This window comes from Micromonospora echinospora, from assembly GCF_900091495.1.
Classification (GTDB): Bacteria; Actinomycetota; Actinomycetes; order Mycobacteriales; family Micromonosporaceae; genus Micromonospora; species Micromonospora echinospora.
In genome coordinates this window covers 7,074,639-7,187,559 of sequence record NZ_LT607413.1, presented here as the reverse complement: position 1 = coordinate 7,187,559, position 112,921 = coordinate 7,074,639, and the positions used below count along the sequence as shown (strand labels likewise).

Sequence of the window (112,921 nt, the reverse complement as noted above, 5' to 3'; positions counted from 1 at the left end):
CGCACGTCCGGGTTCTGCCGGGCCTCGTCGCCCGCCGCCGCCAGGTCCTCCGGCCGGTGGTACGGCCCGACCGGGCCGGCCAGCACCAGCGGGAAGGCGTACCGGTGGGCGAGCCGGGCGGCGACGTCCTGCCCCTTGCCCGGGTTGATCCGGCCCAGCACGACCACGTGGTCGCCCTTGAGCGGACCGGGCCGGCGGTGGGCGTCCACGGCGAGCGGGGTGGCCAGGTGCACGTGCCCCACCGAGTGGTCCCGCAGCGCCTGCGGGGCCCGGGCGAGCTGGGAGGCGGAGACCCCGTTGACCCGCACCCGGTCGCCGCCGTCGAGGTGGCCGTAGAGCGCGGGATGCTTGGCGAGGTCCCAGTGCAGGGTGTGCAGCGCCGGTGGGGCGTCCGGGCCCATCGCGGCCAGGGTGGCCAGACCGACCGCCTCCACGTGGTCGTGCACCAGGTCGATGTCGTCGCGGGCACGCAGTTCGCGGGCCACCCCGGCCAGGTGCGCCTGGGCCACCCCGCACACCTGGTTGTACGGGCGTTGCAGCGCGGAGAACTGCCCGTCGGGGTAGACCGACACCAGCTCGTCGACCGGCAGGGCGCTGGTGCCGACCGAGGCGAGGACCACCCGCACCCCGAGCCGGCGCAGCTCCGGCACGAGCGTGGCGACCACGTTCTCGATCCCGCCGTACCCCGGGGGCGGCACGGACAGCCAGGGGCCGGCGTTCATCAGGACGGTGAGGCTCATGGGGTCTTCCTCTCCAGCGCGCCGGCTCGGCGGGCGGTCACGCCGCGGCCACGCGGCGACGGGGGACGAGGTGGCGCAGGTCCGCCAGGGGTGGACGTTCCTCGACCGAGACGTCGTTGATCACGATCTCCCGGTCGAGGTTCGGCAACGTGTCCGAGCCGCCCCGCCGGAACTGGGTGAGCAGTTCGGCCGGCCGGGCGTCGGGGTTGGCCCAGCCGCGTCGTTGCAGCCGGGACCAGACGGTGAGCATGATCTGCGCCGACATCCGCCCGAGGGCGGCGGTGTCCTGGTGGCGGTGCTTGCGTTCGCCCAGGTCCACCTGGGCCAGCGCGTCCAGTCCGACCAGCTCCAGCAGGTCGATCAGCATGGCCGTCTCCACGCCGTAGCCGGAGACGAACGGCACCCGGGACAGCACCTCGCGGCGCCCGGCGTACTCGCCGGCCAGCGGCTGGACGAAGCCGGCCAGCTCGGGCCAGAAGAGGTTGAGCAGCGGACGGGCCATCAGCTCGGTGACCCGGCCGCCTCCGTCGGGCTCGACGCTCGCCTGACCGACCAGCGGCCGGTGGTAGAAGCCCTTGACGAAGTCGATGCCGGGGTCGGTGAGCAACGGTCCCAGCAGTCCGGTCACGAAGTGCGGGCGGAACTCCCGCAGGTCGGCGTCGACGAACGCCACCACGTCCCCGCGCGCGGCGGCCAGTCCCGCCCAGAGCGCGTCCCCCTTGCCGGTCAGCCGGGGCAGTGACCGGGTCATCTCGTCCTGGCCGACCACCTCCGCCCCGGCGGCGCGGGCCACCTGGGCGGTCCGGTCGGTGGACCGCGAGTCCACCACGATCAACTCGTCGACCAGCGGCACCCGGTCGACCAGGTGCTCCCGGATCGTCGACACGATCGCGCCGACGGTGGCCTCCTCGTTGCGGGCCGGCAGCACCACGCTGACCCGGCAGTCACCCTTCGCGCGGACGAGCCGCCGCGCCGTCCACTCCTGCGCCGAGGTCGTCCGGTAGGTGGCCCATGCCTCGACCACCGGTGAGACCACCGCTTCCGTGTCCCGCACGGGCACACCCCCATATCCGCTGCCGTCCGCTCCGTAGGTCGTGCGCGGGACGTGGTGTCGAGTTTTCCCAATCCGGACCGCCGACTAACCGCATTCCCGCCCCCATCTTGATCAGAGGGCCCATCCATCCCGATTTCCCCCGCGTGAACGTTTGTACCCGTGACCACCCGGGCAGTCCCTGCGGCACGGACACGCGGCGGGAGGCTCGGATGGGTGGGTGTCGGGTGGGACTGGTGGGTGCCGGCGGGGTCGCGCAGCGGCACGCCCGGGTGCTCAGCGGCTTCGAGGACGTCGAACTGGTCGGGGTGACCGACGTCGCCCACGACGCGGCGAGCGATCTCGCCGGCCGGTACGGCGCGCGCGCCTTCCCCGACGTCGGGGAACTGCTCGCCGCCGGATGCGACGCGGTCTACGTCTGCGTGCCGCCGTTCGCCCACGGGCCGGTGGAGGAGGCGGTGATCGACGCCGGGGTGCCGATGTTCGTGGAGAAGCCCGTCGCGGTCGACCTGGACACCGCCGAGCGGATCGCCGAACTGGTCGCCCGGCGCGGCCTGCTCACCGCGGTCGGCCACCACTGGCGCTACCTGCACGTGGTGGAACAGGCCCGCGAACTGCTCGCCGACCGCCCGGTCCGGATGGTCAGCGGCAGTTGGCTGGACAAGGTGCCACCGGTCGCCTGGTGGACCCGGCGGGACCGCTCGGGTGGGCCGGTCGTCGAGCAGGCGGCGCACGTGCTCGACCTGATCCGGGTCCTGGTCGGTGAGGTCACCGAGGTCACCGCGTACGGCGACGGCACGCCGCCGCCGGTCGACGGCGCGGACATCGACTCGGTCACCGTGGCCGCGGCGCGCTTCGCGGGCGGCGCGGTCGGCACCCTGACCGCCGCCTGCGTGCTCGGCTGGAAGCACCGGGCCGGGTTGGAGATCGTCGCCGACGGGCTGGCGCTGACGCTGGCCGAGGACGGCCTGACGGTGTGCGACGCCGACGGGGAACGCCGGTTCGGGGCCGATCCGGACGGGGCCCGGGTCGCCGTCGACCGGGCCTTCGTCGACGCGGTCCGGGGCGTCGGCGACGACGTCCGGGTCCCGTACGCCGAGGCGCTCGGCACCCAGCGACTGGCCTGCGCGGTCGCCGAGAGCGCGCGTACCGGCCGGCCGGTGGCGCTGCCCACGCCGGACCGGATGGGGGTGACCGTCGGTGCGTGAGCGGGTCGTGGTGGTCAGCGGCCCCGGACGGGTCGAACTGGTCGAGCAGGACGCCGCCGAACTGCGCGACGGCACGTTCCGGGTCGAGACGCTCTACAGCGGCGTCTCGGCCGGCACCGAGCTGAGCTACGTCAAGGGCACCAACCCGTACCTGCACGTCACCTGGAACGCGGACCTCGGCCTGTTCCAGCCCGGCGCGGCGAGCACCCCGTACCCGGTGCGGCGGCTGGGGTACATGCAGGTCGGCCGGGTGGTGGAGAGCGCCACCCCGGCGGTGGAGGTGGGCACCGTCGGGGCGATGACCTACGGTCACCGCACCGGGTACCTGGCCGACCCGGTCGCCGAGCGGTTCGTCCCGCTCCCCGACGACCTCGATCCGCTGCTCGGCGTCTACGTCGCGCACATGGGGCCGATCTGCGCCAACGGCCTGCTGCACGCCGCCGCCGACCTGCACGGCACCGACGTGCGGTCGCTCGGCGACGGGGTGGCCGGCCGCCGGGTCGCGGTGGTCGGCAGCGGGGTGGTGGCCCTGCTCACCGCCCTGTTCGCCCAGCGGGGCGGCGCCGCCTCGGTGGTGGTGCTCGACCCCACCCCGCAGCGCCGACGGGTCGCCGAGGCGCTCGGCCTGGAGACCCTCGACCCGGACGTGGACGACCCGGCGGTGGTGCTGAAGACCCGCTGGGCGCACGGCCCGGGGGACCGGGGCGCGGACGTGGTGTTCCAGTGCCGGGGACAGGCCTGGGCGCTGCACCTCGCGTTGCGCCTGCTGCGCCCCCAGGGCACCGTCGTCGACCTGGCCTTCTACCAGGCCGGGGCGGACGAGGTGCGCCTCGGCGAAGAGTTCCACCACAACGGGCTCGCGCTGCGGTGCGCGCAGATCGGCCGGGTGCCGCGCGGGCTCGCCCCGACGTGGGACCGGGAGCGGCTCTCCGCCGAGACGGTCGACCTGCTGCGGGACCACGGCGACCTGATCCGCAAGCACCTGGTCTCGGCGACGGTCCCGTTCGACGAGGCCCCGACCCTGCTCACCGATCTGGCCGAACGACGCCGCCACGAACTCCAGGTCGTGCTGACCTGCTGACACCCGCCCCACCCCATCGCCCCGCCCGGCATCCCACCCACTCCGCATCCCGCATCCCGCGCGCTGAGGTGGTTGCAGGGGACCCTTCCTACCGTTTTCTGCCGAGCAGGGGTCCCCGGCAACCACCCGGGCAGGGCGGCGCGGGGCGGATGCGCGTGGCGGCTACCGTGGTCCGGTGACCACCGGAGCCGCTCCGCGTGTCGGACTCGCCGCCCTCCTGCCGTACCTGCGCACCCACCGAGGGACCCTCGTCGTGGTGGGGGTGTTGTCCCTGCTCGGTGCCGCCTCGGCGCTCGCCCAGCCGCTGCTCACCCGGTCGCTGCTCGACGCGGTCTCCGCGTCCCGGCCGGTGGGTTCCCTGGTCGGCGTGCTCGTCGCCGCGCTCGTGACCGGGGCCGTGCTCTCCGGGTTCCGCGACTACCTGCTGCAACGCACCGCCGAGGGGCTGGTGCTCACCACCCGCCGCCGGCTCGCCGGCCACCTGCTGCGGCTGCCGATCGCCGAGTACGACCAGCGCCGCACCGGCGACCTGCTCTCCCGGGTCGGCTCGGACACCACCCTGCTGCGGGCGGTGGTCACCTCGGGGCTGTTCGAGCTGGTGACCGGGGTGGTCACGGTGGTCGGCGCGGCGGTCGCGATGGTCCTGCTGGACCCGTTGCTGTTCGGGGTGACCCTCGCCGGGGTGGCGCTCGGGCTCGGGTTCGCCCTCACCGTGGCCCGGCGGGTGCGCGACCTGGCCCGCGCCGCCCAGGAACGGATCGGCGAGATGACCTCCGCCGTCGAGCGGGCCATCTCCGCGGCCCGGACCATCCGGGCCAGCCGGGCCGAGGAGCGGGAGACCGGCACCGTCGTGGCCAGCGCGGAGCAGGCGTACGCGGCGGGGCTGCGGGTCGCCCGGGTGCAGGCGGTGGTCGGCCCGGCCGGCTCGATCACCATCCAGGGGGCGTTCCTGCTGGTGCTCGGGGTCGGCGGGGCCCGGGTGGCCGCCGGCGCGCTCAGCGTCGGGGACCTGGTCGCCTTCATCATGTTCCTCTTCTTCCTGGTCCTGCCGCTGGGACAGGCGCTCAGCGCGTTCACCCAGCTCCAGACCGGTCTCGGTGCGCTCCAGCGGATCGAGGAGATCCTCACCGTGCCGGTCGAGGGCGCCGCCGACGCGCACCGTCGGGCGGAACCGGTCCCCGCCGCTCCGGCCGTTGTCGGGGAGGGCCGTCCGGCTCCGGCCGTCGTCGGGAACGGCCGTCCGGCTCTGGTCGCTGCCGGGGATGGCCGGCCGACTTCGGTCGCTTCCGGGGACGGCCGTCCGGTTCCGGCCGCTTCCGGGAACGGAGGTCCGACGCCGGCGGCGATCGAGTTCGACCGGGTCGGCTTCGGCTACCCGGGCGGGCCGCCGGTGCTGCACGAGGTCAGCTTCACCGTCCCCGCCGGGACCCGGACCGCCCTGGTCGGCCCCTCCGGCGCCGGCAAGTCCACCCTGCTGGCGCTGGTCGAGCGTTTCTACGAGGTGAGCGCCGGCGCCCTGCGGCTGGACGGGGTGGACGTGCGTGACCTGCCCCGCGACGCGCTGCGGTCCCGGCTCGGCTACGTCGAGCAGGAGGCCCCGGTGCTCGCCGGCACGCTGCGCCAGAACCTGCTGCTCACCGCCGCGAACGCCACCGACGAGCGGCTGCTCGCCGTCCTGGACGAGGTCAACCTCCAGCACCTGGTGACCCGGACCGACGAGGGGCTGGACGTGCCGGTGGGGGAGGGCGGGGTGCTCCTCTCCGGCGGGGAGCGGCAGCGGCTGGCCATCGCCCGGGCACTGCTGGCCGGACCGCCGGTGCTGCTGCTCGACGAGCCGACCAGCAACCTCGACGCCCGGAACGAGGCGGCACTGCGCCGGGCGATCGACGCGGTCGCCGTCCGGCGGACCCTGCTGATCGTGGCGCACCGGCTCTCGACGGTGGTCGACGCCGACCAGATCGTGGTCCTCGACGCTGGGCGGGTGGTCGCCGCCGGCACCCACGACGAGCTGACCGGCAGCAGCCCGCTCTACCGTGAGCTTGCCACCCACCAGCTCCTGGTGAGCTGAGCGCGCGCCGTCCGGCCCGGGCGACGACCGGCGTCGATCTTCGCTCCCGGGGGCGGTGCGGCGACACTCCGGGGCCGGGCGCGGCGACCGGGCCGCACGAGCCGGCCCGGGTCGCGTACCGTTGCCGCTCATGGGTGTGTCGCAACGGTTGAAGAGCAGGTTCCGGCGCTTCCTCCAGCGTCCGGGCAGCACGGTTGACCTGGCTCCGTTGGAGAAGCTGCTGCCACAGATCGAGGCGCGGGAAGAGGAACTCGCCGCGCTCGACGACGGCGAGCTGACCGAGGCCGCGCAAGCCGCCTCCGGGTACGTCGAGATCTGCGCGATCGGGCGCGAGGCCGCCCGCCGGGGCCTCGACCAGCGTCCGTACGACGTGCAGCTGCTCGGCGCGATGGCGCTGCTCTCCGGCAAGGTCGCCGAGATGGCCACCGGTGAGGGCAAGACGCTCACCGCGACCATCGCCGCGTACGGTCACGTCCGGCTCGGCAACGGCCCGGTGCACGTGCTCACCGTCAACGACTACCTGGCCCGCCGGGACGCCCAGTGGATGGAACCGGTCTACACCCTGCTCGGCCTGACCGTCGGCTGGGTCAACGAGGCCTCCACCCGTGAGGAGCGGCAGGAGGCGTACGCCCGGGACGTCACCTACGTCTCGGTCAGCGAGGCCGGCTTCGACTACCTGCGCGACCAGTTGGTCACCGACGTTGACGACCGGGTGCAGCCGGCGCTGCGCACCGCGATCGTGGACGAGGCCGACTCGATCCTGATCGACGAGGCCCGGGTGCCGATGGTGCTCGCCGGCGCCGTGCCGGGCGAGCAGGACCCGGTGCACGCCGCCGCCGCGATCGTGCGCGGCCTGCGCAAGGGCAAGCACTACACGGTCGCCGAGGACGGCCGCAGCGCCGCCTTCACCACCGCCGGCCTGGCCGCAGTGGAGGCCCGGCTGGGCGAGATCGACCTCTACGCCGAGGAGAACGTCGCGCAGCTGTCGGCGGTGAACGTGGCGCTGCACGCGCACGCGCTGCTGCACCGGGACGTCGACTACATCGTCCGGGACGGCACGGTCGAGCTGATCGACGAGATGCGCGGCCGGGTCGCCCAGCGCCGCCGCTGGCCCGACGGGCTCCAGGCGGCGGTGGAGGCCAAGGAGGGCCTCGACGCCACGGCCGAGGGCGAGGTGCTCGGCACCGTCACCGTGCAGGCGTTCATCGGCCTCTACCCGAAGCTCTGTGGGATGACCGCCACCGCCGTGCTCGTCGGCGACCAGCTCCGCGAGTTCTTCTCCCTCGAGGTCGCGGTGATCCCGCCGAACACGCCGTGCGTGCGCGAGGACGAGCCGGACCGGATCTACGCGACCCGGGCGGAGAAGGAGGAGGCGCTGATCGACGAGATCAAGCGCTGCCATGAGGCGGGGCGGCCGGTGCTGGTCGGCACCCTCGACGTCAAGGAGTCCGAGCAGCTCGCCGCCGGGCTCAACGCGGCCGGTGTGCCGTGCGCGGTGCTCAACGCCAAGAACGACGACGAGGAAGCGGCGATCATCGCCGAGGCCGGCGCGTACGGCGCGGTGACCGTCTCCACCCAGATGGCCGGTCGGGGTGTCGACATCCGTCTCGGCGGCAGCGACCAGGCCGACCGGGACCGGGTGGCCGAGCTGGGCGGCCTGTACGTCATGGGCAGCGGCCGGCACGACAGCCGCCGGGTCGACGACCAGCTCCGGGGCCGGGCCGGGCGGCAGGGCGACCCGGGCGCGTCGGTCTTCTTCGTCAGCCTGGAGGACGACCTGGTCGTCCGGCACGCCGGCGACAGCGTCCCGGCGTCGCCCCGGATGAACGCCGACGGTCTGGTCACCGACACCCAGGTCGACTACGCGGTGGAGCACGCCCAGCGGGTCGCCGAGGGCGTCAACCACGAGATCCACCGCAACACCTGGCGGTACAGCGTGGTGATCGAGCAGCAACGCAAGGCGCTCGCCGAGCGGCGCGAGCGGCTGCTGACCAGCGAGGTCGCCGCGCTGATGCTGCTGGACCGGGTGCCGGAGAAGGCCGGCGAGATGGACGAGGACCTGCTCACCCGGGTCGCCCGGTCGATCGCCCTCTACCACACCGACCGGCTCTGGGCGGAACACCTGGCCGAGCTCTCCGAGGTCCGCGAGGGCGTGCACCTGCGGGCGCTGGGGCGGCTGGACCCGCTCGACGAGTTCCACCGGGCCGCCGTACCGGCCTTCAACGCGCTGATCCCCGAGATCGAGGCGCGGACCATCGCGACCTTCACCGAGACCGAGTTCGACGAGGACTGGGAGCCGGACGCCGGGCAGCTCGTCCGGCCCAGCGCCACCTGGACGTACCTCGTGCACGACAACCCGTTCGGCTCGGAGCTGGATCGGTTGATCGCCTCGGTGGGGCGGCGGCTGAGCAGCGGTTCCCGCTGACCCGCCGGGCCCCTCCCGACATGTGCCCACGTCGGGAGGGGCCCGCTTTACCCCGTTTCGGGACGGGTTCCCAGGGGTAGTAGGGCGGGTCCGTTGAGTCGGTGAGACGAGGGAACATGAGGATGCTGGCGGTACGGGGAGCCGCGTCCGGCGCGGTCGCGACGGAGGCTGCGCCCCGGTGAACCTGGAGACACACGAACCGGTAACGGAGAACCTGGGCGTGTTGGAGACCGCAGCGCTGCTGCGCGAACTGACCGCCGCCCTACTCGACACCACCGACTTCGACGAGGCGCTGACCCGGCTGGTCACCGTTGCCCGGGACGCGGTGCCGGGGGTGACCTGGTGCGGGTTCACCGCGCTGCGGGCCGGTGAACCGGCCGGCGTGGCCGCCTCGGACCCGCGCCTGGCCGAACTGGACGACCTCGGGCACGGCCCCGACTCCCCGGCGATGAGCGCCGTCCACCGCCGGGAGATGGTCCTCTCCGCCGACCTCGCCACGGAGGAGCGCTGGCCGGCCTGGACGGCGCGGGCCCGGACCCTCGGCGTCCGGGGGGTGCTCGCCGCGCCGGTGGACGTCGACGACCACGTCATCGGCGCGATCAACCTGTACGCCGACACGCCGGACGCGCTGACCGCGCGACGTCAGCTCACCGCCATGCTCCTGGCCGAACACGCCGGGTTGCTGCTGGCCGGGGTGCGTGGCCGGGCGAGACGGACGGCGCTGGCCGACGAGATCGACGAAAGTCTCCTCCAGGAGGGTGTGGTCGGGCAGGCCATCGGTGTCATCATGACCCAGCGGGGCTGTCCCGCGCCGGAGGCGCTCCAGGTGCTGCGCAGCGCCGCCTCGGCGCTCTCCATCCCGTTACGGGAGGTCGCCGAGCGGCTGGTGGTCACCGTCTCCCGGTCCCGGGGGGCCTGATCGTTTCGTCGTGCGGCGCCCGGGTAGCAACCCGGGATCGCAGCCGAGCCGGGGGAGGGGACATGCAGAGCCGACTGAGGGTGCACGGCCACCCGATCCAACCCATGCTGGTGACGTTCCCGTTCGGACTCTTCGTCTGCGCGACCCTGTTCGACCTGTTCGACCTCGCGGGCGGGCCGGCCTTCCTCGGTGAGGTGGGCTACTGGACGTCGGTGGCGGCGTTGGTCGCCGCCGCGATGACCGGGGTCGCCGGCATGGTCGACCTGTGGGACGTGCCGGCCGGTCGCACCCGTCGCGCCGCGATCAGCTTCAACGTGGTCAACGTCGCGATGGCGGCGATCTTCGTGGTGACCTGTCTGGTCCGGGCCGACGCGCCACGGCGGGGGGCCTCCGTCGCGCTGTTCGTCACCGAGCTGGTCGCGCTCGGGGTGGGCGCGCTCGGGGTGGCCCTCGGGGCGCACCTGGTGCGGGTCTTCGACCGGGGTCGCGTCGAGGCCGGCGGCCTGGAGTCGCTCGGCGCCGTGACCGGGTCCACCGTGGAGCTGACCCGTCCCGCCACCCGTCCGGTGAACTGAGCACCGCCACCGCCCGGGCGGGGCCGTGGTGAGCACCGCCACCGCCCGGGCGGGGCGGAAACCCGTTGTCGGAGCCGGCCCGGATGGCCGAGACTGCCCGGGTGTCCACCACCGACTTCGACGAGCTGGTGACCGAGGGTGCCGCCGTCCCCGTCCAGGGATGGGACTTCTCCTGGCTGCACGGTAGGGCCAGCGAGGAACGTGCCCCCTGGGGTTACGCCGCCCTGCTGGCCGACCGGATGGCGGACGCCGGGGCGGCGCTCGACCTCGACACCGGCGGTGGTGAGGTGCTCGCCGGGATACCCCGCCCACCCCGCCTGCTGGTCGCCACCGAGGCGTGGCCGCCCAACGTCGAGGTCGCCCGCCGGACGTTACGCGGCCTGGGCGCGAGCGTGGTCGCCGTCGCCGACCGGCCACCGCTGCCCTTCCGGGACGCCGCGTTCGACCTGGTGACCAGCCGGCACCCGGTGCACACCTGGTGGCCCGAGGTGGCCCGGGTGCTGCGCCCCGGCGGACGGTACCTCTCCCAGCAGATCGGCGCCGGCACGGTCCGGGAACTGTCCGAGGCGTTCGTCGGCCCTCGTCCGCCGCGGGACAGCCAACGACCGGAGGTGGCCGCCGCGGCGGCCCGGGCCGCCGGGCTGCGCGTGGTCGACCTGCGGACGGCCACCCTGCGGACGGTCTTCCGCGACATCGCGGCGGTGGTCTACTTCCTGCGCAAGGTGGTCTGGACGGTTCCGGACTTCACCGTGGACCGGTACCGCCCACAGTTGCGCCGCCTGCACGAGCGGATCGAGGCCGAGGGGGAGTTCGTCGCCCACGCCCGACGCTTCCTGATCGAGGTCGTCAAGCCGGACTGAGCGGCTCAGCCGTCGTGGTGGTGGGCCTCGGCGTGGTGGGCGGCGAGCAGGTCCGCGCCGAAGTCGGCCGACGGGCGGCGCAGCACGGTGTGCGCGTGGTTGCCGTCGGCGGCGGTGTTGTCGTACTCGATCAGCAGGTCCTCGCCCTGCACCCGGTAGTAGTGCCGGAGCCCGGGTCCGGTCGGTCCGGCCCAGGCGAAGTGCAGCTCGCCACCGTCGAGCCGGCGGGCCTCCCGGGCGGCCAGTTCCGGCGGGAGCCGGTCCAGGTAGAGGGCGACCAGTTGGTCGAGAAGCGCCCGCCCGGTGGGCCCGAGCCGGCTGGCGGGCACGCCGAGCGGGTCGATGCGTCCGGGCGCGGTCGCGCGGGTGGCGCTGATGATGTCGTCGGGGGCGTGGTCGTCCACGACGGCGGCGGCCCGGGCGGACGCGCCCATCGCGTCCAGCAGGGCCCGCGCGAGGTCCTCCTCGGCGGCGAGGGGCCGGGAGATCGTCCGCCCGGCGTGCCGGACCGCGGCGGGGTTCGCGCCCAGGAAAAGGGGAGCGGCGGCGACCTGGTCGTCCACCACGGTCATGCTGACCGACAGGTGGTGTCCCTCCACCCGCCAGGACCACCGGTCGTCGCGCGCCGGATCGCCGAAGACGGCCACCCAGTAGTCATCGCTGTGCCGGCCCCGACGCCATCCCTCCGCCCGGTCGAGCACCTCCTCCAGGGACATGATCGCCATGGCCTGGGCGTACGCGTGCGGACTCAGCGCGGTGGCGAGCAGGCGGTGGGTGGCCTTGCGGCCGGCCCGGTCGAGGTCGGCCAGGCAGACCCCGGCCCGGGGACGCGGCCGGTACTCCAGGCGGCGGCGGGCGTCGTCGTCGAAGGGACGGGCGACGCGGGTGCGCGCCGGGCCGTCGAGGGCGGCCAGCAACGCCCCGGCGGCGACGCGCATCTGTTCGGGCAGGGGATCCTCCACGGTCTCCTGTATACCGGGTGCGCGCCCCGCCGTGCCGCCGCCGCGACGGTTCACTCGCGGCCGAGTAGCGCCAGCATCTCCGGCAGGTCGAAGAAGCGGGCGGTCTCCGTCGCCGACGGGCTGCCGTGATCCGGGTCCGCGCCCGCGTCGAGCAGCGCCCGGACGGCCGGGGCGTTCTTCCGGAACACGGCGGCGGCGAGCGCGGTCTGCCCCCGGTCGTTGGTACGGCCGGGGTCGGCGCCCCGGGCCAGCAGGGCGGCCACCGTCTCCGGGTGGGCGTGGTACGCCGCGAGGATGAGCAGTGTGTCGCCCTTGCCGTTGGTCAGATTGACCGGCAACCCGGCGTCGACCTGTCCGGCCAGCTCCCCGGTGACGCCGCCCCGGGCCAGGTCGAACATCCGGTGGGCGAAGGCGAGGGTCTCGTCGTCGAGTTCGTCGGTCACCGCACCAGCCTAGTCACGCCGGGCTGTTAACCTGCTGCGCCTTGACGGACGGGGAGGACATGAACGAGAGCGTGTACGTGGGCAACGCGGGCGTGGACGGGGCCGGGGACGGCGGCTGGCTGCTGGGCCACTTCATGCCCGCCGGGCATCCGCGCCACAGCACCGACGTGGAGGTGAAGTGGGGGGTGCACACGGCGGGGGAGAGCCGGTCCCGGTGGGCGACCGACGAGAGCCGTACCGCCCTGCTGGTGCTGGTCAGCGGAGCCTTCCGGGTGGAGTTGCCGGATCGGACCGTCCTGTTGCGCGAGCCCGGTGACTACGTGCTCTGGGGCCGGGGCGTCGACCACTCCTGGTACGCCGAGCAGGAGTCGGTGCTGGTCACCGTCCGCTGGCCCTCGGTGCCCGGCTACCGGGTGGAGCCACCGGTTCGACGCTGACGGCGCGGCGGTTGGGCGGGGCGGGGTGGCGTGGCGTGGGACGGGTGGGGTGGTAGCAGGGGTCCCCTGTTACCGCTTTTTGTCGAGGAGGGGTCCCCTGCAAACACCTCAGCCCCTCCGCGAGCGCCGTCCCAACACTTGGGAAAGCATACTAATCCGCTAGGTTTTAGCGGTTATTCTGGGTGCGCTTCCGTCGCCCAGCGTCACGAGGATCCGCCATGCACCGTCCGCACGAAACGGACCTGCTCGCCGTCGCCCGCCGGCACGCCGCGTCGCGACCGCCGGTCCGCTTCGACCCCGTCGAGCGGTGGTACTCCCGGCTCGCGTCCGGGCCGGACCACGAGGTCTGGCTGCTCACCTGGCTCCCTGGGCAGGGCACCGACCTGCACGACCACGGCGGTTCCGCCGGCGCCTTCTTGGTGGTCTCCGGCACCCTGACCGAGGAGGTCGTCTCCGGTGGTAGCCTGCGCCCCCATGCGCTCGGCGCAGGGACCGGCCGCCGGTTCGGCCCGCGACACGTGCACCGCGTGACCAACCGGGGTGACCAGCCGGCGGTGAGCCTGCACGTCTACCGCCCCGCCCTGCACCGGATGACCCGCTACCACCTCACCGACGGCCGACTCCGGGTCGCCGAGGTCGCCCGCGCCGGCGTCGCCTGGTGAGGGCCCTGAACCCCGTCGCCCGCCCCGGCGTCCGCGACTCCCGTCGTACCGGAGGACCCACGATGCACCCGACCCGTCACTGTCCGCCCGGCCCGTCCACCGTGACGCGTCCCGACCCCTCCGGCACGCTGCCCGCCGGCCCGGCCGTCGCCCCGCCCCCGGGCTCCCGGGGGATCGACGAGATCCTCGCCGACGCCCGGACGCGGCTGCGCCGGCTCGACCCGGAGGGGGCCCATCTGGCCCACCGTCGCGGCGCGCTGCTGGTCGACATCCGCCCGGCCGCCCAGCGTGCCGCGCACGGCACCGTCCCGGGCGCGCTGGCCGTCGAACGCAACGTCCTCGAGTGGCGCTTCGACCCGCGGTGCGCCGCACGGCTGCCACAGGTCGTCGACTACGACCTGTGCGTCGTCGTCCTCTGCCAGGAGGGCTACACCTCGTCGCTGGCCGCAGCCGCGTTGCAGGAGATCGGCCTGCACCGCGCCACCGACGTCGTCGGCGGCTTCGCCGCCTGGTCCATCGCCGGACTACCCACGCTCGGCCCGACCGTCCTGAAACCGCCGGCGTCATCCGTCGCGCCGGTGGCAGTCCGACCCACGCCGCTCTGACCGCCGACCACGGCGCGTCGCGCGGCACCCTGAACCGGGAGGCAGCATGTCCGTCTTCGCCACGTCCGCGCATCCGTACCCGGCGCCCCGTCTGGTCGCACCGCCGCGACCCCGGGCGACGCCACTGGTGACCATCACCGTCGACGTCGCACCCGGTGCGGTGACCCCTCGCCTGGTCGAGCTCCTCAACGAGTTGGCCGCGACCGGCGAGGGGGTCCTGCGGGTGCACGGGGCGGAGCCGGACCGTCCGGCGCCGGCCGTCCCCGCCGTGGTGGTGCCCCACCCGGAACCGGCGCCCCGACCCCGTCGGTCCGGGCCGGACACCCTGGTCCTCTCGGTCGCCGCGCGGAACGCGCGCCGGGGCTCCCGACCGGTGGGCCTGACCCGTATCGAGTTCGACCTGCTGCTCTTCCTCGCCGAGCACCCGCGTCGCGTCTTCACCCGGCGGCAGCTGTTGGCCGGTGTCTGGGGCCACGAACACTCCGTCACCCGAACGGTGGACGTGCACGTGCGTCGCCTGCGCGCCAAGGTCGGCGACGACGTCCCGCTGGTGACCACCGTCCACGGTGTCGGCTACCGGCTCGCCGACGACGCCCCGGTGCTCATCGACCGCGACCACTGAGCCTCGCCGGCCGGGCCGGATCTCCCCAAGCGCCGCCATAAGGATGTGAAAGCCGCAGGGTACCCCCGCATCGGGTCATCCCGGCGCTTCTGCTGTAATCATCAAGCGCCGTACGCAGAGCGAGCGGTCGGCTCCGATGCGTTCGCCGATTGTCACATTCCAGCAACACGGCCGCCCTTGATTCTCGTACAGGGACCGGGAAATATCGATCACAAGAGCGTTCCCGGGCCGTGGGGAGACACTGGACCAGCCAAGGAGGACCATGTCGGTCAGCCCCGCCTCGTCGCGCGCCGGATGGCATACGTCCCAGCCCGTGGTCCCCGGTCGTCCTCCCGCCGGGCAACGTCGTCCCTCCAGCACAGCGGCCCCGGTCCTCACCGTGACCCTGTCCATCCCGCTGGCCTCCGAGGAGGCGCTGACCCCGCCCGCCCGCCGGTTGCTCGAGGCGGCTCGGGAACTGCTGGAGCGGGGGGAGGGAATCGTCACCACCGGCCCCGCGCCAGAGCGGCGACCGGACCCCGTCCCGGCCGGCCGGTCGTCGTCCCGTCCCCCGGCCGCGCCCACCGTGCCGGCGCTGCACATCCTCGCCGCCTCCCGGTCGGTGCTGCGCGACGGGGAGCCGCTGCCCCTGACCCGGCTGGAGTTCGACCTGCTGCTGCACCTGGTCGCCCATCCCCGACGGGTCTTCACCCGGCTGCAACTGCTCAACGCCGTCTGGGGGTACGAACACGCCGGGGTGCGCACCGTCGACGTGCACGTCCGGCGGCTGCGCGGCAAGGTCGGGGTGGACGTCCCCCTGGTCACCACGGTCTACGGGGTCGGTTACCGGCTCGCCGACGACGCCCGGGTCACCGTCGACCGCACCGGCTGAGGCCGTCCGCCTGCGCCGGACCGCACCGGCTGACGGCGTCCACCTGCGTCGGCCGCAGCGATCGACGTGGGTCCGGTCCGGCGGACCGCATCCGTCGGGGCCGTCCGGCTCCGTCGAGGCCGTCGGCTCCGTCGAGCCGTCCCCGGGTCTGCCCCGGTCCGGTCCGGCACCATGGTCGGATGCGGATCCGACCCATCTCACCCGAACGGCTCGTCGTCGCGTTGACCGACCGGCTGGTCGGCACCCCGGTCGCCGGACGCCTACGGGTCGCGGTGGACGGCCCGCCCGCCGCCGCCCCGGACGTGCTGGCCGAGGCGCTGGTCGACCCGCTGCGCGCCGCCGGTCGCCCGGTGCTGCACGTCCGCACCACCGACTTCCTGCGGCCGGCCTCGGTCCGCCTGGAACACGGCCGGACCAACCCCGACACCTACTACCTCGGCTGGTTCGACGAGGTGGGGCTGCGCCGCGAGGTGCTGGATCCGGCCGGTCCCGACGGCACCGGCCAGTTGCTGCCCTCGCTCTGGGACGCTGGCACCGACCGGGCCAGCCGGGCCGGGTACGTGCGTCTCCCACCTGGCGGCGTGGTCCTGGTCAGCGGCCCACTGCTGCTCGGCGGCGGGCTGCCCTTCGACCTCACCGTCCACCTGGTGCTCTCGGCGGCCGCGCTGCGCCGGCGGACCGATCCCGAGCAGGCGTGGACCCTGCCCGCCTTCGCCCGCTACGCCGAGGAGGTCGCCCCGGAGTCCTTCGCCGACGTGGTGGTCCGTGTCGACGACCCCCGGCACCCGGCACTGGTGGAGGCCGCCGGGTGAGCTGACGCGGCAGTGAAGGTCGCCGGATGATCCGACGCGGCGGCCCAGGGAAGGGGAGGGGACGGGACGGCGGGGGTCCGGAGCAGAGGACGACGGACCCGGGAGAGGGGGCGGCGGAGGTCGCGTCGGTCGGGCGCGGGCCGGGAGAGCCGACGCTGGAAAGTCGCCGGTTTGATCGCCGGTGGGCGTGGGTATTCGCCCGGCTCACAAGCGGACCGTCGCCGGGCGTAAGCCCGGCTACCCGGGGTCCAACGAGCCCGAGGAAAGGCAGACAGCGATGCTCGTCCACGACACGGTCGGTACGGGGCGCTCCCAGGAGGAGATCGACCGGATCCGCCTCGCCCTGCAGGCCCGCTACGACGAACTGTCCGGCGAGTACGAGCAGGCGATGCAGGAGAGCCAGGTGCTCCGGCTGGTGGAGGTCGGTGACACCGCCGGGGACGACCAGGCCGACAGCGGCACCAAGACGGCCGAGCGGGACACCGCGCAGTCCCTGCTGCGGACCATTCTCGACCGGCGGGCCCAGTTCGAGCACGCCCTGGCCCGACTGGCCGAGGGCACGTACGGCCACTGCGAGGGCTGCTCCGACCCGATCCCGGTCGAGCGGCTGGAGATCTTCCCCTCCGCCACCACCTGCGTCGCCTGCAAGCAGTCCCGGGAACGGCGGGCCGCCTGAGTCCCGGTACGCCGCCCACCGCCCCGGTCGCGTCGCCGGGGCGGTGGAGTTGACCGCCGTGGGTCGGATCCTGGTCGGCACCGCCTCCTGGACGGACCCCACCCTGCTGGAGTCGGGGTGGTATCCGCCCGACGCGGACACCCCGGAGAAGCGCCTGGCCTACTACGCCAGCCGCTTCCCCCTGGTCGAGGTGGACGCCACCTACTACGCGCCCCCAGCCGAACGGACCGCCCGGCTCTGGGCCGAGCGCACCCCGGCCGGGTTCACCTTCAACGTCAAGGCGTTCAGTCTCCTCACCGGACATCCGACCCGGGTGTCCGCCCTGCACCGGGACCTGCGCCCGGAGACGGAGAAGCGGAACGTCTACCCCGGTGACGTGCCGGCCCAGGCCTACGAGGAGGTCTGGAGCCGGTTCCTCACCGCCCTGGATCCGCTGGTCGCCGCAGGCAAGCTCGGCGCGCTGCTGTTCCAGTTCCCGCCCTGGTTCACCATCCGGCGGGAGAACAAGCAGTACCTGTTGGAGGTGGCGCGGCGGTGTGCCCCGCTACGGCCGGCCTTCGAGTTCCGACACGCTTCCTGGTTCGCCGGGGACAACGCCGACGAGACCCTCGACTTCCTGCGCCGGCACCGGCTGACGTACGTCTGCGTGGACATGCCCCAGGGACACCGCTCGTCGGTCCCGCCGGTGCTGGCGGCCACCGCCGACCTGGCCGTGGTCCGGTTCCACGGCCACAGTGACAAATGGACCAGCCGGGACATCCACGAGAAGTTCGGCTACCACTACACCGACCGGGAACTGCGCGCGTGGGCGCCGAAGCTGCGTGAGCTGGCCGGTCAGGCCGACCGTACGCACGTGCTCACGAACAACTGCTACCGCGACTTCGCGCAGACCAACGCGGCCACCCTGGCCCGCCTGCTCGACGTCGGCTGACCCCGTCGCGCCGTCGCGCAGAGGCCGGACACGCCGACGTGGCTCCCCGAAGTCGGGGAGGCCGGCATGGATCCCCGAGGCCGACGTGGTTCCGCCGAGGGCGGAGACGCCGGCATGGCTCCCCGAGGTCGGAGACGCCGACGTGGTTCACCCGGTCGGGGTGACGTCGGCTCACCCGGTCCCCGGCGATGGTGGCGATGGTGTGCGGTTACCGCCGCGCACGTCGCGACGACGCGGGGACGGGGGTGGCCGAGATGACGGTTCGGGTCGTACCGGACCACCGGCGTCTGGTGCACGTGGCCGGAACACGGGCGCAGCCCTCCGGGTGCGCGGCCCAGCGCCGCCGGGTCTCTCCGACCCGGCAGTGGCGGGGTCCGGCCGCGCCGCCGCGACGCGACGACCATCGACGGTGGGAGACCGACGGACGGGGGTGGGCACATGGCTAACGAACCGAACTCGGTGTTCGAGTCATCGCTGGACAAGACCAATCTGATTCTCAAGGACATCGAGCAGGCCTACGGTTGGTCGAAGGACCGCCGCAACCAGTCCTTCGCGGCCCTGCGTACGGTGCTGCACCTGCTGCGCGACCGGATGCCGGTGCAGGAGGGCGTGGAGTTCTCCGCGCAGTTGCCGGTGCTGGTCCGGGGGGTCTACTTCGACGGCTGGGACCCGTCGAACGTGCCGGTGAAACTCAACCGGGACGACTTCCTCTACGAGGTCCGGCGGGGCTTCCCGTACGAGACGGACGGTGGCCCGGAACGGGTCGTGCAGGTGGTGCTGGACACCCTGCGCCGGCACGTCACCCAGGGCGAGTGGGACGACGTGCGCGCCACCATGCCCCAGGACCTGGCGCGGATGATTCCCTGAGCGACCTCGCCGACCCCGACGACCCGCCGAACCCGGCGGGTCGTCGGGCGTTCCGCCCCCGGGCCCGTCCCGCCGTCGATCATGGAGTCGCGGCGCCACGCCCTGTGGCGGTTCGTGCGGGTCAGGGTGGTGCCCGAGGTCCATGATCGACGGGCGTGATGACCACCGGGGCCGCCTGGCGGTCGTGCGGGGTGGCCGCCACGGGATGGCCGGAATCGCCGGTACACCCGCAAAGTGCGGCCTACCGTGTGGTTAGAGAAGATCGCGCGGCGGGTACCACCGGCTGCACGACGCACCCCCGACCCAGGACGGGGCGGCACATCCCGAGGGAGCACCGATGGCACTGAACGACGACGACATCACCACGACCGGCGGCGGGGGCGCGGAGGGTCCGGCCGACGGCGGCGCGACCCCCGGCAAGCAGGACGGTGGCGCGGACGGTGGCGCGGAGGGTCCGGCCGACGGCGGCGCGACCCCCGGCAAGCAGGACGGTGGCGCGGACGGTGGCGCGGAGGGTCCGGCCGACGGCGGCGCCACGCCGGGTCAGCAGGACGGTGGCGCCGACGGCGGCGCCCGGTAAGCGGCGGTGACGACCATGGACCCGCCGGGCGGCCAGGGCCGCCCGGCGGTGCCGTCGGCCGCCGCCACGGCGCTCGCCCGGTGCGTGGCCGTCGAACCGGCGAAGTTCGCCGCCGCCCACTGGGGGCGCACCCCGTTGCTGTCCCGCGCCGACGAGCTGCCCAACCCGGCCGGCTTCACCGACCTGTTCAGCCCCGCCGACGCCGACGAACTGCTCAGCCGGCGCGGGCTGCGTACCCCGTTCCTCCGGATCGCCCGCGACGGCGAACTCGTGCCGGCGGCGCAGTGGACCGGCGGTGGCGGGGCCGGCGCGGAGATCGGCGACCAGGTCCTCGACGAACGGGTCCTCGCGCAGTACGCCGACGGCGCCACCCTGGTCCTCCAGGGGCTGCACCGCACCTGGCCGGCGCTGATCGACCTCGCCCGCGACCTGGGCCTGGCCGTCGGGCAGCCGTTGCAGGTCAACGCCTACCTCACCCCGCCGGGCAACCAGGGCTTCGCCACCCACTACGACACCCACGACGTCTTCGTGCTCCAGGTGGACGGCCGCAAGCGCTGGCGGATCCACCCGCCGGTCCTGCCCGACCCGCTGGAACGGCAGCCCTGGGGCGGCCGGGCCGACGAGGTCTCCGCCACCGCCGAGGGGGCCGCCGCGCTGGACGTGGTGCTCGCCCCCGGTGACGCGCTCTACCTGCCCCGGGGCTGGCTGCACAGCGCCCAGGCGCAGGAGTCCAGCTCACTGCATCTGACCATCGGCGTCCGGGCGCTCACCCGGTACGCCATCGTCGAGGAACTGCTCGCCCTCGCCGCCGAGGACCCGCGTCTGCGCGCCACCCTCCCGTTCGGCGTCGACGTGGCCGACCCCGACGCGATCGAACCCGAACTGACCGAGACGGTCGAGGCGTTGCGGGACTGGCTGCTGCGCGCCGACCCGGAGATGCTCGCCGGCCGCCTGCGGCAGCGCGCCTGGCCCGCCGCCCGGCCCGCGCCGATCCGACCGCTGGCCCAGGCCGCCGCGATCCGTGAGCTGACCGTCGACGCCACCGTCGCCGTCCGGCCCGGACTGCGCTGGCAACTCGTCCCGGACGGCCCGGAGCGGGTCGCGCTGCGCGTCTTCGACCGCACCGTCTCGCTGCCGGCGCAGTGCGCCGAGGCGGTACGGGCGCTGCTCACCGACACCGTCCGGCGGGTCGGCGACCTGCCCGGTCTCGACGACGACGCCGACCGGCTCGTCCTCACCCGGCGGCTGCTCCGGGAGGCCGTGCTCGTGCCGACCGCCTGACCGGCGCACCACCTGCCGTCCGCCGCGGGGGCAGCGTTCCCGGCTCCGGGTTCCTCCACCGAGCGGGTTCCTCCACCGGCGGGTTCCTTCACCGGCGTGCGGCGGAGCCGTCAGCGGGGGATCGCGAGCAGGAGCACGGTGGTGACCAGGCCGGCGGCGATCACGATCGCCATCGGGCGGGGGCCGAGCAGGGCGTGCCGCCGGTCGGCGAGCAGCTTCGCCGGCCCCAGCCCGATCAGCGGCCCGAGCAGCGAGACCACCAGCGCGATCACCGGCATCCCCACCGCGAGGTCGCCGCCGTGCCGCTCACCCAGCGCCCGCGCGCCGGTGCCCACCGCGTACGCCACCACCGCCCCGAACACCCCGCAGAGCGCCAGCAGCGGGTTCACCGACCCGGGCAGGTCTCCGGGCTGCCGGGTGCGGTCCAGCAACTCGCGCGCCCGGTCCAGCAGCACCACCGGGTCGCCCGAGGCGCCCCGCGTCGGCCCCGGCGGGTCACCCAGGCGGCGGGCCCCGGCGCCCAGCCGGCCGCGCAGCACCTGCCACAGGTGGGCCGCCTCGGCGTCCACCCGCTCCACCAGCTCGGTCGCCTCGGCGACCTCCGCCTCGGCCCGCCGGACCTGCTCGGTGGCCTCCCGGACGGCCTGTTCGGCGGCGGCGCACTGCCGCTCGTGCCAGGCCATCGCCTCGGCGCGTTGCGTCGCCGCCCGTGCGGTCAGCTCCGCCAGGCGACGGAGGTGGGCGGCGTACGACTCACTGGTGACCGGTTCGTTCATCGGGGGAGTCCATAGGGGATGATCGTCTGCCCGGTGCGGTGCACCGCCCGGTCGAAGAAGAGTCCCCGCCACGGACGCGGGTACCAGTCCGGGCCGCCGGTGCCCGGGTAGAGCGACGAGCCCAGCTCCCCGCCCTGCACGTCCAGGGCCACCCACGCCCCGATCTGGTCGGTCCGCGACGCCGGCCCGCCCAGGTCGTTGCGCATCCGGGCCACGCCCCGCCACCAGGCAAGCACGTGGGTGCGCCGTTCCGGCCCGTCGTGCAGGATCTGCCGCAGGTGCTCCAGCCCGGTCCGCCGGCCGACCCGCGCGCCCAGCCGGCCCGCCGCCGCGTCGACCGCGTAGAGCAGCAGGTAGTGCGGTGTGGCCGGGGTGCCCGGTGCGGCCAGCGCGTCGGCCGTCTCGGCCACCAGTTCCGGCACGGTCTCCTCGTCGTACCAGGCGGCGTCGTCGGCGAGGTCGGAGTAGAGGGCACGGGCGGCGTGGTCGGCGTCCGGGTCGAGACAGGCGATGGAGAACCGGGCCGAGCCGGGCTCGTGCTGGCGGGCCAGCGACCGCCCGACCGCGTCGAGCACCGCGCACGCCTCGTCGACCCGGGTGCCGAGCACCGCCAGGTTGCGGCCGGGCGCCCGGGGCAGCCGCAGCGTCGCGGACCGAGCCTGCACGTCGATGATCTCCCCGAGCAGGGCGACCGGGCCACGTGGTCCGCCCGGCTGTCGGGCGGGCGTCAGGGCCCGGTAGTCGGGTGCGTCGGCGAGCTGCGGGATCGCGTCGCCGTCGAAGAGGCGGGCCGGGGCGGCGTCCGGCGGGCGCATCCGCCACAGCCGGTGCTGGAGTTCACTCCAGGTCTCCCACTCACTGGCCGACGGGATCCGGGCGATCTCGTTGCCCTCCACCATGCCGGACTCCGCGTTGATCACCGCGTGGTGCCGGGGCAGGGACTGGGCGGCGTCGTTGCGCTCGGCGAGGATCCGCAGCGCCTTCGGCAGCGCGATCCGGAGGGTGAACTGGGCGACCAGCGCCGGACGGCCCCAGAGCGCCTCGATACCGCGTACGTCCTGTGAGGCGAGCACCAGGTGGATGCCCTGCGACCGCCCCCGCCGGGCCAGGTCCTCCAGCAGGTCGGCGGCCTCCCGGGCGACCACGTCCCGGCCGGCGAGCAGCATCTGGAACTCGTCGACCACCGCCACGATCCGGGGCCAGTGTCCCTTCGGGTCCACCGCCCGCAGTTCGGAGAGCTTGGTGACCTCGTGCTGCTTGGCCGCGTCGGCCCGGCGGCGCAGCTCCTCGGCGAGGAAGCGCAGCAGGGCCAGCCCGAACTCCCGGTCGGTGTTGACGTTGATCCCGACCAGCCGCATGTGCGGCAGCCAGCTCGGATCCCGCCGCCCCTGGGCGAACCGGGCGAAGGACACCCCCTCCTTGAAGTCGAGCAGGTAGAACTCCAGCTCGGAGGGGGAGTAGCGGGAGGCCAGCGCGCCGATCCAGGCGAAGATCAGGTTGGTCTTGCCGGTGCCGGAGGGGCCGCCGATCAGGGCGTGCGGCGGGTAGTCGCCGAGGGTCAGCAGGACCGGGCGGCCACTGGGCCCCTCGCCGATCGGCGCGACCAGCGCGGTCGACGAGTCCTCCTGCCACATCTGCTCGGGCGGGGGGAGCAGCTCGGTGAAGGGGGTCGGGGCCGGGCCGGCGTTGACCAGGCCGGCCACCTGTCGGCAGGTCTCGGTGACCAGGGTCGCCGGGGGCGGCGGGTCGAGGCGTACCGGCAGGCCGGTCGGGCCGCCGATGCGCACGTCGCCGGGGGAGACCAGAACCCGCTGCACGGTGGGCTCGTCCGGCAGCGGAATGCCCCGGACCACCAGGTGCACACCGCAGGCCGCCCCGGTGCGGACCACCCGGTCGAGCTGGCCGCGCTCGTGCCGGGAGAGTTCGTCCCCGCCGAGCAGCACGGCCACCCGCCACGGCTCCGGCCGCCGTCCGGTGGCCATGGCCAGCTCCCGCAGCGAGGAGTGTTCACCGGCCAGCACGGTCTCGTTGATCCGGCGGATCTGCTCCACCAGGTCGTCGAGCAACCGGGCCAGCCCACCCGGGCCGACGAAGGTGAGCAGCCCGGCGGTGCCGAGCGGGGCGAACCCGGCCAGGCCGCCGCCGAGGTGCTCCGGGTCGTACCCGATCAACCGGACCGTGCCCGGCTCGGCCCGGCCGATGCTGCGTAGCAGCAGTGCCGAGACCACCGCGTCGCCCCCGGGGTGGTGGCCGCCGGTGAGGTGGACGTGTCCGGCGTCCAGCAACGGCACCAGCGCCGGCACCGGCTCCGCGCCGGCGATCCGGACGGTGCCGATCCGGACCGCGCCGGGCGGTTCGGCCCGGCCGGCCGGGGTGGGCGTCCAGCGTGCCCAGTCGGCCGACGCCGCGCCCGGGGCCTCCCGCTCGGCGGCGGCGGCGGCCCGTCGGGCCAGCTCCTCGATCCGCGTGGTGTACCGGGAGTCGATCTCGGCGAGTCGGCGGTCCCGTTCGGCGCCGACCCGTTGCGGCACCGTCGCGGCGGCCCGCCGTACCCGGGTCAGCCGCTCCTGCCCGTTCTCCCACTCGGTCCGCGCGGCGGCCAGCCGGCCCCGGGCCGAGCCCAACGCCTCGGACAGCATGCCCCGGACCCGCCCCACCAACTGGGCCCGACGGTCAGCCATGCGAACCGGGCCTGCCGGGTGTGCGGTCGGTCGTCGCCCGGGACGGCACGCCCGTGGCCCGGTCGGCCCGGGGCGGCGTGGCCGTGGTCCGGTCGGCCCGGGGCGGCCCGCCTGCGGCGCGGTCGCCCCCGGACGGTGCCCGCTGGTCGTCGGGGCGCTCCGGCGGCAGGTCCCGGCCGAGCCGGGCCAGCAGCAGGCCGGTCACCACGCCGGCGGTCACCGCCGGGTCGGCCGGGTGCGGCTGCTCGTCGTCGGAGCGCTGCCGGGGCGGGGGCATCCGGCAGACCCGGGTCAGCACGGTCTCCAGCACCGGCGGCGGCAGGCCGGGCAGCAGGTCGCGCACCCGACCGTCCAGCTCGTTGCGCAGTTTCGGCAGGTCAGGGGCCTTGGGTGGGTGGCCGAGCAGCTCCCCGGCCAGCTCCCGCAGCAGGGGCGGGGTCACCGTCGCCAGGCCCAGCCCGACATCGGCGTGCGCCCGGCGCAACTCGGTGTGCAGCCGGCTCCGGTCGCCGGCCTTCACTCCGCCGACCACCCGGCGCAGCAGTTCCCGGGCGTCGGCGACCTGTTCGTCCGGGCCGGTCGGCTCGCCCTCCGATCCGCCGGTCAGCTCCGCCACCCGCACCGCCCACCAGCGACGGACCTCCGGGGCCGGCTCCGGCTCGCCACGCCCGTCGCCACCACCCGGCGGTGCGGCGTCCCGGGGCGCGTCGTGCGCCGGTTGACGGGGCTGCGGCCGTCCGGCCGGGGCGCCGTCCGCGCCGAGCCCGATGGCGGCCAGGTAACTGGCGAGCTGTTCCTGCGCCACCCGCAGGGCGTGCCCTGCGGACTCGGCGTGCTCGACGGCGGCGGAGAGTTCCGGCACCCCCATCGGGTTCGACGACTCCTGGCGCACCCAGCGCAGCCGCTCGGTGGCCAGGGCGAACTTCTCCAGCGCCTGGGCCAGCAGGGCCAGCGGCAGTTCGTCGGAGGCAGCGCGGACCTGGGCTCCGACGTCCTCGATGATGGACATGGGCTCAGAGCGTCGAGACGTAGAGCTGCGCCTGCTCCACCGCGACCAGTGTCGCGGCGAGACACTCCTCCAGCTCCTGACTGGCCTGGGTCAGCGACGCCTGGGCGGCCTCGACGGTCTCGTGCCCGCTGCCCTCCAGCGCACCGGCCAGGGTCTGCTGGGCCTCGGCCAGCTTCTCGCCGGCCGCCTGCACCGCTGTCTGCCCTTCACCGATCTGCGCAAGCGCGACATCGATGGCGGCCTTGAGCTCGGCGACGCTCGCCACGGCGAAACCTCCTGGGGGCGGGGAGGACTCCATTAGAGCCTATTCCGGTGTGGGAGAGAACATCCGCCCTGTGGGTGTTACCGCCCTGCTGTCCGCTTGCCGCCCCGGCCTGGGCGGCGGCACCAGCCGGGCCAGGGCATCGGCGTCGCCGTAGCGGAAACCGGGACCGGGCTACCGGGGTCACGAGGGCCGGGTCGGATCCGGCGCCGCCGGCGCGGCGGGTACCCGTCCCGGCGTGTCGCGTTCGCCGCGCAGCCAGCGCGGCCCGTACACCTCCGCGCCGAGCGCCCGGACGCGTTCCCGCAGCGTCCGGTCCGCGGTCACCACCAGCCGCCGCCGTCCGGTCTCGGCTCCCACCAGGTCGACGATCGCATCGTCACCGGACCCGGTGGCGGCCACCACCCGCACCCCCTCGGTGGCCGGCACGTCCCGCGCGACCCCCTCCACCACCAGCACCACCTCGGCCGGCGCCGGCAGTTCCGGTGGTACGCCCCGACCGCCGACCGGCACCAGCCGGTCCCGCAGCCGGGTGGTCGCGCCGACCCGGTCCCGCCACCAGCCGTCGGGGCGGCTCCCGACGACGTTGGCGGCGTCCACGATCAGCAGCGGGGTCGTCTCCATGTCCCCACCCTGCCATCCGGACGCGTTTGTCGGGGCCACCCTCGGGTAGCCCTGCGTGTCGATCCTGTCGCCGCCGAACCGGGAGGACTGCTCATGTGGGGACCCGCTGACTTCGGCGCCGACCCGTGGGACGAGTTCCTGGCCCGCTACTTCGGCCGGGGGGAGGGCGGTGGCCGGCCCGCGCACCGGGTCGACATCACCCGCCTGATGACCGCCGACGCGCGGGAGTTGCTGGCCGACGCCGCCCGCCGGGCCGCCCAGCGGCGCAGCAACGACCTGGACACCGACCACCTGCTCTGGGCCGCCCTGCAACGCCAGGCGCTGCGCGACCTGGTGAGCCGGGCCGGCGCGGAACCGGACACGCTGCTCAACGCGCTCGGCGGTCGGGGCGACGGGGCACCCGGCGGCGAGGTGCCACCGAACCTCTCGCTCACCCCGGCGGCCAAGCGGGCGCTGCTCGACGCCCACCAGCTCGCCCGGGCGATCGGGGCGAACTACATCGGCCCCGAGCACATCCTTATGGCCCTGCCGCTGAACCCGGAGTCGCCGGCCGGGCGGATGCTGGCGGCCGGGCGGATCCAACCGGAGTCTCTGCAGGCGGCGGGGACGGAGCGGGGACCGATGACGGGAGCGCGACCGGACCGGGGCACACCCACCCTGGACCAGTACGGTCAGGACCTGACCGACCTCGCCAAGGCCGACCGGATCGACCCGGTGATCGGCCGTAGCGACGAGATCGAGCAGGCCGTGGAGATCCTCTCCCGCCGTACCAAGAACAATCCGGTGCTGATCGGCGAGGCCGGGGTCGGCAAGACCGCGATCGTCGAGGGGCTGGCGGAGCGGATCTGCGACGGCGACGTGCCGCAGACGTTGCTCGGCAAGCGGGTGATCCAGCTGGACCTGGCCGGACTGGTGGCCGGCACCCGCTACCGGGGTGACTTCGAGGAACGGCTGAAGAAGGTGGTCGACGAGATCCGCGCCCACCGGGACGAGCTGATCATCTTCCTGGACGAGATCCACACCCTGGTGGGGGCCGGCGGGGCCGGCAGCGAGGGTGGCATGGACGCGTCCAACATGCTCAAGCCCGCCCTCGCGCGGGGCGAGCTGCGGGTGATCGGCGCGACCACGCTGGACGAGTACCGGCGCAGCATCGAGAAGGACGCCGCGCTGGCCCGCCGCTTCCAGCCGGTGCTCGTGCCGGAGCCCACCGTGGAGGACACCGTCGCCATCCTGCGTGGCCTGCGGGACCGGTACGAGGCCCACCACCAGGTGCGGTTCACCGACGAGTCACTGGTCGCCGCCGCCGAACTCGCCGACCGGTACGTCACCGACCGCTACCTGCCCGACAAGGCGATCGACCTGATCGACCAGGCCGGCGCGCGGGTGCGGCTGCGGACCCGGACCCCGGCGGCGGACGTGCGGGAGCTGGAACGCCAGCTCGACGAGGTACGCCGGGACAAGGAGCAGGCCGTCGCCGACGAGCAGTACGAGCGCGCCTCGGCGTTGCGGGACCGGCTGCACGAGGTCGAGGAGCAGATCCGGGTGGCCAAGGGGGAGACCGAGGCCCCACAGGTGCCCCAGGTCGGGCCGCCGGAGATCGCCGAGGTGGTCTCCCGGGCCACCGGCATCCCGGTCAGCCAGCTCACCGAGGAGGAGCGGGACCGGCTGCTGCGCCTGGAGGGGCACCTGCACGAGCGGGTGGTCGGTCAGGAGGACGCGGTGAACGCCGTCGCCGAGGCGGTCCGCCGCTCCCGGACCGGGCTGGCCGACCCGGACCGGCCGATGGGCAGCTTCCTCTTCCTCGGTCCCACCGGCGTCGGCAAGACCGAGCTGGGGCGGGCCCTGGCGGAGGCGCTGTTCGGCGACGCCGACCGGATGGTCCGGCTGGACATGAGCGAGTTCCAGGAACGGCACATGGTCAGCCGGCTGGTCGGCGCGCCTCCCGGCTACGTCGGGTACGAGGAGGCGGGCCAGCTCACCGAGGCGGTCCGGCGCCGCCCGTACGCGGTGGTGCTGCTGGACGAGATCGAGAAGGCGCACCCGGACGTGTTCAACATCCTGCTCCAGGTGCTCGACGACGGCCGGCTCACCGACAGCCAGGGCCGGACGGTGAACTTCCGCAACACCGTGCTGATCATGACCAGCAACCTCGGTTCGGAGCTGATCACCGGGGCCGCCCGCAGCGTCGGCTTCGGGGCCGGGGAACCCGGCACCGCCCAGGAGACCGACGAACTGCGGGACCGGCTGATGCGTCGACTCCAGGAGAACTTCCGTCCCGAGTTCCTCAACCGGATCGACGAGACCATCATCTTCCGCCGGTTGGAGGCCGCACAGCTGCGGCAGATCACCGGCCTGCTGCTGGAGGAGACCCGCCGCCGGCTGCACGCGCAGGACATCACGGTCGAGGTCACCGAGGCCGGCGTCGACTGGCTCGCCGAGCACGGGTACCAGCCGGAGTTCGGGGCGCGTCCGTTGCGGCGGACGATCCAGCGCGAGCTGGACAACCGGCTGTCCCGGATGCTGCTGGAGGGCGAGATCTCGCCCGGCCAGCGGGTCACCGTGAACGTCCGCGACGACGCCCTCGCCTTCGACGTCGCCGCCGGTGAGCGCGGCGGGCACCAGCCGGCGACGACGACCCATCCCCGTTGACCCGTTCCGACGATCGGAGGCCGCCGGTGAGCGAGGTCGAGGAGAGCCCGGACGACGTGGAACGGACCGAACCCATCAAGGCCCCGCCGACGGCGAACCCGGCCCGGGTCCAGGTGCCGCCGGAAGGGCCCGGGGCCCTGACCGACGAGGTGCGGCCGGCTGAGCCCGGACCCGGAGAGGAGGCGTGATGGTACGCGAGGCGAGAGTCGACGCGGACGTGGAACTGCTCTGGGAGGAGTTCCACGAGCGGGTGAACATGCCCTCGGAGCAGTTGCGGCAGTGGCTGCTCACCCGAGGCTCGGGGGAGGAGGCGTTCGGTCCGAACCCCGACCTGGACCTGCCCGAGCCGGGCCGGCATATCCTCGCGGTGCTGACCAAGCGCAAGGTCGACCTGACCCCGCAGGACATCCGGATCATGCAGGACGCCGTGGACCGGATCGACGACCTGACGGCGCGGAAGCCGCCCGGTGGCAACGCCGACGACGGGTGGCGGCACGCCCTGCTCGACCTGGGACACGATCCGCTCGTGGAGCGCTGAGGCGGGCCCGGACCGTCATTCCGGTTCGATGCGGCCCACTGCCGGGCTCAGCCCGGTTCGATGCTGCCCACGGTCAGGCCGAGCGCGTCCACCGCGGCCTGCCGGTCGGCGCGGGCGCGTTCCTCGCGGCTGAGCAGGGTGGCGTACTCGGCGACGTGCTCCGGACCGGGGGTGGTCGGCAGCGTGCGCAGGAAGGACTCCAGGTCACGGGCGGCGACGGTGTGCGCGGCGGCGGCCCGGCGGGCGGTCTCCCGGTCGTCGCCGGGACGGTCGGTGTCGGTCATGTCCACCCCGTACCCGTTTGCCGGGACTTCGCACCCGCCAGTCCGGATGGGTCGGCCACCCGGCCCCGAGGTTGCCGGTCACCATCGCGCTTCGGGCGGCCTTCGACCTGGGTCGCCGACCGTGCCGCCGGCTCAGACCGGGGTGCTGCGCCGCCGCGCGCCGAACTCGGGATGGTCCAACAGCCACTCCAGGTACGCCGGGTGCGGCGCGAGGGAGTCGGTGTACGCCGCCATCGCCGTCGCCAGCACCCCGTCGGCGAACCGGGCCGCCGGGGACTCCGGGTGCCAGCCGAGCAGCAGGCGCCAGCGCAGCGGGTTGCCGGCCAGCCGCCGGGTGACCAGGCCGGGCACCGGCCGGAAGGTGGCCTGGCACAGCGCCACAGCCACGCCCGCCTCGACCAGGTCCATGCAGACGCGGATGTCCGTCTCGTACACCTTGCGGGGGGTGAAGCCGGACCGTGCGCACGCGGCGGCGAAGCAGTCGCCGAAGCAGCCGTCGCCGGGCGCGGCCACCCACTGCTCGTGCCGCAGCTCCTCCAGCGGGACCTCGTCGCGGTCGGCCAGCTCGTGGGACTCGGGCAGCAGCACGAAGACCGGGTCGACGGCCACCTCCCGCCAGCTCAGCCCGAACTCCGCCGACGGGGCGGCGTCGCCGCACACCCCGGTCAGCACGTAGTCCAGCCGGCCGTTGAAGACCAGCTGGGACAGTTCGTCGACCGACCAGGAGGCGTAGGTGCTGATCGGCGCGGCGGGTTGCTCGGCGGCGATGCGGTGCACCAGCCGACCCAGGATCGGGCTGTTCACGCCACCGAACCGGTACCGGCTCAACGCGTCCCCGGCACTGGCCAGCCGGGCCGCCTCGTCCTGGAGGCCCTTCATCGCCGGCAGCAGCACCCGGGCGCGGGCGAGCACCAGCTCCCCCAACGCGGTCGGCCGCGCGCCGCGCCGGTCGCGGTCGAACAGCGCACCACCGAGCGCCCGTTCGATCCGCTGGAGCTGCGCGGTGAGCGCCGGTTGTGCCAGTCCGAGGGTCGAGGCCGCCTTCGTCACGCTGCCGGTCTCCGCGATCGCGCAGACCACCCTGAGGTGTCGCAACTCCAGGTTCATGACGTGACGGTATGACCGAGTCGGGACTTCCGGAAGACCTTTCGTGTTTCGAAGAGTTCCGATGGGTGGCGGAGAGGTGACAGTGGGCTCAAGGTCATTCCCGATCGAGGTCCGCCGGATACGTCCGGCGGCCGGTGACCGCGTCGCGGATCTTGTCGACCACGCCCACCGCCGGCTCGACGATCCGGTTCCACGGTGGAGCGGTCGGCGTCCCGGGGTGTGGACGGGTCGGGGCCGCCTCCTCGGCGATGGCGAACCGGTTGCCGAGCCGGATCAGCTCCTCCTCGGTGGCCGCCCCGCGCAGCCGACGCAGGGCCGGTTCGACCGCCGCCACGTGCTGCCGCCAGCTGCGGTGTACCGCGGCGACGTGCTCCGGGTCGGCCGCCCGTACGGCCCGTCGCAGCGCGGTGTCGGTCTCGACGTCCCGGTCGGCCAGCTCCGCGCCGTCGGGCAGCGCGCCGCGCAGCGCCGGGTAGAGGTACTGCTCCTCGCCGGAGAGGTGCCGGGAGACCTCGGCGGTGAACACGTCGGCCACCGCCCGCCGGCGCTCGGCGTCGGTGGCCGGGTCGGCCAGCTCCTCGACCAGCGCGGTGAGCCGCCGGTGCTCCTCGCCGACGACGTCGATGACGCTCCGTCCGCCGGGACGGTACCCCTCGTCACCCTCGGCGGGCGGCAGCGGCGGCAGCGAAACGCTCATGGGGTGCCTCCTCGGCGGAACGGGCCCGACCGGCGGCCCTACGCCGGGCGGTGCGGACGCCAGCGGCGGTACCCGACCGGCCGTCGGCCGAAACCGGCCCGTGGAGGACACCCGGTCGCAGGTGGAGCGTCCGGGCCGGGTCACGGTGGCGGTTAGGCTCGCGGAGGTATCCACGGAAGGAATCCGATGACCCACCCCGTACCCGCCGTGCCCGACCCCACCGACGAGGTCGTCGACCTCTGCCGTGACCTGCTGCGTATCGACACCACCAACACCGGCGACAACGCCACCAGCGCCGGGGAGCGGCAGGCGGCCGAGTACGTCGCGGAGAAACTGGCCGAGGTCGGCGTCGACTCCACCCTGCTGGAGTCCGCCCCCGGCCGGGCCAACCTGGTCGCCCGGATCCCCGGCGCCGACCCGGGGCGGGGTGCCCTGCTGGTGCACGGCCACCTCGACGTCGTTCCCGCCGACGCCGACGAGTGGTCGGTGCACCCCTTCTCCGGCGAGATCCGTGACGGATACCTGTGGGGGCGCGGCGCGATCGACATGAAGGACTTCGACGCGATGGTGCTCGCCGTGGTCCGGCACTGGCAGCGCACCGGGGTCCGGCCGCCCCGCGACATCGTGCTCTGCTACACCGCCGACGAGGAGGCGGGCAGCGACTACGGGGCGCACTTCCTCGCCGAGCGCCACCGGGAGCTCTTCGACGGCTGCACCGAGGCGGTCGGCGAGGTCGGCGGCTTCTCCTACACCGTCGACGACGCCACCCGGCTCTACCTCATCGAGACCGCCGAGAAGGGCATCGACTGGCTCCGGCTGCACGCCAAGGGGCGTCCCGGGCACGGCTCGTTCGTGCACGACGACAACGCCGTCACCGCGCTCGCCGAGGCGGTCGCCCGGATCGGTCGGCACCGCTTCCCGCTGACCATCACCCCCACCGTCCGGGCCTTCCTGGAGGAGGTCTCCGAGGTGCTCGGCGTCGAGCTCGACCCGGACGACCCGGAGACCGCGATCGCCCGGCTGGGTCCGATCGCCAACATCATCGGCGCCACCGTCCGCAGCACCGCCAACCCGACCCGGTTGGCCGCCGGCTACAAGGACAACGTGATCCCCGGCCGGGCCACCGCCACCATCGACTGCCGCAGCCTGCCCGGCCAGTCCGAGATGCTGGAACAGCAGCTGCGCGAGCTGGTCGGTCCGGGCATCGACATCGAGTACGTCCAGCGCCAGCCCGCCCTGGAGACCACCTTCGACGGGGCGCTGGTGGAGGCGATGTCCGCCGCGCTGCGCGCCGAGGACCCGGGCGCCCGGCCGGTGCCGTACATGCTCTCCGGCGGCACCGACGCCAAGGCGTTCGCCCAGCTCGGCATCCGCTGCTTCGGGTTCGCGCCGCTCCGGCTCCCGCCCGACCTGAATTTCTCGGCGCTCTTCCACGGCATCGACGAGCGGGTTCCGGTGGACGGACTACAGTTCGGCGTGCGGGTTCTCGACCGGTTCCTCCGCACCTGCTGACCGGCGCCGCGCCGCGACGCGCCTCCGGTACGGCTTCCTCCCCCCATCGCGAAAGGGACTTCCTCACATGACCGACCAGCACGCTGAGCTGGACGCTGCCCTCGAGCGGGTGATCGATGCGGCCCGCCGGCACCTGGCCGCGGTACGCGCCGCCCAGGGCCGGGTCGACGACGACGACGTCTGGCAGGCGTACGTCGAGTTGAACAACGCCTCCTTCGCCTACGACGAGCAACTCCTCGACGCCTTCGGCGAGGTCACCCCGTGGGACGTGGAGTCGATCGACCCGAACGAGGCCGACGCGCACTTCGGCCCGGGCGGCGAGGGCGCCGAGCCCACCGACCCGCATCCGCAGGTGATCTCCGTACGCCAGCGCCGCGACTACCGGGTGCCGAGCGTGTCGGCGCTGATCCGGGCGGCCGAGGCGGCCCGCCGGGAGGGCACCCCGGCCGAGGACGAGCCGGCCCCGGTCGAGGGCGTCGGCGAGGCGGTGCTGGAACTGCTGCAGAGCGGCGACGGGTCACTGAGCGCGCTGGACGTCCCCGAACTGGAGCCGCTCGACGGGGTGGTGATGGTCAGCGAGGTGAACACCCCGGTCGACCTGGAGTCGTTCGACGACGACGACCCGGTCGGCCCGTTCCAGCCGGCCGCCGACGACCGCCTGGTCGGCCGGCTCGACGAGCACCCCTTCCTCGACCTCGACGAGGACGAACTGGGGCACACGCACTGACCGCCGGCGAGGGGCATCGGCACCGGGCCGGCCCGGTGTCCCTCGCTCGGGGTCGCCGTCGTCAGTAGGACAGGCCCGGCTGTGGCTGGTTGACCCGGCGGCGGCGCAGCACCACCTGTCGGGTGCCGTCCCGGTACAGCCGTACCCGGGCCAGCTCCCAGCCGGCGTACTCGGCCTGGATCGCCAGCTGCACCGCGGCGGTCACCCGGTCGACGTTCGGCGGTAGCCGCAGCGGTGCGTACTCGTAGTCCATGGGGCCTATGCTGCCCAGCCCGGCGACGTGACGCCACCCCCGCCGGGAGACCTGCGCCACCCCGGTCGGGTTCCGGTGCCCACGTCCGGTTCCCGGGACCGGGCTTGCGCCCGGTCGCGGATCGGCCACACCGCGTCAGCCGTCGCGTTCCGGATACCCGACCTCCACCGCCGAGACGTCGTCCAGGGCTGTGGTGATCTCGTCCGGCAGGGTGATCCGCTCCACCTGCAACGCGCCCTGGAGCTGCCCCACCGTCCGGGCGCCGAGGATCGGGGCGGCCACGCCGGGACGATCCCGCACCCAGGCCAGGGCCACCTCCAGTGGTGACACACCGAGGCCGCCGGCGGCGATCACCACCGCCTCGACGATGCTGGAGCAGCGCGGCTCCAGGTAGGTGGCGACGAACGGGCCGAAGTGCGCCGAGGTGGCCCGTGAGTCGGCGGGACGGCCGTGCCGGTACTTTCCGGTGAGCACCCCCCGGCCCAGCGGCGACCAGGGCAGCACCCCGAGGCCCATGGCCGCGCACGCCGGCAGCACCTCCCGCTCGACCCCCCGCTCCAGCAGCGAGTACTCGACCTGTGCGGCGACCACCGGCGCGCGGCCGGGATAGGCCGCCTGCCAGGCGGCGGCCCGGGCGGTCTGCCAGCCGGAGAAGTTCGACACCCCCACGTACCGGACCCGGCCGCTGGTGACCGCGTGGTCGAGCGCCGAGAGGGTCTCCTCCAGCGGGGTGTCCGGGTCGTATCCGTGCACCTGCCACAGGTCGACGTGGTCGGTGCCGAGCCGGCGCAGCGAGGCGTCCAGGGTGCGCAGCAGGTGCCCCCGGGAGCCGTCCCGGCGGCGCTGGGTGCCCGGTCGCAGCCCCGCCTTGGTCGCGATGAGCAGGTCGTCGCGGGGTACGAGGGTGCCCAGCAGCGAGCCGATCACCGACTCGGCGTCCCCGTCCCCGTAGACGTCGGCGGTGTCGACCAGGTTGCCGCCCGCGTCGAGGTAGCTCTTCAGCTGGGCGGCCGCGTCGTCGGCGTCGGTGTCCCGACCCCAGGTCATGGTGCCGAGCGCGAGCCGGGAAACCGCCAGCCCGCTTCGGCCGAGCGGTCGCTGTTGCATGGGTGAACCTTATTTGCATCCGGGGCCCGACCGATATCCTCGCCTCCGTCAAGTCTCCGACCATCCGGCCGTCCCACCGGAGCGGAGCGGTCCGGCCGGCCTCACCGGAGTGGAGTGAGGCGGTGGTGGGTCCCGCCGTCGGCATTGCGTAACCTGATGCGACTCGTGGTGCGGGATGGGGGAGGACCAGTGCGACTCGGGCTCAGCCTCGGATACCAGACGGCGTGGAGCACGCCGGCCGACCATCTGGCTCTGGCGCAGGAGGCGGACCGGCTCGGCTACTCGGTGGTGTGGACGGCGGAGGCCTACGGCTCCGACTCGCCGAGCATGCTGGCGTGGATCGCCGGGCAGACCGAACGGATCGACGTGGGCAGCGCGGTAATGCAGATCCCGGCGCGGACCCCGGCGGCGACCGCGATGACCGCCGCCACCATCGACGCGTTCTCCGGGGGACGGTTCCGGCTCGGGCTGGGGGTCTCGGGCCCGCAGGTCTCCGAGGGCTGGCACGGTGTCCGGTTCGCCAAGCCGCTCGCCCGCACCCGCGAGTACGTCGACATCGTCAAGCTCGCCATCGCGCGTAAGGAGGTCGCCTACGCCGGCGAGCACTACACACTCCCGCTACCCGACGGCCCGGGCAAGGCGCTCCGGCTCGGCTTCCGGCCGCCGCGCGAGCACATACCGATCTACCTCGCGGCGGTGGGACCGAAGAACCTGGAACTGGCCGGGGAGATCGCCGACGGCTGGCTGGCCGTCTTCTACGCGCCGGAGTTCGCCGAGGAGCAGCTCACCGCCGTCCGCGCCGGTCGGGCGAAGGCCGGCAAGGAACTGGCCGGCTTCGACGTCGTACCGTCGGTGCCGGTGGTGATCGGTGACGACGTCGCCGCCTGCGCCGAACTGGTCCGCCTGTACGCCGCGCTCTACGTCGGCGGCATGGGCAGCCGCCAGCAGAACTTCTACAACCAGTTGGCCACCCGGATGGGCTACGGCGACGCGGCCCGCGAGGTGCAGGACCTCTACCTCGCCAAGCGGCAGCGGGACGCCGCCGCGGCGGTGCCGATGGAGTTCATCGACCGCACCTCGCTGCTCGGACCGAAGGAGCGCATCGCCGAGCGGATGCGCGACTACGCCGCTGCCGGCGTCACCACGCTGTCGCTGACCCTCTTCGTCGCCGACCGGGAGAGCGGGGTGCAGACCCTGCGTACCTGCGCCGAGGCCCTGGAGCTCGCGGGAGTGGGCGAGTGAGCTGGATCGAGGCGATCGTCCTCGGCATCGTCCAGGGACTCACCGAGTTTCTCCCGGTCAGCTCGTCCGGCCACATGCGGATCACGTCCGCGATCTTCTTCGAGCGGGACGCCGGCGCGTCGTTCACCGCGGTCACCCAGCTCGGCACCGAGGCGGCGGTGCTGCTCTACTTCGCCAAGGACATCTGGCGGATCACCAAGGTCTGGCTGATCGGCATCCGGGACAAGTCGGTCCGTTCCAGCCTCGACTACCGCATGGGCTGGTACGTGATCGTCGGCTCGATCCCGATCGGCGCCTTCGGTTTCCTGTTCAAGGACCAGATCCAGACCGCCGCCCGCAACCTGTGGCTGGTCGCCACCACGCTGATCGTCTTCGCGTTCGTGCTGGCCTTCGCCGAGTACTGGGGCCGGCAGACCCGGACCTTGGAGAACTTCCGCATGAAGGACGGCGTCGTCATGGGTCTCGCCCAGGCGATGGCGCTGATCCCGGGGGTGTCCCGGTCCGGCGGCACGCTCACCGCCGGCCTCTTCCTCAACCTGACCCGGGAGGCGGCGGCCCGCTACTCGTTCCTGCTCGCCATCCCGGCGGTGGTGATGTCCGGTGTGTTCAGCCTGGGTGACGTCTTCGAGCCGGCCGCGCCGGGGACGTCGGTCCCCAGCGTGGCCCAGATGGTGGTGGCGACCGTGATCGCCTTCGCCATCGGCTACGCGGCGATCGCCTGGCTGCTCCGCTACGTCGCGCACCACACCCTGTACGTCTTCGTCCTCTACCGGGTCGCGCTCGGCACCCTCGTGCTGGCGCTGCTGATGACCGGCACCATCTCGGCCACCTGAGGACCGGACAGGCGTGTGGGCCGGCACCCCGGGTTCGGGGTGCCGGCCCACGACGTGTGATCAGGGTCAGCTGTTCCAGTGCTCGGCGACCAGGTCGGCGGCCTGCTTCTCCCACTGGGCGTAGTGGTCGGGGTACGCCGACACCTGCACCGTCTGGGCGGCCTGGGTCAGCGGCATGTCCTTCCAGCCGTCGACCTGCTTGAGGCCCTTGAGGAACGCGGTGGTGGAGTACTCGGGGTCGGTGATCTGCTCGACCGTGCCCCACCCGGACGACGGGCGCTGCTGGAACAGGCCCTGCGAGTCGTGGTCGTTGCGGTCACCCAGGTGACCCAGGTTCTCCAGCTTCGACTCCTGCAGACTCGTGGCGATCGCGACCACGGCGGCCCGCTCGTCCATGCCGGCCTTCTTCGTCGCCGTGATGATCGCCTTCACGTTCGCGGTCTGCTCGGCGTCCAGCGGGATCCGCGACTGGTCGCCCGGTACACCGTTCGGCATCAGCCTGCCGGTGTCCGGCTTCTCCGCCTGCACCGCGGCCACGGGCGTGGCCGGGGCGGCGTGGGCCGACGTGTCCAGCGCGGTGCCGACCGGACCACCGATCACACCACCGGCGAACGCCAGACCAGCCACACCGAGAACAGTCTTACGCAGCATCGTGTTCATGGGGAACTCCAATCGGGGGATCGACACACACCCGGGGGTGGGCGTGTGCGAGCACCGTCGGGTGCCCAGGAGGGGGTAAGGAAAGTTTCGGAGGTCCTCGGCGGGGAGCGGGGCTCACCGCGCCGGGTCCAGATGTAACGACCGCCGGTCGCCCGGCATTCCACCCGGCCATCGGCCGGAGAAGGATCGGCGGGCTGCCACCTCGGTCGTCCAGAGGGTGTAACGACCACCGGCCGCCCGGCATTCCGGCCGACCCCCGGCCCAGCCGGGCCCGACGTACCCGCGAACCGGACACCGACCCCATGCGGCGCAGACCGGCCGGCGACGCGCCGGTGGTCGGGCGTGGTCGGGCGGGGAGCGAGGAACGCCGGGTCAGGCCATAGGGTGGTCGCGTGGCGACCCTTCTGCTTCTGCGACACGGCCGGACCACGGCGAACGCCGACGGCGGGCTGGCCGGTCGGCAACCGGTCGAACTGGACGAGACGGGTCGAAACCAGGCCCGTGCGGTGGGCGAGCGGCTGCGTGTCCTGCCGTTGGCCGCCGTGGTGACCAGCCCTCTGGTCCGTTGCCGGCAGACCCTGGAACTGGCCCTGCCCGGGTCCACCCCGGTGGTCGAGGACGGGCTTATCGAGTGCGGCTACGGCGAGTGGGAGGGGCAGCCGCTCAAGAAGTTGGCGAAGGACCCCCTCTGGCCGGTGGTGCAGCAGCACCCGAGCGCGGCGGTGTTCCCGCAGGGAGAGGCGATGGCCGCGATGGCGGCCCGCGCGGTCGCGGCGGTGCGCTCCTGGGACGCCCGCATCACCGCCGAGCACGGTCCGGAGGCGGTCTGGCTGGCGTGCAGCCACGGCGATGTGATCAAGGCCATCGTGGCGGACGCGCTCGGCGTACACCTGGATCTGTTCCAGCGGATCGTCGCCGACCCGGCGTCGGTGACGGCGATCCGGTACACCCCGATCCGGCCGTTCCTGCTGCGGCTCAACGACACCGGCGGCGACCTGGCCGGACTGGTTCCCCCGGCGCGGCGACGGCGACGGCGGACGACCCGGACGGCGGACTCGGACGCCCCGGTGGGCGGCGGCGCGGGAGCGGGCCGGTGACCGTCCCCGCTCGGGCGACGACCGGCGTGCCCGACCGTACGACCCGCTCCTGGCGGCCCGGACGACGATTCTGCGTCGGTGGGGTGCGCGTCCGTTCCGACGGCCGGATAGGGTCGTGGGTATGACCCACCAGGTGCACGCCTTCGAACCGCCGGAGCGGTTCGTCGCTGGGACCGTGGGCCCGCCGGGGGAGCGGACGTTCTTCCTCCAGGCGCGCGGCGGCGGCCGGTTGGTCAGCGTCGCTCTGGAGAAGGTCCAGGTCTCCCTGCTGGCCGAGAAGCTGGAGGAACTCCTCACCGAGGCGCAGCGGCGCTTCGGCGTCGAGTTGCCCGAGCTGCCGGCCACCGGCACCGCCGACAACGACCCTCTGGACACTCCGGTGGACGAGGAGTTCCGGGTCGGCACCCTGGGCCTGGCGTTCGACGTCGACACGTCGACCGTGGTGATCGAAGCGATCGCCGCGGGCGAGACGGAGGTCGAGGTCGCGCTCGGTGAGGACGACGACGAGGACGATGACGACGACGTGGTCGAGCCGGACGAGGACCTGGACCGGCTCCGGGTGCGGCTGACCCCGCAGGAGACCCGGCGGTTCATCGAGCGGGCCCGCCGGGTGGTCAACGCCGGCCGGCAGCCCTGCCCGCTCTGTGGCCAGCCCCTCGACCCTGCCGGTCACCTCTGCCCCCGGCACAACGGCTACCACCGGTGACGTTGTCCGACACTCGGCCCTCCGCGGAGGAGAACGCCGCACTGCGGCTGCTCCGCGAGGGTGAGTTCGCCCTGGAGGGGCGGCTCGTGGACGCCTCCAACACGACCCTGCGCGGCACTCTCACCCTGGACGGGGTGACCGTCCGCTGCGTCTACAAGCCGGTCCGCGGCGAGCGTCCGCTCTGGGACTTCCCCGACGGCACGCTCGCCGACCGGGAGGTCGCCGCGTACCTGGTCTCCCGCGCCACCGGCTGGGACCTGGTCCCGCCGACGGTGCTGCGGGACGGCCCGTTCGGCCCCGGCTCGTGCCAGCTCTGGATCGACGAGCCGGACGACGCCGAACCGCTGGTCGGGTTCGTGCCGGCGGACGCGGTGCCGCCCCGCTGGTTCCCGATCGCCGCCGCCCGGGACGACGACGGCACCCCGTACGCCCTGGCGCACGCCGACGATCCGCGCCTGGCCCGGCTGGCGGTGCTGGACGTGGTGCTCAACAACGCCGACCGCAAGGGCGGGCACGTGCTGGTCGGCCCGGACGACCGGATCCACGGCGTGGACCACGGGGTGACCTTCCACGTGGAGGAGAAGCTGCGTACGGTGCTCTGGGGCTGGTCCGGCCGGCAGCTCCCGGGGGACGCGGTGCGGATGCTCGACGCGCTCGCCGGTCAGGTCGACGGCCCGCTCGGCGAGGAACTCGCCGCGCACCTGACGTTGACCGAGATCCGCCGTCTGGCGGACCGGATCGGGGTGTTGCGGGACACCGGCCGGTTCCCCCTGCCGTCGCCGGACTGGCCGGCGGTGCCCTGGCCGCCCATCTGACCTGCGGCGTCACCCCGGAGCCGGCAGGCCGTCGGCACCCCGGTGCCCCGATCCCCCCGGAGGCTGTCGGGTTGATCACCAGCACGGGTCCTCGCCGCTGTCGTAACGCTCGTTAGGCTGACGGCATGGAGTCATGGGTGGGGCACGAGGTGCCGCGGCTGCCGGGCAGGGGCGAGCCGCTGACGTTGTTCGACTCGGCGCGTCGTGGTGCACACCGGAGTGATCCGGAGGACACGGCGACCATGTACGTCTGCGGCATCACGCCGTACGACGCCACCCACCTCGGGCACGCCGCGACCATGATCACGTTCGACCTCGTCCAGCGGATGTGGCGGGACTCCGGCCGCGAGGTCGCGTACGTGCAGAACGTCACCGACATCGACGATCCGCTGCTGGAACGGGCCGAGCGCGACGGCGAGGACTGGAAGGTCCTGGCGATGCGGGAGACGGCCCTGTTCCGCGAGGACATGGAGGCGCTGCGGATCATCCCGCCGGCGCACTACGTCGGCGCGGTCGAGTCGATCCCGGACATCGCCGACCGGGTGCTGCTGCTGCTCAAGGACGGCGCGGCGTACCGCCTCGACGACGGCACCGGGGACGTCTACTTCGACGTCGCCGCCACCGGCCGCTTCGGCTACGAGTCCAACCTCTCCCGGGAGGAGATGCTGGAGATCTTCCCGGAGCGCGGCGGCGACCCGCAGCGGCCCGGTAAGCGGGACCCCCTCGACCCGCTGCTCTGGCGCGGCGAACGGCCGGGGGAGCCGTCCTGGCCCGGCGGTGACCTGGGCCCGGGACGCCCCGGCTGGCACATCGAGTGCACGGTGATCGCGTTGAACCTGCTCGGTGACCGGATCGACGTCCAGGGCGGCGGCAACGACCTGATCTTCCCGCACCACGAGTGTTCGGCGGCGCACGCCGAGCGGCTCACCGGGCAGGCCCCGTTCGCCACCCACTACGTGCACGCCGGCATGATCGGCCTGGACGGCGAGAAGATGTCCAAGTCCCGGGGGAACCTGGTCTTCGTGTCCCGGCTGCGGGCCGACCGGGTCGACCCGATGGCGGTGCGGCTCGCCCTGATGGCCGGGCACTACCGCAGCGACCGGTCCTGGACCGACGACCTGCTCGCCGCCGCCGGGGAGCGCCTGGCCCGCTGGCGTCGGGCCGCCGCCGCCCCCGCCGGGCCGTCCGGCGCGGCGCTGCTGGCCGGGGTACGCCGACACCTCGCCGACGACCTCGACACTCCGGGCGCGTTGGCGCTGGTGGACGGGTGGGCCGAGGAGACGTTGGCCGGCACGGCGGACGACCCGGACGCACCGGCACTGGTCACCGCGACGGTGGACGCCCTGCTCGGCATCCGCCTCTGACGGCTCCCGCCGCGCGACCGGCTCGCCCTGCCCGCCGGTCGTCGCCGCGACCGGCCGGGGGCGTACGTGTCGCCACCGCCGGTCGCGGGCGGCGGCCCGCGCCGTCGGGTCGGCGCGGTGGGCCAGCGTGCCAGCGTGCCGGCGGGTCAGCCGAGCACGAGGCCCGGGTCGGGGTCGGGCTCCGGCGTCGGACCGGGCACCTTGTACTCCTCGGTGAGCGTGGTCATCGGCCCCGGCCAGGTCGCCTGGGCCACCTCGATCGGCTTGCGCGCCGCGTCGTACGCCACGTGCAGCAGGTGCAGCACCGGCGTGTCCGGCCGGATCTGGAGGGTCTCCGCCTCCTCCCGGCTGGGCTGGCGCGCGCTGATCGTGTCGGCGGCGGTCACGTACCGCCGGCCGGTGGCCTCCTCCGCCTCCTGGTAGAGCGGGCGGCCGAACGCCTCGGCCCGCTCCAGCGAGGTGCCGGCGGTGTCGGCCGGCAGGAACCAGGACGCCCCCACCTCGACCGGGGAGTCCTCGGTGCGGACCAGGTGCCGCCGGACGAGCAGCTCGGTGCCGTCCGGCACGCCGAAGGCGTCGGCCACCTCGGGTGGGGCGGGGGCGCGGCCCACCGCGACCAGGTGCTGCCGGTACCGGGCGGCCAGGTCGGCGTGGTATCCCCGGAAGCCGCCGTAGCGGCCCCGGGAGAGCCGGTTGAGCCGCCGCCGGGTGCCCCGGACGTACGTGCCCGAGCCGGGTTTGGTGATCAGGACCCCCTCGACGCGCAGCTGGTCGACGGCGCGCTGGACGGTCTGCTTCGCCACCCCGAACATCTCGGCGATGGCCGGGATGGACGGTAGTCGTTCGCCGGGCGCCCAGTCCCCGCGCCGGACCCGTGCCTTGAGCTGGTCGGCGATCTGGCGGTGCGGGAACTCGGCGGCTCCCGGGTTGATCTGCACGGCGCGGCTCCTCCCGGCCTTTCCCGGCCTCGAACAGCTAGGTTCCTAGGATGCCCTACGGGGTGTGCCCTCCGCCACCCCGGCACGCCCTTCCCCAACGCCTCTTCCATCAGGCCGCCCCTCGCCGGCGGGCCGTCATCCGCCGCGCGGGTGGTACCGACACGGGACGGACAGGCGTGGACGACAACGGGCCCGGGACGTCGGCGTGACGTCCCGGGCCCGTGACGAGTGGTCGGGTGGGCTGGTGGCCTACCAGGAGCCGGCGGTCGGACCGGCGGAACCACCCCGTCGACGCAGGTACTTCTCGAACTCCTGGGCGATCTCGTCCCCGGTCAGCGGGGTGATGCCGGCGTCGCCGACCCGCTCCTCCAACTCCCGGACGTACTCCCCGAGTTCGGCGTCCTGCTCGGCGGCGCTGCGCACCCGCTGCTCCCACTCGGCGGCCTCCTCGGCCAGGTCGGCCATCGGCACCGGCAGGTCGAGCACCTCCTCGACCCGGTGCAGCAGGGCGAGGGTGGCCTTCGGGCAGGGCGGGTTGTTGGCGTAGTGCGGCACGTGCACCCAGAACGAGACCGCGTCGACCTCGGCCCGGGTGCACGCGTCGTGCAGCACCCCGACGATGCCGGTCGGGCCGTCGTACCGGGTGGGGGTGAGCTGGTAGCGCTGGGCGGCCTCGGCGTCCGAGGCGCTGCCGCTGATCGGCAGGGGCCGGGTGTACGGCACGTCGGCCAGGAGCGCGCCGAGTAGCACCACCCGCTCGACCTCCAGGCTGTGGCACAGCTCCAGCACCTGCTCGCAGAAGGTGCGCCAGCGCATGCTCGGCTCGATGCCCCGGATCAGCACCACGTCCCGGTCGGTTCCCTCCGGGCTGGCCACCATGAACCGTGTGGTGGGCCACTCGACCCGTCGGGTCGCGCCGTCGGCCATCGTGATCGTCGGCCGGCTGACCTGGAAGTCGTAGAAGTCCTCCGGGTCCAGTTCGGTGACCTGGCGGGCCTGCCAGACCTGCTCCAGGTGCTCCACGGCGGCCGTGGAGGCGTCCGCGGCGTCGTTCCAGCCCTCGAAGGCGGCGATGGCCACCGGAGAGCGCAGCACCGGCAGCCCGTCGAACTCGGTCACGCCGTCACCTCACCCTGCTCGTCCCGGCCGGCGCCGGCACCACGCGTGGTGGTGTGGCGGCTCCGCGCGGCGGCGTCCCTGTTGTCCCTCACGTCGCCAGCCTACGTCCCGGCGTCGCATGCGGCCCGTCGGCCGCGCCGGTCGGTGGCCGGCACCGGCCGCGCGACCGCGCCGGAACCGGCCGGTGTCCGGTGCGGAACGGGGCAACCCGGGCGACGGTCGGCACAATGTGGGAGCGACGAGTACCACTCCACCACGACGCGAGTTTCCGCACTAACCTGAACGGGTGCGGACCTCGTTGCTGAATGAGCTGTCAGACCGGATCCTCGTCGCCGACGGCGCGATGGGGACGATGCTCCAGGCGGCCGACCTGACCCTCGACGACTTCGAGGGCTACGAGGGCTGCAACGAGATCCTCAACGTCACCCGGCCCGACGTCGTGCGGTCGGTCCACGAGGCATACCTCGCCGCCGGGAGCGACTGCGTCGAGACCAACACCTTCGGCGCAAACCTCGCGAACCTCGGCGAGTACGACATCCAGCACCGGATCCGGGAGCTCTCCGAGGCCGGCGCGCGGATCGCTCGGGAGGCGGCCGACGCGTGGAGTACCCCGGAGCGTCCCCGGTTCGTGATCGGCTCGATCGGGCCCGGCACGAAGCTGCCGACGCTCGGCCACGCCGCGTACGCGACCCTGCGCGACGCGTACCAGCAGAACGCCGCCGGCCTGATCGCCGGCGGCGCGGACGCGCTGCTCGTGGAGACCTCCCAGGACCTGTTGCAGGTCAAGGCGGCCGTGGTCGGGTCCCGCCGGGCGATGGCCGAGAGCGGTACGACCGTGCCGCTGATCTGCCACGTCACCGTCGAGACCACCGGCACGATGCTGCTGGGCAGTGAGATCGGCGCGGCGTTGACCGCCCTGGAGCCGCTGGGCATCGACCTGATCGGGCTGAACTGCGCCACCGGCCCGGCGGAGATGAGCGAGCACCTGCGTTACCTCGCCCAGCACGCCCGGGTGCCGCTGTCGGTGATGCCGAACGCGGGCCTGCCGCAGTTGACCGCCGACGGGGCCGTCTACCCGCTGACTCCGGAGGAGTTGGCCGACGCGCTGGAGCGGTTCGTCACCGAGTACGGCGTCTCGCTGATCGGTGGCTGCTGCGGCACCACGCCGGAGCACATCCGGGTGGTGTCCGAGCGTCTGCACGGTGTCCGGCCGGCGTCGCGGGAGCCGGTGCGGGAGCCGGGCGTCTCCTCGATCTACCACCACGTGCCGTTCGCGCAGGACGCGTCGGTGCTGATGGTGGGGGAGCGGACCAACGCCAACGGTTCCAAGGCGTTCCGGGAGGCGATGCTCGCCGGGGACTGGCAGTCCTGTGTGGAGGTCGCCAGGGGGCAGGCCCGGGACGGCTCGCACCTGCTCGACCTCTGCGTGGACTACGTCGGCCGGGACGGCACCCAGGACATGCGGGAGCTGGCCGGGCGTTTCGCCACCGCCTCCACGCTGCCGATCATGCTGGACTCGACCGAGCCGCAGGTCATCGAGGCCGGCCTGGAGATGCTCGGCGGTCGGTGCGTGGTCAACTCGGTGAACTACGAGGACGGCGACGGGCCGGAGTCCCGCTTCGGCCGGGTGATGCCGGTGATCAAGGAGCACGGCGCCGCGGTGGTGGTGATGTGCATCGACGAGGAGGGGCAGGCCCGGACGGCGGCGGACAAGGTCCGCATCGCCTCCCGGATCGTTGACGACCTGACCGGCCGCTGGGGCATGCGGCTGCCGGACATCATGGTCGACACGCTGACCTTCCCGATCTCCACCGGTCAGGAGGAGACCCGCCGGGACGCGATCGAGACGATCGAGGCGATCCGGGAGATCGCCCGCCGGTACCCGGGGATCAACTTCACGCTGGGCATCTCGAACGTCTCGTTCGGGCTGAACGCGGCGGCCCGGCAGGTGCTCAACTCGGTCTTCCTGCACGAGTGCGTGCAGGCCGGGCTGACCAGCGCGATCGTGCACGCGAGCAAGATCCTGCCGATGGCGAAGATCCCGGACGAGCACCGCGAGGTCGCCCTCGACATGGTCTACGACCGCCGTCGGGAGGGCTACGACCCGCTCCAGCGGTTCATCGACCTCTTCGAGGGGGTGGACGCGGCCTCGGCGCGGGCGTCGCGGGCGGAGGAGTTGGCCGCGCTGCCGCTGAACGAGCGGCTCAAGCGGCGGATCATCGACGGTGAGCGCAACGGCCTGGAGGCCGACCTGGAGGCGGCGATGGCCGCCGGCACCGCGCCTCTTCTGATCATCAACGACATCCTGCTGGACGGCATGAAGGTGGTCGGCGAGCTGTTCGGCTCCGGCCAGATGCAGCTGCCGTTCGTGCTCCAGTCCGCCGAGGTGATGAAGACCGCGGTGGCGTACCTCGAACCGCACATGGAGAAGGCCGACGACGGCGGCAAGGGCCGGATCGTGCTGGCCACGGTCAAGGGCGACGTGCACGACATCGGCAAGAACCTGGTCGACATCATCCTGTCGAACAACGGCTACGAGGTCGTGAACATCGGCATCAAGCAGCCGATCAACGCGATCCTGGAGGCCGCCGAGCAGCACCGGGCGGACGCGATCGGGATGTCCGGGCTGCTGGTCAAGAGCACGGTCATCATGAAGGAGAACCTCGGTGAGATGGCCACCCGTGGCGTCGCCGAGCGGTGGCCGGTGCTGCTGGGCGGTGCGGCGCTGACCCGCGCGTACGTCGAGGACGACCTGCGGGCGATGTTCCCCGGCGAGGTGCACTACGCCCGGGATGCGTTCGAGGGGCTCAGCCTGATGGACCGGGTGATGGCGGCCAAGCGTGGCGGCGCGCCGGTGGTCGACCCGGAGCGGGAGGCGGCGCTGGCGGCCCGGCGGGCGCGGCGGGAGCGGCAGCGGGCGATCGTCAACGAGTCGCTGCCGGAGCTGGACGACGCCTCGGTCCGTTCCGACGTGGCGACCGACGTGGACGTGCCCACCCCGCCGTTCTTCGGCACCCGGGTGGTCAAGGGTCTGCCGTTGGCCGAGTACGCGGCGCTGCTGGACGAGCGGGCGACGTTCCTCGGCCAGTGGGGGTTGCGCGGTTCGCGGGGCGGCGACGGGCCGTCGTACGAGGAGCTGGTGGAGACCGAGGGCCGGCCCCGGCTGCGGTACTGGCTGGACCGGCTGACCGCCGACAAGGTCCTCGAGGCGGCGGTGGTGTACGGCTACTTCCCGGCGTACTCCGAGGGCAACGACCTGGTGGTGCTGGACGAGAACGGGCACAGCGAGCGGGCCCGGTTCTCCTTCCCCCGGCAGCGGCAGGAGCGGCGGCTCTGTCTGGCCGACTTCTTCCGGCCCCGGGGCGAGCAGTTGGACGTGGTGGCGTTGCAGTTGGTCACCGTGGGTCAGCCGATCAGCGAGTACACGGCGAAGATGTTCGCCCGTAACGAGTACCGCGACTACCTGGAGGTGCACGGGCTCTCCGTGCAGCTCACCGAGGCCCTCGCCGAGTATTGGCACCGGCGGGTCCGGTCCGAGCTGACGTTGCCGTCGGGGCGTACCGTCGCCGACGACGACCCGGCGGACCTGGCCGGTCTGCTGCGCACCGACTACCGGGGCTGCCGGTACGCGTTCGGCTACCCGGCCTGCCCCGACCTGGAGGACCGGGCGAAGATCGTGGACCTGCTCGGGGCGGACCGGATCGGGGTGCGGTTGTCGGAGGAGTTCCAGTTGGAGCCGGAGCAGGCCACCGACGCGATCGTGGTGCACCACCCGGAGGCGAACTACTTCAACGCCAAGTGACGTCGTCCTGCCCGGGTCGACTGTGTCCGCCAATTCCGTGTCTATCGAGTGAGCGGACCGACGAGTCGGCCGTTTGCTGCGTGTGATCCGTCAGGCACGGTGCGGCGTTTGAAGGACGGCAGATCAGCCGCCGGTCAACGTCCTGTCCTGGGTGGATTGAGTGCGACCATTGTGCCTGGTCTCCCAGGACGGCTGCTGGGGCTCGTCGTTGTGCACGACGATGTCGACGTGATCGGTGGGGCGCACCAGAGCGAAGTAGAACTGCTGGGCGGGTATGTATCGCTCGCGCCAGCGCCGTTCGACGTCGGCCCGCGACGACACCCGGCGCTCTCGGGTCACGGCACGATCCACGGTTTCCTTGAGCGCGGTCGACACGAAGACACGAATGTCCCACCGATCAATCAGTTCCGGACGCATCAGGAAGACGCCGTCGAAGACCAGCACGGCGTCGGCGGGGGCAGTCGTGACCGGCGGGGACAACGCGGTATCCGTGGCGCGGTCGTAGACCGCGTGCTGGAAGCGCCGATCTCCGCCGGGGCCGAGCGGGTCGAGCAGAACCCGGTTCAACGCGTCGTGGTCGTGGGCGTCGAAGTAGCAGCCTTCGGCCGAGTATTCGCCGCGTGGATATCGCCGCGCCCTGGGAACGAGGAAATCGTCGATCGTCGCGCGGACGACGTGGCGGCCCTGTTCGCGTAGGACGACGGCCAACTCGTCCGCGAGGGTGGTCTTGCCGGCGGCAGGCGGTCCGTCGACGGCGACCCGCGTCGGGTGTGCGACTGCGACGGACCCGACTGCCTCAACCAGGCGGCCGAGCAACTCGGCGCGGGTGCCTTGTTCCATGTCCTGTCCTCCCCTACCCGCTCGGCCGACACCCACCGATATCCCGATGAGGCCTTATTGACTACCTGAGGTGTGATCCGTCCGGCGTGTCTAACGTCTGAGATCCCACAACCGCGTGCGGTAACGATTGTCCGCTCACCGGCCACGCCGTCTGTCTCAGAGACGCCCACCGCGGTGGCTCCCGGAAGCGACCACCATCCGGGGCTTCGGTTCGACGTACAGCAGGTCGGGCTACCGTCCCCGGTGCAGCCAGGTCAGGAGATCCGGCGGGGCCAGCTCGGCCGCCCGTCGGTGGTAGCGGCGGAGTTCCTCGGCGCTGAGCAGCGGTGCTCCCGCGCCGGAGCGGCCCTGCCGGAAGAACGCCTGCCGGTCCTTCAACACTCCGGCGGCGTCGGGCACCAGGACCTGGGCCCGTTCGCGCATCGCCCCGAACGTGGCCGCCTCCACCAGAGTCGCCCACCGCTCGGTCGGTACCTTCATGCCCAGCCAGGCGGCGACGCGCCGCATCTGTCCATCCAGGTCGGTCAGCAGGTCGTCGTAGTGCACCAGCAGCACGTTCGGTTCCTGCCGGCGTCGCCAGGCGTCGGTCAGGTGCCAGAGCACGCCGGGCAGCGAGTCCATCGCTTCCCGGGGGTCCCGGTTGCTCTCCGTCCAGCGCACCAGCCAGTCGTGCAGCGGAGGCGGTGCCGGGGCCGGCCGCGCGTCGGCGGGCGGCGGTTCCCCGATGAGCTGGCGCAGTCGCTCCCGGTCGATGTTCGCGCCCTGGTGGTAGAGGGACACCGCCATGTCCAGCGGGTGCCGGGCCACCACGACGTACGACACGTGGGGCACGATCGGCAGTCCGTCGAGCGGAGTGTGCGTCTTGACGAAGCGTCGGTGCCGTTGGGCGGCGAGTTGGTCGAACACCTCCTGCTGGGGGGCGACCAGCCAGTCGAGCCAGGGGGAGAGCCGCACGAGCGGGGCGGGTAACTCGGCGGTCTGGAAGACCAGCAGCGCGCAGATCATCTGCATCCAGGTGGTGCCGCTCTTCGACCGGGTGCTGATGACGATGTCGCCGGGCCGGAACGGGAAAGCGAGCCAGCGGCCGCTGTCCTCCTCCTCGGATCGGTAACGCACCGGTGGGCTCATTCGAGCGAGCCTAGGGAAGCCGGCGCGATTCCGCTTCCGCGTTTTCCGCTTCCTGATCGCGGGGGCGGCTACGGCGCGGCCCGTCAGCCAGGCGGTTGTCTGCCGTATCCGGCGAGGCTCTCCGTCGCCCGGCAGGCCAACTCGCCGGGCACCAGCTGAACCTCGCTCGGCCGCCACATCTCCACCGCTCCGGCGCGGACCCGCCCGAAGAGGCACCCGTACCCACCGGTTCCGCCGGCTGGATGGCGCAACGCCACACCCACCACCGCGTCCCGGGCGGCCACGTCGACCCGGACCGTGGGGTCGAGCGGGAGCCGGGCGAGCGCCGCCCGGACGGCGGGCTCGTCAGGGGTGCTCGTGGCGAGGGCCGCGCGCAGCTCGTCCAGCGACGGCACCTTCGGCTCGGGGGCCGGTGGGAAGGTCGGCCTGACGGTGGGCGAGGGGCAGGGGACGAGACGTGGGGACGCCACGGACGTTGCGGTGAAGCGCAACGCGAAGCAGAAGTCCTCCGTGATCCACTCCGGTTCCAGCCACGCGCCGTCGGTGCCCGAACCGGTGACGAGCAGTACGGCGGTCACCCCGTCGGGGTGGGCGGTGTCCACGCCGGAGACCGCGACGAGGCTGGCCTCGGAGCGGGCTGCCAGGGTCCGGCCGATGTCGTCGGCCGTACGGGTGCGCACGACGGTCGGTGCCCTCAGGTCGGTGACGATCCGGTCCGCCATTTCCCGGGCGCTCGCCTCGGCTTCGGCGGTTCGTTCAGACGGGTCGGCCGGGCCGCCGCACGATGGAAGAGCCCCGGCGAGGACCAGCATCCCGGCGGCCAGGGCGCGTTTCTGCCGCGTCGACCCCAGCCGACCGCCCCGCCGCAGGTCGGAGGCGGTCACCTCGGGAAATAGCGGGTGGTTCGCTGCGGCATCGCCGACCCGGGCGCGGTGCCGGCAGCGGCGGAAGGGCATGCGGACAGGGTGTCGTAGGTCCGTTCCGTAGCGCATGAGTACCACTACTCAACCTGCGTCGCGCCTGGGCTGTGACGGCGGAGAACCGACCCGGTCATTGGTGGCACGCCCGGACCCTCTCCGGCCCGCCCCGGCCACGGCTCGGACCCTGTCCGCGACCTCGGCCGCAGTACGGCGGACACACCGTCGATGCGGAGACACCGTCCGTAGCGCTACCGTCGACAGTGGTAGCCCATGGGCCGGTCCGTCACCTGGGGAGTACCCATGTCAGCTCGTGTCCGTGCCGTCGTCGACCCGCGGTTTTCCGCCGAACTGGCCCGACTGCGCCGGGAGCGGGGCATGTCGTTGCGCGGTCTGGCCCGGGACGTCTTCTACGGCAAGAGCTACCTGCACGATCTCGAGACCGGCCGTGCCCAGCCGACCGGCGACGTGGCCCGGCACCTGGACGACGCCCTACGGGCCGGTGGGACGCTTGCCGCCATGGTCGTCGACACCCCGGCCGTGACCACCCGCGACGACGACCAGCGCCTCGCGTACGTGATCTCCCGTCCCACGCGGCTGGACGCGTCGGCAGTCCGTCTCCTGGCCGACGTGCTGGCTCATCAGCGCCGCCTCGACGACGCGGTCGCCGCGTCGGCGATGCTGTCGTGGGCGGTGCCGCAGTGGCGCACGGTGCAGGATCTGGCGGTACGGGCCCGGGGACCGCACGCCTCCGGGTTGCACGCCGTGGCGGCGGAGTGGACCCAGTTCGTCGGCTGGCTGCACGCCGAGGCCCGCAACGACGCCGAGGCGGTGCGGGTGCTGGTGGAGGCTGGTGAGCAGGCCGATGCGGCCGACAGCGGCCCGCTCGCCGCACAGGTGGAGAACTTCCGTGGCTACGTCGAACGGCAGCGCGGCAACCCGCGCGGGATCGTGCGGCACTTCCTCGCCGCGTTCCACACGCCGGGGTCGTCGGTCCTGCAGCGGATCGGCGACGCGGCGCAGGCCGCCCACGGGTACGCGTTGCTCGGTGACCGGGTCGCGGCCGACCGCCTGCTCGGCGAGGCGAGCGACCTCACGACGGCCGCCGGGTCCGTTCCTCCGCCCTCTCACGCGTACTGGCTGACGCCGACCTTCTGCCGGATGAACCTGGGGCTGGCCTACCTGGCGCTCGGCGACGAGACGGCGGCGGCGGACAGTCTCCGCGCCGGTCTGGACAGCCTGCCGGCGGACCAGCAGGACGCGGAGTGGACGCGGGAGTACCGACGGGCCCTCGTGGTCGCCGCCGACTGATCCGTGCCCGGGACCCTCGGCCGGTGGACGTCGCAGCACGGGTCATGCGCCGACGGCCCCGTCGATGCCTTCGCGGATCAGGTCGGCGTGCCCGTTGTGCCGGGCGTACTCCAGGGTCACGTGCACCATCACCAGCCGCAGCGACACGTCCTGGCCCCAGCGGGCCTGGTGGCCGGTGACGTCGAGCGACGCCGCGTCCCGTTCGATCCGGCGGGCGTGGGCGACCTCGGCGTGCCACGCCTCGAACGCCTCGGCGCGGGTGGCCGCGCCCGCGTCGTACGCCACCTGGTAGTCGCCCCGGTCGGACCAGACCAGCGGGACGTCCTCGGCGGCGATGACCCGACGGAACCACGTGCGTTCCACCTCCGCCATGTGCCGGACGAGCCCGAGCAGGGTGAGCGTCGACGGAGGCATGGACCGACGGCGCAGATCCGCGTCGGTCAGGCCCTCGCACTTCATCGCCAGGGTCGCCCGCTGGTAGTCGAGGAAGGCGCGGAGCGTCTCGCGTTCGCCGCCGGTCAACGGCGGCCCGATGCGGTCGATGGTCACGGTGCCGTCCTTCCCGGCGTTGCCGCCGTCCCCGTCGTTCCGGCGACGAGCGTAGTTCCGCCGTCCCGCCGTGGACTGCTCGGGCGATCCGCTGCGGAGGGCGCGGGAGAGGCGTGTGCCGCCCTGGCAAACGGGTCCCGAACCGACTCGCCCGGCAGAATGCATCGGTGACCGGTGGACATGGGCATCTGACGACCGAGGACCTTCGCGCGGTGGCCGGGGAGGCGTACGGACGGCAGCTACGGTCGGCGCAGCGGCTCACCGGAGGCACCCGCAAGGGTGTCTACCGGTTGAGCCTGAACGACGGGAGCACTGGCATCGGGTACGTGTGGAACGACGACGAGAACTACTGGCCCCCGGCCGTGGACCCGGACCGGAGCACCTTCGCCGACGCCGCCGGCATCGATCTTTTCGTGGCGGCGCACCGGGAGATCGCCGAGACTGGTGTGCGGGTGCCCGGGATCGTCCTGCTCGACCGCAGCCGGCGGCTGGTTCCCGGTGACGTGGCGGTGGTCGAGGACGTCCGGGGCGGCAGCCTGGAACGGCTGACCGTACGGGATCCGGACCGGGCCGAGCCGGTGTTGCGCCACCTCGCCGCCGTCGCCCGTCGTGTGGACCGAATCGCCCAGGTGCGGGACCGACTGGCCGGCGCGCTCCGTGAACGGTGTGCGGTGCTGGCCCCACGTGCCCGGTTCGGGCTGATCCACGGTGAACTCGGACCCGACCACGTGCTCGTCGACGACCACGACGAACCGGTGCTGATCGATGTCGAGGGAGCCGGATACCTCGACGTCGAGTGGGAACACGCCTTCCTGGAGTTGCGGTTCGGTGAGAGGTACCACCACCTCGCCGTCGGCGGCTTGGACGTCGACCGGCTGCGGTTCTACCGGCTGGCCCTTCACCTGTCGCTGGTGGAGGGGCCGTTGCGGTTGCTCGACGGCCCCTTTCCGGGCCGTGCCGGCATGCTGGCCATCGCCGAGCACAACATCGGTCGGACGCTGGCGCAGCTCGACTGAGTGGCGGACGCGGTGTGACGACCACCGTGAGCGGTGCCACCGACGTCGGAACGGGCCTGGTGGCAGGCATCATCACGATCCGGTCTGGGTACTGCTGGTCGTACCGCCGATGCCGGGGAGGGCACCGTGACACGATCCGCCGACGGCCGGTTCCGGGGCCGGCTCACCGGTCTGGTCGTGGCACTGGTCGCGGCGGCGGCCTGCGCGGTCGGCCCGGTCACCGACGGGGGCGCCGGCCCGGGAGAGTCCGGCCCGGGTACGACCTCGCGGGACGGGACCACCCGGGCGGACTCGCCGACCAGCGTCGAGGCGTTCCAGGAGGACATCGCCGACGCGGTCGGATCGGCGGAGACGTACTGGTCGGCCCAGTTCCGGGCGTCGGGGCAGCGGTTCCAGCCGATCCGGCGGATCGTCCCGTACCAGCGGGAGGGGGAGATCTCCTGCGGTGGGCAGGCGGTGCCCCGCAACAACGCGGTGTACTGCCCGGCGGGGGACTTCATCGCCTACGACGTGGCCTGGGCGGTGTCGGCGTTCCGGCAGATCGGCGACGCGTTCCTGTACTACCTGCTCGGCCACGAGTACGCCCACGGCATCCAGGCCCGGCTCCGGGTCCGCCACCAGTACACCATCGAGCAGGAACTCCAGGCCGACTGCATGGCCGGGGCGTACCTGGGCGGGTCGGTGCAGGCCGGGGTGCTGCAACTGGAGGAGGGCGACCTGGAGGAGTTCCGGGAGGGCCTGCTCGCCGTCGCCGACGACCCGGGCCAGCCGTGGTTCGCGGAGGGCTCGCACGGCACCGCCCGGCAGCGCACCGAGGCGTTCCTCTCCGGGTACGAGAGCTCCCTCTCCGCCTGTCGCCTGGGTTGACCAGCGGTTGACCCACGTCTCCCCGCCGGGGACCGGTGCCACCGGCGGTGGGCGGGGCTGCGAGGATCGCCGGGACCGCCGCAACCCGGGAGGATCCGCTGAGCAGCCAGCCGCCCGCCGCCGTGCTCTTCGACATGGACGGCACCCTCGTCGACAGTGAGAAGCTCTGGGACGTCGCCCTCTACGAGTTGGCCGCCGAGTACGGGGGCAGGCTCTCCGAGGAGGCCCGGCTCGCCATGGTGGGCTCCAGCATGGCCGACTCGATGGCGATCCTGCATGCCGACCTGGCGCAGCCGTGGCGTGACCCGGCGGTCAGCGCGGCGTGGATCGACGACCGGATCGTGGAGCTGTTCCGCACCGGACTGCCCTGGCGTCCTGGTGCCTCGGCCCTGCTCCGGGCGGTCCGCGCCGCCGGCCTGCCGACCGCGTTGGTCACCTCCAGCGGCCGGCGGCTGGTGGAGATCGCGTTGGACACCCTCGGCCGGGACAGCTTCGACGTGGTGGTCTGCGGCGACGAGGTGGAGGCGACGAAGCCGCACCCCGAGCCGTACCTGACGGCGGCGCGGCTGCTCGGCGTGCCGATCGACCGGTGCGTGGCGATCGAGGACTCGCCGACCGGGGTGGCCAGCGCGTTGGCCGCCGGTGCGGCGGTGCTGGCGGTGCCGGCGGAGGTGCCGGTGCAGGCGGTCGACGGGGTGCACCTGCGGGAGAGCCTCGACGGCGTGGACCTGGCCGTGCTGGCGGCCCTGCTCCGCCCACCGACCGCCCCGCCCGCCGGGTAGCCGGCTTCCCCTGTTGCTCGTCAGGTGGTAGCAGGGGACCCCTGCTCCGCAAAAAGCGGTAACAGGGGTCCCCTCCTACCAACCAGCCGAGGTGCCTACCTACCCAGCCGCTCTGTCAGTCGTGGGCGATGGCGCCGAGGACGTTGATCCGGGCGGCCCGGATCGCCGGGAGGGCTGCGGCGATCACTCCGATCAGCGCGGCGAGCCCCAGGAACACGCCCATCTGCGACCAGGGCAGGACCAGGTCGGTGATGCCCTCCTCCTTGAGGGCCCGGACCACGGCGGCCCCGAGCCCGGTGCCGACCACCACGCCGAGCAGCGCGCCGAAGACCGAGATCACCACGGCCTCAACGGTGATCATCCGCATGGTCTGCGCCCGTCGCAGCCCGATGGCCCGCAGCAGGCCCAGCTCGCGGGTGCGTTCCAGCACCGACAGGGCCAGCGTGTTGACGATCCCGAGCACGGCGATCACGATCGCCAGCGCGAGCAGGATCTGGATCATCGTGAGCAACTGGTCGAACGCTCCGGTCTGCTGCTCGACGAAGGCCGCCCGGTCGGCGACCGATACCTCCGGGCTGTCGGCGACCAGTTCCTCCAGCCGGGGCTGCACCTGCCCGATGCTGGTGCCGTCGGCGAGCTGCACCAGCGCCAGGTAAGGCTGCGGGACGGTGAAGTCCGCGGCGCTCTCCCGGGGCAGCAGGTACGAGCCGGGCAGCCGGTCCTCGGGCACGATCGCGGCGACCGTGTAGGTGTGCCGGGCGCCGCGCGCGAACTGGATGGTGAGGGTGTCGCCGACAGCCTTGCCCCGGTTCTTCGCGACCGGTTCGCTGAGCGCGATCTGGTCGGGTCGGAGGGTGGCGAGGCTGCCGGAGGTGGCCTTCGCGTGGAAGATCCGTTCGACGGCGGCCAGGTCGGTGGCGGCGTTGACGTACCGCTGTTCCCCGTCGACCTCGGCGAAGTCGTTGAACAGCCCGACGGCGGTGCTCACCCCGGGCAGCGCGGCGGCCTTGTCGATCACCGCCGGGTCGAAGGTCGGCTGCCGGGGGCCGGACTGTGCCCCGGAAATCGTCAACTCGGCGTCGATGGTGTCCGCCGCCCGGTCGGCGATGCTCGACTTCGCCGAGTCCAGCACCACGGTCACGCCGGTGACCAGGGCGATGCCGACCATCAGCGCGGCGGCGGTGATGGCGGTGCGGCGCGGGTTGCGCCCGGAGTTGAGCCGGCCCAGCTTGCCCGGCACGGACCAGGCGAAGACCGCCCCCAGCAGGGACACCACCGGCCGGCTGATCAGCGGGGTGAGCAGGGCCACCCCGACGAACGCGAACAGCACGCCGCCGAGGATGGCGGCCAGGGTGTTCCCACCGGCGTTGTCGGTGAGGCCCAGCGCGAGCAGGACCGCGCCGACGGTGGTGACCACCGCCCCGGCGACGGTGATCTTCGTCAGCGGCCGGTCCGGGGTGGCGACGTCCTGCATCGCCGCGATCGGCGGGATCCGGGACGCCCGCAACGCCGGCAGCAGCGCCGCCACCAGCGTGATCAGCATGCCCACCGCGAAGGAGCTGATCACCGCCGCCGGGGGTACGGCCAGTCCGGCCAGGGTGAGCCCGCCGGCGAACTGCCCGAACAAGTACGCCAGCAGCGCGCCGATGCCGATGCCGGCGGCGAGGCCGAGCGCCGAGGCGAGCAGCCCCACCGCGATGGCCTCCAGGACCACCGAGCCGATGATCTGCCGGCCGCTGGCGCCGATGGCCCGCATCAGGGCCAGTTCCCGGGTGCGCTGCGCCACGATGATCGAGAACGTGTTGAGGATGAGGAAGGTGCCGACCAGCAGCGCCACCCCGGCGAAGCCGAGCAGGATCTGGTTGAAGAACGACAGACCCTCCTTCAACCCCGCCGAGGCGGCCTCGGAGGCCTGCTCGCCGGTCTTCACGTCGTACTCGGCGCCGAGGACGCCCGCCACGTCGTCGCGCAGCGCCTCGGGACGTACGCCGTCGGCGGCGCGCACGGCGATGCTGCTGTACGCGCCGGGCTGGCCGAGCATCAGCCGCTGCGCCACCGGCGTGGTGAACATGACCTCGTGCGCGCCGCCGATGCTGTCCCGGTCGCCGCTGTAGCCGAAGACCCCGACCAGGGTGAACTCGCGCTTCGGTTCGAGAGTGAGCACGCCGACCCGGTCCCCGACGGACACCTTCGCCGCCTCGGCGAGGGCCGCGTTGACCACGATCTCGTCGTCGGCGCGGGGTTCGCGTCCCTCCCGCAGCCGCACCAGGTCGCTCTCGCCGAGCCAGTTGCCGCCCAGCTGCGGCGGGCCGAGGGTGGGCACCACCTTGCCGTTGCTGCCGATCAGCCGGGCGCCCTGCGCGCCGACCACGCCGGTGGCCTCGGCCACCCCGGGCAGCGTGTCGACCTTCTCCAGGGCGGCGGCTGGGAACGGGGGCGCGACCTGCTCGCCCTGGGCCTCGTCGACCGCGATCTTCGGCTTGGCGGTGACGTTGACGTCGATCCCCTCGTACGCGTCGGCGAAGATCGCGTCGAAGGAGCGGCCGAGGGTGTCGGTGAGCACGAACGCGCCGGAGACGAACATGACGCCCAGTACCACCGCCAGGCCGGACAGGAGCAGGCGGACCTTCCGGGCCAGCAGGCTCTTCAGCGTCGCCCGGAGCATCAGTTGGTCACCTCGGTCACCGGGGCGTCCAGCTTCTTCATGGTGTCCAGCACGGTGTCGGCGGTCGGCTCGATCAGCTCGGAGACGATCTGCCCGTCGGCGAGGAACACCACCCGGTCGGCGTACGCGGCGGCCGTCGGGTCGTGGGTGACCATCACGATGGTCTGCCCGTGCTCCCGGACCGAGTTACGCAGGAAGCGGAGCACCTCCGCGCCGGAACGGGAGTCCAGGTTGCCGGTCGGCTCGTCGGCGAAGATCACGTCCGGGCGGGAGACCAGGGCGCGGGCGCAGGCGACCCGCTGCTGCTGGCCGCCGGAGAGCTGGCTCGGCCGGTGGTCCAGCCGGTCCCGCAGACCGACCGTGTCGATGACGGTGTCGTACCAGGCCGGGTCGGGTTTGCGGCCGGCGATCGACAGCGGCAGCAGGATGTTCTCCTTGGCGGTCAGCGTCGGCAGCAGGTTGAACTGCTGGAAGATGAAACCGACCTGGTCGCGGCGGAGTTTCGTCAGCCCGGCGTCCTTCAGTCCGGTCACCGTGGTGTCGCCGATCGACACGCTGCCCCGGGTGACCGTGTCCAGCCCGGCCAGGCAGTGCATCAACGTCGACTTGCCCGAGCCGGACGGACCCATGATCGCGGTGAAACGGCCGCGTTCGAACTCCACGTCGACCCCGCGCAGCGCGAGGACCTGGGCCTCGCCGCTGCCGTACACCTTCCACACCTCACTGGCGCGGGCCGCGACCTGCGCGTGGCGGTCCACCATAACGGTCACCGTTCCCCCTCGAATAGCTTCTGCCGCCGCACCGCCCCCGCTGGTCGGTGCGGCATGATGTCATCCTCGGCCCCCGGCCGGGACGATCCGTCCGCCCGGAGGCGGAACGGGAACGGATTTTCCGCTGCGGGTCGGCCCCGATCCCGTACTCGGGGTGACCCCTGAGCGTGGCCCGTCCCGGGTCGGCGTGACCGACGGTAGGAGCTGACGTCACGTCAGGGTCAAACGACGCAGCGGACAACCCGTTCCCGTGCGTCACGCTACGTGGCCGCGGCAACCCGGGGAGCCGGTCGGCGCGGGTCAGCCCCGGGGCCGGACCAGACCCGACTCGTACGCCAGCACCACCGCCTGCACCCGGTCCCGCAGGCCCAGCTTGGTCAGGACGTGACCGACGTGCGTCTTGATCGTCGTCTCGCTGACCGACAGGGCCCGGGCGATCTCGGCGTTGGACAGCCCCCGGGCGACCTGCACCAGCACCTCCCGTTCCCGGTCGGTCAGCGAGCCCAGCCGCTTCGGCGGCGTCGACGACGGGTCGGGCAGCAGGTCGGCGAAGCGGTCCAGCAGCCGTTTGAGGATCCGTGGCGCGACCACCGCCTCGCCCGCCGCGACCGTCCGGATCGCGGTGACCAGGTCCTCGGCCGGCACGTCCTTGGCAAGGAAGCCGCTGGCCCCGGCGCGCAGCGCCCCCACCACGTACTCGTCGAGGTCGAAGGTGGTCAGGATCAGCACCCGCACGGGCAGTCGCGCCTCGACGATCGCGCGGGTCGCCGCCACCCCGTCCATCCGGGGCATCCGGATGTCCATCAGCACCACGTCCGGCAGGAGCCGGCGGGACAGGTCCACCGCCTCGACGCCGTCCCCGGCCTCGGCGACGATGTCCAGGTCGTCCTCCGCCCCCAGCACCATCCGGAAGCCGGTACGCAGCAGCGGCTGGTCGTCGGCGAGCAGCACCCGTACCGGCCGCGTCGTACCCTCGGTCATGCCACACTCCTGCCGTGCCGGGCGCCCGCGCCGGACGCGAGCTGCTCCATCGGTAACGTCGCACTGACCTGGAAACCGCCGCCGGGCCGCCGGCCGGTGCGCAGGACCCCACCGTAGAGGCCGACCCGTTCGCGCATCCCGACCAGACCGTGTCCGATCCGGTCGGGTGTGTCGAGGCCGGGCCCCCGGCCGGTGTCGGTGACCTCCACGTCCAGCGACACGTCACCGAAGGTCAGGGCGACCTGCGCGGTCGCCGGGCCGGCGTGCTGGAGCGCGTTGGTCAGGGCCTCCTGCACGATCCGGTAGACGGTCAGGGTCACCCCCTCCTCCAGCGGACCGGGAGTGCCCTCCACGGTCAGCGTCACCGGCAGCCCCGCCTCGCGGACCTGCTCGACCAGCGACTCGATGCCGGCCAGGCCGGGCTGCGGCGCCAAGTCGGCGGCCGGCTCGTCGGTGCGCAGCACGTCCAGCAGCCGGCGCATCTCCCGCAGCGTGGACCGGCTGGTGTCCTCGATGGTGGCGATGGCCTCGTCGGCGGCGTCCGGATCCCGGCGCAGCACCCGCCGAGCACCGGTGGCGAGCACCCCCATCACGCTGACGTGGTGGGCCACCACGTCGTGCAGTTCGCGGGCGATGCGGCGGCGCTCGTCGGCGACCGCCTGCTCGGCCAGGGAACGCTGGTTCGCCTCCGCCACCCGGGCCCGCTCCCGCAGCGCCTCCGTGGAGGTGCGGCGGGCGTGCACCGCCCGGCCCACCGAGAACGACACCAGACCGACCAGCAGGTTGTTCAGCACCAGGACGGCGGGGGTCAGCGTGAACACACCCGTCGGCGGGACGAGCACGTTGAGCGCCGCGACCGGCAGCCAGAGCACCAGCGCGGCCAGGGCCGCCGGCCGGATCGGCCGGTTCGCCGCCATCGTGTACGTCAGCACCACGAACGTGATGCTCTGCGTGGCCGGAGCGTACCCGAGCAGGGCCGGTAGGAGCAGGGTCAGCACCGCCGCGCCGACCGCCAGCCAGGGCGCCGCCCGGCGGACCGCCACCGGCGCGGCGCAGAGCACGCTCCAGCCGAGCGCGACCGGAAGCTGCCTCGGCCAGAACTCCCGGGGCGTGAGCAGGGTGAACAGAACATCCACCAGCACCAGGCCGACGGTGAAGAGCACGTCCGCGGCGAGCGGGCGTCGACGCAGCCAGTGGGGGAGCTCGGTCACACCACGACGCTATCCGTCCCCGGGCCGGGGTGATCGTCGCCGACGGTGAACCCTGCCTCATCCTCGTGGAGGAGGACGGCTCGTCCTCTCACTCGTCCGCGCCCGGTGGCGGGGCCGGCCGGGAGCGGGCGTCCCGCAGCGGGTCGGCGCCCGCCGCCGTCTCCGGGAACGGCGGCGGGGTCCCGCCGAAGGTGGGGCAGTGCGCCTGATGACTGCACCAGTCGCAGAGCCGGCTGGGCCTCGGCCGGAAGTCGCGCCGCTCGGTGGCCTGCTCGATCGCCCGCCACAGGGCGACCACCGTGCGTTCGAACCGCTCCAGTTCCTCGGCGTCGGGGGTGTAGTCGCAGACCTCGGCGTCGCGCAGGTAGAGCAGGCGCAACACCCGTGGCACCACCCCCCGGGTGCGCCAGAGCACCAGGGCGTAGAACTTGAGCTGGAACAGCGCCCGCGCCTCGAACGCCTCGCGGGGCGCACCGCCGGTCTTGTAGTCGACCACCCGCAGCGCGCCGTCCGGCGCCACGTCGAGCCGGTCGAGGTAGCCCCGGATCAGCAGCTCGTCGTCGACCACCGCCGAGATCAGGCTCTCCCGCTCGGCCGGCTCCAACCGCTGCGGGTCCTCGACGGTGAAGTATCCGTCGAGCAGGGCCGTGGCGGAGCGGAGGAAGTCGGCCACGGCGGCCGGGTCGTCGCCGGGGAAGAGGTCGGCCAGCTCCGGCTGCTCGGTGACCAGCCGGTCCCACTGGGGGGCGACCAGGTCGCCGGCGGCGGTCGGGGTCCGGCCGGCGGCCGGCAGGTCGAACAGCCGCTCCAGCACCGCGTGCACCAGCGTGCCCCGGACCTGCTCCACCGACGGTCGCTCGGGCAGCCGGTCGATGCTGCGGAACCGGTAGAGCAGCGGGCAGGTCTTGAAGTCGGCGGCCCGGGACGGCGACAGCGACGCCCGGACCGTCGGGGGCACCTGCGTCGGAGCCGTCTGCTGCTGGGTGGTCACCGGTTCCGCCGTCATGTCCAGGAAGGTTAGGGCACCGGTGTGACAGGGACACCTCGTCGCCGCGCCGAACCGACCCGAGGAGACGCCCGCTCCGGTCCGTAGCATCGTCCCGATGGAGGAGAAGCCCCGCCCGCGCTCCCGGTCCGACCGGCGTCCCGGCCTGGCCGTGGGCCGGGTGTTCGGGGTGCCGCTGCGCCTCGACACCTCGATGGTCCTGCTGGCCCTGCTGGTCACCGTCCTGTACGCGGTGTTCGCCCGCCGTCAGCTCGGGCTCTCCCCGTTCGCCGGCTACCTCATCGGCGTCGGGTTCGTGGTGTCCCTGCTCGGCTCGGTGCTGCTGCACGAACTCGGACACGCCCTGACCGCCCGCCGGTACGGCATCGGCGTGCGGGGGATCACCCTGGAACTGCTCGGCGGGTACACCGAGATGGAGCGGGACGCCCCGTCCCCCCGGGTCGACCTGGTGATCTCCCTCGCCGGGCCGGCGGTCTCGGCGGTGCTCGGCGTCGCCGCCGTGGCGGCCACCCTCGCCCTGCCGGACCGCACCCTGGCGCACCAGCTCGCCTTCCAACTCGCGGTGAGCAACGTCGTCGTCGCGGTCTTCAACATCCTGCCCGGTCTGCCCCTGGACGGCGGGCGGGCGCTGCGGGCGGCGATCTGGTCGGCCACCCGCGACCGGCACCTCGCCACCGAGATCGCCGGTTGGGTCGGGCGGGTCGTCGCCCTGGGCACGGCGCTCCTGGTCACCGTGCTGACCGTGCGGGACGTGCTGGCGCCGCTGGCGTTGCCGCTGGTGCTGCTGGTCGCGGCGACCCTCTGGCGGGGCGCCGGCCAGTCGATCCGGATCGCCCGGATGAGCCGACGGTTCCCGCTGGTCGACCTGTCCCGGTTGGCCCGCCCGCTGCTCGGGGTGCCCAGCGGCACCCCGCTGGCCGAGGCGCAGCGCCGCCGGGCCGAGAACGGGCCCCCGGGCGCCGCGCTCGCCGTCACCGACTCCGCCGGTCGCCCGGTCGCCCTGGTCGACCCGGCCCGCGTCGCGGCGGTGCCACCCGAGCGACGGCCCTGGCTGGCGGTGGACGAGGTGGCCCGGTCGCTGGCCGGGGTGCCCGCCCTGCCGGTCGGGCTCGACGGGGAACGCGTGGTGGAGGCCGTGCAGACCCACCCGGGCGCACAGTACGTCGTGACGTCAGGCGAAGATGTCGTCGGCGTTCTGCACATCGCGGATCTGGCGCAGCTCCTGGAACCCAAACGGAAGATGAACACGTGACCGCACACCCCACCGCCCTCCCGGCCGAGAACGGCACCCCGGTGCCCGCCGACCCGCCGGCGCTGCCCCCCGTGCACCGGGGGCCCTTCCGCCCCGGCGACCGGGTCCAGCTCACCGACCCGAAGGGGCGGATGCACACGGTCACCCTGGAACCCGGCAAGGCCTTCCACACCCACCGGGGCATCCTCGAACACGACGCCCTGATCGGACTCCCCGACGGCAGCGTGGTGACCACCTCCGGTGGCGGCACCGCCTTCCTCGCCCTGCGCCCGCTGCTCTCGGACTACGTGCTCTCCATGCCGCGCGGCGCGCAGGTCATCTACCCGAAGGACTCGGCGCAGATCGTCGCGATGGGTGACATCTTCCCCGGCGCGAAGGTCCTCGAGGCCGGCGCCGGCTCCGGGGCGCTGAGCTGCTCGCTGCTGCGCGCCGTCGGCACCGGGGGCGAGCTGCACTCCTACGAGATGCGCGACGACTTCGCCCAGATCGCCCGCCGCAACGTCGAGGCGTTCTTCAACGGCCCGCACCCGGCCTGGCGGCTGCGCGTCGGCGACGTCGCCGACTGCCCGGAGACCGGTTTCGACCGGATCATCCTGGACATGCTCGCCCCGTGGGAGATGCTCGACATGGTCGAGCGGGCCCTCGTCCCCGGTGGGGTCCTGATCGGGTACGTGGCCACCACCCCCCAGCTCTCCGAGCTGGTGGAGGCGTTGCGCGAGCGGGGCGGCTGGACCGAGCCGCGGGCCTGGGAGTCGCTGGTGCGCGACTGGCACGCCGAAGGGCTGGCCGTCCGACCCGACCACCGGATGATCGCGCACACCGCGTTCCTGGTCTCCGCCCGTAAACTCGCCCCCGGTGTCACCGCGCCGCCCCGTCGGCGCAAGCCGAGCAAGGGCACCGAGGCGTACGTGCAGCGTCGGCAGTTGCTGCGCGACGCCGAGGCGGCCCGGCTGGCGGCGGCCACACCGGCCGGGCCGGACGCCGTCGCCCCGGAGGAGACGGACATCCCGTGACGGTGGACCGGAACACCGACCGGAGGGAGGCGGTGGGATGAGCCGGCCGGGCATCGGCGGCGGTGACCTGCCTGCGGTCTTCCCGGACTGGTCGCCGTACCAGGACCTCGAATCGGCGGCGCGGGCCTACCTGCGCGATCCCGACGTGGCGCTGGAGGCGCTCGGCGGGGTGCTGCGCGGCGCGTCCGTGCTGGGCTTCACCCTGGAACGTTTCGTCAACGAGGTCAACGGGGTGTGGCAGGAGGTCGTCGTCTGTGACGGCAGCCGGCTGATCCTGTGGCACGGCGAGGACGTGCCGCCGGGGGAGGGGCCGCCCGGGTCGATGACGTCGTCCCTGCGGGTGGTGCCGGTCTCCACGGTCACCGAGGTGGGCTGCCGCCGTCGGCTCACCCGGTCCGACAACGGCGAGATCCGGGTCGACAGCATCGACGTCTATCTGCTGCTGACGTCGATGGACGAGGCGCCACCCGGCGACGAGGCGGTGGGGGCGCCCCGGCACGACGCGCTGCGCTTCGGCAAGACGCTCGACGACGGAGGGGCGGGGCAGATCGCCCGACTGGAGGATTTCGCCCGGATTGTCGCCTCGGTGGTCGGTCGTCCGGTCCTCTGACCGCCGCCCGGCCGGCGACGCGCCGGGACGGACTCGTGGGGCGCTGGTGGCCGCCTCGCGGCTCGCTCGAGGCCGGCTCGACGCCGGCCCCGCGACCGGTCCGCCCGGCGAGGCGGCCGGCGGGTGCCCCGGCCGGCGACCGGAACCGGCCCGGCGTGCGGTCAGTCGGCGTCCGGGCCGGCGATCTCCACGCCGTCGTCCCGGACGACGTGGATGCACTCGCCGGGGCACTCCTTCGCCGAGTCGATCACCTCTAGCCGCAGGTGGGCGGGGACGTCCACCCGGTCGCCCGGGGTCATCCGCAACTCGCCGTCGGTGCCCTTGACGTACGCCAGGCCGTCGACGTCGAACTCGAAGACCTCCGGTGCGTACTGCACGCAGAGCCCGTCGCCCGTGCACAGGTCCTGGTCCACCCAGACCTGCAACTGGTCGGTCGCGACCTCCGCCATCGCTGCACCCCCATGCTCTTGTGTTCCGCCCCCGACGGTACCCGAACGCCCGGGCCGGCCTCCTCCGCGTCCCCGGCGATCAAGGTTCAGGGCGTTGCGTGGGACCGAATCGGGCTCATAGCGGTTAGTGTTAGGGCAGAACGTTCAAGCCCCCCGGGGAGGTGGGACGTGGCACGCAGCGACGACGCGGACTCGCGCGCCGCACGGTGGGAGAAGGAGGCCCACGATCTCTCCACGCAGGTCGCGTTTCTCCAAGAGGAACTCGCTCTGGTGCGGCGCAAGTTGACCGAGAGCCCCCGACACGTCCGGCAGCTCGAAGAGCGCCTGGCGGCCACCCAGGCACAGTTGGCGCGGCTGACCGAGAACAACGAACGGCTCGTGAGCACCCTCAAGGAGGCTCGCGCGCAGATCGTGACGCTCAAGGAGGAGATCGACCGGCTGGCGCAGCCGCCCAGCGGTTACGGTGTCTTCCTCGCCCGGCACGATGACGGCACCGTGGACATCTTCACCGGCGGCCGCAAGCTCCGGGTGGCCGTCTCGCCCTCGCTGGACGCGACCGAACTCCGGCGCGGCCAGGAGGTCCTGCTCAACGACGCGTTGAACATCGTCGACGCGTTCGGCTACGAGCGGGTCGGCGAGGTCGTGATGCTCAAGGAGGTGCTGGCGGGTCCCGCCGGCGAGCCGGGCGACCGGGCGCTGGTGGTCTCGCACTCCGACGAGGAGCGGATCGTGCACCTCGCCGATACCCTGATCGGCTCGCCGATCCGGGCCGGCGACTCGCTCATGATCGAGCCGCGTTCGGCGTACGCGTACGAGCGCATTCCGAAGAGCGAGGTCGAGGAGCTGGTCCTGGAGGAGGTGCCCGACGTCGACTACACCGACATCGGCGGCCTCCACTCGCAGATCGAGCAGATCCGCGACGCGGTCGAGCTGCCCTTCCTGCACGCCGACCTGTTCCGTGAGCACCAGCTCCGCCCGCCCAAGGGCATCCTGCTCTACGGTCCGCCCGGCTGCGGCAAGACGCTGATCGCCAAGGCCGTGGCCAACTCGCTGGCGAAGAAGATCGCCGAGCGGGAGGGCAAGGAGAAGCACACCAGCTTCTTCCTCAACATCAAGGGTCCCGAGCTGCTCAACAAGTACGTCGGCGAGACCGAGCGGCACATCCGGCTGATCTTCCAGCGCGCGCGGGAGAAGGCCGGCGAGGGCACCCCCGTGATCGTGTTCTTCGACGAGATGGACTCGATCTTCCGGACCCGGGGCTCCGGTGTCTCCTCGGACGTGGAGAACACGATCGTCCCCCAGCTCCTCAGCGAGATCGACGGCGTGGAGGGACTGGAGAACGTCATCGTGATCGGCGCCTCCAACCGGGAGGACATGATCGACCCGGCCATCCTGCGACCCGGCCGGCTCGACGTGAAGATCAAGATCGAGCGCCCGGACGCCGAGGCGGCCAAGGACATCTTCTCCAAGTACATCCTCTCCGGCCTGCCGCTGCACGCCGACGACCTGGCCGAGCACGGCAGCGACCCCCAGGCCACCGTCGCGGCCATGATCGACGCGGTCGTGCTGCGGATGTACTCGGAGACCGAGGAGAACCGCTTCCTCGAGGTCACCTACGCCAACGGCGACAAGGAAGTCCTCTACTTCAAGGACTTCAACTCCGGCGCGATGATCCAGAACATCGTCGACCGGGGCAAGAAGATGGCCATCAAGGAGTTCCTCACCTCCGGGCGCAAGGGGCTGCGGCTCCAGCACCTCCTCGACGCCTGCGTCGACGAGTTCCGGGAGAACGAGGACCTGCCCAACACCACCAACCCGGACGACTGGGCCCGCATCTCCGGCAAGAAGGGCGAACGGATCGTCTACATCCGGACGCTCGTCTCCGGCGGCAAGGGCACCGAGTCCGGCCGCTCCATCGAGACCGCCAGTAACACCGGTCAGTACCTCTGACCGTCGACCAGGGGAGCCCGCGGCGCGACGCGCCGCGGGCTCCCGCTGTTCCCGGCCGTGCTCCGGGACGATCGACCACGCCGCGACCCGGTGATGCGCCACGCCCACTTCCCGGGTGACGCCGACTACGCTCAACGTGACACCGGAGCACGTTGGCGAGCGAAGCGGGTAGGTCGATGAGCGTACGACGGATCATGGGCACCGAGGTCGAATACGGGATCTCCGTTCCCGGCCAGGCCGGGGCCAACCCGATGGTCACCTCGTCGCAGGTGGTCAACGCCTACGGCGCACGTCCCGAACTCAACCGGGGCGGCCGGGCACGGTGGGACTACGAGGAGGAGTCGCCCCTGCGCGACGCCCGTGGCTTCACCTACTCCGGCGCCGCCTACGACCCGGCGGAGGCGCTCGCCGACGAGGACCTCGGCCTGGCCAACGTCATCCTGACCAACGGCGCGCGCCTCTACGTCGACCACGCCCATCCGGAGTACTCCACCCCCGAGGTGACCACCCCCCGGGACGTGGTCCGCTGGGACAAGGCGGGGGAGCGGGTGATGGCCGAGGCGGCCCGTCGGGCGGCCACCATCCCCGGCACCCACCCGATCCACCTCTACAAGAACAACACCGACAACAAGGGCGCCAGCTACGGTGCGCACGAGAACTACCTGATGCGCCGGCAGACGCCCTTCGCCGACATCGTGGCGTACCTGACGCCGTTCTTCGTCACCCGGCAGATCGTCTGCGGGGCGGGCCGGGTCGGCATCGGCCAGGACGGCGGGCAGAGCGGTTTCCAGATCTCCCAGCGTGCCGACTTCTTCGAGGTCGAGGTGGGGCTGGAGACCACCCTCAAGCGGCCCATCATCAACACGCGGGACGAGCCGCACGCCGACGCCGACAAGTACCGCCGGCTGCACGTCATCATCGGGGACGCCAACCTCTCGGAGATCTCCACGTACCTGAAGGTCGGCACCACCGCCCTGATCCTGACCATGATCGAGGAGAAGGCGCTCGGCCCCGACCTGGGCATCGCCGATCCGGTCAGCGAGCTGCGCGCGGTCAGCCACGACCCGTCGCTGACCCACCGGATGCGGCTGCGCGACGGCCGGCGGCTGACCGCCCTGGACCTCCAGTGGGCGTACTACGAGCGGGTCCGGTCCTTCGTGGACGACCGGTACGGCTGCGACACCGACGAGCAGACCGACGACGTGCTCAACCGCTGGGAGAGCGTGCTCGACCGGCTCGGCCGGGACGTCATGCTCTGCGCCGACGAGCTGGACTGGGTGGCGAAGCTGCGGCTGCTGGAGGGCTACCGGGAGCGGGAGAAGCTCGGCTGGGGCTCGCACAAGCTCCAGCTCGTCGACCTCCAGTACTCCGACGTGCGGCCGGAGAAGGGCCTCTACCACCGGCTGGTGTCCCGGGGGTCGATGAAGACGCTGCTGACCGACGAGGAGACCCGTACGGCGATGACCGAGCCGCCGGAGGACACCCGGGCCTACTTCCGGGGTCGCTGCCTGGCCCAGTACCCCTCCGAGGTGGTCGCGGCGAGCTGGGACTCGGTGATCTTCGACGTCGGCCGCGAGTCGCTGGTGCGGGTGCCGATGATGGAGCCCGAGCGGGGCACGCGGCGACACGTCGGCGCGCTCTTCGACCGCTGCGAGAGCGCGAAGGACCTGCTGGAGACGTTGACCGGCGGCTGAGTCGGCGGTCGGTGGCGAAAGCCGGTCGCGCGGCCGGTTTTCGTCGCTCCCGCGAGGTAAGTTTCTGGCAAGCGATCGTGGAGGAGGCACCACATGGCTACTCGTGACAGCGGCGGCCAGTCCCAGTCGGGCAAGGGGCGCCAGGGCGAGGAGATCGAGGACGTCACCACCGAGGCGAACCCGGAGGTCGCCGAGCGGCACGCCGAGATCACCGAGGACGTCGACGACCTGCTCGACGAGATCGACTCCGTCCTCGAAGAAAACGCCGAAGAGTTCGTGAGGGGTTACATACAAAAAGGAGGTCAGTGACCATTCTGCGGCAAATCGGACATGCCGGTACCTTTGGATGACTGCGACGGTCGACGTCGCTGCCGTGACTGCGGGGAGTGGAAGCTGCTGGACGAGTTCTGTGCCAGCAGCAAGCGCCCAAGTGGTCGCGGCACCTACTGCAAGCCCTGTTTCAACCAGCGTTCCAAAGCTAGCTATGCGAAGCGGGTGCGGGAGCAGCAGGGCCGACAGGTGAAGTCGCCACGGGAGGTTCCCGAGGGGCACCGCTTCTGCGCCGACTGCGGGACCGTCAAGATGTTGGCCGAATTTCCTCGTAACCGCTCGGACAGTTCGGGGTACGCCACATACTGCAAACCCTGTCACAACACGAGGGCCCGGGAGACAAAGAAGCGGCTCTACGGCGGGAACAGGGAGCACCACCTGCGGCAGCGGTACGGCATCGGGCAGAAGGAGTTCGACGAGCTTCTGGCCGAGCAGGGCGGGGTCTGCGCGATCTGTGGCACCCCGGGGCCGCAACATGTGGACCACGATCACCGCAACGGGTGGGTACGCGGGATACTCTGCTTCAACTGCAACGGTGGTCTTGGTCAGTTCCGTGACGACCAGTCACGCCTGGCCGGGGCGATCACGTACCTGAGAGGAACCACGTGGCAGCGGGTTTTGATCCATCCGGGCGTCTACCAGATGTGTTCACCAACGCGGGGACGTCCTCCTTCACCCAGTTTCTGAGTCGGGTGGCGCCGGAGCTGCTGCCCGGGCGACGGCCGCTGCCGCCGGGCATGGCCGCCGACCTCGCGCCGCACGCGACGACCATCGTGGCCATCGTGGCCGACGGAGGCGTGGTGATGGCCGGCGACCGGCGGGCCACCATGGGTAACCTGATCGCCCAGCGGGACATCGAGAAGGTGCACCCGGCGGACGCGTACTCGCTGGTCGGCATCGCCGGCACCGCGGGCATCGGCATCGAGCTGATGCGACTGTTCCAGGTGGAGCTGGAGCACTACGAGAAGATCGAGGGCGCGATGCTCTCGCTCGACGGCAAGGCCAACCGGCTCGCCGCGATGATCCGGGGCAACCTGGGCGCGGCCATGCAGGGTCTCGCGGTGATCCCGCTCTTCGCCGGCTTCGACCTGGCCGCGCCGGACCCGGCCCGGGCCGGTCGGATCTTCAGCTTCGACGTCACCGGTGGCCCCTACGAGGAGACCGGCTACGACGCCATCGGCTCGGGCTCGATCTTCGCCCGGTCCGCCCTGAAGAAGCGGTTCCGCGCCGGTCTCTCCGTCGCCGACGCGACCCGGCTCGCGGTGGAGGCGCTCTACGACGCGGCCGACGACGACACCGCCACCGGCGGCCCGGACCTGACCCGCCGGATCTACCCGGTGGTGATGACCGCGACGGCGGAGGGGACCCACCGGCTCACCGCCGAGGAGACCGCCGCCCTCGCCGAGAGCGTCGTGGCGGGCCGGATGGAGAACCCGGGCGGCTGACCCCGCTTCCCACCCAGCAGCAACCAGAAGCCGTCAGCACAGCGCCTGAAGGAGAACCGCCGTCGTGGCCATGCAGTTCTACGCCTCGCCCGAGCAGATCATGCGCGACCGCTCCGAGCTGGCCCGCAAGGGCATCGCCCGGGGGCGGAGCGCGGTGGTCCTGAGCTACGCGGGCGGGGTGCTCTTCGTCGCGGAGAACCTCTCCAGCGCCCTGCACAAGGTCAGTGAGATCTACGACCGGATCGGCTTCGCCGCCGTCGGCCGGTACAACGAGTTCGAGAACCTGCGGCGCGCCGGGGTGCGGATGGCCGACCTCAACGGCCTCAGCTACGACCGGCGGGACGTGACCGGCCGGGCGTTGGCCAACGCGTTCGCGCAGACCCTCGGCGCGATCTTCACCGAGCAGTCGAAGCCGTTCGAGGTGGAGATCTGCGTCGCCGAGGTGGGCTCCTCGGCGGAGCAGGACGAGCTCTACCGGCTCACCTACGACGGTTCGGTGAACGACGAGCCGGGCCGGATGGCGATGGGCGGCCAGGCGGAGGCCATCTCCGGCGTGCTCAAGTCGGAGCACCGCCCGGACATGTCCCTCGGCGAGGCGGTCAAGGTCGCGGTGAAGGCCCTCGGCAGCGTCGGTGGCGAGGGGGGCGCGGCGCGGACCATCGCCGCGAACCAGCTCGAAGTGGCGGTGCTGGACCGTGGCCGGGTCGGGCGGACCTTCCGCCGGATCACCGGGGCGGCGCTGACCGCGCTGCTCGACGGTGGCGAGGAGCCGGCCGGTTCGGCCCGGGCGGAGACGCCGAAGCCGCCGGCGGCCCCGGCGGGGAAGCCGACCACCTCGGCCGGCTCGGCCGACCTGGAGGGGCAGACCACCGAGGCCACTCCGGAGGAGTCCACCGGCTCGGCGGAGGCGTGATCCGGGCCGGCGGCTGAGACGGTCGCCGACGGGTCGGGCGGGCCGGCGACGGCCCGCCCCGGGGCGGCTTCGGCCGTCACCAGGTCGACACCGGTTCACCGGGCCAGCTTCAACGGCCGCCACCAGGCCCGGTTCGACCGGTACCAGTCGACCGTGGCGGCCAGCCCGGTCGTCAGGTCGACCCGGGGGGCGTACCCCAGTTCCTGGCGGCTGCGGGTGGTGTCGAGCGAGTAGCGCCGGTCGTGGCCCTTGCGGTCCGCGACCTGGCGTACCCGGTCCCAGCCGGCCCCGCAGGCGGCGAGGATCCGGCCGGTCATCTCCCGGTTGGTCAGCTCGGTGCCGCCGCCGAGGTGGTAGACCCGTCCGGCCCGGCCGTGCCGCTGGGCGAGGGCGATGCCGTGGCAGTGGTCGTCGACGTGCATCCAGTCCCGGACGTTCCGCCCGTCGCCGTAGAGCGGCACCGGCTGCCCGTCGACGAGGTTGGTGACGAAGAGCGGGACCAGCTTCTCCGGGTACTGGTAGGGGCCGTAGGTGTTCGCCCCTCGGGTGATCACCACGTCCAGACCGTGGGTGCGGTGGTAGGCCAGCGCCAGCAGGTCCGCCGCCGCCTTGGAGGCGGAGTACGGCGACGAGGGGTCCAGCGGCGCGTCCTCGCTCCACGAACCGGTGTCGACGGAACCGTAGACCTCGTCGGTGGAGACCTGCACGAACCGTCCGACCCCGTGGCGCAGGGCCGCGTCGAGCAGGGTCTGGGTGCCGAGCACGTTGGCGCTGACGAACGTCGCCGCCCCGACGATCGACCGGTCCACATGGGACTCGGCGGCGAAGTGCACGACCAGGTCGTGCCCGGCCACGGTGCCCTCGACGAGGTCGACGTCCCGGATGTCGCCGTGGACCACCCGCAGCCGGGGGTCGGCGCGGACGGCGGCGAGCGCGCCGCGCGTACCGGCGTAGGTGAAGCTGTCCAGGACGGTCAGGGCGGTCGGGGTGATCTCCGGCTCGGCGCCGCGCAGCAGGCGCCGCACGTAGGCCGAACCGATGAAGCCGGCGCCGCCGGTGACGAGGATCCTCACGGTCGGCCAACTCTACGCCCGACCACGGGCCGGCGGGCGGGGACGGTTCGACCCGGTGCCGCGGCGACCCGCCCGGGGGCTGACCGGGCGGGCGTTCGGCGCGGATGGTGGCGGCCCGACGACCGGGTGCGACAACCCCGCCGTCGAGCGCTGCCCAATTCAGGCCGTGGGGGGCTAATGTCTCATCATGGAGCGGCGAATCTTCGGTATCGAGACCGAGTACGGCGTCACCTGTACCTACCGGGGCCAGCGGCGGCTCTCCCCTGACGAGGTCGCGCGGTACCTCTTCCGTCGGGTGGTGTCGTGGGGCCGGTCGAGCAATGTGTTCCTGCGCAACGGTGCCCGTCTCTACCTCGATGTCGGTTCGCACCCGGAGTACGCCACGCCGGAGTGCGACTCGGTGGTCGACCTGGTCGCCCACGACCGGGCCGGCGAGCGGATCCTGGAGGGTCTGCTGGTCGACGCGGAGAAGCGACTGCACGACGAGGGCATCGCGGGCGAGATCTACCTGTTCAAGAACAACACCGACTCGGCCGGCAACTCGTACGGCTGCCACGAGAACTACCTCGTCTCCCGGCACGGGGAGTTCGGGCGGCTGGCCGACGTGCTGATCCCGTTCCTGGTCACCCGGCAGTTGATCTGCGGGGCGGGCAAGGTGCTCCAGACCCCGCGCGGGGCGGTGTACTGCCTGTCCCAGCGCGCCGAGCACATCTGGGAGGGGGTCTCGTCGGCGACCACCCGGAGCCGGCCGATCATCAACACCCGGGACGAGCCGCACGCCGACGCCGAGCGGTACCGCCGGCTGCACGTGATCGTCGGCGACTCGAACATGAACGAGGTCACCACGCTGCTGAAGGTCGGGTCGGCCGACATCGTGCTGCGGATGATCGAGGCCGGCGTGGTGATGCGGGACCTCACCCTGGAGAACCCGATCCGGGCGATCCGCGAGGTGTCGCACGACATCACCGGCCGGCGCAAGGTGCGGCTCTCCTCGGGCAAGGAAGTCAGCGCCCTGGAGATCCAGCAGGAGTACCTCGCCCGGGCGACCGAGTTCGTCGAGCGGCGCGGCGGTGACCAGACCGCCAAGCGGGTGGTGGAGCTGTGGGGCCGGGTGCTGCGGGCGGTCGAGACCGGTGACCTGGAGCCGGTCGCCCGGGAGATCGACTGGGTGACCAAGCTCCGGCTGATCGAGCGGTACCAGCGCAAGCACGACCTGCCGTTGTCGCATCCCCGGGTCGCCCAGATGGACCTGGCGTACCACGACCTGCGGCGCGGCCGGGGCCTCTACGCCCTGCTGGAGCGGCGGGGCCAGGTCGACCGGGTGACCACCGACCCGGAGATCTTCGAGGCGAAGGAGACGCCGCCGCAGACCACCCGGGCCCGGCTGCGGGGCGAGTTCATCCGGCACGCCCAGGAGAAGCGGCGGGACTTCACCGTCGACTGGGTGCACCTCAAGCTCAACGACCAGGCGCAGCGCACCGTGCTGTGCAAGGACCCGTTCCGGGCGTACGACGAGCGGGTGGAGCGGCTGATCGCCAGCATGTGACCGGGGTGGGTGTCCTGGCGGGTCCCACCGGGGCCGTCGGGACACCCCGGTACGCTTGCCGGGTTATGGTCAACTCCTCACCGCCGGACCGCGAGCGCCTGACCTGGGTGGAGCGGCGCCGGCAGAAGATCCGCGACGAGATCGAGCGGAACCGGCGCGGCGAGTACACGGTGCCGACCTGGGTGCTCGCGCTCGCGCTGGCGGCGATGGTGGGCGGCTGGCTGGCCCTGGTGTTCCTGGCCTGAGTCGTCCAGCTTCCGCCTGTCCGATGGCCGTTCCGCGTCGTCCGGTCGATGCCCCCCGCGTCAGGCGGTCGATGCCCGTGTCCGGCGGTCAGTCGGCCAGGCGGGCGGCGTACCGGCCGGCTGCGGCGGCGGCCAGGAAGTACGCGTGGTCGGCGTCCAGGCCGCGTCCCATCGTCGACAGCGGCACGGCACTGGCCCGGAGCGCGGCGTCCAGCCCGTCGGTGTCGACCCGGACGATCCGGTGCCGCGCGGCCAGCGGCGTCAGCGCCGCCGCGACCTCGGCGTCCAGGGCGGGGGCGAGGCCGTCCGGGACGACCAGCTCAGCCGGGGCGAGCGCGACCCGGCCGTACGCGGTGAGGCTGTGGTGGGATACCCCCCGGTGCCGGGGACGCGGGTCCGCGTCGGAGATCCGCAGCGAGCCGACCGGCCGCCCGCCGAGGACGGCGACCGCGTTGACCGCCTCGCCGACGGCCACCCCGGAGTAGCCCCACCGGGTGCCGGTGCCCAGGTTCCCCGGCCCCTGGGCGACGACGGCGACGTCGGCGTGCAGGACGTGCCGGGCGGCCAGCAGCCCGGTGTGCAGGGTGCTCGCCTCCAGGTCGCCGCCGAAGGCCTGCCCGACGCTGATCGTGCCGGCTAGGCGCCCGCGCAGCCCGGCGAGGGTGCGGGAGAACCAGGCGGGCAGCGCCCCGCCGTCGGTGAGCAGGTAGGCGACCCGGCAGTCGGGACGGTCGGCGTGCACCCCGGCGAGGATCGCCGGGAGCGCGGAGTGCAGGTCGGCGGTGACCACCGGCATGCCGGCCAGGTCGTCGGCGTCGGCGAGCAGCGGGTGGTGCGGGGAGGCCTCCTCGTCGACCCCGAGCAGGATCGGTTGCAGCGGGGTGTAGCGGGCCTTGACTAGATGCCCGGCGTCGCGGGTGGCGGCCTGCGGCGGGTCTTCGGGCAGCCGGTCGGGCAGGGCGACGACGAGCGCGTACCCGCCGGTGCCGAGCCCCATCAGCAGCGCGCCGACGTTGAGCAGCACCCGGTCACCGGGCTCCGGCTCGCCGACCAGCTCCGGGTAGGCCAGCGCCCGCATGGTGGCCCCGTCGGGCAGGACCACGTCGAGTTCCGTCGCGCCGTGCCACCGGCGCCGTAGTGCCGTGACCGTCGCCGTCCGCCATCGCACCATGACGGGCACGCTATCGGCGTCCGGCCGATGGTCCACGCCCGGGTACCCGCCGTTCGTACCCGTGGCTGGTCAGGTCCCCGGCGGCGGCTCGTCGGGGTCCGGGGCGGGGTCGGCCGTCCCGGGGCGCGCCCGGGTCGGGTCGAGGAAGACGTACCGGATCTCGGGGTAGCGTCCGGTGAGTTGCCGCTCGGCCGCGTCCGCCGCGGCCTCGATGTCCGCGCCGGTCGCGTCGTCCGAGAAGTCGACCTTGGCGGCGACCAGCACGTCGGCCGGACCGAGCTGCATGGTGAGCAGGGTGTCGACCCGCCGCACCGTGGGCAGGCCGACGAGTTCGTCCTCGATCTCGCGCCGGATCCGCCCCGGCACCGACCGGCCGACCAGCAGGGAGACGTTGCTGTACGCCAGGATGGTGGCGACGACCAGGAGCAGCAGCCCGATCAGGATCGAGGCGATCCCGTCGTAGACCTCCTCGCCGGTCAGCTGGGACAGGCCCACGCCGAACGCGGCCAGCAGCAGCCCCACCAGCGCGGCGCTGTCCTCCAGGAAGACCGCCTTGACGGTGGTGTCCGCGGTCATCCGCAGGAAGTGGCGCGGGCTGGTACGCCAGCGGCGTGACTCCCGGCGGACCTGCCGCGCCGCGCGGGCCAGTGAGACCGACTCGATGACGAACGAGACGGCGAGCACGACGTACGACGCGAGGTAGTCGCCGCGGTGCTCGTGAACGAGGATCGTGGTGACCCCGTGGGTGACGGCGAAACCGGCCCCGGCCACGAAGGTGAACAACGCGGCGAGCAGCGCCCAGACGTAGCTCTCCTTGCCGTACCCGAAGGGGTGCCGGGGGTCGGCGGGGCGCGCGCCCCGCCGCAGGGCGGTGTAGAGCAGCACCTCGGTGGTGGTGTCGGCGAGCGAGTGGACGGCCTCGGAGAGCATCGCCGCCGAGCCGGACAGCAGCCCGGCGACGAGCTTGGCCACGGCGATGGCGAGGTTCGCGGCCCCGGCCACGACAACCGTGCCGACACTCTCGGTCCTGGCTGCGGCTTCCGCCATGGGCCCACCCTATGGTCGGCGCCCGCCCGGTCGCCGGCTGTCGGCCCGCGACGGTAGGAAGGGCCCCCTGTTACCGCTTTTCGATGAGGAGGGGTCCCCTGCTACCACCCGACGGCCCGGGACCGCCGCCAGCACCCGGGCGGGGCGACCGACGGCGCCGCGCCGCCCGTGTGGGTGCGCGGTCTGCGGGGGTCGGCGGGCTGCTAGCGTCTTGCACGTGTCGCGGACCCGTACCGAGCGCCTGGTCAACCTGGTGATCTGCCTGCTGTCCACGCGACGGTTCCTCACCGCCGCGCAGATCGCCGCGACGGTGCCCGGCTACGAACACGATCCGGACGACGTCCGCGACCACGAGGCCTTCCAGCGCAAGTTCGAGCGGGACAAGGCCGAGTTGCGGGAGCTGGGCGTGCCGCTGGAGACCGGGACCGCCAGTGTCTTCGACACCGAGCCGGGTTACCGGATCGCCCACCGCGAGTACGCGCTGCCCGACATCCCGCTCGAACCGGACGAGGCCGCCGCGGTGGGCATCGCGGCCCGACTGTGGCAGCACGCCGGGCTGGCCGCCGCCGCCTCCTCGGGGCTGGCGAAGCTGCGCGCCGCCGGCGTGGACGTGGACCCGCAGGCCACCCTCGGCCTGGAGCCGATGGTCACGGTGGACCCGGCGTTCGCGCCGCTGACCGCCGCCGCGCGGGACCGGCGCGAGGTGAGCTTCGACTACCGCACCCCCGACGGTGACGCGCCCGCCACCCGCCGGCTCCAGCCGTGGGGCGTGGTCTGCTGGCGGGGCCGGTGGTACGTGGTCGGCCACGACCTGGAGCGGGAGGCCACCCGCTGCTTCCGGCTCTCCCGGGTGGTCGGCGCGGTCCGGGTCACCGGCCGCCCCGGCGCGTACACCCCGCCGGAGGTCGATCTGATCAGCCACGTCGCCCGCTGGTCCGGGCCGGTGGAGCGGACCGGCCGGGCCACCGTCCTGGTCGCCCCGGGCCGGGCCGCCGGGCTGCGCCGCTGGGCGGTCGGGGGCAGCACCGGGCCGGACGGGGACCGGCTGGTCCTGCCGTACGCCGACCCGGAGTCGCTGGCCGGCCAGCTCGTCGGGTACGGCCCGGACGTGCGGGTGCTCAGCCCGCCGGAGGTGCGGGAGGCGGTCATCCAACGACTGAAGGAGGTCGCGGCCCGGCACGACGAGGTCGCGACGAGCGGAGGTGCCCGGTGAGTCGTACCGCCACCCGCCCGACCGGTTCGCGTGCCTCGGCCGACCGGCTGGCCCGACTGCTGAACCTGGTGCCCTACCTTCTGGCCCGGCCGGGCATCGAGATCGCCGAGGCGGCGGGGGACCTCGGGGTGACCGAACGGCAGATCCGGGAGGATCTGGAGCTGCTCTGGGTGTGCGGGCTGCCCGGCTACGGTCCCGGTGACCTGATCGACATGGCGTTCGACGGCGACCGGGTGACCATCACCTACGACGCCGGCATCGACCGGCCGTTGCGGCTGACGCCGGACGAGGCGTTGGCGCTGGTCGTGGCGTTGCGGATGCTCGCCGAGACGCCGGGGGTGGCCAACCGGGAGGCGGTCGAGCGGGCCCTCGCCAAGATCGAGGACGCGGCCGGGGACACTGTCGGCGCGCCAGTCGCCGTTCGGCTGCCCGGCGACAGCGAGCGGGTCGAGGCGCTGCGCGCGGCGGTGGAGGGCGGCCGGGCGCTGCGGATCACCTACTACACGGCGGCAAGGGACGAGACCACCGAGCGGGTCGTCGACCCGCTGCGGATGCTGATGGTCGGCGGCCGGGCGTACGTGGAGGCGTGGTGCCGCCGGGCCGAGGCGGTCCGGCTGTTCCGGGCCGACCGGATCGACGCGGTCACCGAGCTGGACGAGCCGGTGGCGGTGCCGCCTCAGGCCCGCCCGTACGACCTCACCGGCGGGGTGTTCCGCCCGTCGGCGGACCTGCCGCTGATCACCCTGCGGATCGGTCGCCGGGAGCGGTGGATCACGGAGTACTACCCGTGCGAGCGGGTGGAGGCGGGCGAGGGGGACCACTGGCTGGTCTCGCTGCGCGTCACCGACCTGGGCTGGGCCCGTCGTTTCGTGCTCGGGCTCGGCCCGGAGGCGACCGTGGTGGCCCCGGTGGAGCTGGCCGAGCAGGTGCGTGCCCAAGCGCTGGCCGCCCTCGACGCGTACGCCACCCCAGCGGTGGACGACGCGGCCGGCTCCCTCGCCGGGGCCGCCGGACCGGCCATCGACGTGCCGGACCCGGCCGCCGGGGTGCCGGCTTCCGCCGTCGACGTGCCGGCGGTGGTGGCCGGGGTGGCGGGCGCGGCCAGCCCGGCGGGTGACCCGGGCAGGCAGTAGGCTGACCGCCGTGGTGAAGTGGATCGTGCTCGCGGTGGTGCTCGTCCCGCTGGTCGTGCTGGCGCTGGCCGTCCGGCCGGTGCTGGCCCGCCTGCCCCGGCTGCGCCGGGCGGCGCTGGCCCTGCAACAGCGGCAGGCGCAGGCCGAGGCGCTCCAGTCGACCGCCGAGGTGCTCCAGGAGCGGGCCGAGGGATTGCAGCGGCAGATCGCCGTCGCCCAGCAGCGGGTCGAGCTGATCAAGGCACGGCGCGGCGACTGACCGGCACTCGACGCCGACTGACCGGCACTCGACGCTCACTCGTGAGCTGCGGAGAGGGTTGCCCGGGACGGTTGACGGGACACCGGGGGTTGGTCGAGACTTCACCGACCGGACCGCACAGCCAGTGGCCCGGCGGGTGGCGGAAGCTCGCAGCGCACGTACGATGGGCTGCGACACACCACCCCGACACACAGAGCGACTGGAGCTTCCCATGGGTGCCCTCAAGCCGTGGCACATCGCCGTACTCGTGGTCGTGCTGATCCTGCTCTTCGGCGCGAAGCGGCTCCCCGACGCGGCCCGTTCGCTGGGTCGGTCGTTGCGCATCATCAAGGCGGAAACCAAGAGCCTGCACGACGACAACGACCGCGACCTCGCCGAGAAGGCGGACGCCCAGGCCGGCTACCAGCCGCTGCCGCCGCAGGCCGCCCAGCAGGCGCCGTACGCCCCGCACCCGCAGCAGGCGCCCCACACCGGCCAGCCGTACCAGGCTCCGCCGCAGCAGCCGGTCGTCGACCCGGTGCAGCGCATCCGCGAGAACTGACCGGAAGGCCGGACAACCGTGCGCTTCGCCCTCCGCAAGCGCGGTCCGAGCAACTTCGAACGGGCCGCCGACGGCTCGATGACGCTGGTCGAGCACTTCCGCGAGCTGCGTAACCGGCTCTTCCGGGCGTCGCTGGCGATCCTGGTCGGCTTCGGCTTCGGCCTGTGGCTGGCCGGGCCGGTGTTGAACATCCTCCGCAAGCCGTACTGCGACCTGCCGAAGTTCCAGCAGGCCGGCGAGAGCTGCGACTTCGTCCAGTTGGGCCCGGCAGACCTCTTCCTGCTCAACCTGAAGATCGGTCTCTGGGTCGGCCTGATCATCGCCGCCCCGATCTGGCTCTACCAGCTCTGGGCGTTCATCGCCCCGGGTCTGCACCGCAACGAGCGGCGGTACGCGTACGTCTTCACCGCGTTGGCCGCTCCGCTGTTCGCGGCCGGCGCGCTGCTGGCGTACTTCGTGACCGCGAAGGGCCTGGAGTTCCTGCTCAACGTCGCGGGCAGCGAGATCCAGACGACGTTGGACATCACCCGGTACGTCTCCTTCGTCACCAACCTGATCCTGCTGTTCGGGGTGGCGTTCGAGTTCCCGTTGATCGTGCTGATGCTCAACTTCGTCGGACTGGCCAGCGCCCGGCGTCTGTTGGGCTGGTGGCGGATCGCGGTCTTCCTGTTCTTCGCCTTCGCCGCGGTGGTCACCCCGACGCCGGACCCGTTCGGCATGACCGCGCTGGCGCTCTGCCTCTGCCTGCTCTACTTCGCGGCGGTCGGGGTGGCGTTCCTCAACGACAGGCGCAAGGGCCGGGGCAAGGAGGTCTACGCCGGCATCGACGACGACGAGGTCTCCCCGCTGGAGTTCGACCGGGAGCCCGTCGCCGCCGGTGAGCGGGTGGAGGCGAGCGCGCCGATAGCCGCCCCGGAGCAGATCCCCGCGCCGGCGCCGATCGACCGCCGGTACGACGACATGACCTGACCGTCCGCAGCACGCTGAAGCGGTAGCAGGGGTCCCCTGTTACCGCTTTTTGCGTAACAGGGGACCCCTGCTACCACCAGGCTCTGGTCGCGCGGACCGCCGGTACGGGCCGACCGGCTGACCGCTGGGTCAGCCGGAGAGGGGCCGGCCGCGCTACCGTGCTCGCCGTGACCGCAGACGACCACCCGTCCGCCGCCCCGTCTCCCGGTGGCCCCGTCGCCGTCCTGGCCAACCCGACCGCCGGCCGGGGGCGGCACCGCGGGATGCTGCCCCACCTGCTGGACCGGCTGGCCACCGCCGGACGGCCGGTCCGGCTGCTGGAGGCGCGTACCGCGGAGGAGGCCGAGGCGGCGTGCCGCGCGGCGGTCGTCGAGGGCGTGTCGGCGCTGCTGGCCGTCGGCGGTGACGGCACCGTGCACCGCGCGCTCCAGGCGGTGGCCGGGACGACGGTGCCGTTCGGCCCGGTGCCCGCCGGCACCGGCAACGACTTCGCCGTCGACACCGGGTTCCCGGCCGACCCGTCCGCCGCCGTGGAGGTGGTGGTCGCCGCACTGCGGGACGGCCGGAGCCACCCGGTCGACCTGGCCCGGATGACCGGTGCCGACGGGGCCGTCCGTTGGTACGGGGCTGTCCTGGCCGCCGGCTTCGACGCGATCGTCAACGAGCGGGCCAACCGGATGCGCTGGCCCCGTGGCCCCCGCCGGTACGACCTGGCGATCCTGGTGGAGCTGGCCCGGCTGCGCCCGCGTCGCTACACGCTGCATGTCGACGGGACGGCGCAGGAGACCGACGCGGTGCTGGTGGCGATCGGCAACTGCGGCAGCTACGGCGGCGGGATGCGGATCTGTCCGGACGCGGACCCGACCGACGGTCTCCTGGACGTGGTGGTCGGCGGCCGTTTCGACCGGCGCACCCTGATGCGGGTGAAGCCGCGCATCTACCGGGGTACCCACGTGCGGCACCCGTTGGTGCGCACCTACCGGGCGCGGACCGTCGAGCTGGCGGCCGAGGGCATCACCACGTACGCCGACGGGGAGCGGTCACTGCGCCTGCCGGTGACGGTCACCGCGGTACCGGCGGCGGTACGGCTCCTGCGCTGACCGGGCACCCTGGCCCGCGTACTGCTGCCCGTCGCCCCGGACGCCACGCCAGGGCCAGCCGTCCTGGTCACCGGACGGGCGGGCGGTCAGGAGGGTGGGGCGGCGCGGACGATCCGGTCCAGCCACTCGGCCAGCAGGTCCCGCTCGGCCGGGGTCAGGTCGGCGGCCACCTCGGGCAGGACCGCGCGCAGCGCCACGGCGTGCCGTACCGGCCGGTCGACCCGGCGGGGCGCACGGGCGGCGACGGTGTCGGTGGCCACCGCGCCGACCACCGCCTCCCGGGCCACCGTGGACAGGACCGGGTCCCGCTGCGCGACCGGGGTGCGGAGCAGCGTGAGGGTGACCCCGCAGCACGCGGAGTGGACGAGGTCGGCGGCGCGGTCGACGTCGGTGCGTAGCCGTCCCGCCTCGGCGATCCGGGTGACCAGGTGGCGCAGGATGTCCCGGGCCACCCGGGCGGCGGTGGGGACCGGGTCCGGGCGTGGGTCGCCGTACATGAGGCCGTGCACGGCCGGGTGGGTCAACCCGAACTCCACCTGCATGTCCCAGCCGCGCCGCAGGTCGTCGACCGGATCGGCGGCGGGTGCCCGGGAGGCCTGGGCGTCCAGGTACGCGGCGAGACGGTAGCTGGCCGCCGCGTCGAGCAGGCCCCGCATGTCGCCGAACTGTCGGTAGATGGTGGGGGCCTGCACCCCGGCGGCCCGGGCCACCGCCCGGGTGGAGACGGCCTCCCGGCCGCCCTCGACGAGCAGGGCGGCGGCCGCCCGGACGATCCGGTCACGCGGGACCTCGGGGCTGGTCATGGCAGCGACGATAACGCCGACCTGTTAGCGATGACCGGTAACGCTGCTGTCATGATCGTGTTAGCGCTGTCCGGTTGGTCGGGTCAGCCGCCCAGGACCAGGTCGAGCACGGCGCCGAGCCCGTTCGGCCGCCCCACCTCCGCCGGGGGCAGCACCAGCACCGCGCAGCCCGCCCCGACCGCTCCCGCGTCCGCCGGGGTGTCACCCACCATCAGCGCCCGTTCCGAATCGACCCCGACCATGCCGCAGGCGCGCAGGAAGATGCCCGGGTCCGGCTTGCAGCGACCCACCTCGTACGACAGGACGAAGGCGTCGACCAGGTCGGTGAGCCCCCACGCGTCGAACAACGGGCGCAGGTCGAAGCCGATGTTGCTGACCACCGCCACCTTGACGCCGGCCGCCCGCAGCGCCGCCATGGTCGGGGCGGCGTCCGGGTAGGGCACCCAGCCGTCCGGACTCAGCACCCGGTCGTACAGGGCGTCGGCGAGGCCCTCGATCCCGGCGTCCACCGTCGCGGCCAGCCCGGTGTACGCCGCCCGGTGGGCGTGCGGATAGAGATCCCGCTCGGACCAGACCTCGGCCAGCCGGGGCGGCACCCGGTGGGGCAGCGGCCCGCCGGCCCGGCCGGCGGTGAGCAGCCGGTCGGCCAGCACCGTGGCCCGCATCCGTTCCAGCGTCGCTCCGCAACTCGCCGCGGCGGCCAGCACCCACTCCCGAGCGTCCTCCACCTGGGCCAGAGTGCCGTGGAAATCGAACAGGACCGCCTCGATCCGGCGGCGGGGAACCTCCCGGGGGTCGGTGGCGCGGTTGGCACGGGGGTCGGGCGCATGGGCATGATCCGGCACGGGTGCACCCTACCGACCGCCCCCGACGGGTCCGGCGGACGGCCTTGCCGGGGCCGTCCGCAGGACCGGGCGGGTGCGCTGGGTGGCCTTGGCGGGTGTGCCGGGCGGCGACGCATTAATCTTGGTGGCATGTCGAGCCCCGCCGAGCGGTACGCCGCGGCGCGCCGCCGGGCCGCGCAGGCCTCCCTCTTCCCGGCCCTGGACGAGTTCGCCTTCGACCTGGGGTTCGATCTCGACGACTTCCAACGCGAGGCGTGTCAGTCCCTGGAACGGGGCAGCGGGGTGCTGGTCTGCGCCCCGACCGGCGCCGGCAAGACCGTGGTGGGCGAGTTCGCCGTGCACCTGGCGCTGCGCGGCACCCCGGCCCGACCGGTGTCGCCCGACGAGCCCCGCCGCAAGTGCTTCTACACCACCCCGATCAAGGCGCTGTCCAACCAGAAGTACCACGACCTGGTCGACCGGTACGGCGCCGACCAGGTCGGCCTGCTCACCGGCGACAACGCGATCAACGGGGACGCGCCGGTGGTGGTGATGACCACCGAGGTCCTGCGGAACATGCTCTACGCCGGCTCGGCCACCCTCCAGGGCCTGGCGTACGTGGTGATGGACGAGGTGCACTACCTCGCCGACCGGTTCCGGGGCGGGGTCTGGGAAGAGGTGATCATCCACCTGCCCGCCTCGGTCACCCTGGTCTCCCTCTCGGCGACCGTCTCCAACGCCGAGGAGTTCGCCGACTGGCTGGTCACGGTCCGGGGCGAGACCGCCGTGGTGGTCAGCGAGCACCGGCCGGTGCCGCTGTGGCAGCACATGCTCGTCGGCAAGCGGATGTTCGACCTGTTCCACGACGCCGACGCGGCCCGCAAGCACGACGTCCACCCGGAACTGCTGCGCTACACCCGCGACACGCTGCGCCGCCTGGAACTGGGGGAGGTGCGCGGCACCGGCGCGGACCGGCGACGCGGACCGCGCTGGCGGGGGCCACTGCGCCCGGACATCGTCGACCGGCTGGACCGGGAGGGGCTGCTCCCGGCGATCCTGTTCATCTTCAGCCGGGCCGGCTGCGACGCGGCGGTGCAGCAGTGCCTCGCCGCCGGGCTGCGGCTCACCTCGCCCGAGGAACGTGCCGAGATCCGCCGGGTGGTGGAGAGCCGGGTCACCGCCATCCCCGGCGAGGACCTCTCCGTCCTTGGCTACTGGGAGTGGCTCGACGGGCTGGAGCGCGGCCTCGCCGCCCACCACGCGGGCATGCTGCCGGCCTTCAAGGAGGTCGTCGAGGAGCTGTTCGTCCGGGGCCTGGTCAAGGCGGTGTTCGCCACCGAGACCCTCGCCCTGGGCATCAACATGCCGGCCCGCTGCGTGGTGCTGGAACGGCTGGTCAAGTACAACGGCGAGGCCCACGTCGACCTGACGCCGGGGGAGTACACCCAGCTCACCGGCCGGGCCGGTCGACGCGGCATCGACGTCGAGGGGCACGCGGTGGTGGTCTGGTCGCCGGAGACCGACCCCCGGCACGTCGCCGGCCTCGCCTCCACCCGGACGTACCCGCTGCGGTCCAGCTTCCGGCCGTCGTACAACATGGCGGTCAACCTGGTCGGCAGCGTCGGCGCGGAGCCGGCCCGGGCGCTGCTGGAGTCGTCGTTCGCGCAGTTCCAGGCGGACCGCTCGGTGGTCGGCCTGGCCCGTCAGGTGCAGCGCAACACCGAGACCATCGAGGCGTACGGCGCGGAGTCGGTCTGCCACCAGGGCGACTTCGACGAGTACTTCGCGCTGCGGGTGGCCATCGGCGACCGGGAGCGGTCCCTGGCCCGGCAGGGGCAGACCCAGCGGAAGGCGGCGGCGATCGCCTCGCTGGAGCGGCTGCGGGTCGGCGACGTGATCCGGGTGCCGTCGGGGCGACGGGCCGGCCTGGCGGTCGTCATCGACCCCGCCACCGGCGGGTTCGGCGAGCCCCGGCCGCTGGTGCTCACCCAGGACCGCTGGGCGGGACGGCTCAGCGCGGGGGACTTCACCACCCCGGCCGAGGTGCTCGCCCGGATCCGGGTGCCCAAGCACTTCAACCACCGTTCCCCGGCGGCCCGCCGGGACCTCGCCGCCGAGGTCAGCGCCACCGGCCTGGACCGGCACGGCGGGCGGCGCGGCGGCCGGTCCCGGCAGGCGGCGGGGGAGGACCACCGGCTCACCCAGCTCCGGTCCGAACTGCGCCGCCACCCGTGTCACGGCTGCCCGGAACGGGAGGAGCACGCCCGCTGGGCGGAGCGTCGCCGCCGGCTGGAACGCGACACCGACGAACTGCGGCAGCGGGTCTCCGGCCGGACCGGCTCGCTGGCCCGTACCTTCGACCGCATCGTCGCGCTGCTCACCGCCCGGGGCTATCTCACCGCCGACGGGTCGGTCACCGACGCCGGTCGGATGCTGGCCCGGATCTGGACCGAGGCGGACCTGCTGGTCGCCGAGTGCCTGCGCCGGGGCGTCTGGGACGGGCTCTCCCCGGCCGAACTGGCCGCCGCGGTGTCGGTGGTGGTCTTCGAGGCCCGGCGGGACGTCGACGAGCGGGCCTCGGTGCCGCGCGGCGCGATTGTCGACGCGGTCGACGCGACGCTGAAGCTGTGGAGCGAGATCGAGGCGGACGAGGCGTCCCGGGGGCTCAGCGTCACCCGGGAACCCGACCTGGGTTTCGTCTGGCCGATCTACCGCTGGGCGCGGGGCGAGGCGCTGGCCAAGGTGCTGGCCAGCGGCCACCAGATCGACGGCGAGATGCCGGCCGGGGACTTCGTCCGCTGGGCCCGGCAGGTGGTCGACCTGCTCGGGCAGCTCGCCGACTCCGGTGGGGCGTCCACCGAGCTGCGCGCCACCGCCCGGCAGGCGATCGCCGCCGTCAACCGCGGTGTGCTGGCGTACCACGCCACCGCCTGATCATTACCGTACGTGATTGCCGTATGGCAATCGACGCATCGAACGGTCACCGCCACGGCACCCCCCGGATTTCCCGGGGGGTGCCGTTGTGGCTGGTAGGGACGTCCCCGATCATTGCTTCGGCGCTAGCTGCGCGCCGGTGGAGCTTTCCGGGGAGAAGGCCATGGCAACGATCAATCACTTTGAGTACGGATGGATCACGCCCGCGCTCAGCTACGCACTGTCCGTGCTCGGCTCGTTCCTCGGACTGGTCTGCGCCGGCCGTATCCGCACCGCCCGTACCGCCGGCCAGCGGGCCTGGTGGGGGATCCTCGCTGCCTGGGCGATCGGCGGAACCGCCATCTGGACCATGCACTTCATGGCGATGCTCGGGTTCGCGGTCGAGGGCACGCGCATCCGGTACGACATCCCGCTCACCGTGGCCAGCGCGGTCATCGCCGTGGTGGCGGTCGGCGCCGGGCTGGCCATCGTCGGCACCGGACGGGTCTCCGCCCTCCGGATCCTGGCCGGCGGCCTCTTCACCGGGGCCGGGGTCGCCGCGATGCACTACACCGGCATGGCCGCGCTACGACTCCACGGGGACCTCGACTACGACCCCACCCGGGTCGCCCTGTCCGTGGCGATCGCGGTGGTGGCGGCCACCGTGGCGCTCTGGCTGGCGGTGACCGTCCGCCGGCTGCTCGCGCTCGTCGGCTCGGCGCTGGTGATGGGCGTCGCGGTCAACGGAATGCACTTCACCGGCATGAGCGCCCTCACCGTGCACCTGCACGACCGGCAGGGCCAGCTTCCCGGCGCGGGTGTGAGCACCCTGCTGGTGCCGATCGTGCTGGCGGTGATCCTCGTGGTGGTCGGGCTGGTCTACGCGTTGCTGGCCGCCCCGACCGAGGAGGACCGGGCGGGCGCGGCGTACCTGGACGCCCGACGGGACCCGGCCCCGGCCCCCGCCGAACCGGCCACCCTGCCGGACCCGGCCGGGCTGCGCGCCCACTCCGCCCGCACCACGCTCGGCCAGCCCGGCGGCACCCCGTTCCCACGCCGCCGCGACGACGCTCCCCGCTGACACCCACGCCACCGCCACCCCGGCCAAGAGGGCTGCGGTGGTAGCAGGGGCCCCCTACAGGGCAGAAACGACGAGCAAGGGTCCCCTGCAGGCACACCGGCCAGGCGGCACACCGGCCAGGCGGCACACCGGCCAGGCGGCACACCGGCCAGGCGGCACACCAGCGAGGCGGCACACCGGCGGGGCACACCGGCGGGCGCGGTGTACGGGCGGCGGGAGCGCCCAGGGCGTCAGGGGTGGTTGGCGAGGGCGTCGACCAGCCGTCGCACCGGGCTGGCCAGATTCCATCGCTCGGCCAGCTCCAGCAGCCGTTCCGGGTCGACCGGGGCCGCCGGCAGTGCCGTGGCGATCGGAGCGAGGGGCACGTCCCGGGCCACCCGCACCACCGTCGGCGCCACGGCCAGGTAGCCACGTGCCCCGTCGAGTTTGGCCCGCAGACCGGGGGCGAAGCCGGAGCCGGGCTCGTCCAGCGCGGCGAGGATGCCACTGACGCTGCCGTACCGCTTGACCAGGCGCGCGGCGGTCTTCTCCCCGACGCCGGGCACGCCGGGCAGCCCGTCGCTGGGGTCGCCGCGCAGCGCCGCGAAGTCGGCGTACCGATCGGCGGGGACGCCGTACCGGGTCCGCACCGCCGCGTCGTCGCAGTCCTCCAGTTTCGCGACGCCCCGGCCCACGTAGAGCAGCCGCACCGGCCGTGCGTCGTCGACGAGCTGGAACAGATCACGGTCCCCGGAGACCACCTCGACGGGTGCGGGTTCGGTGGTGGCGAGGGTGCCGAGCACGTCGTCGGCCTCGTAGCCGTCGGCGCCCACGGTCGCGATGCCGATCGCGGCGAGCACGTCGAGGATCACCGGCACCTGCGGGCTGAGCGTGTCGGGCACCACCTCGCCGTCGCCCTCGGGAGCGAGACGGTGCGTCTTGTACGACGGCAGCAGCGCGACCCGCCACTGGGGCCGCCAGTCGTAGTCGAGTGCGCAGACCATCCGGTCGGGCCGGCGGGTGCGGACCAGTGTGGCGAGCATGTCGAGGAAGCCGCGTACCGCGTTGACCGGGCTGCCGTCGGCGGCCCGCGCGCTGGACTCCGGGACGCCGAAGTAGGCGCGGAAGTAGAGGCTTGGGGCGTCGATGAGGAGGAGAGGTCGCTGAGCCACGTGGACAGCCTGGCACAGCCGTGCCGGACGGTGGTGGGCGGCGCACCGCCTCCCGCCCGGCACGGCGGGGCCGGCCGGGTTCAGTGCGCGGCGCCGGCCACCGGCACCGCGTCGAGCGCGCCGAGCCGGGCCGGACGGACCACGACCAGCAGGACGGCGAGCGCGCACGCCATGCCGCCCGCCACCACCAGCGCCATCGCCACGGCCCCGGTGCCGAGCACGCCGACCAGCGGCGCCGCGACCGCGCCCACGCCGAACTGCACCGCGCCGAGCAGCGCCGACGCGGTGCCCGCCGCCTCGCCGTGCCGGGACAGCGCCAGCGCGGGGGCGTTGGGCATGGCCAGCCCGGCCGCCGCCAGCACCACCCAGAGGGTGGCCAGCAGGGCGGGCAGCCCGCCGAGACCGGTGGCCGCGAAGACGAGCAGCCCCAGCGCGGCGGCGGTGCCGCCGACGAGGGAGACCACCAGGATTCGCTGCGGGGTGTACCGCCGCAGCAGCCGGACGTTGAGCTGCGTGGCCAGGATCAGACCCACCGCGCCCGCGCCGAAGGCCAGGCCGAACTCCTGCTCGTCGAGGCCGTACTGCTCCTGGAGCACGAACGACGACCCGGCGACGTACGCGAACAGCGCCGCCATCGCGAGACCGGCGACCAGGACCAGGCCGACGAAGACCCGGTCCCGCAGCAGCGTTCCGTACGTCCGCACGGTGTCGATCATCCGGCCGGAGCGCCGTAGCGCCACCGGAAGGGTCTCCCGCAGCCCGAAGGCGGCGACGGCGAGCAGGGCCACCCCGAAGATCGCGAGCACCACGAAGATGCCCCGCCAACTGGTCCAGCGCAGCACCTCGCTGCCGAGCGTGGGGGCCAGGATCGGCGCGGCGCCCATCACCAGCATCAGCCGGGAGAAGAGGGTGGCGAACGCGGCCCCGCTGAACAGGTCGCGGACCACGGCCATGGCGACGACCGCCGTGGCGGCCGTGCCGAGACCCTGCAACACCCGCAGCGCGCCGAGCACCTCCACGGAGGGCGCGATCACGCAGAGCAGCGACGCCAGCACGTGCAACGCGGTTCCGGCCAGCAACGGGGTCCGGCGGCCCAGCGCGTCGGAGAGCGGACCGATCACCAGCTGACCGACCGCGAGCCCGGCGAGCGTGCCGGTGAGGGTGAGCTGGACCGCCGCCGAGGTGGTGCCCAGGTCGTCCACGATCGACGGCAGCGCCGGCAGGTACATGTCGATGGTCAGCGGCCCGATCGCGATGAGGGACCCGAGGACCAGGACGAGTCGGAGCCGCTGCCCCGGGCTCATCAGCTCGCCAGGGGTCGGCGCGGGTGGTGCCACGGCCTCCCGGGTGATGCTCACCGGACACCGCCTGTCTGATCGAGTGCGCTCATGTCTGCGACCAAATGCCGACGGCGGCCCGGCATTCCCGACCAGGGCCGGATGGTGCGCAGGCTCACACCCGGCACGCTACCGGTCGGGACCGCCGCCGGACGCCGTCGACCCGCTGGGCTGACCCGACCGGTCACCCGGTCCGGCACTGGTAGCGGAAGATGGTCCGCCCCTGGGTGGGGGTGGGCTCGGTGATGTTGATGACGGCGGTCTCCGTCGTCGTGCCCGTTCCGCTGACCGCCCATTTCAGGTGCAGCGTCACCGTCCGCTGGCCCCGGGCCACCCGCTGGGTGAGCAGGCCGCCCGGCTCGGCCCCGCCGCGCAGCCACTGGTACCGGATGGTGCCGGCCCGGCCGTTGGTCTCCACGGTCGCCACCACGTCCACGGTCACGTCGCAGCGCTCGCCGGGCGGCTCGGCCACGGCCACCCGCACCGAGTGGACCTCCAGCGGGCTCAGCCGCTGCCAGAGGTGCAGGCCCACCGCGACCAGCAGGGCGAGGGTGAGCAGCGTCGACAGGACCGAGCCGATCAGCTTCCCGCGGGAGCGGCGCGGCCGGGCCGGTGGTGCCGGCGGACGCTGCCAGCTCGGCGCCACCGGTGGCCCGGCGGGTACTCCCGGCCCGAAGCGCACCTCGGTGCCGGGGGGTGGGGCGGAGCCACCGACCGGCTCGTACCGGCCGGTCGGCGCGTACCCCTCGGTCGCGGGGCCCGGGGTGGCGTCGGCGGCTGTCGGGTGTGGGGCGGCCGTCGGTTCCCCCGACCGGTACGTCCGGCCGGGCGGTGACGGCTGCCCGGGTAGGAGCGTCGGTACCCGTACCGACTCGAAGGGGTCCACCGGCGGTGACATCGACAGCGCGGCGGTGGGGGCGTCGTCGGGCAGCGTCGTGGTCGGCGCGCCGACCGTGAGCGCCTCGGTGGGTGGGGCGCCGCCGGGAGAACTGACCGGACCGGCCGGAACGACTTCGGTGGGCACGACGGCCGTGGGGAACGCCTCGGCCGGGGCGGCCCCGGTGGAGGTTGCCATCGTGGGGACCGCCTCGGTCGGCGCGCTGCCGTACCAGGCGTTCTCGGGCGGCAGGGCCGGCCAGGTGGCCACCGGGGCAGCCACGGTGGGGTCCTCCTGCGCGGTCCGGTGCCGGTGGGCGGCAACGGCGACGAGCAGCCCCGTCCGGCCGTCGGATCCCACCGGCAGCGGGGTGTCGCGTAGTTCCCGTACCGCCTGGGCCAGGTCCTGCTCGCCGCGCGCGGCGCACCGCAGCAGCAGGTCGGCGCCGGGCTGCGCGCCGCACCACCGGGCGACCAGCCAGCGGACCAGTTCCGCCCACGCCCGCCGGTCCGTCGCCAGGTCGGCGGGCGCGCCGTGCAGGGCCGGCAGCAGGGCCGCCTCGGTGAGCGTCACCGCGCCGAGGGCGGTGACCACCACCGTGCGGCCGTGCATCGCGCCGTGGCCGAGCCCGGCGGTGTGCAGCGCGACGAGGGTCCGGGCGGTCTCCACCGCGATCGTGGCGACCGCCGGCAGGTCGAGACCGGGGCCCTCGGTCTCGGCGAGCTCCGACAGCGTCACCCCGGACGCCCCGGTGGCGACCAGCCACAGCGCGCCGTTGTGCCGGATCGGCTCCGCGGAGCCGAGCAGGCCGCCGTGGCGCAGGGCGGCCACCGCGCGGGTCGCCGTGGTCACCCGCTCCGCCAGCGCCGGGTCGGGGGCGGCGATCCGCAGCACGAGCTGCTCCGCGCCGTCCGGCGTCAGCGCCCGCCACCACGTCCCGCAGACGCCGGCGTGCGCCGGCCCCACCACGCGCGCCCCGGTGGGCAGGGTCGGTTGGGTCATCGGGTACGACCTCCCGTGGTCGTCGGGGTCCGACCGGGCGACGTGGCGCGGTGCGGAGGGGGCACCACCGGTCAGCCCGGGGTGCAGTACGGCTGGAAGCTGACGTACACGCGGACCGGCTTGGCGGTGTTGCCGGCGGCGTCGGTGGCGGTGACGTCGACCGGGATGCGGGGGGTCGACCGGTCCACCGGCAGGCCGCCGAGGGTGCCCCGGTGGTGGCCGCTGCGGGTGTACGACATCGCCACGGTCGAGGTCTTCCCGCCCACCGTGTACCGGAAGCTCACCCGCAGCGACTCCGGCGGGGTGCGGTCGTCGTCGACCGTCGCGGTGACCGTGCTCGACGTCGGGCCGTACGGGCAGCCGGCCGGCTCGATCGTCTGCGGGCTGGCGGCGACCCGGCCCAGGGTCGGGGCGGTCACGTCCGGCGGCGGGGGTGGGGTGGTGCTCACCAGCGGGCCCGGCGTCGCGGACGGGGTCCGGCTCGGGGTGGCGGTCGGCGTCCGGGTGACGCTGGCCGTCGGCGCGGCGGTGGCCGACGGGGTGGTGGTGGCCGTCGGGCTCGGCGTGGGCGTGGGGGTCGTCGGGCCGGGCGTGGGGTCCTTGGGCTCGGCGGCCGGTGTCGCGACGACCGGGGTCGACGGGCCCGGCTCCACGGCGAGTTCGACCGCCGGCTCCTCGCGGGAGGCGTAGCTGTAGCTCATGCCCCCGGTCACGAGCAGCGCCGTGACGCCCCCGGCGACCAGGGCCTTGCGGCCCCAGCCCCAGGCCCGTCCCCGGTCGTCGGCGAGGACGGTGGCGGCGACGGCGGTGCTGCCGTCGCTCGGCTGGTGGGACGGGAAGAGCAGGGCCAGCAGGGCGGCCCGTTCGGCCAGCCGGCTGCGCCCGCGTTCCTCCCACTGCGGCCCGTACGCCCCGGCCGCCACCGTCTCCAGCCAGTCCAGGAACGTGGCGGCCGGCTGCGGGCGTTCCTCCGGCGCTTTGGCCAGGCCCTGCCGGAGCAGGTCGTGCACGGACGCCGGGGCCGCGTCGGTCGGGATCGGCGCGTGGGCGTGCTGGTCCCGCAGGTCGATCAGGCCCGGCCCGACGTACGGGGCATGCCCGGTCAGGCACTCGTAGAAGACCGCCGTGGCGGCGTAGATGTCCGACGCCGGGGTGGCCGCCGCCCCGCGCCACTGTTCCGGGGCCATGTAGCGGGGCGTGCCGGTGACCGAGCCACCCGCCTCGCGTCCGATCGGCATGGCGATGCCGAAGTCCGCGAGCTTGCTCTGACCGGCTGCGGTGACCAGCACGTTCTCCGGCTTGTAGTCGCGGTGCACGACACCACGGACGTGCGCGGCGTGCAGCCCGAGCAGGGAGCCCTTGAGCACGTACAGGGCGGACTCCGGCTCGGTCGGGCCGTTGGCGCGCAGCATCTGGCGGAGCGAGACCCCGTCGACGAGTTCCATCACGATGGCCGCGCCGTGTGCCGTCTCCACGTACTCGTAGAGGCGGGCGACGTGCGGGTCGTCGATCGCGGCGAGGAGTTCGGCCTCGGCCCGGAACGCGGCCCGGAACGACGGGTCGTCGCCGACCTTCCCGACCAGGTACTTGATCGCCGTCGGCGTGCCGGTGGCGTCGTGCACGGCGAGGACCACCCGACCCGACGCTCCCGAGCCGAGTTCGCGCCGGTGCGTGTAGCCGGAGACCTGCCAGTCGTGGGCGTTCACCGGGCTGCCTCCAGGGGAGCGCCGTGCCCGGGACGGCGGTACGGGCGACCGGCGACGCCGGTCCGGCCGGGCGTCCGCCGGAGCACGGGCGGCGACACCGGCGACGAGGGTACGCGGCGACGGACCGGCCGGGGTACGGCCGGTCCGTCAGTGCGGGCGAGCGGTTCGGGTGACGACACGACGACAGAGGTAGCAGAGCAGGGCAACACGGTGTGCCACCCCGCTCACCGGTGCCGTTCCGGCCAGCCGGCCGGGATCCGTTCCAGCACCCCGCCGGCGAACACCTGCCGCAGGCCGAGCGGCTTGAGGTGGACGTACCCGATGTGGCAGTCGCAGACGGCGTTGGGGCAGGCCCGGGGCATCAGGGCGGCCCGCCACGAGCCGTCGTAGAGGTTGCCGATCGGCGCGGCGACGAAGTGGCAGCGCCGGACCGTTCCGTCACCGTTCACCGACACCGCGGTCTCCCCGGCGTGGCAGGGCCGGTCCAGCGACAGGTGCGGGCGGACGCTGTACCCGAAGAGCGGATCCAGGGCCGTCCAGGTCGCCTCCTGCTCGGCGTCGTACCGGTGCCCGTCGGCGGCGTTGACCCAGAGGTAGACCTCGTCGGGCAGGGCGGCGCGCAGCGCCCGCGCCTCGGCCAGGTGCTCGGGCAATCCGACCACCCCGACGGAGAAGCGCACGCCCAGCTCGCGCAGCCGCTCGCAGCGGGCCAGGAACCGTTCCCGGGTCACCTGGCCCGGGTGGTAGGTGGTCCACAGGGCTACGGTCGCCGGGTCGGCCTCGACCAGCCAGTCCGGCCGGGCGGCCAGGTTGGTCTGGATCGCCACCCGGTCGACGTGGGCCAGGTGGGACAGGCGGACCATGGCGTCGCGGTACCAGCTCCGGGTCAGCCCCTCGCCCCACGGGGTGAACAGGACCGACAGTCGGACGTCGTCGGTGGCCTCGACCCAGTCGGTGAACCGGGCGAGGGCGGCCCGGTCGGCGCGGAGCAGTTCCGGCGGGTCGTGCCGCTTGGCGAACGGGCAGTACGGACAGTCGTAGTTGCAGCTGGCCAGGGGCCCTCGGTAGAGGATCGACAGGTTCACCGGATCGCGTACCCCGTCATGGCCTGCCGCACCGGCGCGGAGACCAGCCACGACCCGATCGCGTCGGAGCGGGCCAGCCCGGCGGCGGTGAGTCGGATGCCGTCGTCGGTGGCCCAGCCGCGCCGGGCCAGCTCGGCCAGCTCGGGGAAGTCGTCGGTGTGAGCGCTGCCGAACCGTTTCCGGTACGCCCCCGGATCGACGCCCTCGGCGCGCAGCAGCGACTGGATCAGCCAGCGTCGCCGCTGCTCGGCGGCGTCGAGGTGGTAGCCCACCTCGGCGTGGTCGAAGTCGTCCGCCGGGCGGGCGAGGTAGTCGTCGAGGACCGCCCGGACCTCGGACACGCTGACCGCGTAGTCGAAGGAGTAGTGCAGCGCGGTGGTGTACGACCGCGCGCCGCAGCCCAGCCCGACCATGCCGTCGTCCTGGCAGCAGTAGTCGGGGCCGTCCGGGGTCGGCACGTCGGCACGGCGGAACTGCCGCATCGACTCCTGTCGGTAGCCGGCCGCGCCGAGCAGTTCCACCGCCTCGGTGTAGCGGGCCAGGCGTTCGGCGTCCCAGTCGGCGCGGGTGTGCGCCCGCCGACCCAGCCCGGTCAACGGCCGGACGTAGAGCGGGTAGAGGTACAGCTCCTCCGGCCGCCAGCGCAGCGCCGTCTCCAGGCTGGTCCGCCAGGTCTCGGCGGTCTGCCCGTCGATGCCGTAGATCAGGTCGACGTTGAGCACCGGCGCGCCGGACGCCCGGATCGCGTCGAGGGCCCGGTCGACCTCGGCGCGGCGCTGGGGCCGGCCGGCGGCGCGGGACTCGGCGTCGAGGAAGCTCTGCACCCCGATGCTGACCCGGGTGACGCCCCGCTCGGCGAGCACGGCCAAGCGGTCCGGCGTGGCGGTCGCCGGGGACGTCTCCACCGAGATCGGCAGCCCGGCCAGCGGCCCGCCGGCGGTCTCCTCGGCGATGTCGAACAGCTCGGCCAGCTCACCGGCCTCCAGGTAGGTGGGGGTGCCACCACCGAACGCCGCCCGGACGAACCGGGCGTCGCCGAGGGCGTCCCGGACCCGCCGGGCCTGTCGGCGCAGCTGCCGGAGGTAGGCGGCGACCTGCTCGGCCGGCGGGTTGGCCCGGGTGAACAGGTTGCAGAAGCCGCAGCGCATCTCGCAGAACGGCAGGTGCAGGTAGAGGAAGAGCGCGTCGCGGGGCTGGGCCGCCCAGACCTCCCGCAGCGCCGGGCGGGGTCGTAGCGGCCGGTACGCGGTCTTGTGCGGGTACGCGTAGAGGTAGCCCTGGTAGGGCGAGCCGTCGAGGGTCACGAGTCTCCCGGGTCGAGGGTGAAGTGGGCGTACGGCACGGTCCAGACCACCTCGTGGCCGAACCGGTGGCCGGTGTGCCCGTCCTCGCCGTAGGCGGTGCCGTGGTCCGAGCACATGATCACGAAGGTGGGCCGCCCGCGCCCGCCGACCAGCGCGAAGAGCCGGTCCAGGCGGCTGTCCACGTACTCCAGCGCGGCGGCGTGGCTGGCCCGGTCGTCCGTCTCGGCCCCGGGCAGGTAGTGCCGGTTCGGCTGGTGCAGCGCGGCCACGTTGAGGAAGGTGAACAGCGGCCGGTCGACCGGCGTCCGGTCGACCACCTCGGCCAGCCGGTCCAGTTGCGCGTCCAGGCAGTCGGGTGCGGTCACCCCGAACCCCGGCTCCCAGTACGCCTCGGCGAACAGCCCGGGCAGCACCGCCCCGAGCGGACTGCGCAGGTTGAAGAAGCCCACCCCGCCGAGGCAGACCGTGTGGTAGCCCTCGACGCGCAGCGCGGTGGGCAGGTCGGGGGCGTCGAAGACCCAGGTGTCCGCCCCGGCCGACTCGCTGCCGGGAAAACGGGCGGCGAAGAGCCGTTCGTGCGGCCCCGGGCCGGTGGGGGTGGGCAGGAACCCGGCGAAGAACGCGTGGTGGGCGGCGTACGTGAAGCTGGCCGGGCTGTGCCGCCGCTCCCACCGTCCGCCGGGCAGCACCCGGGCCAACGTCGGGGTGCGCCCGGCGCGGACCAGGTCGTCGGCCACGTCGAAGCGGAGCGTGTCCAGCGTGACCAGCAGCAGGTCGTGGGAGCCGATCAGGTCGCGCACGACGCCTCCCGTCCCGCCCCGCCGTTCGGGACGAGCGGCCCGCCGGCCGTCCCGGACGCGGACCGGTCCCCGGCGGACGCGGGCCGCCCGCCGCCCGGACGCCAGCCGCCGAGCAGCGCGTGCACCTGGGTGGCGTAGGTGTCCCGGCCGTCGGCCAGCACCCCGGGCAACAGGTCACCGAAGGCGTTCACCTCGGCGACGGCGTGCCGGTTCCAGCCGAGAAGGAACATCAGGTCGACGCCGACGTGCAGGGTGTCCGGGAAGCAGGCGGCGGCCCGCGCGCAGGTCGCCATCGCCGCCGCCCAGTTGGCCGGCCCGGCCGCCGCCCGCACCGCCGCCAGGTCGCCCCGGGCGTTGCCCAGGTGCAGGTTGGTGATCGGACCCCGCCCGGCCCGGACCACGGCGTGCGTGGGGCGACCGGCCACCACCACGACCCGCAGGTCGACCACCCGCTCGGCCAGCCCCGCCTTGGGCAGCCACCGCTCGACGTGCAGCCCGTCCGGGGCGAGCCGGTCGACGATCTCCGCCACCTCGGACTCGTCGGTGTACCGGCGGACCCGCAGCGAGTTGAACAGACGTCCGTCGTCCCGCTCGACCGGGGTGGTGGCGAGCACCCGGGACCCGTCGGCCGCGAGGGCGAGCACCCCGGACGCCGACGAGCCGTGCGCCGGTTTGACGAACACCCGCGTCCAGCCGGCCCGGCGCATCGCCGCCCGCAGCCCGGCGTAGCCGGTGACCTCGCCCAGCGCCGCCGGCACCGGCACCCCGGCGGCGTCGAGCGTCGCGTGGCAGCGTCGCTTGTCGCACATGGCGACGATGTCGGCGGGCTGGTTGAGCAGGGTCGCCCCACCGGAGGCGAGCCGGTCCAGCGCCCGGCGCAGTCCGGCGTGCGCGGCGGCCAGGCCGACGATCTCGCCGTGCCGGGCCGGCTCGGTGGCCCCCCGCAGCAGCCGGTCGACCTCGGCGTCCTCGCCGGGGGAGTCGACCCGCACCAGCGTGCCCGCCGGGGGCGGGGCGGCACCGGTGAGCAGGTCACGCCAGGGCAGCACGGCCGGTCGCGGCAGGCCCGCCCCGACCGCCGCCCCGGCGAAGAGCCGGACCCGACGGTTGTCGGGGTTGCCGACCACCGTCAACGGCAGGCTCCCGCCCCGGCCCTCTCCCCGGGACGTGTCGGGCACGGGCTACTCCCCGACGGCGGTGTAGCGGTACACCTCGTCGTCGTCCTCGTCGGGCTCCTGCCGGTCGGAGACGTCGACCCGCACCCCGGGCAGCCGCGTGACGAGCCGCTGGGCGGCCTCGTCGGAGAGGTAGTGGTGGTGGAGGTCGAGCCGGTGCAGGTGGGTCAGCGGCTGACCGGCGAGCAGCGCGTCGACCCCGGCGTCGGTCGTGATGCCCTTGGACAGGTCGAGCACCTCCAGCCGGGCCACGACCGGCGCGGTGGCGACGGCGGCGGCGACCTCGTCGGCGATCTCGGCGTTGCAGAGCGCCAGGTGCCGCAGGGCGGGCAGGCGCTCGCCGGCCAGCACCGGGGCGAGATCGGCCACGGTGGCGTCGCCTCCGTAGTCGTCCACCCCGAGCCACAGCTCCAGGTGGGTCAGGGCGGGCAGGTCGCAGTCACCGACCGCCCGGACCAGCGCGGCCGGCAGGCCGCCGGACTCGAACGCCAGCTCGCGCAGGGCCTCGTGCCGCACCGGCTTCAACGCCAGCCCGTCCGCGCCGCGCACCCGCAGCACCTCCAGCGCCGGGTAGGCCTCCAGCAACCCGGTGATCTCCCGGTGCCGGATCCAGGAGATCTCGCACTCCTCGAAGGTCATCTCGCCGAGGAAGAGCGCCCGCAGCCCGGTCAGCCGGGGGGCGAGGGAGACCAGCAGCTCGACCGGGGCCGCCGTCTCGTAGGCGCTGCCCCACTGCCCGACGACCAGCGCGCGGACCGCGTCGGCCGGCACCCGCGACAGCAGCGCGTCCAGTTCCGCCGCCAACTCCTCCGGCGCGGAGTCGTAGTCGGGGGCCTCCACCCGCCAGGCCACCGCCGACGGGTCGGCCGGCAGTTCCGCCTCGCGGCTGAACCGGACGATCGGCAGACCGTCGAACGTCGTCACATGGGTACTGATGGTCACGCCAACCTCCGGCTCGCACATCCACGGCGACGGCACCGTAACAGTCGCCGCCGACAGCCGGCCGGAGTCGGTTCGCCGCCCCCACCTGCTGAGCCGCGTGTCAGGGTCGCCCCTGCCGGAGGCCCGGGCCGCCGGCTCGTATCCTGTCCGGCGACACCTGTCAAGGAAAGGAGTCGCCCGTGAGTAACGGGGTCGAGACGCGCGAGTTCCAGGCCGAGGCACGCCAGCTGCTCCAGCTGATGGTCCACTCGATCTACTCGAACAAGGACGTCTTCCTGCGGGAGCTCGTCTCGAACGCGTCCGACGCGCTGGACAAGCTGCGGTTGGAGTCGATGGTCGACAAGGAGCTCAACGTCGACACGTCCGACCTGCACATCGCCATCGAGGTCGACCGGGAGAAGCGGACGCTGACCGTCCGGGACAACGGCATCGGCATGTCCCGCGACGACGTCGTCACGCTGATCGGCACGATCGCCAAGTCCGGTACGGCCGAGCTGCTGCGGAAGCTGCGGGAGTCCAAGGACACCTCCGCCTCGCAGGACCTCATCGGTCAGTTCGGGGTGGGTTTCTACGCCACGTTCATGGTCGCCGACCGGGTGGAGCTGGTCACCCGTCGGGCGGGGCAGGCCGAGGGCACCCGGTGGGAGTCCACCGGTGAGGGCACCTACACCATCGAGTCGGTCGACGACGCGCCGCAGGGCACCTCGGTCACCGTGCACCTCAAGCCGGAGGACAGCGAGGACAACCTCTTCGACTACACCGCCGACTGGAAGATCCGCGAGATCGTCAAGCGGTACTCCGACTTCATCGCCTGGCCGATCCGGATGACGGTGGAGCGCACCGACGCCGAGGGGAAGACGACCACCGAGGTCCAGACCCTCAACTCGATGAAGGCGCTCTGGGCCCGTCCCCGCAGCGAGGTCGACGAGGCGGAGTACAAGGAGTTCTACAAGCACCTCAGCCACGACTGGGTCGACCCGCTGGAGACCATCCACATGCGGGGGGAGGGCACCTTCGAGTACGAGGCGCTGCTCTTCCTGCCGTCCCACGCGCCGTTCGACCTGTTCGCCCGGGAGGGGCGGCGCGGCGTCCAGCTCTACGTCAAGCGCGTCTTCATCATGGACGACTGCGAGGCGCTGATGCCGGACTACCTGCGCTTCGTCAAGGGCGTGGTGGACGCGCACGACCTGTCGCTGAACATCTCCCGGGAGATCCTCCAGCAGGACCGGCAGATCCGGGTGGTCCGCCGTCGTCTGGTCAAGAAGGTGCTCGCCACGGTCCGCACCATGATGACCGAGCACCCCGACCGGTACCGCACCTTCTGGGCCGAGTTCGGTCGCGCGGTCAAGGAGGGGCTGATCGACGACACCGAGAACCGGGACACCCTGCTGGAGATCACCTCGCTCGCCTCGACCCGGGACGAGACCGAGCTGACCACCCTCGCCCAGTACGTCGAGCGGATGAAGGACGGTCAGAGCGACATCTACTACATGACCGGCGAGTCCCGGTCGATGATCGAGAACTCGCCGCACATGGAGGCGTTCCGCGCCCGGGGCTACGAGGTGCTGATCCTCACCGACCCGGTGGACGAGGTCTGGGTCGAGCGGGTCGGCGAGTTCGACGGCCGGCCACTGCGCTCGATCGCCAAGGGCCAGGTCGACCTGGACACCGAGGAGGAGAAGAAGGACGCCGAACCGGAGCGGGAGCAGCAGCGCAAGGACTTCGAGGCGCTGCTGACCTGGATGGGCGAGCAGCTCTCCGAGCAGGTGAAGGAGGTCCGCCTGTCGTCCCGGCTGACCACCTCACCGGCGTGCATCGTCGGCGACGCGCACGACATGACCCCGACCCTGGAGAAGATGTACCGGGCGATGGGGCAGGACGTCCCGTCGGTCAAGCGGATCCTCGAACTGAACCCGACCCACCCGCTCGTCACCGGGCTGCGCGCGGCGCACGAGCAGGACGGCGACAAGGAGGTGCTGACCGAGACGGCCGAGCTGCTGCACGGCATGGCACTGCTCGCCGAGGGCGGGGAGCTCGCCGACCCGTCCCGGTTCACCCGGATCCTCGCCGACCGGCTCGCCCGGACGCTGTAGCGACCGTACGGGCGGGGTGGGCCACACCCACCCCGCCCCCGGTCAGCGTGGGGAGACCATGGCCGCGTAGTCGGCGGCGGTGAGCGGGCCGGTGGAGAGCGAGCCGTCGGCCCGGGGCACCCCGAGTCGCTGGCCGCCCTGCACGAAGGCGACCCGGTCCACGTCGGCGCGGCTGGTCAGGGTGCAGACGATCTGGCCGAAGGCGAGCACCTCGTCGTTGCGTCCGGTGCCGGCCAGCCGCTCACCGACGGCGACCGTCGCCTCGCCGTCGGCCACCCGCACGTCGGTGACCACGTTGACCCCGGTCAGGGCGCTGGTCAGCCGGTCGCCCTGCTCGCCGGCGACCGGCCCGTCCAGCAGCAGCTCGATCTGCTCCCGGGCGGTCGGCAGGGCCCGGACCCGGCGGTTGACCACCACCAGCCGGTCGTCCCGGACGTAGCAGAGGCGCTGGACCACGGTGCCGCTCTCGGTGGCCGCCGGGGCCGGGGAGCCGACCGCCGGGAACGGCCCCTGCGGCGGGGTCACCTCCCGGGGCACCCGCTCGGCGGAGACCCCGCAGCCGGCCAGGACGAGCACTCCGGCCGCCGCGACCAGGGCCGCCCACCGGAGTGGCCACCCGGACCACCCGGCTCCGCCGGGGGCGGGCCGTCGCGCGTCGGCGCTCAGCACCGGGGCTCCCGCAGGTCGACCCGGAAACGTGCGCCGCCGCCGGGCCGGTCCACCACGTACGCCCGTCCGCCGTGTGCGGCGGCGTGCTGCGCCACCAGCGCCAACCCCAGGCCGGTGCCGTCGCCGCCGCCCCGGGCGTGGGCCCCGCGCCCGCGTACGAAGCGGTCGAAGACCACCGTCCGGTCCTGCGGGTCGACACCCGGCCCCTCGTCGTCGACCTCCACCCGGTACGTCCCGTCCTGCGCGGTCAGCCGGACAGCGCATGGACCACCGCCGTGCCGGACCGCGTTGTCCAGCAGGTTGCCCAGCAGTTGCTCGACCCGTCGCCGGTCGACCAGCCAGGTGCCCGGCCCGGTGACGCGCACCAGCGTCTCGGGCAGCCCCCGGCCCCGGCACACCTGCCGGGCGAGGTCACCGACCGCCACCGGGGTCCGCTCCGCCGGCTGGTCGCTGCGGGCGAGTTCGATCAGGTCGTTGACGAGGGTCTGGAACCGGGCGATCTCGTCGGTGACCAGGTCCGTCGCGGTCCGCGTCCGGTCGTCGAGGTGCTCCCGCCGCCGGTGCAGGACGCTCGCCGCGGCGGAGAGCGTCTGCAACGGCGACCGGAGTTCGTGGCTGACGTCGGCGGCGAACCGGCGGTCCCGTTCCAGCCGCCGGGACAACTGGTCGACCATGTGGTTGAAGGACGTGGTGAGCCGGGCCAGGTCCGGCTCGGTCGCCGGATCCAACCGGGCACTGAGGTCCCCGGCGGTGATCTCCTCGGCCGCGTCGCCGACCCGGCGCAGCGGGCGCAGCACGTACCGGGTCATGTGCCAGCCGATCCCCGCTCCGGCCACGGCCGTGGTGACCGCGACGGCGGTCAGCACCAGGGCCACCGTGCGCAGCGTCTCCTCCAGTTCCTGCAACGAGTCGACCTCGTAGTAGGCGGTGGTGGGGGAGAGCGGCACACCGACCACCACGGCCGGCTGCCCGTCGGCGCGGATCCGCTGCACCGCCGGGGTGCCGGCGGCGACCAGTCGCTGCATCCGCTCCGGGATGCCGGTGGTGACCCCGGCGTCGACGTTGCGGGCGTACCAGATCCCGTCGCGGCGCAGCACGGCCCGCCGGTCGCCGCCGGTGTCCAGCGACCGCAGCACCTCGATGATGTCCGGCCGCTCGCCGGTCAACCCGGCCTGCACGATGGTGGCGTCGAAGTACGCGGCCCGCACCGCCGTACGTTCCCGCTCGGCCAGCAGCGAACTCCGGGTGAACTGGTACGACGCCAGCGCGATCGAGGTGGACAGGGCCAGCGCGCCGGCGGCGAAGCCGGCGGCCACCCGAGTCCGTAGCCCGGCCCGTCTCATCGCTGCAACTTGTAGCCGAGCCCCCGGACGGTGACCAGGTGGCGGGGCGCGGCGGTGTCCCGCTCGATCTTCTGCCGGAGCCGGCCCACGTGCACGTCGACCAGACGTTCGTCGCCGACCGTGTAGCCCCACACCCGTTCGAGCAACTGCTGCCGGGACAGCACCCGACCGGGGTGCTGGGCCAGCTCGCAGAGCAGCCGGAACTCGGTGCGGGTGACCGCCACCGGCTCGCCGTCGAGCCGGACCTCACCACCGTCGGGCCGGATCTCCAGGTCCCCGAAGACGAGCGTCGGGACGGTCGTGGTCACCCCGGCGGCGGCCCGCGCGCGTCGGCGCAGCGCCCGGAGCCGGGCGGTCAGCTCCTTGATGGCGACCGGCTTGACCAGGTAGTCGTCGGCTCCGGCCTCCAGCGCGGCGACGATGTCGTGGGTGTCGTCCCGGGCGCTGACCACGACGATGGGCACGTCGTCGGATCGGCGGATCTCCCGGATGCACTCGAAGCCGTCCACGCCGGGCAGCATCAGGTCCACCAGGACCGTGTCGGCGGGCTCGGCGCGCTGCGTGCGCAGCCCCTCCTCGGCGGTGGCGGCTCCGCGTGCGGCGTAGCCCTCGTCCTCCAGCGCCAGCACCAGGGACAGCCGGATCCGGTCGTCGTCCTCGATCACCAGCACTCCCGTCATGCCGGCCATCATGACCCGCCCGACCGGGTCGACCGCAATCTGGGCGGGGGCCGGGGATGTTTGTCATCGATCCGTCACATGTTCGGGAGACGACCGCCACACCTCCCCGGGAGGCTGGGCCGTGGCTGACCCGCGACGAGCACTCGGGAGGTGCGATGAACGGGAACGGGCGGGGCGCGGAGGGCGACCACGACACGGATCACCTGGAGATCACCGTCACCGAGCCGCTCGACCTGACCGGGGTGCGGAGGCTGGGCCCGGTGGTCGACGCCGTCGTCGCCCGGCGGCCGGCCCGACTGGTGATCGACATGGCGGCGTGTGCGCACGTTGACGCGGCCGGCATCGGCCTGCTGCTCGACACACACCGGCGGATGTGGCGACTCGGTGGAGCGCTCACCCTGCGCTCCCCGTCGCCCCGGATCCGGAGGCTGCTCCAGGTCGCCCGGGTCGACCAGGTCTTCCACGTCGTCGCCGAGTCGGACCCGGTCGACACTTCCGGCTCCGAGACCGTCCCCGGCTCCGACGGCCCGCGCGTCGCCGGCACCACCCCGGTCGGTGCTCCGTCGTCCGCCACGGCCGTCCCGGTCGCGCCGGTCCGGGCCCGCGCCACCGTCCCCGTCCGCGTCCGCGCGCGGTGAGGGCCGTCACGACGTCCGGCCACCGGCACCGTGGCCGGACCCTCCACCCCGAGGGGCGGGCATGACCGTCGTACCCGGACTGCGCTCCGGCACCGTCAACCTGATCTGCGACCGGTGCGGCAACTCCGTCGAGGCGGTTCCCGCCGTCCTCCCGGAGCCCGAGGTCGTCTGGACCGTGCTCAACGACCACGGTTGGGAGGGTTCGCCCTTCGCGGTCGGCCCGCACCGCTGCGCCGGCTGCACCGTCGCGTCCCTGGTCGCGCCGCCCCCGGACGCCGACGGACCGGCGGACCCGACGGTCGGGCCGCGAGCCTGGCGGGTGGACGTCGAGGAGCTGCCGGAGGCGGTCGTGCTCACCCCCAGCGGCGACATCGAGGTGCTGGTGGCGGACGTGCTGCGGGAGGCGCTCGCCGCCGCGCTCTCCGGGGACCGGGACGTCGTGCTCGACCTGTGCCGGGTCGGGATGCTCGACTCCACCGGTCTCGGCCTGCTGGTCCGGGCCCATCGGGAGGCCCGGCAGCAGGGCCGGTCGTTCTGCCTGGTGGCGCCCTCCCGGTTCGTCCTCACCGTGCTGCACACCATGCGGCTGGAGTCGGTCTTTCTCGTCTTCGACCACCGGTCGCAGGCGCTGGCCTGCCTGGCCGCCGACCGTCCGGACCTGTCCACGTCAGGCCGGTAGGCTCCGCCCCGGGCACCGCACGCGGGTTCCGGGCGGTCGAGCCGTCGGTGGCCACCGCTGGCGTCCGGGTGCGTGTCGGACCCCTGCGCTAGACATGTGCCGGCAGGGGTGGTGGACACGGGGGAGACATGACGGTGGAGTTCAGCACGCGCGACGCGCTCGGCTGGCGGATGGCCAGCCTGTTGCTCCGGCCGGGCCAGGTGTCCCCGCCGCGGGACGTCGCCGGAGTGGTCGAGTGGTTCGGCGCGATGCAGGCACAGGACGTGGCCAGCGGCCTCTGGTCGCTCGGCGTACGGTTGCCCGGCTCCACCGTCGCCGACGTGCAGGAGGCGCTGGAACGGCGGGAGGCGCTCCGCACCTGGCCGATGCGGGGGACGGTGCACCTGGTGCCGTCCCGCGACGCGCACTGGATGCTCTCGGTGCTGGGCGAACGGGCTCTGGTCGGCGCGGCGCGTCGCCGGGAGGTCCTCGGGCTGAGCGAGCAGACCGCCGACCGGGCCGTGGAGGTGCTCGGCGCGGCGCTGGCCGGTGGCGGCCGGTTCACCCGGGAGGAATGCCGCCACGCGCTCACCGAGGCCGGCGTCGACGGCGCCGGGCAGATGCTCTACCACCTCCTCTGGTACGCCAGCCAGCGCGGCGTGCTCTGCATCGCCCCGCACGTGGGCAACGAGCAGACCTTCGTGCTGCTCGACGAGTGGGTGCCCGACCCGCACCGCCCGGAGCGCGACGAGGCGCTGGCCACCATCGCGTTGCGCTACTTCCGCAGCCACGGCCCCACCACCCTGCAGGACTTCGCCGGCTGGACCGGGCTGACCGCCGCCGACGCCCGACGGGGCATCGCGGCGGCTGGCGACGCCCTGACCACCGTGCGGGTCGACGGCGTCGAGATGATCATGACGCCCGAACTGCGCGACGCCGGCCCTCCGCCACCCGTCGACGACCTGTGGACCCTGCCCGGCTTCGACGAGTACCTGCTCGGCTTCAAGGACCGGTCGCTGATGGTCGACCGGGAGCACCTGTCGGCGATCATCCCCGGCGGCAACGGCGTGTTCCAGTCGACGGTGGTCCGCTCCGGCCGCGTGGTGGCCACCTGGAAGCGCACGACCGGGCGCAAACAGACGGTGGTGCGGATGACCCCGTTGGTCACCCTCGACGCGGCGGAGCGGGTCCGGGTCGAGGAGGCGTTCGGGCCGTACGGGCACTTCGTCGGGCAGCCGCTGCGGATCGACTGGCCCTGACCTCCGGCTTCGAGGCGGGCCGGGTGCCGTCCAGCATGGGGCGCGTCGGTGAACCGGACCGGCCCGGAGGGTCTGTCAGACCTCCAGAATCGGCCAGCCTTCGCCGAGGACCTTCCGGATCTGGTCGGCGCGTGAGGTCACGACACCGGCACCGCTGGCCAGGGCGGTGTAGGCGGCATGCCCTGCGCCGAGGCGCCCGGTGTGCCGAGCCAGCCCACCGATCATCGGACAGTCGTCAGCCTGGTCGACCCGTAGAGCCGGTGAGGTGACCCGAACCGTGTCGTTGCGGCGCAGCATCGCCAGATACTCGTGCTCGGTATGGTCAAGCAGGCTGTATGCCTCGAGGAGACACACGAGAGGCACCTCCACGAGGCCCACGGCGTCGGCGACCTCGACCAGCGCCTCGCCGACTGCGGGCACCCCATGGGCGTACGCCATCAGCGCACCCGTGTCGAGCACCCAGTAGGGGCGGCTCACGCCGCCGCTCGCCGTTCCAGCTCCGCCCGTACGTCGTCGGTGGGCCGGTCGAGCAGTTCCGCGATCCGGGCGATCGCCGCCTCCCGCAGTTCGGGGGTCACCTGTCGCGCGGCCAGCCGCTGCGCAGAGCCAACCGGATCATACGGAAACTCGCCGTGACCGGCTGCCCGCAACACGGCCCGCAGGTCGTCGGCGACCTGACGGCGACGTAGCGCCTCGGTGACGTAGGCGGAGACCTGGCGGGCTGGGATCTTGTCGAGCTGCTCGGCCACGTCGTCCGGTACCGAGATGGTGACTCGCCGACTCATACACGAGAGCGTACCCGAGTATGAATGAGCAGGTGGAGACAACACACCCGCGAGCGTTGGGCCGACCCGTGGTCCGCGATGCCTTCGCGGAGCGGTAGACCGCGTCATGCATGAACGTGAAGTGGACGCTTCCGGGCGGCTGATACGAGCAGGGCCTACACGCTCTCGATGGCGGCGACCGGTTGGTGCCCTACACGCAGGCGACGCCGCTGAACCGCCACCCTTGCTTCCAAGCTCGACGCCTTATGGGGAGCTTGCAGACAGGTTTGCGCACTGAGGGCCACCAGTAATTGACAATATGCAATCATGCATAATGAACTTCTCTGCGCGACGGCCGTTTCTTCATTCGCCTCTGACTATTTGGCGGGAAGCATTTTGAAGGCCAATTACCCCTTATGTCGGCCATCATCGCAGCTACCGGATTTTTGTGGCATCGGGAGTTGCTGGTGCGGCGCTGAGCGACTGTGCTACCAACAAGATGTGCCTCTGGGGCAACAACGACTACCTGTGGATGATCGACTCGCGTGATACGGGAGGTTCCACCATTGCCAACCTGAGCGGTGACGCGAACGACGAGATGGATTCGTGGGCGAACAAGTCCAACACGTACGCCGGGTGCATGTGGTCGGACGCGAACGGATCCGGAGACCGTCAGGCCCTGGGTCTCAACAGCAGCGACAACAACGTCTCCCCGGCCAACAGTGACGAGGTGTCGTCCTGGCGGACTGCGCACGCCTGCTGATCTAATCAGGGTCATGTCGACTCCACTCATCCGGGTTCGTGATCTACGCAAGGCCTATCAGTCCGAGGTAGAGACCGTGTGGGCTGCGCGGGATGTGCGCTTCGAGGCGCATGCGGGTGAATTCGTTTGCGTCTATGGCGCGAGTGGATCAGGCAAGTCGACTCTGCTGAACCTGATCGCCGGCCTGGATGTCGCCGATTCCGGTGACATCCAGGTCGGCGACGTGAATGTCAGTGAGGCCGACGAAAAACAGCGCGCCGAGATGCGACTGAACATCGCGGGTGTGGTGTTCCAGGACCACAACCTGATCGATGAGTTCACCGCTGCGGAGAACGTCGCCCTTCCACTGGAGGTACGTGGCGTACCCGCCAGCGTCGCGCGCGCCGAAGCGTCCGACCAGCTCGGTCGGGTTGGCCTGACCGGGATCGGCGACCGCCTTCCCCGTCAGCTTTCGGGTGGACAGCGTCAGCGGGTGGGCATCGCCCGAGCGTTGACCGGACAGCGGGCGGTGCTGCTCGCCGACGAGCCGACCGGGGCATTGGACTCCGTGGCCACAGTCGACGTGTTCACGGTCATCCGCGCCCTGTGCGACGAGGGCGTGACCGCAGTGGTGTGTTCGCACGACACCCGGTGTCGTGACTTCGCCGACAGCCGTTACGAGATGGTCGACGGAAGGCTGGAGCGTCGTCCGTGACTCCTACCGCATCCCCGGCTCTCGTCGCTCAGGTCCGACTCGGTCTCCGTCTCGCCCGGCGTCTCGCCCGGTCGAGAGAGCTGGCCCGATCGGCATCGATCGTGCTGGTGGCGGGCCTGTTCGTCATGGCGATGTTCGTCAGCCTCCGCGCCCTCTCCCTCTCCGGCGAACAGGTCGCTCAACGCGACCTGGGCCGGTTCGGCGCGTCGATCGGTTACGGCAGCATCGTCCTGCCGCCGGGCGAGAGCCGATTCGTGCCGGACCTGCGGGGCCGTGCCGCCGGCGCCGGTCTGACCGACGTGGAGGTCATGCTCAGCGCCTCCGGCATGCAGATCGCGACCGTGCCCGCGCGAGACGTGAGCATGCTGGAAACCGCCTGGCAGTTGTCGCCGTACCCCGATCGCTACCAGCTGCTGTCGGGGCGTTGGCCCAGCCAGCCCGGCGAGGTCGTGGTCACCGAGCCCGCGGACCTGGCGGCGACTGTGGGCGGTGACCTGCCCGTCCTCGGTGGAAAGGCGTCGCTGCGGGTGGTCGGCACCGCCGACGACCGGTTCGCGCGGACCTCGAACCTGCTGGTCGCGCCGGGCACCTGGACGGCCCTGGACGCCAACCTGGCGGAAGGATTTCCGCTGCTCGGCGCCCAACCGATCCTGCTCTGGTCGGGTAACGACGTGCTGGGTGCCGTGGCCGCCTTCAGCGGTGCGGTCCGGGACGCGAAACCCCGGCTGCCGGACACCGCCAGTGCCGATCTCGGCCTGGTCGAAGACACCCAGCTCATCCGGGCGCAACTCGTGCTCCAGCCGGAACGCACCTGGATCGCGCGAAGTCCCGCCGGTTACACCCTCCCCTCGCTGCTGCTCCCGGTGGCGATGGTGCTGCTCGTCTTCGGGCTCAACGACCGGCGTTTCCGTCGCACGACGGATCGGCTGGTCGCGGTGGGCGTGCACAGGTCAACGGCGACCGCCGCCATGACCCTGGCGACGCTGGCCTGGTGCACGGCAGCGGCGGCCGCAGGGGCGCTGGCCGGCACCGGTATCGGCCTGGCAACCAGAACGTTCATCGCCCGCGTACGAGACATGCCGTCCGCCCCGCTCGACGGGCTCGCCGCTCCCATGCTGCGCCTTCTCGCGATGGTCGTCGTCACCTGCGTGTGCACCGGGATCGTGACAGCCCTACGGAGCAGGCAGGGCAAGGTGGCACGGCGCCCCCGGAGTGCAGTCAAGCTCGCATGGGCGGGCAAGCTGCTCAGCCGCGACACCCGGCACATCGTGGCCGTCATCGCGTGGTGCGCGACCGTCGCGTACGGCGTACGGGTCGACTCGCCCGCGCAGGCGATGATCCTCACCGGCCTCATCACGATCGCGGTACTGCTCTCCGTACCCGACGTGGTCGATGTGATGCTGCGCGTGTTCCCGGAACACGGGCCACGCCGTCGCCTCGCACGACGGCAGCTGACCGGCGACCGACGCCGCGCCGCAGCGGTCATCGCCGTGCTCACCGTCCTCATGGGCGCGTCAACCAGCTCCCTGGTGCTGCTGGACACGATGATCCGCACCCTCGACGCCCAGGCCTACCCCGAGGTGCTGCCCGGCCAGGTGATGCTCGCCGACCGCGCCAGCATCACCTGGCCGGCACCCACGCCGGTGCTTCGCGCACTCGAAGCCTCCGGCAAGGCCGACCAGTTCCCCCGTGCCGAGCTGCGCTACCTGTTCACCACCGATGCCAGAGGCGCCACGACCCGCTCGGTCACCCGCGACAACCACCACGGCAGCCTCCTGGCCGTCGCCACCGCACAGGACGTCGAGCAGATCATCGGCCACCCCCTCGAATCGGCACAACGCACCACCCTCAGCAACGGAGGGCTGCTCATCTGGGCCGACGCTCCCCATCCACCGGTTGAGGGAACGACCATCCACCTCACCGTGAAAGAGGGGGACAAGCCGATTGGTCGAACCCCCGGGGTGCCGGTCGCCGTGGTCGACGTACCACTGGTGGAATGGCGCGTTGGCACCGACGGGATCATGCTGTCCTCCACCGCCCAGACGTTGCAGCTCCCGGCCCCACCGGCCGGGCCACAGATCATCAGCGGCGTCACCGAGGCTCAGGCCAAAGCAATCCAGGAAGCCGTTGCCAGCGCCGGACTGGACGCACGGATGGCACGCATCCACACCCCGCCGTCGCCTCCTGTCCCAGCGGTCGCCATCGTCGTCACCGCCGTCGGCTTGGCCTTCCTCGCGCTGGCCGGCGTACTCATGGCCACCCGGGCCCAAACCCGGACTCTGCGCGGCTACCTCGGTCGGCTCATCGCCATCGGTGTGTCCCCCACCTGGGCACGCCACGTCCTGCTGATCCAGTACGGCAGCATCGTCGCCACGAGCACCCTGCTCAGCGTGGTGATCGCTCTGCCACCCACGGTGGTGCTGGCCATGCAGGTGTCCGGTTTCTCCTTCGCCATCCCCTGGAGCCAACTGGCCACCCTGCTCGCCACCATCTACCTCGCCGTGCTGCTGGCTGTGCTGCGATCAACCCTCAGCCTCCGCGCTACCTGACACAGGAAGAGTGACCCTCAGCTACCGGTTCGAGTCCGGTTCGTAGTTCCCGAAGACGCCGCCGGGAGCCCGGTGATCACGTTCCCCGTCGTGCAGACCCGAACGGTGCTGCGCGTCCGGTAATTTGCCTGACCTAGGTCAGATAATCTCGGCGGGGTGGAGAATGACCTGATCGAGCGGGTGCGCGACTTCAACCGCTTCTACACCGAGCGTCTGGGCCTGCTGACCGATCGCTACCTCGGTCTCGACCGCCCTCTCGGGCCGTCCCGGCTGCTCTGGGAGATCGGTGACCGCAGCGCCGTCCGTGAGTTGCGCGACCGTCTCGGTCTGGATTCCGGGTATCTGAGCCGGCTGCTGCGGACCCTCGAAGAGCAGGGCCTGGTCCGCGTCGTCCCGCATCCCTCCGACGGTCGTGCCCGGGTCGCCGAGCTCACCGACGCCGGCCGACGGGAACGCGGGGTCCTCGACGACCGGTCCCGTGCCGGCGTCGTCGCCCTGCTCGGCGGGCTCAGCCCACGCCAGCAGGAGGAACTGGTGGCCGCCCAGCAGCAGGTCCGGCGGCTGCTGCGGCTGGCGGCGGTCACGGTCAACCCGGTCGCGGCGGACGACCCGCAGGCCCGGTGGTGTCTGCGCCGCTACGCCGCCGAGCTGGCCGGACGCTTCCCGGAGGGCTACGACGAGGCGACGTTGACCCCGCCCGAGCACCTGGACGGGAATCTCCTGCTCGCCCGCGAGCACGGCAGGGCCGTCGGGTGTGGCGCGTGGATCCGGCTGGCTCCGGGCGTGGCGGAGATCCGTCACCTGTGGACCGACACCACGAGCCGTGGCCTCGGCCTGGGCCGACGTCTCCTGGAACACCTGGAAGCCGACGCCGCCGCGCACGACGTGGGTATCGTCCGGCTGGGCACCCACCGCTCACTCGGCGAGGCGACTGCCCTGTACCGCAGCAGCGGATACCGGGAGATCGCCTCCTACAGTCCCTCGCCGTACAACCAGCTCTGCTTCGAGAAAAGCCTGTGATCGCGCAAGAGCTGGAAAAGGGGCCCACGCGGTCGAACGGTTCGGTTCCCACGTGTCCCGCCGGGCGTCGATAGATCCCACGTTCCACACCCTCGAAGATCTCCAGCACTCTGCCGTCCGCCAACGGCGTCCGGTGGCGGGTGCCCTCGAGTTGAAGCCCGTTGGTAGGGAAAGCGATCGAGCGGTGCCCTGTGTCCACGTACTGTCCAGGTCGACGCAGCAGCTGACCGAATCCGTCCGCGAAAAGGACCCGATCGACCCCGAGGACTACGTGCCGGCGGTTCGCCGGCCGGTCACCCAGGTCACCTCGGACGACGAGGCGCTCCAGGCCATGCCCGGTGACCGGCTCGGCGGCGCGGTGAGGATGATGCTGGTACTGCTGGCTTGGCGGGAGGGCGAGCCTGCCGGCGGGACTGCGGTCGCGGCGGGCTCTCAGCGCAGGACGGAAGGGCAATCGAACCAGATGTCCCCGCTGGCGGTCTCCGCTCCACTGGTTACCGTCACGCGCGCCCCGTGGGTGTGGTACGCCGTGCAGTATCCGTTGACCAGTGGGCCCTCGTAGACTTCGAACTCGACGATCGGCGTCAGGCCCTGCCAGGAGTAGTGGTAGTCGCCGGTGCCACCGGACGCCCATGCGGAACACGTGAACTCCCGCCAGTGCCCGATGCCGAACGGGCTGTCGCAGTGGCCGCCGACTCTCAGCGAGGACGCGCTGGCCGGAACGGTGCCCAGCGTGGCACCGAGCACGGCTGCGACCGCGCCGACGGCAACCTTCGTGAACTCACCCATGATCACTCCTTTCGACAGCGCCGAGCTGGTCGGCGTGACGGGTGGTGCCGGCCGTCGCCCTGCACCGCTGCGGACGTTCCGAGTGCTCTCCCGTGCCCGGTGCTCCGCCCGCGCGGCAGGGACCCGGAGTCGGCCGGCGACGGCGGCCGAGGCGCACGAGTTGCTGTGCACGGCGGCGCTCAGTCGTGCCGCAACTCCCCGATGATCTTCTTCATCAGGTCGACGGACTCGCCCTCGTCCAGCGCGAGCCGGTCGATGCCCTGCCAGGTCTGCTCGTAGGCTGCCAGGTCGTCGGGCTTGTCGAGGTAGAACGCGCCGGTGAGCGACTCGCTGTAGACCACCGACGGCTCGGCGGCGGTCCGGCCGCCCCGGGCCGCCGGGAAGTCCAGGATCACGAAGGAGCCCGCCGCCGCGCCCGGTGGCGGCCCGGCGGCCAGCGGAAGGACGCGGATCGTCACGTTGGGTAGGGCGCTGACGTCGATGAGCCGCTGGAGCTGTGCCGCCATCGGCGCCGCCCCGCCGACGACG

General features: G+C 73.2%; 108 protein-coding genes and 1 pseudogene (2 of these 109 only partly in view). 61 read left to right on the top strand and 48 right to left on the bottom strand.

Translation table 11 applies throughout. The features are described 5' to 3' along the window. Both GA0070618_RS30570 and GA0070618_RS30565 read right to left on the bottom strand, forming a co-directional pair. Positions 1-740, bottom strand: partial view of a glycosyltransferase gene (locus GA0070618_RS30570; RefSeq protein WP_088984732.1) — the 5' portion only. 415 nt of this gene lie to the left of the window's left edge; only the first 740 of its 1,155 coding nucleotides appear in the window; it begins with the start codon at positions 738-740; the stop codon falls past the left edge of the window. 37 nt (positions 741-777) lie between these two features. Further along, complete coding sequence (locus tag GA0070618_RS30565) at positions 778-1,794, bottom strand: glucosyl-3-phosphoglycerate synthase (protein ID WP_088985957.1); 1,017 nt, start codon at positions 1,792-1,794, stop codon at positions 778-780. 209 nt (positions 1,795-2,003) lie between these two features. Between GA0070618_RS30565 and GA0070618_RS30560 the strand changes: the two genes are divergently transcribed. From GA0070618_RS30560 to GA0070618_RS30530, 7 genes are all read left to right on the top strand, one after another. Next, positions 2,004-2,999 (top strand): Gfo/Idh/MocA family protein, encoded by a 996-nt coding sequence (locus GA0070618_RS30560; RefSeq protein ID WP_088984731.1) that lies wholly within the window; start codon positions 2,004-2,006, stop codon positions 2,997-2,999. Further along, the gene (locus GA0070618_RS30555; RefSeq protein WP_088984730.1) at positions 2,992-4,080 is read left to right on the top strand and encodes a zinc-binding dehydrogenase; all 1,089 of its coding nucleotides are present in this window, start codon (positions 2,992-2,994) and stop codon (positions 4,078-4,080) included. The genes GA0070618_RS30560 and GA0070618_RS30555 overlap by 8 nt, the downstream gene beginning before the upstream one ends. Before the next feature lie 175 nt (positions 4,081-4,255). Then, entirely contained in the window at positions 4,256-6,148 is a 1,893-nt protein-coding gene (locus GA0070618_RS30550; RefSeq protein WP_088984729.1) for an ABC transporter ATP-binding protein, read from the top strand. A 130-nt stretch (positions 6,149-6,278) separates the two neighbouring features. Then, complete coding sequence (secA2, locus tag GA0070618_RS30545) at positions 6,279-8,573, top strand: accessory Sec system translocase SecA2 (protein WP_088984728.1); 2,295 nt, start codon at positions 6,279-6,281, stop codon at positions 8,571-8,573. A gap of 178 nt (positions 8,574-8,751) precedes the next feature. Beyond that, on the top strand, positions 8,752-9,492 hold the full coding sequence (locus GA0070618_RS30540; protein WP_088984727.1) for a GAF and ANTAR domain-containing protein: 741 nt from the start codon (positions 8,752-8,754) through the stop codon (positions 9,490-9,492). Positions 9,493-9,554: 62 nt separating this feature from the next. Beyond that, complete coding sequence (locus GA0070618_RS30535) at positions 9,555-10,067, top strand: DUF2231 domain-containing protein (RefSeq protein ID WP_088984726.1); 513 nt, start codon at positions 9,555-9,557, stop codon at positions 10,065-10,067. A gap of 83 nt (positions 10,068-10,150) precedes the next feature. Beyond that, positions 10,151-10,927, top strand: coding sequence for a class I SAM-dependent methyltransferase (locus GA0070618_RS30530; protein ID WP_088984725.1), 777 nt, complete (start codon positions 10,151-10,153; stop codon positions 10,925-10,927). Between the two features lie 5 nt (positions 10,928-10,932). Here GA0070618_RS30530 and GA0070618_RS30525 read toward each other — a convergent pair whose 3' ends face one another. Beyond that, positions 10,933-11,889 (bottom strand): DUF3500 domain-containing protein, encoded by a 957-nt coding sequence (locus GA0070618_RS30525; protein ID WP_172900347.1) that lies wholly within the window; start codon positions 11,887-11,889, stop codon positions 10,933-10,935. A 50-nt stretch (positions 11,890-11,939) separates the two neighbouring features. Further along, on the bottom strand, positions 11,940-12,332 hold the full coding sequence (locus tag GA0070618_RS30520; protein ID WP_088984723.1) for an ankyrin repeat domain-containing protein: 393 nt from the start codon (positions 12,330-12,332) through the stop codon (positions 11,940-11,942). Between the two features lie 59 nt (positions 12,333-12,391). Between GA0070618_RS30520 and GA0070618_RS30515 the strand changes: the two genes are divergently transcribed. The 11 genes from GA0070618_RS30515 (at position 12,392) to GA0070618_RS30455 (ending at position 20,676) form a co-directional block, all read left to right on the top strand. Then, positions 12,392-12,769 (top strand): cupin domain-containing protein, encoded by a 378-nt coding sequence (locus GA0070618_RS30515; protein WP_088984722.1) that lies wholly within the window; start codon positions 12,392-12,394, stop codon positions 12,767-12,769. A gap of 218 nt (positions 12,770-12,987) precedes the next feature. Beyond that, a complete protein-coding gene (locus GA0070618_RS30510; protein ID WP_088984721.1) occupies positions 12,988-13,431 on the top strand; it encodes a cysteine dioxygenase in 444 nt (147 codons plus the stop codon). A 128-nt stretch (positions 13,432-13,559) separates the two neighbouring features. After that, complete coding sequence (locus tag GA0070618_RS30505) at positions 13,560-14,036, top strand: rhodanese-like domain-containing protein (protein ID WP_231931973.1); 477 nt, start codon at positions 13,560-13,562, stop codon at positions 14,034-14,036. Between the two features lie 46 nt (positions 14,037-14,082). Beyond that, positions 14,083-14,658, top strand: coding sequence for a winged helix-turn-helix domain-containing protein (locus GA0070618_RS35415; protein WP_088984719.1), 576 nt, complete (start codon positions 14,083-14,085; stop codon positions 14,656-14,658). 262 nt (positions 14,659-14,920) lie between these two features. Beyond that, complete coding sequence (locus tag GA0070618_RS30495; RefSeq protein WP_088984718.1) at positions 14,921-15,529, top strand: winged helix-turn-helix domain-containing protein; 609 nt, start codon at positions 14,921-14,923, stop codon at positions 15,527-15,529. A gap of 179 nt (positions 15,530-15,708) precedes the next feature. Beyond that, positions 15,709-16,341 (top strand): nucleoside/nucleotide kinase family protein, encoded by a 633-nt coding sequence (locus GA0070618_RS30485; protein ID WP_088984716.1) that lies wholly within the window; start codon positions 15,709-15,711, stop codon positions 16,339-16,341. A gap of 277 nt (positions 16,342-16,618) precedes the next feature. Next, on the top strand, positions 16,619-17,017 hold the full coding sequence (locus GA0070618_RS30480) for a TraR/DksA family transcriptional regulator (RefSeq protein ID WP_088984715.1): 399 nt from the start codon (positions 16,619-16,621) through the stop codon (positions 17,015-17,017). 58 nt (positions 17,018-17,075) lie between these two features. Further along, positions 17,076-17,948 carry a DUF72 domain-containing protein gene (locus GA0070618_RS30475; protein WP_088985956.1) on the top strand — a complete coding sequence of 291 codons (873 nt, stop codon included), beginning with the start codon at positions 17,076-17,078 and terminating at the stop codon, positions 17,946-17,948. 438 nt (positions 17,949-18,386) lie between these two features. Beyond that, positions 18,387-18,815 carry a DUF2267 domain-containing protein gene (locus GA0070618_RS30465; protein ID WP_088984714.1) on the top strand — a complete coding sequence of 143 codons (429 nt, stop codon included), beginning with the start codon at positions 18,387-18,389 and terminating at the stop codon, positions 18,813-18,815. A 337-nt stretch (positions 18,816-19,152) separates the two neighbouring features. Beyond that, on the top strand, positions 19,153-19,395 hold the full coding sequence (locus GA0070618_RS30460) for a hypothetical protein (RefSeq protein ID WP_088984713.1): 243 nt from the start codon (positions 19,153-19,155) through the stop codon (positions 19,393-19,395). A gap of 15 nt (positions 19,396-19,410) precedes the next feature. Continuing rightward, on the top strand, positions 19,411-20,676 hold the full coding sequence (locus GA0070618_RS30455) for a cupin domain-containing protein (RefSeq protein WP_414467620.1): 1,266 nt from the start codon (positions 19,411-19,413) through the stop codon (positions 20,674-20,676). A 110-nt stretch (positions 20,677-20,786) separates the two neighbouring features. Here GA0070618_RS30455 and GA0070618_RS30450 read toward each other — a convergent pair whose 3' ends face one another. The 5 genes from GA0070618_RS30450 to GA0070618_RS30430 all read right to left on the bottom strand — a co-directional run bounded on the left by GA0070618_RS30450 (position 20,787) and on the right by GA0070618_RS30430 (position 26,028). After that, positions 20,787-21,452, bottom strand: a complete 666-nt coding sequence (locus GA0070618_RS30450) for a hypothetical protein (RefSeq protein ID WP_088984711.1) — start codon at positions 21,450-21,452, stop codon at positions 20,787-20,789. Beyond that, on the bottom strand, positions 21,449-24,133 hold the full coding sequence (locus GA0070618_RS30445; RefSeq protein WP_088984710.1) for an FtsK/SpoIIIE domain-containing protein: 2,685 nt from the start codon (positions 24,131-24,133) through the stop codon (positions 21,449-21,451). Before GA0070618_RS30445 ends, GA0070618_RS30450 begins: the two co-directional genes overlap by 4 nt. Beyond that, positions 24,126-25,142 carry a hypothetical protein gene (locus GA0070618_RS30440; RefSeq protein WP_231931521.1) on the bottom strand — a complete coding sequence of 339 codons (1,017 nt, stop codon included), beginning with the start codon at positions 25,140-25,142 and terminating at the stop codon, positions 24,126-24,128. The genes GA0070618_RS30445 and GA0070618_RS30440 overlap by 8 nt, the downstream gene beginning before the upstream one ends. 4 nt (positions 25,143-25,146) lie before the next feature. Then, the gene (locus GA0070618_RS30435; protein ID WP_088984709.1) at positions 25,147-25,407 is read right to left on the bottom strand and encodes a hypothetical protein; all 261 of its coding nucleotides are present in this window, start codon (positions 25,405-25,407) and stop codon (positions 25,147-25,149) included. Positions 25,408-25,587: 180 nt separating this feature from the next. After that, positions 25,588-26,028, bottom strand: a complete 441-nt coding sequence (locus GA0070618_RS30430) for a hypothetical protein (RefSeq protein WP_088984708.1) — start codon at positions 26,026-26,028, stop codon at positions 25,588-25,590. 93 nt (positions 26,029-26,121) lie between these two features. On the opposite strand from GA0070618_RS30430, the gene GA0070618_RS30425 reads away from it, so the two are divergent. Genes GA0070618_RS30425 through GA0070618_RS30420 form a run of 3 tightly spaced genes read left to right on the top strand, consistent with a single transcriptional unit; the run spans position 26,122 to position 29,215 of the window. After that, positions 26,122-28,677, top strand: coding sequence for an ATP-dependent Clp protease ATP-binding subunit (locus GA0070618_RS30425; protein ID WP_088984707.1), 2,556 nt, complete (start codon positions 26,122-26,124; stop codon positions 28,675-28,677). 26 nt (positions 28,678-28,703) lie between these two features. Further along, positions 28,704-28,865 carry a hypothetical protein gene (locus GA0070618_RS34170; RefSeq protein ID WP_170107787.1) on the top strand — a complete coding sequence of 54 codons (162 nt, stop codon included), beginning with the start codon at positions 28,704-28,706 and terminating at the stop codon, positions 28,863-28,865. Beyond that, entirely contained in the window at positions 28,865-29,215 is a 351-nt protein-coding gene (locus GA0070618_RS30420) for a DUF3140 domain-containing protein (RefSeq protein ID WP_088984706.1), read from the top strand. The genes GA0070618_RS34170 and GA0070618_RS30420 overlap by 1 nt, the downstream gene beginning before the upstream one ends. 47 nt (positions 29,216-29,262) lie before the next feature. Here GA0070618_RS30420 and GA0070618_RS30415 read toward each other — a convergent pair whose 3' ends face one another. From GA0070618_RS30415 to GA0070618_RS30405, 3 genes are all read right to left on the bottom strand, one after another. Further along, positions 29,263-29,499 (bottom strand): hypothetical protein, encoded by a 237-nt coding sequence (locus GA0070618_RS30415; protein WP_088984705.1) that lies wholly within the window; start codon positions 29,497-29,499, stop codon positions 29,263-29,265. Between the two features lie 132 nt (positions 29,500-29,631). After that, positions 29,632-30,606 carry a LysR family transcriptional regulator gene (locus GA0070618_RS30410; protein ID WP_088984704.1) on the bottom strand — a complete coding sequence of 325 codons (975 nt, stop codon included), beginning with the start codon at positions 30,604-30,606 and terminating at the stop codon, positions 29,632-29,634. Between the two features lie 94 nt (positions 30,607-30,700). Then, the gene (locus GA0070618_RS30405; protein WP_088984703.1) at positions 30,701-31,303 is read right to left on the bottom strand and encodes a hemerythrin domain-containing protein; all 603 of its coding nucleotides are present in this window, start codon (positions 31,301-31,303) and stop codon (positions 30,701-30,703) included. Positions 31,304-31,489: 186 nt separating this feature from the next. On the opposite strand from GA0070618_RS30405, the gene GA0070618_RS30400 reads away from it, so the two are divergent. Further along, positions 31,490-32,815 carry a M20/M25/M40 family metallo-hydrolase gene (locus GA0070618_RS30400; protein WP_088984702.1) on the top strand — a complete coding sequence of 442 codons (1,326 nt, stop codon included), beginning with the start codon at positions 31,490-31,492 and terminating at the stop codon, positions 32,813-32,815. Between the two features lie 67 nt (positions 32,816-32,882). Next, positions 32,883-33,542 (top strand): hypothetical protein, encoded by a 660-nt coding sequence (locus tag GA0070618_RS30395; RefSeq protein WP_088984701.1) that lies wholly within the window; start codon positions 32,883-32,885, stop codon positions 33,540-33,542. A gap of 61 nt (positions 33,543-33,603) precedes the next feature. Here GA0070618_RS30395 and GA0070618_RS30390 read toward each other — a convergent pair whose 3' ends face one another. Continuing rightward, positions 33,604-33,795: a DUF5703 family protein gene (locus GA0070618_RS30390; RefSeq protein WP_088984700.1), complete on the bottom strand. Its 192-nt coding sequence runs from the start codon at positions 33,793-33,795 to the stop codon at positions 33,604-33,606. Positions 33,796-33,930: 135 nt separating this feature from the next. After that, a complete protein-coding gene (locus GA0070618_RS30385) occupies positions 33,931-34,902 on the bottom strand; it encodes an aldo/keto reductase (protein WP_088984699.1) in 972 nt (323 codons plus the stop codon). Between the two features lie 189 nt (positions 34,903-35,091). On the opposite strand from GA0070618_RS30385, the gene GA0070618_RS30380 reads away from it, so the two are divergent. Further along, on the top strand, positions 35,092-36,144 hold the full coding sequence (locus GA0070618_RS30380) for an LLM class F420-dependent oxidoreductase (RefSeq protein ID WP_088984698.1): 1,053 nt from the start codon (positions 35,092-35,094) through the stop codon (positions 36,142-36,144). Beyond that, entirely contained in the window at positions 36,141-36,977 is an 837-nt protein-coding gene (locus GA0070618_RS30375; protein ID WP_088984697.1) for an undecaprenyl-diphosphate phosphatase, read from the top strand. The genes GA0070618_RS30380 and GA0070618_RS30375 overlap by 4 nt, the downstream gene beginning before the upstream one ends. Before the next feature lie 66 nt (positions 36,978-37,043). Here the strand turns inward: GA0070618_RS30375 and GA0070618_RS30370 are convergent, their stop codons facing one another. Next, the gene (locus tag GA0070618_RS30370) at positions 37,044-37,637 is read right to left on the bottom strand and encodes a hypothetical protein (protein ID WP_088984696.1); all 594 of its coding nucleotides are present in this window, start codon (positions 37,635-37,637) and stop codon (positions 37,044-37,046) included. 392 nt (positions 37,638-38,029) lie between these two features. On the opposite strand from GA0070618_RS30370, the gene GA0070618_RS30365 reads away from it, so the two are divergent. The 4 genes from GA0070618_RS30365 to mshC all read left to right on the top strand — a co-directional run bounded on the left by GA0070618_RS30365 (position 38,030) and on the right by mshC (position 41,619). After that, positions 38,030-38,734, top strand: coding sequence for an MSMEG_4193 family putative phosphomutase (locus GA0070618_RS30365; RefSeq protein ID WP_088984695.1), 705 nt, complete (start codon positions 38,030-38,032; stop codon positions 38,732-38,734). Between the two features lie 121 nt (positions 38,735-38,855). Next, on the top strand, positions 38,856-39,440 hold the full coding sequence (locus tag GA0070618_RS30360) for a DUF3090 domain-containing protein (RefSeq protein WP_088984694.1): 585 nt from the start codon (positions 38,856-38,858) through the stop codon (positions 39,438-39,440). Then, positions 39,437-40,255, top strand: coding sequence for an SCO1664 family protein (locus tag GA0070618_RS30355; protein ID WP_088984693.1), 819 nt, complete (start codon positions 39,437-39,439; stop codon positions 40,253-40,255). Before GA0070618_RS30360 ends, GA0070618_RS30355 begins: the two co-directional genes overlap by 4 nt. 125 nt (positions 40,256-40,380) lie before the next feature. Further along, positions 40,381-41,619 carry a cysteine--1-D-myo-inosityl 2-amino-2-deoxy-alpha-D-glucopyranoside ligase gene (gene mshC / locus GA0070618_RS30350; RefSeq protein WP_088984692.1) on the top strand — a complete coding sequence of 413 codons (1,239 nt, stop codon included), beginning with the start codon at positions 40,381-40,383 and terminating at the stop codon, positions 41,617-41,619. A gap of 146 nt (positions 41,620-41,765) precedes the next feature. Here the strand turns inward: mshC and GA0070618_RS30345 are convergent, their stop codons facing one another. Both GA0070618_RS30345 and GA0070618_RS30340 read right to left on the bottom strand, forming a co-directional pair. Further along, positions 41,766-42,557 carry a GntR family transcriptional regulator gene (locus tag GA0070618_RS30345; protein WP_088984691.1) on the bottom strand — a complete coding sequence of 264 codons (792 nt, stop codon included), beginning with the start codon at positions 42,555-42,557 and terminating at the stop codon, positions 41,766-41,768. A 249-nt stretch (positions 42,558-42,806) separates the two neighbouring features. After that, positions 42,807-43,676, bottom strand: a complete 870-nt coding sequence (locus GA0070618_RS30340) for a PAC2 family protein (RefSeq protein ID WP_088984690.1) — start codon at positions 43,674-43,676, stop codon at positions 42,807-42,809. Positions 43,677-43,974: 298 nt separating this feature from the next. Between GA0070618_RS30340 and metH the strand changes: the two genes are divergently transcribed. After that, positions 43,975-47,478 carry a methionine synthase gene (metH, locus tag GA0070618_RS30335; protein WP_088985954.1) on the top strand — a complete coding sequence of 1,168 codons (3,504 nt, stop codon included), beginning with the start codon at positions 43,975-43,977 and terminating at the stop codon, positions 47,476-47,478. 123 nt (positions 47,479-47,601) lie between these two features. Here the strand turns inward: metH and GA0070618_RS30330 are convergent, their stop codons facing one another. The 3 genes from GA0070618_RS30330 to GA0070618_RS30320 all read right to left on the bottom strand — a co-directional run bounded on the left by GA0070618_RS30330 (position 47,602) and on the right by GA0070618_RS30320 (position 50,330). Next, entirely contained in the window at positions 47,602-48,318 is a 717-nt protein-coding gene (locus GA0070618_RS30330; protein ID WP_088984689.1) for a nucleoside/nucleotide kinase family protein, read from the bottom strand. Between the two features lie 231 nt (positions 48,319-48,549). Then, on the bottom strand, positions 48,550-49,446 hold the full coding sequence (locus tag GA0070618_RS30325) for a sulfotransferase domain-containing protein (protein WP_088984688.1): 897 nt from the start codon (positions 49,444-49,446) through the stop codon (positions 48,550-48,552). A gap of 83 nt (positions 49,447-49,529) precedes the next feature. Beyond that, a complete protein-coding gene (locus tag GA0070618_RS30320) occupies positions 49,530-50,330 on the bottom strand; it encodes a hypothetical protein (protein WP_088984687.1) in 801 nt (266 codons plus the stop codon). Positions 50,331-50,666: 336 nt separating this feature from the next. On the opposite strand from GA0070618_RS30320, the gene GA0070618_RS30315 reads away from it, so the two are divergent. Beyond that, entirely contained in the window at positions 50,667-51,674 is a 1,008-nt protein-coding gene (locus GA0070618_RS30315) for a helix-turn-helix domain-containing protein (protein WP_088985953.1), read from the top strand. Positions 51,675-51,716: 42 nt separating this feature from the next. On the opposite strand, the gene GA0070618_RS30310 is transcribed toward GA0070618_RS30315, so the two are convergent. Beyond that, the gene (locus GA0070618_RS30310) at positions 51,717-52,223 is read right to left on the bottom strand and encodes a DinB family protein (protein WP_088984686.1); all 507 of its coding nucleotides are present in this window, start codon (positions 52,221-52,223) and stop codon (positions 51,717-51,719) included. Positions 52,224-52,390: 167 nt separating this feature from the next. Here GA0070618_RS30310 and GA0070618_RS30305 point away from each other — a divergent pair, with 167 nt between their 5' ends. The 3 genes from GA0070618_RS30305 (at position 52,391) to GA0070618_RS30295 (ending at position 54,888) form a co-directional block, all read left to right on the top strand. Then, positions 52,391-53,239, top strand: a complete 849-nt coding sequence (locus GA0070618_RS30305) for a phosphotransferase (protein ID WP_231931520.1) — start codon at positions 52,391-52,393, stop codon at positions 53,237-53,239. Positions 53,240-53,272: 33 nt separating this feature from the next. Then, positions 53,273-54,106 carry a neutral zinc metallopeptidase gene (locus GA0070618_RS30300; RefSeq protein WP_269148459.1) on the top strand — a complete coding sequence of 278 codons (834 nt, stop codon included), beginning with the start codon at positions 53,273-53,275 and terminating at the stop codon, positions 54,104-54,106. 122 nt (positions 54,107-54,228) lie between these two features. Further along, positions 54,229-54,888, top strand: a complete 660-nt coding sequence (locus tag GA0070618_RS30295; RefSeq protein WP_088985951.1) for an HAD family hydrolase — start codon at positions 54,229-54,231, stop codon at positions 54,886-54,888. A gap of 115 nt (positions 54,889-55,003) precedes the next feature. On the opposite strand, the gene GA0070618_RS30290 is transcribed toward GA0070618_RS30295, so the two are convergent. From GA0070618_RS30290 to GA0070618_RS30270, 5 genes are all read right to left on the bottom strand, one after another. Continuing rightward, positions 55,004-57,553: an ABC transporter permease gene (locus GA0070618_RS30290; protein WP_088984684.1), complete on the bottom strand. Its 2,550-nt coding sequence runs from the start codon at positions 57,551-57,553 to the stop codon at positions 55,004-55,006. Beyond that, positions 57,553-58,323, bottom strand: coding sequence for an ABC transporter ATP-binding protein (locus GA0070618_RS30285; RefSeq protein ID WP_088984683.1), 771 nt, complete (start codon positions 58,321-58,323; stop codon positions 57,553-57,555). The genes GA0070618_RS30290 and GA0070618_RS30285 overlap by 1 nt, the downstream gene beginning before the upstream one ends. A 300-nt stretch (positions 58,324-58,623) precedes the next feature. Continuing rightward, positions 58,624-59,304 carry a response regulator gene (locus tag GA0070618_RS30280; RefSeq protein WP_088984682.1) on the bottom strand — a complete coding sequence of 227 codons (681 nt, stop codon included), beginning with the start codon at positions 59,302-59,304 and terminating at the stop codon, positions 58,624-58,626. Then, the gene (locus GA0070618_RS30275) at positions 59,301-60,515 is read right to left on the bottom strand and encodes a sensor histidine kinase (protein WP_088984681.1); all 1,215 of its coding nucleotides are present in this window, start codon (positions 60,513-60,515) and stop codon (positions 59,301-59,303) included. The genes GA0070618_RS30280 and GA0070618_RS30275 overlap by 4 nt, the downstream gene beginning before the upstream one ends. Before the next feature lie 88 nt (positions 60,516-60,603). Further along, positions 60,604-61,521, bottom strand: coding sequence for a RecB family exonuclease (locus tag GA0070618_RS30270; protein ID WP_088984680.1), 918 nt, complete (start codon positions 61,519-61,521; stop codon positions 60,604-60,606). Between the two features lie 193 nt (positions 61,522-61,714). On the opposite strand from GA0070618_RS30270, the gene GA0070618_RS30265 reads away from it, so the two are divergent. Genes GA0070618_RS30265 through GA0070618_RS30255 form a run of 3 tightly spaced genes read left to right on the top strand, consistent with a single transcriptional unit; the run spans position 61,715 to position 64,396 of the window. Further along, positions 61,715-62,773 (top strand): M50 family metallopeptidase, encoded by a 1,059-nt coding sequence (locus tag GA0070618_RS30265; protein WP_414467619.1) that lies wholly within the window; start codon positions 61,715-61,717, stop codon positions 62,771-62,773. Then, entirely contained in the window at positions 62,770-63,786 is a 1,017-nt protein-coding gene (locus GA0070618_RS30260) for a tRNA (adenine-N1)-methyltransferase (protein WP_414467540.1), read from the top strand. The genes GA0070618_RS30265 and GA0070618_RS30260 overlap by 4 nt, the downstream gene beginning before the upstream one ends. A gap of 37 nt (positions 63,787-63,823) precedes the next feature. Next, positions 63,824-64,396 carry a hypothetical protein gene (locus GA0070618_RS30255; protein WP_088984678.1) on the top strand — a complete coding sequence of 191 codons (573 nt, stop codon included), beginning with the start codon at positions 63,824-63,826 and terminating at the stop codon, positions 64,394-64,396. Positions 64,397-64,557: 161 nt separating this feature from the next. Here GA0070618_RS30255 and GA0070618_RS30250 read toward each other — a convergent pair whose 3' ends face one another. Beyond that, positions 64,558-64,845 carry a ferredoxin gene (locus GA0070618_RS30250; RefSeq protein ID WP_088984677.1) on the bottom strand — a complete coding sequence of 96 codons (288 nt, stop codon included), beginning with the start codon at positions 64,843-64,845 and terminating at the stop codon, positions 64,558-64,560. A gap of 168 nt (positions 64,846-65,013) precedes the next feature. Between GA0070618_RS30250 and arc the strand changes: the two genes are divergently transcribed. The 6 genes from arc to prcA all read left to right on the top strand — a co-directional run bounded on the left by arc (position 65,014) and on the right by prcA (position 71,177). Continuing rightward, entirely contained in the window at positions 65,014-66,795 is a 1,782-nt protein-coding gene (gene arc / locus GA0070618_RS30245) for a proteasome ATPase (protein WP_088984676.1), read from the top strand. 176 nt (positions 66,796-66,971) lie between these two features. Beyond that, on the top strand, positions 66,972-68,489 hold the full coding sequence (dop, locus tag GA0070618_RS30240; RefSeq protein ID WP_088984675.1) for a depupylase/deamidase Dop: 1,518 nt from the start codon (positions 66,972-66,974) through the stop codon (positions 68,487-68,489). Positions 68,490-68,582: 93 nt separating this feature from the next. Continuing rightward, a complete protein-coding gene (locus tag GA0070618_RS30235; RefSeq protein WP_088984674.1) occupies positions 68,583-68,798 on the top strand; it encodes a ubiquitin-like protein Pup in 216 nt (71 codons plus the stop codon). A 21-nt stretch (positions 68,799-68,819) separates the two neighbouring features. After that, entirely contained in the window at positions 68,820-69,506 is a 687-nt protein-coding gene (locus GA0070618_RS35410) for an endonuclease VII domain-containing protein (RefSeq protein ID WP_088984673.1), read from the top strand. Then, positions 69,425-70,264 (top strand): proteasome subunit beta, encoded by an 840-nt coding sequence (gene prcB / locus GA0070618_RS30225; protein ID WP_088984672.1) that lies wholly within the window; start codon positions 69,425-69,427, stop codon positions 70,262-70,264. The genes GA0070618_RS35410 and prcB overlap by 82 nt, the downstream gene beginning before the upstream one ends. A gap of 64 nt (positions 70,265-70,328) precedes the next feature. Next, complete coding sequence (prcA, locus tag GA0070618_RS30220; RefSeq protein WP_088984671.1) at positions 70,329-71,177, top strand: proteasome subunit alpha; 849 nt, start codon at positions 70,329-70,331, stop codon at positions 71,175-71,177. A 95-nt stretch (positions 71,178-71,272) separates the two neighbouring features. Here the strand turns inward: prcA and rfbB are convergent, their stop codons facing one another. Beyond that, positions 71,273-72,250: a dTDP-glucose 4,6-dehydratase gene (gene rfbB / locus GA0070618_RS30215; RefSeq protein ID WP_088984670.1), complete on the bottom strand. Its 978-nt coding sequence runs from the start codon at positions 72,248-72,250 to the stop codon at positions 71,273-71,275. A gap of 187 nt (positions 72,251-72,437) precedes the next feature. On the opposite strand from rfbB, the gene pafA reads away from it, so the two are divergent. Together pafA and GA0070618_RS30205 are read left to right on the top strand one after the other, a co-directional pair. Next, a complete protein-coding gene (pafA, locus tag GA0070618_RS30210; RefSeq protein ID WP_088984669.1) occupies positions 72,438-73,796 on the top strand; it encodes a Pup--protein ligase in 1,359 nt (452 codons plus the stop codon). 65 nt (positions 73,797-73,861) lie between these two features. After that, positions 73,862-74,041: a hypothetical protein gene (locus GA0070618_RS30205; protein WP_088984668.1), complete on the top strand. Its 180-nt coding sequence runs from the start codon at positions 73,862-73,864 to the stop codon at positions 74,039-74,041. Positions 74,042-74,129: 88 nt separating this feature from the next. Here GA0070618_RS30205 and GA0070618_RS30200 read toward each other — a convergent pair whose 3' ends face one another. Continuing rightward, a complete protein-coding gene (locus GA0070618_RS30200) occupies positions 74,130-75,212 on the bottom strand; it encodes a DUF3866 family protein (RefSeq protein WP_088984667.1) in 1,083 nt (360 codons plus the stop codon). A gap of 69 nt (positions 75,213-75,281) precedes the next feature. Then, positions 75,282-76,259, bottom strand: coding sequence for a cation diffusion facilitator family transporter (locus GA0070618_RS30195; protein WP_088984666.1), 978 nt, complete (start codon positions 76,257-76,259; stop codon positions 75,282-75,284). Positions 76,260-76,476: 217 nt separating this feature from the next. Between GA0070618_RS30195 and GA0070618_RS30190 the strand changes: the two genes are divergently transcribed. The 6 genes and pseudogenes from GA0070618_RS30190 to GA0070618_RS30165 all read left to right on the top strand — a co-directional run bounded on the left by GA0070618_RS30190 (position 76,477) and on the right by GA0070618_RS30165 (position 81,474). Continuing rightward, positions 76,477-77,472 carry a helix-turn-helix transcriptional regulator gene (locus GA0070618_RS30190; protein ID WP_088984665.1) on the top strand — a complete coding sequence of 332 codons (996 nt, stop codon included), beginning with the start codon at positions 76,477-76,479 and terminating at the stop codon, positions 77,470-77,472. After that, positions 77,469-78,461, top strand: a pseudogene (locus GA0070618_RS30185) (helix-turn-helix transcriptional regulator); the annotation flags it as partial. The gene GA0070618_RS30190 and the pseudogene GA0070618_RS30185, both read left to right, overlap by 4 nt. Before the next feature lie 154 nt (positions 78,462-78,615). Beyond that, positions 78,616-78,864: a hypothetical protein gene (locus tag GA0070618_RS30180; RefSeq protein ID WP_088984664.1), complete on the top strand. Its 249-nt coding sequence runs from the start codon at positions 78,616-78,618 to the stop codon at positions 78,862-78,864. Positions 78,865-79,075: 211 nt separating this feature from the next. After that, the gene (gene tatA, locus GA0070618_RS30175) at positions 79,076-79,405 is read left to right on the top strand and encodes a Sec-independent protein translocase subunit TatA (RefSeq protein ID WP_088984663.1); all 330 of its coding nucleotides are present in this window, start codon (positions 79,076-79,078) and stop codon (positions 79,403-79,405) included. Between the two features lie 18 nt (positions 79,406-79,423). After that, entirely contained in the window at positions 79,424-80,374 is a 951-nt protein-coding gene (gene tatC, locus GA0070618_RS30170; protein ID WP_088984662.1) for a twin-arginine translocase subunit TatC, read from the top strand. Between the two features lie 158 nt (positions 80,375-80,532). Further along, positions 80,533-81,474: a diacylglycerol kinase gene (locus tag GA0070618_RS30165; RefSeq protein WP_088984661.1), complete on the top strand. Its 942-nt coding sequence runs from the start codon at positions 80,533-80,535 to the stop codon at positions 81,472-81,474. An 86-nt stretch (positions 81,475-81,560) separates the two neighbouring features. On the opposite strand, the gene GA0070618_RS30160 is transcribed toward GA0070618_RS30165, so the two are convergent. Next, positions 81,561-82,277 (bottom strand): TetR/AcrR family transcriptional regulator, encoded by a 717-nt coding sequence (locus GA0070618_RS30160; RefSeq protein ID WP_088984660.1) that lies wholly within the window; start codon positions 82,275-82,277, stop codon positions 81,561-81,563. 83 nt (positions 82,278-82,360) lie between these two features. Beyond that, a complete protein-coding gene (locus GA0070618_RS30155) occupies positions 82,361-83,122 on the bottom strand; it encodes an HAD family hydrolase (protein ID WP_414467539.1) in 762 nt (253 codons plus the stop codon). A gap of 129 nt (positions 83,123-83,251) precedes the next feature. Between GA0070618_RS30155 and GA0070618_RS30150 the strand changes: the two genes are divergently transcribed. Next, entirely contained in the window at positions 83,252-86,035 is a 2,784-nt protein-coding gene (locus GA0070618_RS30150; RefSeq protein ID WP_088984659.1) for a DEAD/DEAH box helicase, read from the top strand. Positions 86,036-86,198: 163 nt separating this feature from the next. After that, the gene (locus GA0070618_RS30145) at positions 86,199-87,095 is read left to right on the top strand and encodes an MHYT domain-containing protein (RefSeq protein WP_088985948.1); all 897 of its coding nucleotides are present in this window, start codon (positions 86,199-86,201) and stop codon (positions 87,093-87,095) included. Between the two features lie 230 nt (positions 87,096-87,325). On the opposite strand, the gene GA0070618_RS30140 is transcribed toward GA0070618_RS30145, so the two are convergent. The 9 genes from GA0070618_RS30140 to GA0070618_RS30100 form a co-directional block, all read right to left on the bottom strand. Then, on the bottom strand, positions 87,326-88,246 hold the full coding sequence (locus tag GA0070618_RS30140) for a 5'-3' exonuclease (protein WP_231931519.1): 921 nt from the start codon (positions 88,244-88,246) through the stop codon (positions 87,326-87,328). A gap of 80 nt (positions 88,247-88,326) precedes the next feature. Next, on the bottom strand, positions 88,327-89,550 hold the full coding sequence (locus GA0070618_RS30135; RefSeq protein ID WP_088985946.1) for a multidrug effflux MFS transporter: 1,224 nt from the start codon (positions 89,548-89,550) through the stop codon (positions 88,327-88,329). 217 nt (positions 89,551-89,767) lie between these two features. Beyond that, positions 89,768-91,462: a protein kinase family protein gene (locus GA0070618_RS30130; RefSeq protein WP_088984658.1), complete on the bottom strand. Its 1,695-nt coding sequence runs from the start codon at positions 91,460-91,462 to the stop codon at positions 89,768-89,770. Between the two features lie 71 nt (positions 91,463-91,533). Next, entirely contained in the window at positions 91,534-93,168 is a 1,635-nt protein-coding gene (locus GA0070618_RS30125; protein WP_088984657.1) for a serine/threonine-protein kinase, read from the bottom strand. A 224-nt stretch (positions 93,169-93,392) separates the two neighbouring features. Further along, complete coding sequence (locus tag GA0070618_RS30120; RefSeq protein WP_088984656.1) at positions 93,393-94,253, bottom strand: STM4011 family radical SAM protein; 861 nt, start codon at positions 94,251-94,253, stop codon at positions 93,393-93,395. Further along, the gene (locus GA0070618_RS30115; RefSeq protein WP_088984655.1) at positions 94,250-95,557 is read right to left on the bottom strand and encodes an STM4012 family radical SAM protein; all 1,308 of its coding nucleotides are present in this window, start codon (positions 95,555-95,557) and stop codon (positions 94,250-94,252) included. The genes GA0070618_RS30120 and GA0070618_RS30115 overlap by 4 nt, the downstream gene beginning before the upstream one ends. Beyond that, the gene (locus GA0070618_RS30110; RefSeq protein ID WP_088984654.1) at positions 95,554-96,357 is read right to left on the bottom strand and encodes an STM4013/SEN3800 family hydrolase; all 804 of its coding nucleotides are present in this window, start codon (positions 96,355-96,357) and stop codon (positions 95,554-95,556) included. The genes GA0070618_RS30115 and GA0070618_RS30110 overlap by 4 nt, the downstream gene beginning before the upstream one ends. Then, positions 96,345-97,535 (bottom strand): STM4014 family protein, encoded by a 1,191-nt coding sequence (locus GA0070618_RS30105; protein ID WP_231931518.1) that lies wholly within the window; start codon positions 97,533-97,535, stop codon positions 96,345-96,347. The genes GA0070618_RS30110 and GA0070618_RS30105 overlap by 13 nt, the downstream gene beginning before the upstream one ends. A gap of 3 nt (positions 97,536-97,538) precedes the next feature. After that, positions 97,539-98,474, bottom strand: a complete 936-nt coding sequence (locus tag GA0070618_RS30100; RefSeq protein WP_088984653.1) for an STM4015 family protein — start codon at positions 98,472-98,474, stop codon at positions 97,539-97,541. 179 nt (positions 98,475-98,653) lie between these two features. Here GA0070618_RS30100 and htpG point away from each other — a divergent pair, with 179 nt between their 5' ends. Continuing rightward, positions 98,654-100,567: a molecular chaperone HtpG gene (gene htpG / locus GA0070618_RS30095; protein ID WP_088984652.1), complete on the top strand. Its 1,914-nt coding sequence runs from the start codon at positions 98,654-98,656 to the stop codon at positions 100,565-100,567. A gap of 42 nt (positions 100,568-100,609) precedes the next feature. On the opposite strand, the gene GA0070618_RS30090 is transcribed toward htpG, so the two are convergent. The 3 genes from GA0070618_RS30090 to GA0070618_RS30080 all read right to left on the bottom strand — a co-directional run bounded on the left by GA0070618_RS30090 (position 100,610) and on the right by GA0070618_RS30080 (position 103,259). Continuing rightward, positions 100,610-101,161 carry a GerMN domain-containing protein gene (locus GA0070618_RS30090; RefSeq protein ID WP_088985945.1) on the bottom strand — a complete coding sequence of 184 codons (552 nt, stop codon included), beginning with the start codon at positions 101,159-101,161 and terminating at the stop codon, positions 100,610-100,612. Between the two features lie 68 nt (positions 101,162-101,229). Further along, positions 101,230-102,579 carry a sensor histidine kinase gene (locus GA0070618_RS30085; RefSeq protein WP_088984651.1) on the bottom strand — a complete coding sequence of 450 codons (1,350 nt, stop codon included), beginning with the start codon at positions 102,577-102,579 and terminating at the stop codon, positions 101,230-101,232. Beyond that, positions 102,576-103,259, bottom strand: coding sequence for a response regulator transcription factor (locus tag GA0070618_RS30080; protein WP_088985944.1), 684 nt, complete (start codon positions 103,257-103,259; stop codon positions 102,576-102,578). Before GA0070618_RS30080 ends, GA0070618_RS30085 begins: the two co-directional genes overlap by 4 nt. A gap of 155 nt (positions 103,260-103,414) precedes the next feature. Between GA0070618_RS30080 and GA0070618_RS30075 the strand changes: the two genes are divergently transcribed. The 3 genes from GA0070618_RS30075 to GA0070618_RS30065 all read left to right on the top strand — a co-directional run bounded on the left by GA0070618_RS30075 (position 103,415) and on the right by GA0070618_RS30065 (position 105,814). Beyond that, positions 103,415-103,897, top strand: coding sequence for an STAS domain-containing protein (locus GA0070618_RS30075; protein ID WP_157749042.1), 483 nt, complete (start codon positions 103,415-103,417; stop codon positions 103,895-103,897). A gap of 61 nt (positions 103,898-103,958) precedes the next feature. Beyond that, on the top strand, positions 103,959-104,576 hold the full coding sequence (locus tag GA0070618_RS30070; protein ID WP_088984649.1) for an STAS domain-containing protein: 618 nt from the start codon (positions 103,959-103,961) through the stop codon (positions 104,574-104,576). A 128-nt stretch (positions 104,577-104,704) separates the two neighbouring features. Continuing rightward, the gene (locus GA0070618_RS30065; protein WP_088984648.1) at positions 104,705-105,814 is read left to right on the top strand and encodes a winged helix DNA-binding domain-containing protein; all 1,110 of its coding nucleotides are present in this window, start codon (positions 104,705-104,707) and stop codon (positions 105,812-105,814) included. 75 nt (positions 105,815-105,889) lie between these two features. Here GA0070618_RS30065 and GA0070618_RS30060 read toward each other — a convergent pair whose 3' ends face one another. Together GA0070618_RS30060 and GA0070618_RS30055 are read right to left on the bottom strand one after the other, a co-directional pair. Next, on the bottom strand, positions 105,890-106,291 hold the full coding sequence (locus GA0070618_RS30060) for a hypothetical protein (protein ID WP_088984647.1): 402 nt from the start codon (positions 106,289-106,291) through the stop codon (positions 105,890-105,892). Continuing rightward, entirely contained in the window at positions 106,288-106,599 is a 312-nt protein-coding gene (locus GA0070618_RS30055) for a hypothetical protein (protein ID WP_094977935.1), read from the bottom strand. The genes GA0070618_RS30060 and GA0070618_RS30055 overlap by 4 nt, the downstream gene beginning before the upstream one ends. 427 nt (positions 106,600-107,026) lie before the next feature. Between GA0070618_RS30055 and GA0070618_RS30050 the strand changes: the two genes are divergently transcribed. From GA0070618_RS30050 to GA0070618_RS30035, 4 genes are all read left to right on the top strand, one after another. Continuing rightward, the gene (locus tag GA0070618_RS30050; protein ID WP_143740203.1) at positions 107,027-107,341 is read left to right on the top strand and encodes a hypothetical protein; all 315 of its coding nucleotides are present in this window, start codon (positions 107,027-107,029) and stop codon (positions 107,339-107,341) included. A gap of 13 nt (positions 107,342-107,354) precedes the next feature. After that, positions 107,355-108,035: an ABC transporter ATP-binding protein gene (locus GA0070618_RS30045; RefSeq protein ID WP_088984644.1), complete on the top strand. Its 681-nt coding sequence runs from the start codon at positions 107,355-107,357 to the stop codon at positions 108,033-108,035. Then, the gene (locus tag GA0070618_RS30040) at positions 108,032-110,584 is read left to right on the top strand and encodes a hypothetical protein (protein ID WP_231931517.1); all 2,553 of its coding nucleotides are present in this window, start codon (positions 108,032-108,034) and stop codon (positions 110,582-110,584) included. The genes GA0070618_RS30045 and GA0070618_RS30040 overlap by 4 nt, the downstream gene beginning before the upstream one ends. A gap of 156 nt (positions 110,585-110,740) precedes the next feature. Next, positions 110,741-111,604: a MarR family winged helix-turn-helix transcriptional regulator gene (locus GA0070618_RS30035; protein ID WP_088984642.1), complete on the top strand. Its 864-nt coding sequence runs from the start codon at positions 110,741-110,743 to the stop codon at positions 111,602-111,604. Between the two features lie 432 nt (positions 111,605-112,036). Here GA0070618_RS30035 and GA0070618_RS33755 read toward each other — a convergent pair whose 3' ends face one another. Next, positions 112,037-112,393 (bottom strand): hypothetical protein, encoded by a 357-nt coding sequence (locus GA0070618_RS33755; RefSeq protein WP_157749041.1) that lies wholly within the window; start codon positions 112,391-112,393, stop codon positions 112,037-112,039. A gap of 179 nt (positions 112,394-112,572) precedes the next feature. Continuing rightward, positions 112,573-112,921 carry the end of a helix-turn-helix domain-containing protein gene (locus GA0070618_RS30025; protein WP_088984640.1) on the bottom strand. 542 nt of this gene lie beyond the right edge of the window, so only the last 349 of its 891 coding nucleotides appear in the window; its start codon lies off the right edge, out of view — the gene reads right to left on this strand; it ends in the stop codon at positions 112,573-112,575.

Excerpts from the sequence above, each read along its gene's own strand:
- GA0070618_RS30250 (WP_088984677.1), bottom strand. The coding sequence starts at position 64,845 with ATGGCGGAGGTCGCGACCGACCAGTTGCAGGTCTGGGTGGACCAGGAC.
- GA0070618_RS30455 (WP_414467620.1), top strand. The coding sequence starts at position 19,411 with ATGGACCCGCCGGGCGGCCAGGGCCGCCCGGCGGTGCCGTCGGCCGCC.
- GA0070618_RS30415 (WP_088984705.1), bottom strand. The coding sequence starts at position 29,499 with ATGACCGACACCGACCGTCCCGGCGACGACCGGGAGACCGCCCGCCGG.
- GA0070618_RS30290 (WP_088984684.1), bottom strand. The coding sequence starts at position 57,553 with ATGCTCCGGGCGACGCTGAAGAGCCTGCTGGCCCGGAAGGTCCGCCTG.
- GA0070618_RS33755 (WP_157749041.1), bottom strand. The coding sequence starts at position 112,393 with ATGGGTGAGTTCACGAAGGTTGCCGTCGGCGCGGTCGCAGCCGTGCTC.
- GA0070618_RS30400 (WP_088984702.1), top strand. The coding sequence starts at position 31,490 with ATGACCCACCCCGTACCCGCCGTGCCCGACCCCACCGACGAGGTCGTC.
- GA0070618_RS30445 (WP_088984710.1), bottom strand. The coding sequence starts at position 24,133 with ATGGCTGACCGTCGGGCCCAGTTGGTGGGGCGGGTCCGGGGCATGCTG.
- GA0070618_RS30205 (WP_088984668.1), top strand. The coding sequence starts at position 73,862 with ATGGTCAACTCCTCACCGCCGGACCGCGAGCGCCTGACCTGGGTGGAG.
- GA0070618_RS30430 (WP_088984708.1), bottom strand. The coding sequence starts at position 26,028 with ATGGAGACGACCCCGCTGCTGATCGTGGACGCCGCCAACGTCGTCGGG.
- GA0070618_RS30085 (WP_088984651.1), bottom strand. The coding sequence starts at position 102,579 with ATGAGACGGGCCGGGCTACGGACTCGGGTGGCCGCCGGCTTCGCCGCC.
- GA0070618_RS30330 (WP_088984689.1), bottom strand. The coding sequence starts at position 48,318 with ATGGAACAAGGCACCCGCGCCGAGTTGCTCGGCCGCCTGGTTGAGGCA.
- GA0070618_RS30405 (WP_088984703.1), bottom strand. The coding sequence starts at position 31,303 with ATGAGCGTTTCGCTGCCGCCGCTGCCGCCCGCCGAGGGTGACGAGGGG.
- GA0070618_RS30200 (WP_088984667.1), bottom strand. The coding sequence starts at position 75,212 with ATGGTGCGATGGCGGACGGCGACGGTCACGGCACTACGGCGCCGGTGG.
- GA0070618_RS30195 (WP_088984666.1), bottom strand. The coding sequence starts at position 76,259 with ATGGCGGAAGCCGCAGCCAGGACCGAGAGTGTCGGCACGGTTGTCGTG.
- GA0070618_RS30440 (WP_231931521.1), bottom strand. The coding sequence starts at position 25,142 with ATGTCCATCATCGAGGACGTCGGAGCCCAGGTCCGCGCTGCCTCCGAC.
- GA0070618_RS30495 (WP_088984718.1), top strand. The coding sequence starts at position 14,921 with ATGTCGGTCAGCCCCGCCTCGTCGCGCGCCGGATGGCATACGTCCCAG.
- GA0070618_RS30270 (WP_088984680.1), bottom strand. The coding sequence starts at position 61,521 with ATGACGGCGGAACCGGTGACCACCCAGCAGCAGACGGCTCCGACGCAG.
- GA0070618_RS30255 (WP_088984678.1), top strand. The coding sequence starts at position 63,824 with ATGAGCCGGCCGGGCATCGGCGGCGGTGACCTGCCTGCGGTCTTCCCG.
- GA0070618_RS30410 (WP_088984704.1), bottom strand. The coding sequence starts at position 30,606 with ATGAACCTGGAGTTGCGACACCTCAGGGTGGTCTGCGCGATCGCGGAG.
- GA0070618_RS30145 (WP_088985948.1), top strand. The coding sequence starts at position 86,199 with ATGGCAACGATCAATCACTTTGAGTACGGATGGATCACGCCCGCGCTC.
- tatA (WP_088984663.1), top strand. The coding sequence starts at position 79,076 with ATGGGTGCCCTCAAGCCGTGGCACATCGCCGTACTCGTGGTCGTGCTG.
- GA0070618_RS35415 (WP_088984719.1), top strand. The coding sequence starts at position 14,083 with ATGTCCGTCTTCGCCACGTCCGCGCATCCGTACCCGGCGCCCCGTCTG.
- GA0070618_RS30045 (WP_088984644.1), top strand. The coding sequence starts at position 107,355 with ATGTCGACTCCACTCATCCGGGTTCGTGATCTACGCAAGGCCTATCAG.
- GA0070618_RS30450 (WP_088984711.1), bottom strand. The coding sequence starts at position 21,452 with ATGAACGAACCGGTCACCAGTGAGTCGTACGCCGCCCACCTCCGTCGC.
- GA0070618_RS30460 (WP_088984713.1), top strand. The coding sequence starts at position 19,153 with ATGGCACTGAACGACGACGACATCACCACGACCGGCGGCGGGGGCGCG.
- GA0070618_RS30235 (WP_088984674.1), top strand. The coding sequence starts at position 68,583 with ATGGCTACTCGTGACAGCGGCGGCCAGTCCCAGTCGGGCAAGGGGCGC.
- GA0070618_RS30390 (WP_088984700.1), bottom strand. The coding sequence starts at position 33,795 with ATGGACTACGAGTACGCACCGCTGCGGCTACCGCCGAACGTCGACCGG.
- GA0070618_RS30420 (WP_088984706.1), top strand. The coding sequence starts at position 28,865 with ATGGTACGCGAGGCGAGAGTCGACGCGGACGTGGAACTGCTCTGGGAG.
- GA0070618_RS30360 (WP_088984694.1), top strand. The coding sequence starts at position 38,856 with ATGACCCACCAGGTGCACGCCTTCGAACCGCCGGAGCGGTTCGTCGCT.
- GA0070618_RS30065 (WP_088984648.1), top strand. The coding sequence starts at position 104,705 with ATGACGGTGGAGTTCAGCACGCGCGACGCGCTCGGCTGGCGGATGGCC.
- GA0070618_RS30370 (WP_088984696.1), bottom strand. The coding sequence starts at position 37,637 with ATGAACACGATGCTGCGTAAGACTGTTCTCGGTGTGGCTGGTCTGGCG.
- pafA (WP_088984669.1), top strand. The coding sequence starts at position 72,438 with ATGGAGCGGCGAATCTTCGGTATCGAGACCGAGTACGGCGTCACCTGT.
- GA0070618_RS30075 (WP_157749042.1), top strand. The coding sequence starts at position 103,415 with ATGAACGGGAACGGGCGGGGCGCGGAGGGCGACCACGACACGGATCAC.
- GA0070618_RS30530 (WP_088984725.1), top strand. The coding sequence starts at position 10,151 with ATGGCCGAGACTGCCCGGGTGTCCACCACCGACTTCGACGAGCTGGTG.
- GA0070618_RS30485 (WP_088984716.1), top strand. The coding sequence starts at position 15,709 with ATGCGGATCCGACCCATCTCACCCGAACGGCTCGTCGTCGCGTTGACC.
- GA0070618_RS30560 (WP_088984731.1), top strand. The coding sequence starts at position 2,004 with ATGGGTGGGTGTCGGGTGGGACTGGTGGGTGCCGGCGGGGTCGCGCAG.
- GA0070618_RS30265 (WP_414467619.1), top strand. The coding sequence starts at position 61,715 with ATGGTCCTGCTGGCCCTGCTGGTCACCGTCCTGTACGCGGTGTTCGCC.
- GA0070618_RS30480 (WP_088984715.1), top strand. The coding sequence starts at position 16,619 with ATGCTCGTCCACGACACGGTCGGTACGGGGCGCTCCCAGGAGGAGATC.
- GA0070618_RS30510 (WP_088984721.1), top strand. The coding sequence starts at position 12,988 with ATGCACCGTCCGCACGAAACGGACCTGCTCGCCGTCGCCCGCCGGCAC.
- GA0070618_RS30135 (WP_088985946.1), bottom strand. The coding sequence starts at position 89,550 with ATGAGCCCGGGGCAGCGGCTCCGACTCGTCCTGGTCCTCGGGTCCCTC.
- GA0070618_RS30315 (WP_088985953.1), top strand. The coding sequence starts at position 50,667 with ATGTCAGCTCGTGTCCGTGCCGTCGTCGACCCGCGGTTTTCCGCCGAA.
- GA0070618_RS30425 (WP_088984707.1), top strand. The coding sequence starts at position 26,122 with ATGTGGGGACCCGCTGACTTCGGCGCCGACCCGTGGGACGAGTTCCTG.
- GA0070618_RS30150 (WP_088984659.1), top strand. The coding sequence starts at position 83,252 with ATGTCGAGCCCCGCCGAGCGGTACGCCGCGGCGCGCCGCCGGGCCGCG.
- secA2 (WP_088984728.1), top strand. The coding sequence starts at position 6,279 with ATGGGTGTGTCGCAACGGTTGAAGAGCAGGTTCCGGCGCTTCCTCCAG.
- GA0070618_RS30160 (WP_088984660.1), bottom strand. The coding sequence starts at position 82,277 with ATGACCAGCCCCGAGGTCCCGCGTGACCGGATCGTCCGGGCGGCCGCC.
- GA0070618_RS30280 (WP_088984682.1), bottom strand. The coding sequence starts at position 59,304 with ATGACCGAGGGTACGACGCGGCCGGTACGGGTGCTGCTCGCCGACGAC.
- GA0070618_RS30080 (WP_088985944.1), bottom strand. The coding sequence starts at position 103,259 with ATGACGGGAGTGCTGGTGATCGAGGACGACGACCGGATCCGGCTGTCC.
- GA0070618_RS30395 (WP_088984701.1), top strand. The coding sequence starts at position 32,883 with ATGACCGACCAGCACGCTGAGCTGGACGCTGCCCTCGAGCGGGTGATC.
- mshC (WP_088984692.1), top strand. The coding sequence starts at position 40,381 with ATGGAGTCATGGGTGGGGCACGAGGTGCCGCGGCTGCCGGGCAGGGGC.
- GA0070618_RS30385 (WP_088984699.1), bottom strand. The coding sequence starts at position 34,902 with ATGCAACAGCGACCGCTCGGCCGAAGCGGGCTGGCGGTTTCCCGGCTC.
- GA0070618_RS30130 (WP_088984658.1), bottom strand. The coding sequence starts at position 91,462 with ATGACCCAACCGACCCTGCCCACCGGGGCGCGCGTGGTGGGGCCGGCG.
- GA0070618_RS30535 (WP_088984726.1), top strand. The coding sequence starts at position 9,555 with ATGCAGAGCCGACTGAGGGTGCACGGCCACCCGATCCAACCCATGCTG.
- GA0070618_RS30325 (WP_088984688.1), bottom strand. The coding sequence starts at position 49,446 with ATGAGCCCACCGGTGCGTTACCGATCCGAGGAGGAGGACAGCGGCCGC.
- GA0070618_RS30465 (WP_088984714.1), top strand. The coding sequence starts at position 18,387 with ATGGCTAACGAACCGAACTCGGTGTTCGAGTCATCGCTGGACAAGACC.
- dop (WP_088984675.1), top strand. The coding sequence starts at position 66,972 with ATGAGCGTACGACGGATCATGGGCACCGAGGTCGAATACGGGATCTCC.
- GA0070618_RS30515 (WP_088984722.1), top strand. The coding sequence starts at position 12,392 with ATGAACGAGAGCGTGTACGTGGGCAACGCGGGCGTGGACGGGGCCGGG.
- GA0070618_RS35410 (WP_088984673.1), top strand. The coding sequence starts at position 68,820 with ATGCCGGTACCTTTGGATGACTGCGACGGTCGACGTCGCTGCCGTGAC.
- GA0070618_RS30070 (WP_088984649.1), top strand. The coding sequence starts at position 103,959 with ATGACCGTCGTACCCGGACTGCGCTCCGGCACCGTCAACCTGATCTGC.
- GA0070618_RS30055 (WP_094977935.1), bottom strand. The coding sequence starts at position 106,599 with ATGAGTCGGCGAGTCACCATCTCGGTACCGGACGACGTGGCCGAGCAG.